Below are 111,857 nucleotides of genomic sequence, written 5' to 3' on the forward strand. Positions count from 1 at the left end.
CCGGGATTTGTCGAGAGTGAACCTGCTCCGCCAATTGGCACGGGCGGAGCGTCATGCTAGGCGTTTTGACCAAGCGATAAAAAAATAAGAGTGGGACAGGCTGCATGGCGCAAGCCGCAATCGAGTTGATCGGCATCAACAAGAGTTTTGGTGCGGTGCGCGCCAACCGGGACATCAATCTTGAGATCGGTCGCGGCACGATCCACGGCATTGTCGGCGAGAACGGCGCTGGCAAGTCGACGCTGATGTCGATCCTCTACGGCTTCTACCAGGCCGACAGCGGCGAGATCCGCGTTGGCGGCCAGCCGGCTTCGATCAAGACCCCCAATGACGCCATCGCGCTCGGCATCGGCATGGTGCATCAGCACTTCATGCTGGTCGACAATTTCACGGTGCTGGAGAACGTCATCCTCGGCGCCGAAAGCGATGCGCTCTTGAAGAAGAGCATCGCCAAGGCGCGCTCCGAACTGGAGCGGCTGGAGCGTGAATACGGGCTGGAAGTCGATCCCGATGCAATCATCGAGGAACTGCCGGTCGGCCTGCAGCAGCGTGTCGAGATCCTGAAGGCGCTCTATCGCGGCGCCGAGATCCTGATCCTCGACGAACCGACGGGCGTTTTGACGCCGGCCGAGGCCGACCATCTGTTCCGCATCCTTCGGCAGTTGAAGGACCAGGGCAAGACGGTGGTGCTGATCACCCACAAACTGCGCGAGATCATGGCCATCACCGACACGGTGTCGGTCATGCGCCAGGGCACGATGGTGGCGACGCGCGAGACCAGGAAGACGACTGTCGAGGAACTGGCCGAGCTGATGGTCGGCCGGCGCGTGCTCTTGCGGGTCGAGAAGGGCGAGGCAGAGGCCGGCGCCGTCAAGCTCGCAGTCAAGAACCTGACGGTCAGGGATACGCGCGGCGTCACCATGGTCGACGACATCTCCTTCGATATCAGGGCCGGCGAGATCGTCGGCATCGCCGGGGTCGCCGGCAACGGACAATCCGAACTGCTCGAGGCGATTTCCGGCATCAGGCGTGCCGTTTCCGGCTCGGTCATGCTGGATGGCAAGCCGATCGACCTGACCGGTGCCGCCGACCCCGGAGAGTTGCGCGACCGTGGCCTGGCGCATGTGCCGGAGGACCGCCATCACGTCGGGCTGGTGCTGGCCTTCGAGGAGAACGAGAATTCGATCCTCGGCTATCACGATGATCCCCGCTATTTGAAGGGGCCGTTCCTCAACATCGATGCCATCCGCAACGATGCCAGGGACAAGATCGCCAAATACGACATCCGCCCGGCCGACTGCCGGCTGAAGACCGCCAATTTCTCCGGCGGCAACCAGCAGAAGATCGTGCTGGCACGGGAGATGGAACAGGACCCGGGCGTGCTGATCGTCGGCCAGCCGACACGCGGCGTCGATGTCGGCGCCATCGAGTTCATCCACAAGCGCCTGATCGCCATGCGCGACCAGGGCAAGGCGGTGCTGGTGGTGTCGGTCGAGCTGGACGAGATCCGTTCGCTGTCCGACCGTATCCTGGTGATGTTTGCCGGCCGCATCGTCGGCGAGCGCGGCTCCGAAGCGACCGAGGGCGAGCTCGGCCTGCTGATGGCCGGCATCGAGCACCAGGAGGCAGCACTTTGAGCACGCCTTACGCCAAACTGCCGGCCTGGGCCGACTATGGCCTGATCCCGCTGATCAATCTGTTCGTCGCCTTCGTCGTCGCCGGCTTCGTCGTGCTTCTGGTCGGCGAGAATCCGTTGCGCGCCGCCGTCATCCTGGTCGAAGGCGCCTTCGGCAAAGGCACAGGCATCGCCTTCACCCTGTTTTATGCCACCACCTTCATCTTCACCGGGCTTTCGGTGGCGGTGGCCGCGCATTGCGGCCTGTTCAACATCGGCACCGAGGGGCAGGCCTACATCGCCGGCCTTGGCATCGCCATCGTCTGCCTGAGCTTCGACAGCACACTGCCATGGTGGCTGACCTTCCCGCTGGCGATCATTGCTGCGGCGGCGGTGGGCGCATTGTGGGCGCTTATCCCGGCCTATCTGCAGGCCAAGCGTGGCTCGCACATCGTCATCACCACCATCATGTTCAACTTCATCGCCGCCTCGATCATGGTTTACCTGCTGGTCGGCCCGTTGAAGCCAGCCGCCTCGCAAGCGCCGCAGACGCGCAACTTCCTCGCCGGCGCGGAACTGCCCAAACTCAACTGGATCATCGAGCTGTTCGGCGCCAAGATCCGTTCGGCGCCGCTCAACGTCACCTTCCTGCTGGCGCTGGTCATGGCCTTCCTGGTCTGGCTGCTGATCTGGCGCACCAAGCTCGGCTACGAGATGCGCACCTACGGTCACAGCCCGAAGGCGGCACGCTATGCCGGCATTTCCGAAACCCGCATCATCATCACCGCCATGATGATCTCGGGCGCACTGGCCGGCATGATGGCGCTCAATCCGGTGATGGGCGATCAGCACAATGTCGCCATCGACTTCGTTTCCGGCGCCGGCTTCGTCGGCATCGCCGTGGCACTGATGGGCCGCCTGCACCCTGTCGGCATCGTATTGGCGGCGGTCCTGTTCGGCATGCTCTACCAAGGCGGCGCCGAACTCGCCTTCGAGATGCCGGCAATCAGCCGCGACATGATCGTCATCATTCAAGGCCTGGTGATCCTGTTTGCCGGTGCCCTCGAGCACATGTTCCGGCCCTACATCCAGGCGCTGTTTGCCTCGTTCAGTCCGCGATCGGTCGGCATGGAAGCGGTCAAGGGGAAAGGTGCCTGAGATGGATGTGTTCAACGCGATCATCCAGACACTGGACTCCACCATCCGCCTCTCGGTGCCGCTGCTGCTTGCTTGCCTCGCCGGGCTCTATTCGGAACGCGCCGGCATCTTCGACATCGGCCTCGAAGGCAAGATGCTTGTCGGCGCCTTCGCCGGAGCGGCCGCAGCTTCCGTGTTCCATTCGGCCTTTCTCGGCCTCGGCATGGCGGTCGTGATCTCGGTCGCCTTCGCCATGATCCACGGCTTTGCCTCGATCACTCATCGCGGCAACCAGATCGTCTCCGGCGTGGCGATCAATTTCATCGCCGCCGGCTCGACCATCATCCTCGGCCAGGCCTGGTTCCAGCAGGGCGGGCGCACGCCGGCGCTGCAACCGGGCGAGCGCTTCGAGGCCATCACCTTGCCGGGCGCCGAGGCCATCCGCGACGTGCCGATCATCGGACCGATCTATGCCGAACTCCTGTCGGGCCACTCGATCCTGGTCTATCTTGCCTTCCTGATGGTGCCGTTCACCTGGTGGGTGCTGTTTCGCACCCGCTTCGGCCTGCGACTTCGCGCCGTCGGCGAGAACCCGGCCGCCGTCGACACCGCCGGCATCTCGGTCGCCTGGCTGCGCTACCGGGCGCTGATCTGCACCGGCATCCTCACCGGCATTGCCGGCGCCTACCTGTCGATGGTGCAAAATGGCGGCTTCGTGAAGGACATGACTGCCGGCAAGGGCTATATCGCGCTGGCAGCCTTGATCTTCGCCAAGTGGAAGCCGGTCAACGCCATGTTCGCCTGCCTGCTGTTTGGCTTCCTGGACGCGGCGTCGATCCGCCTGCAGGGATCCCCGCTGCCCATCATCGGCAAGGTGCCGGCGCAGTTCATGCAGGCGTTGCCCTACATCCTCACCGTCATCCTTCTCGCCGGCTTCATCGGCAAGGCAATCCCGCCACGCGCCGGCGGCGTGCCTTATGTCAAGGAACGTTGAGCGACGGGTCGGCTTTGCGCCGGGTTTTGAACACGATCATCGGAGAGAACGCTGAATGTCGCATGATCTGTTCGAGGCCGCCAAGGCCGCCATGGCCAAGGCCTACGCGCCCTATTCTAAGTTTCCGGTCGGCGCTGCCTTGCGCACCGAGGACGGTCGCGTCTTTACCGGCGCCAACATCGAAGTCGCCTCCTATCCGGAAGGCTGGTGCGCCGAGACCACGGCGCTCGGCCACTACATTATGGGCGGCGGCGGCAAGATCGTGGAAATCGCCGTGCTTGCCGAACGCATGGCCAAATGCTCGCCTTGCGGCGGCTGCCGCCAGCGGCTTGCCGAATTCTGCCGGCCGGAAACAAAGCTCTATCTCTGCGACAATGCGGGTGTGGCCGAAACCGTGACCATGGGCGACATGCTGCCTTACGGCTTCCGCGGCGATATTTTGAAATGAGCAACAGGCTCAAATGAACAGCTGGCAACGATGACGGAAAAAGCCCTGGATCATCTCGTCGAAAGGCTGGACGGCCTGGCGCCGGCCACGGCACTGGTGCTCGGCTCGGGCCTCGGCGGTCTGGTCGACCAGATCGAGGACCCGATCCGCATCTCCTATGCCGACCTGCCCGGCTTTCCCAGAAGCGGTGTCACCGGGCACGCCGGCGAAGTGGTGGCAGGGCTGTTTGCCGGCGTGCCGGTGCTGCTGTTGTCGGGCCGTGCCCATTACTATGAGCACGGCAACGCCGCGGCGATGCGGCCGGTGCTGGAAGTGCTTGCCGGCATCGGCATCACGAAACTGATCCTCACCAATGCCGCCGGCTCGGTCGATCCGGACATGCCGCCGGGCTCGGTGATGCTGATATCGGACCACATCAATTTCTCGGGCACCAACCCGCTGATCGGCGAACCAAGCGACCGGCGTTTCGTCGGCCTGACCGAAGCCTATGATGCCGGCATCCGCCAGGCCATCGAGCGGGCGGCAAAAGCGACCGGCACCACCCTGCACAAGGGCGTCTATATGTGGTTCTCCGGCCCATGCTTCGAAACGCCGGCCGAAATCCGCATGGCGCGCATCATGGGCGCCAATGCGGTCGGCATGTCGACCGTACCGGAGGTCATTCTCGCCCGCTTCCTCGGACTGCGCGTCGCCGCCTGTTCGGTCATCACCAATCTGGCGGCCGGCATGACCGGGGCCGAGCTTTCGCACCAGGAGACCAAGGACATGGCGCCGGTCGGCGGCGCGCGGCTGGCGACGATCCTGCAGCGCGTGTTCCGCGACGGACTGCTGGAGATCTGATGCTTCCCCAGGAAATCATCCGCCGCAAGCGCGATGGCCTCAGGCTGTCGGAGGAGGAGATCGCCGGCTTCGTCGCGGGCGTGACGTCAGGCGCCGTTACCGACGGCCAGGCCGGCGCCTTCGCCATGGCGGTGTTCTTCAACGGCATGAACCGCGACGAGGCCGTGGCGCTGACGCTGGCGATGCGCGATTCCGGCGATGTGCTCGACTGGTCGGACCTGCCAGGCCCGGTCACCGACAAGCATTCGACCGGCGGCGTCGGTGACAATGTCTCGCTGATGCTGGCGCCGATCGTCGCCGCCTGCGGCGCCTATGTGCCGATGATCTCGGGCCGTGGCCTTGGCCACACCGGCGGTACGCTGGACAAGATGGATGCCATCCCGGGCTACATCAGCCAGCCCGATGTCGCGCTGTTTCGCAAGGCGGTGCTCGAAACAGGCTGTGCCATCATCGGCCAGACCGCCGACCTCGCGCCCGCCGATCGACGACTCTATGCGATCCGCGACGTCTCCGGCACGGTCGAATCGGTGCCGCTGATCACCGCTTCGATCCTGTCGAAGAAGCTGGCGGCCGGGCTGCAATCGCTGGTGCTCGACGTCAAGGTCGGCAACGGCGCCTTCATGGAAAAATCGCGCGACGCCACCGCACTCGCCAACAGCCTGGTTGAGATCGCCAACGGCGCCGGACTGAAGGCCTCGGCGTTGATCACCGGCATGAACGAGCCGCTGGCGTCGGCCGCCGGCAACGCAGTCGAGGTGCGCAACGCCGTCGATTTCCTCACCGGCCGGTATCGTGACCGTCGGCTCGAAGATGTGACGCTGGCGCTGGCCGCCGAAATGCTGCAGTCGGCCGGGCTGGTGTCGTCCAACCAGGATGGCATGCGGCGCGCCACCGAGACGCTCGCCAGCGGCCGCGCCGCCGCCACTTTCGCACGCATGGTGGCCGCGCTTGGCGGCCCCGCCGATTTCATCGAGAAACCGGAAAAATATCTGCCTGCGGCGGCGACCGAACTTGCCGTCAAGGCGACCGCAAATGGCTTCGTCACCGGCATCGCCACCCGCGATATCGGGCTCGCCGTGGTCGGCCTGGGAGCTGGACGCACGCGGCCGGACGACCAGATCGACCCTGCGGTCGGCATCACCAGACTATTGCCGGTCGGTGCGGAGGTTGGGATCGGCGAGCCGCTGGCGCTGATCCATGCCCGCTCATCGGCCGATGCCGAGACCGCCGCGGCAACCGTGCTTTCGGCCTATATGGTCGGCGCCTCGAAGCCGCCCGCCGACAAGTCGGTCATCCGGCGGATTCTGCCGCGCGGCTAGAGCAATTCCAGGAAAAGTGTGAAACGGTTCTCCCCGGGAGAAAGCGCATAGCGCTTTCCCTTGGGAAATTGGAAAACGAATAGCCTTACTGGACGAGCAGCAGCGTGCCGTTCTCGACCTGGTATTTGTCGAGCCGGTTGAGGAAGCTCATGCCGATCAGATTGGTGCGCAGCGCCCTGTCGTCGAGCACGATGGTCTGGACGTCATTGACGGTGATGCTGCCGATCTGCAGGCGGTCGATCATGGCCACGGCCGCCTTGATGGTGCCGTTGGCGGTGTTGACCTCGCGGTTGAAGTCGGAAGCGTTCAGCGACAGGCCGATCCTGCGTGCCGTCGAAATGTTGATGGCGACCAATGTGGCGCCGGTGTCGATCATGCCGTCGACCTGACGTCCGTTGAGCTTGAAGGGTGACGAAAAATGCCCGCGTTCGTCTGCCGCGACGAGGACCTTGCGGCCCATCGGCAGCGGTGCCGCGGGCTTGTTGGGCACCGATGCCAGATTGACGTTCGGCTGGGCTTCGACCGCTTGTTTGCCCGGCACCGCCGACCTCAGCAGGTTTTCGACGAGTTGCGGATTCGACTGATACACAATCGGTATCGATGCCGATGTACCGGCGAAAACGGCGAGGATCAGAAGTTTGCGCAGCATGGATCGGCCTCGCCGCATGACCCCGAAAATCGGGAACGATTTTCGGAAAGGCTCATGCACAAAATCAAAGTGCTACAGCGTCCTTTGCGCGTCCGAAAGGACGCGCGGCGCTGTAGTGACAGCCGATCGTTAAGCCCGGATGGTGTTTGCCGCTTTAACGCGCGCCCAAACCGCGCCTTTGCGTAAATATTTGGTAAATCGTACCAGGCGACTTGGTCTGGTATTACTTGGTCCCGTACATGCGGTCGCCGGCGTCGCCGAGGCCGGGCATGATGTAGCCCTTCTCGTTGAGCTGGCGGTCGATCGAAGCGGTGAAGACGGGAACGTCCGGATGCGCCTTGATGAAGCGCTCGATGCCTTCGGGCGCCGCCAGCAGGCAAAGGAAACGGATGTTGGTGGCGCCGCGCTCTTTCAGCTTGTCGATCGCCGCGATCGCCGAATTGGCGGTGGCCAGCATCGGATCGACGACGATCACCAGCCGGTCGGCGAGGTCGCTCGGCGCCTTGAAGAAATATTCGACCGCCTCCAGCGTTTCGTGATCGCGGTAGAGACCGACATGGGCGACGCGCGCCGCCGGTACCAGGTCGAGCAGGCCTTCCAGCAAGCCGTTGCCGGCGCGCAGCACCGAGGCAAAGACCAGTTTCTTGCCCTCGAGCGTCGGCGCTTCCATCGTTTCCATCGGCGTTTCGATGGTCGTCGTCGTCAGTTCGAGATTGCGGGTGACCTCGTAGCCGAGCAGCAGCGAGATTTCGCGCAGCAGCCGGCGGAAGCCCGCCGTCGAGGTTTCCTTCTTGCGCATGATGGTCAGCTTGTGCTGGACAAGCGGGTGGTCGACGACGGTGACGCCCTGCATGGTGTTCTCCTGATGCCTGCGCCCGAAAATGCGCGCATCGCCCTTTCGGACGCGCCGCGCTTCAAGCTGCCTGGGCGAACCCTAGCGGCAATGCGCCGGCCAAGGAACCGCTTGGCCCGCACCGACCACAGCTTTGTCGGCGGAAATCAGCGTGCCGCGCTGTTCAACCGGGCAAGAAGTGCCGTCTTTGTCTTTCTATCGACGAAAGCGGCCTCGATGGCCGTTCTGGTGACGGCGGTCAGCGCCTTGTCGTTCATCGAGAAATGCTCGGTAGCGATATCGTATTCACGCTTGAGCGAGGTCCAGAAATAGGGCGGATCGTCGGAATTGAGCGTCACCTTGCAGCCTGCCGCCTGCAGGGCCGGAAACGGATGATCGGCGAAACTGTCGAACACCTTGAGCGCGATGTTGGAACCGGGGCAGCATTCCAGCACGACACCCTCGTCGGCGATGCGCCGGACGAGGTCCGGGTTCTCGATGGCGCGCACGCCATGGCCGATGCGGGACGGGCGGATGTGATCCAGCGCCGCCTGGACGGTCTCCCAGCCCGTCAGTTCGCCGGCATGGATGGTGATGCCGAGCCCGGCTTCGCGAGCGATCTCGAAAGCCCTGACATAGTCCTCCATATCACCGACCCGCTCATCGCCGGCAACGCCGAAACCGGTGACCAGCGGATGCCCGCAGCGCGCCGCGAAGCGCGCCGCCTGCTCGATCGACTCGACGCCGACATGGCGCACGCCGGTGACGATCATGCGGCCCTCGATGCCGGTCTTGGCCTTGGCGCGGGCCATGCCTTCGCCGAGCGCGTCGGTATAGGCCTTGGGCGACAGGCCGGCTTTTTTAGCGTGGTCCGGCGAGGTGAACACCTCGGAATAGATGGCGCCGTCGCGGGCAAGGCTGGTCAGATAGTGGTCGGCCAGCCGCGCATAGTCCTCCTCGGTCCGGAACAGATCGGCGGAAAAATCATAAGCCGCCAGGAAGGAGGTGAAATCGTGCCAGACGAAGGAGCCGTTCTGGATATAGGGCGAGGTGTCCTTGCCGTATTTCTGCGCCTGGCGGATGACGAGTTCGGGCGCCGCTGCCCCTTCGATGTGGCAGTGCAGTTCCGCTTTCAAAGGCATTCAATCATCCCGTCGGTCCGTCCAGGTCTCGAAAACCCGCCACCTGGAAGCGCGGCTGAACACCGCGCCTTAAACAATAGCGCCCGCACCATCGATCGGCTATGGTCCCGCCGGTTTTATGACGGATCAAAAAAATGTCAGTTGAGAGAACCACGGCCGCGGGCGGCATGGAAACCTCCTATGGTTTCAAGCGTGTAGGGGCTGGCGACAAGCAGTCCCTGGTCAACGATGTTTTCCACAAGGTCGCCAACCGCTACGACCTGATGAACGATCTGATGTCGGCCGGCCTGCACCGGCTGTGGAAGGACGCCATGGTCACCTGGCTCAATCCGCCTAAACGGGCGGGCTGGAAGGTGCTCGACGTTGCCGGAGGCACCGGCGACATTGCCTTTCGCATCGTCGATGCCAGCCACGGCAATGCCCATGCCACCGTGCTCGACATCAATGGCTCGATGCTGGCTGTCGGCCGCGACCGGGCCGAAAAGAAGGGCCTGTCCGGCAACACCGATTTCGTCGAGGCCAATGCCGAGGAACTGCCCTTCCCTGATGCCACATTCGATGCCTATACCATCGCTTTCGGCATCCGCAACGTACCGCGCATCGAGGTGGCCTTGGGCGAAGCGTTTCGCGTGCTGAAGCCCGGTGGGCGCTTCCTGTGCCTGGAATTTTCCGAGGTCGAGATGCCGCTGCTCGACAAGGCCTATGAAGCCTGGTCGTTCAACGCCATTCCAAAGATCGGCAAGATGGTCACCGGCGACGGCGAGCCCTATTCCTATCTGGTCGAATCGATCGCCAGGTTTCCCAACCAGCAGAACTTCACGACGATGATTTCCCGCGCCGGCTTCGACCGCGTTTCCTTCCGCAACTATTCCGGCGGTATTGCAGCACTTCATTCGGGCTGGAAGCTTTGAGGCCGGACCGCATTTCTCACAATCGACGCGTGCTATGCCGGTTCAAAGAGCCGGCAGGGTTGGCGCTGCCATGAGCAATGTCAGTGCAGGATTCCGGCTCGTAAGGGCCGGCTGGGTGCTGGTCCGCGAGGGTGTCGTCGCCGCTCTGCCGGGTGAGGAACTGTCCGGCCTGCCGAAGTTCGGCTGGCGGATGGCACGGCTGTTCACGCGCCGCCGCGCGCTGGCCTATGAGCGCAGCGACCGGCTGGCCAAAGCGGTCGTCCGGCTCGGTCCCTCCTATGTAAAGCTCGGCCAGTTCCTGGCGACGCGGCCCGACGTCGTCGGCAACGACATGGCGCTCGATCTCGCCATGTTGCAGGACAAGATGCACACCTTTCCGAAGGCCGAAGCCATAGCGGCCATCGAAGCCTCGCTCGGGCGCAAAGTCGGCGATCTCTACGCGCAATTCGGCGATCCGGTCGCCGCCGCCTCCATCGCCCAGGTCCATGCCGCCGATGCCATGCATGACGGCGTTGCCACCAAGGTGGCGGTCAAGGTGATCCGGCCCGGCGTGCGCCGCCGCTTCTTCCAGGATCTCGAAAGCTATTTCCTTGCCGCTCGCCTGCAGGAGAAATACATCCCCTCGTCCCGCCGGCTGCGGCCGGTCGAGGTCACCCAGACGCTGGCTCAGACCACCAAGATCGAGATGGATCTTCGCCTCGAGGCGGCGGCCCTCTCGGAGCTCGGTGAAAGCACCAGGCACGACCCCGGCTTTCGCGTGCCGTCCGTCGACTGGGAGCGTACCGGCCGCGACGTGTTGACCATGGAATGGGTCGACGGCGTCAAGATGAACGACATTGCCGGACTGGTCGCGGCGGGCCACGATCTGAAAACCATCGCCACCAACCTGATCCAGTCGTTCCTGCGCCACACGCTGCGCGACGGATTTTTCCACGCCGACATGCATCCGGGCAATTTGTTCGTCGAGGCGAACGGCACCATCGTCGCCGTCGATCTCGGCATTGCCGGCCGGCTCGGCAAGAAGGAGCGCCGCTTCCTCGCCGAAATCCTCTACGGCTTCATCACGCGCGACTATCTGCGCGTCGCTGAGGTCCATTTCGAGGCCGGCTATGTGCCGCGCCAGCACAATGTCGCGGCCTTCGCGCAGGCGATCCGGGCGATCGGCGAGCCGATCCATGGCCAGCCGGCCGAGACCATCTCGATGGCCAAGCTTCTGACGCTGCTGTTCGAGGTTACCGAGCTCTTCGACATGGCGACGCGGCCCGAACTGATCCTGCTGCAGAAGACCATGGTGGTGGTCGAGGGCGTGGCGCGCACGCTCGACCCGGCCTTCAACATGTGGAAGACTGCCGAGCCGGTGGTCGGCGACTGGATATCAGGCAATCTTGGGCCGCGTGGCATGATGATGGATGCGCGCGATGGCGCCAAGGCGCTGCTGACGCTGGCCCGCCAGGTGCCCGAGCTTGCGGCGCGCACTGACCGGCTGTCGCGCGAGATCGACCTGATGGCCGAGCATGGCCTGCGCTTCGACGAGACCACTGCCCACGCCATCGGCAAGGCCGAAGCGCGCTACAGCCGCTCCGGCCGCTGGGCACTCTGGGTGATCGCGCTGACGCTGGTCTATATCGCCTGGAAGATGATCTGAGTCTCGGTGACAGCAGTGCCGGCATTGCTATCATTGAAAGCAACGCTTTCATGGACTAGGTTGAGGTAAGGAGCAAAAACATGAGCACACTTACCATCCGCAATCTCGACACCTACGTGAAGCAGAAACTGCGTGAGCGAGCTGCCGTGAGGGGAGTCTCCATGGAAGAGGAAGCGCGTAGCGTTCTTGCCAAGAGTGTTCTTTCGGACGGTGTGGACCAAGACCCTCGGGGAGAGTCACTCTATGCCGCGATTCGTAGGCTGGTTGAGCCCCATGGCGGTTTCGATGTCGAGTTGCCGGAGCGCGGCCCTCCGCGCGAGCCACTGAAATTTGACTAACCATGTTCGTGCTGGATACGAATGTTATCTCGGAAACCTTCAAACCACGGCCGGATGCAGGGGTGGCTACCTGGATGGATAGCTCGCTCGCGACCCGCTCATATGTCACGGCGATGACCAAGGCAGAGCTGCTCGTTGGGCTTGCGAACATGCCGGACGGAACGCGTAAGGCTGCACTGGGTAGTGTCATCGGGGCCTTTTTCACCAAATGGCTCAAGACCCCAGTGCTCGCGTTCGGTGACCGCGAAGCCGAAGCATACGCGGAGATTGCTTCGAACAGACGATTTCTGGCACGTCCTATACGCGAATTTGACGCACAGATCGCCTCGGTTGCTCGCTCGCGGGGCTTTGCGGTGGTGACTAGAAATGTTGCTGACTTTTCCGATTGCGGTATCAGCATAGTCAATCCTTGGGAGGGTGCATGAGCCTCTCCGGCAAGCGCATCCTGCTCATCATCGGCGGCGGCATCGCCGCCTACAAAGCGCTGGATCTGATCCGCCGGCTGCGCGAGCGCGGGGCTGCGGTTCGGGTGGTCATGACATCGGCCGCGCAGGAATTCGTCACCACGCTGTCGGTCGGCGCGCTCTCCGCCGACCATGTTTTCACCGAGCTGTTCGACCGCAATGACGAACACGATGTCGGCCATATCAGGCTGTCGCGCGAGGCCGATCTGCTGGTGGTGGCGCCCGCCACCGCCGACCTGATGGCGAAGCTCGCAAACGGCCACGCCAACGATCTGGCCTCCACCGTGCTTGTCGCCACCGACAAGCCGGTGCTGATGGCGCCGGCCATGAATCCCAGAATGTGGGCGCATCCGGCCACCCGCCGCAACCGCGCGACGCTGCAGAAGGACGGCGTCACCTTCGTCGGTCCGGCAAGGGGCGAGATGGCCGAAAGCAATGAGACGGGCGAAGGCCGCATGGCCGAGCCGCTGGAGATCGTTGCCGCGGTCGAGGCGCTGCTCGATGTCGGCCCCAGGCCGCTGTCGGGGCGCAAGATCATCGTCACCTCCGGCCCGACCCATGAGCCGATCGACCCGGTGCGCTACATCGCCAACCGCTCGTCCGGCAAGCAGGGCCATGCCATCGCGGCAGCACTGGCCAGGCTCGGCGCCGATGTGCGCCTCGTCTCCGGCCCTGTCGGCATCGCCGATCCCCCCGGAGTGAAGACCATTCACGTCGAGCGTGCGCAGGAGATGCGCGACGCGGTGGAACGGCTCTTGCCCGCAGATGCGGCGGTGTTCGTCGCCGCCGTGGCCGACTGGCGCACCGAGAACTCGGCCGGTGAGAAGATCAAGAAGGTCGCGGGCGAAGGGCCGCCGGTGCTGCGCATGGTCGAGAATCCCGACATTCTCGCCGGCGTCGGCCATCACAGCCAGCGACCCGGCCTGGTTATCGGCTTCGCCGCCGAGACACAGGATCTCCTGCGCAACGCCGAGGCCAAGCTCAAGAAGAAAGGCGCCGATCTCATCGTTGCCAACGACGTGTCGCAGGGAAGCGGCGTCGGCTCTTCGGGCGTGATGGGCGGCGATCGCAACCGGGTGCGGATCGTGTCAAAGGCCGGTGTCGAGGAATGGCCGGAGATGAGCAAGGACGAAGTGGCGGCTCGGCTTGCCGCCCTGATCGCCGAACGGCTTAAAACAATCGTCGTTTGACTGAAAGATGTTCTGCTGCAGTGACGCACCGCCCTGCCGCGAGACTGCGTTCAGGCGGCGCGCGCTTTAAGTCCTGCGGCTCACATCAATTGGTCAAAAGCTCCGCGGTTCGGGCAAGTGCGCCGGCGAAGCCGTTGAGCGGAATGGAAAAGCTCACCGCTTGTCCGGTGTCTGCCGCGAAAGCGTCGATCTTCAGCGTGGTGCCTGATTTCAGCAGCGGCGTGACAGTCGCATCGAACATCACCGGCACCAGACAGCCGACGACCTGGCAGGTGTTGAACGCCAGGCTGCCGTCCAGCTTCTGATCGTCGATGGTCAGGCTCACCCCCTTGGCCAGCGCCAGGCCGAACGGCAGCGCAAGCGTTCCCGTGGCATCCTCGCCGGTCTTGCTCGACAGCTCGATCGCCAGCAGGCGCTGATTGTTTTGCTTGTTGAATTGCTGATGCGACAGGCTGCAGGTTTTGGTCGCGCCTGATATCTGGCAATTGACCGTCCAGTCGCCGTGGGTTTCGGACAGTGCCGACGCGCCACCGGGCAACTGCGGCGCATCGGCGGCAGCCGGTGCCGCGACCGCCTTGTCGCTCTTGGTTTGCGCCGCCACGGCCGGCACACCGACGGTGCAGGCAACACCCAGCATCGCCAAGAAATACGCGAACTTCCTCATCAAGACCCCTCCCGCCCGGCTCCGCCTCGGGCCAGCTAGAAGCTGACCTTGAGAGACGCGCTGATCGCGTTCTGTTTAACCGTTTCGCCGAAGGCGCCATTATATCTGACGGACATGCCGACGCCATTGACGCCATTCAGTTCAAGGCCGGCGCCGACCCGATAGAGCGGCGAATCGACGGCCTCCGTCAAGTGCAATGCGGGGTTGCCAGGCAGATTCTCCGCCGCCGCGAAGCGACCTTCGATTTCCCACTCCTTGTTGGAAAACTCCGCCCCGGCCTTGCCGTAGACGCGAAGGCTGGCAATGTCGCTGAGCGCGATGTCGGTGCCGATCTCGATTGCAGGGGTTGCAGAATAGTAGGTGTTGGCCGAGCCATCGAAGTTGAAGGCGGCGACCGAACCCTCCTCCGTGCCTGAGACACGCAGCCAGCGCGCGTCGAACTGCACTGTCGGCTGCAGATAGAACGCGCCCATCTCCCGGGTGAAACCCAACCGCGCCGAGCCGCCGAACATCGCGGTCTTCTGTGTGTAGGTGACGCTGCTGCCGATGCCAGGCAGCATTACCTCGTCGAGATAATCACCCGCCAACGTTTCGCCCGGAATGTAGAATGCCGGGTCGATATGGGTGTCGCGTTCGCCCTTGAACGAGCCCGTGCCGCCACCGAGTGCAAAGTCCACGAAGTAATTCTTGTTGGTATATTTGGCCAGCGCGTAGGCCTGCCAGGCCTCACCGGTGGTCTCCGACAGCAGGTCTCCATCAAAGCCGATCTTGGAATCGAACTCTGTGCGGCCGATGGTGGCGCCAAGCGACCAGTTCTGGCCAATCTCGCCAATGCCGCCAAGCGACATCGTCTTCAGGACGTCGTCGCGGCTTGTAGTGCCAGCACCCGCGTCGCGGCCGTACTCGGCCTGCGGGCTGATCGTTGCCCAGACGCAGCGGCCGTCGGGATTCTTGTAGGCAGGCACGCCAGTACACTCACGCGCCGCTTCCAGCATCATGTCGGCTTCGCGGTTGATCATGTCGAACGTATGCACGGCATAATGCGGTGTGAGCCGGGTCAATGCTGCACCCAGTTCCTCTTCATTGGGCAGGAAGCGCAGCATGTTGATCAGCCTGGCCATCGGGTTGTCCGGGGTCGATGCTGCCTCGACATCGTCAAGGTACTGCGCCATCTGGAACACGCCGGGATCGGTGGTGCCGGACCCCGGATCCTGCGCCAGTTCCAGGAATGTCGGGTTGTCGGCGTAAAGAACGAGATCGGTGCCGCCATCCACCCGGAACTGGAAGTTGAAGCCCACTGCCGGATGCAAGGTCTTCGCTGCTATGCCGGAGTCGGTCATCCCCGAGCCATTGGCGACCACATATTCCGTGAACAGCTTATCGATCGACAGGAAATTCAGCGGCGCTTCGCCGTTGAAGTCACCGGCCGCCGTTAGTGCCAGGGCATCCGTGATCTGGTTGTTGAGATCCACATCGGTGACGAAATCGCCGAAGAGGTTTTGTTTGAAGCTGCCGCCGACATCCACCTTCGCCACCACGCCGATGCCCTGGTTGGTATAGAGCCCGTCATTGGTGAACAGCCCGCCGCCGAGATCTATGGTTTTCAGTCCGACCATCGAGGCATCGGCAAAATTGTGGAAGCTGTTGTTGCCGCCGCCGAGATCGATGTTGCCGATGACGCGTCCCAGCGTGTCGCCCAGCGGCGAATTGTCGACATGGTCATCACCCGACGTGCCGGTAATGGCCAGCGGACTGAAATCATCGAGCAGCGATTCCAGGATCGCATTGGTCGGCACGACGGGACCGGGCGCCAACAGGAAGGTCTGGAATGCCTGGATATCCGCTGTCTGGATCTCGAACGTCGGCGTCGCTCCCATTGCGTAGAGCAGGCTGTGGTTGGTCAGCGCGTTGTTGGCGCCGCCGACGAGCATGGCGGCAACGCCGGTTCCGGCGCCGCCAATCGTGTAATGACCGTTGAGATTGATGGTGATGTTGCCTTTCGCGCCGTTGGCTGTGCTTTCGCCGTAGGCGGCCACGGAACCAGCACCCTGCGCGAACAGGCTGTCGCCCGCGGTCAGCGTAACCGCGTGCGCGTCGCCGATGCCGGTCGCGCTCTGTCCGAACATGGCATACGAGCTCGCACCCTTGACCCAGACCTGGCTCATGGCCGTCGCCGTCGCCGCCGCGGCATCGCCGATGCCACCGCCGGAACCGGCAGCGCCGGTGGAGAGCGTGCCGGCCAGGCCGCCGCCGCCGCCCACCGCCTGGGCCACGATGCCGTGCGCCCGCTCGCCATCGGTGACGATCTCGCCGTCCTGCTGGATGGTCACCGTGCCGCCATTGCCCTTGGCGCCCGCAAATGTGTTGAAGCCGATGGTGTTGTTGTCGATGCCGCTGCCGCCATCCGCCGTGGCGCCGAAGCGCCCGAAGCCGGCGCCGCCGATGCCGCCGCCGCCGCCGACCGACTGCGCGATGATGGCGACCGCATCGACACCATGCGTGGTGATGGTGCCGGTGCGGATCACGGTCACGTCGCCGCCATCGCCGCCATTGCCGCCAAGGCCGCCGATGCCGAGCGCGTTCGAGGTTTTACCTTTTGCGTCGCCGCCGACACCGCCGCCGCCGCCCACCGACTGCGCCACGACGCCATGCGCGCGGGCGCCGAAGGTTTCGATCGATCCGGAAACCTCAACCCTCACATCTCCGCCATCGCCGCCGTTGCCGCCCTTGCCGCCCAGGCTGAGAGCAAAGGAATCGGACCCGGCGAAGTCGGACGAAACCGTCCCGCCATATCCTCCACCGCCGCCGATGGACTGGGCGAAGATGCCGTATGACCCATCCTTGTGTGTGATGATCTCGCCATCGTTGGTGACGGTGACCTTGCCACCATCGGCCTCGTTGTCGGGGTCGTTGGGGTCGCCGACCACCGGGATCGGAATCCCGTTGGGTATGCTGGCACCGCCACCGATTGTCATGTCTGCTTCCGATGCGCCGGTCGCGGCACCCGAGGCACCACCGCCACCGCCGATCGACTGCGCAAAAATGCCGTGCGAGATATAGCCCAGTGTTTCAATCTTGCCGAAGTTGTTGACCTCGACCTCACCGCCGATGCTGCCACTGCCGCCTTGGCCGCCAATATACATGGTAACCGCCGTCTCGGCCTTACCGGTCTCCGTCGAGCCAGCGCCACCCGCACCACCGCCGCCGCCCACCGACTGTGCGAAGATGCCGTGCGAGTTGTCGTCCTGCGTCAGGATCGAACCGCTCTGGAAGTTCTGGACGTGAACCTTGTCGCTGATACCGCCAGCGCCGCCGGCGCCGCCGAGGCTCAGCGTGATGGCGATCTTCGAGTCGGTGGATGACGTGCCGGACGCGCCGCCGACGCCACCGGAGCCGCCGATCGACTGCGCCAGGATGCCGTGGGAATTGGCCTTGTCGGTCTGGATTATGCCGCTGTTTTCGACATTGACCTTGCCGCCGTTGCCGCCGACCTCACCCGAGCCGCCAAGCGACAGGTTTACCGCGACTTCACCGCCATCGCTCTTGCCCTTGCTTTCGCCGGCACCACCTGCGCCGCCGCCGCCACCGACCGACTGCGCGAAGATGCCTATCGAGCGCTCCTGCTTGGTCCATATCGTTGCGCCGGCCATATTGACGACATCGACCTGGTTGCCATTGCCGCCCTTGCCACCCGCACCGCCAAGCGAGCCGCCGATCGCGTAAGTGCCAAGCACGCCAGAGCTGGACGAGCCGCCGACACCGCCGCCGCCACCGATCGAATTGGCGCTGATGCCATAGGAATCGGCGCCGTCCGTGACGATCAGATTGCGGTTGGTCACCAAAACCGTGCCGCCATTGCCGGCGCCGCCGGCACCGAGCGCGATCGCCGCGCCGATACCGACCGAAGTCTCGCCAGCATCGCCTGGGCCGACGATATCCTCTTTGGTCGAAGCCGAGCCGCCGCCGCCGCCACCGCCGCCGATGGACATGGCGAGGATGCCGACCGAGTTGAACCCGCTTGTGCGGATCTCGCCCGAATTATCGACTGCGACACCGACCTTGCCATCGAAACAAGTGGCATTGCCACCTGCGTCCGCGGCACAGGCGGCATCGTTGCCTTCGCCGCCATTGCCGCCGATGCTGACATTTGCGGTAACGCTCGTGCCGGCGGTGCCGCCGACGTGGAAGGCCTGCGTGTTTGTCGCACCGCCCATGCCGCCACCGCCGCCGATCGATTGGGCAACAATGCCGGACGAATAGTCCCCGTCGGTGGTCAAATTGGCGGAATTCGTAACATCCACGGCACCGGACTTGTTGCCTGTGCCACCCGCCCCGCCAACACCAACGTTGACGGCGACGTTGACGCCGTTTTCTGTACCGAGATCGGCCGTCGCGCCATTGGTTGCTCCGCCATTGCCGCCGCCGCCGCCGATCGACTGGGCAACGATCGCGGCGCTCATGTCCCCACCCGTCTTGATCGTCATGGCGTTGTGAACGGCGACATCGCCGCTGATGTTGCCCTTGCCGCCGCCGCCACCGATGGTGACTGTCGCATTGATGCTGGCGTTGACCCCGAAGCCGCCTGCAGCTCCCCAGGAATCGCCGCCATTGCCGCCGCTGCCGGCCACCGATTGCGCGAGGATGCCGATCGCGTTGGCGCCTTTGGTAACGATGCTGCCGCCGCCATTCATGCCGCTGTCGACGATGACGAGGTCGCTCTTGCCACCGTCGCCACCCCAGCCGCCAACAGTGACACCGAGTGAAACGCTGACCCCCGTGCTGGCTGCACCCGAAATCGTGGCAGCGCGGCCGCCATTGCCGCCGCCGCCGCCGATGGACTGGGCAACGATGCCGCCGGAACCGGCTGCGTCGGTGTCGGCAATCAGGTTGCCATCAGCCCGAACCGTTACCTTTCCACCGTTGCCTCCGTTGCCGCCCTCGCCACCCACGGCAACCCCGACCGAGGCGGACACGTAGAGACCGGCGCTGACCGCGCCTGAATAAGCCGAACCGCCGTTGCCGCCACTGCCACCGACCGATTGCGCAAGGATGGCCTTCGAGCCCATGCCGCCGACATGAATGTCACCTTTGTGGGTGACCGTGACCTGGTTGCTGAGATTGCCATCGCCGCCACCGCCGCCGATCGCCACGGAAGCGGCGCCGAACAGACCGACGGCAAACGTTCCGACAGATCCGCCATTGCCGCCACCGCCGCCGACCGACTGGGCGAGAATGCCGTGTGAGAGGGAGCCCACGGTCGTGATGTTGGTGGTGTTCTTGACCTCTACCTCGCCGGCCGCGCCGCCGGCCCCGCCTTTGCCACCGATGCCGACCGCGGCAAAGGCGCCGGCCGCCATCGCAAACCCGCCGTCGCCGCCCGAGCCGCCGACCGACTGCGCGAAGATGCCGATCGACATATCCTTGTCCGTGCTGATCAGGCCTGTGTTTTCGACATAGACCTTCTTGCTCCCGCCGCCCGACGCGCCATCGCCGCCAAGCGAGAAGGACGGCCCGCCAACCGAGACGGCAAATCCGCCTGAGCCGCCACCGCCGCCGATCGACTGCGCCAGGATGCCATGAGACTGGACACCTTCGGTGTGTACCGCCGCGCCATTGGTGACATCGACGGTCCAGCCCGTGCCGCCGCCACCTCCCTTGCCACCGATTGTGACGTTGGCGCCGAGGCCGGCGGAAGCCGTGCCGCCGCCATTGCCGCCGCCACCGCCGATCGACTGGGCGATGATACCCGTGGAGCGGTCACCAAGCGTGTGAATCAGCCCTGAATTGATGCCGACCGTCACTGCCTTGGCGTCGCTGGCAGTGCCGGCCTTGCCGCCGATGCTGACAGCAGCCACAAGACCCGCGCCGTTCAACGAGAAGCCGCCATTGCCACCGCCGCCGCCGACCGACTGCACGATGACGCCGGCCGAGTCCGACTGATGGGTCGTGACGTCAAGTGTTGTCGTCGAGAAGAACTTTGCCGTCCCGGCTTCGCCGCCCCCCGCGCCCGAACCACCGATGCCCACGCTTGCGTTGACGCTCAGGCCGAACTGGCCGCCGCCATTTCCACCACCGCCACCGATCGACTGCACGATGATACCGGCCGACCTTTCGCGGAAAGTCTCGACCGAACCATTATAGGTGGCTTCCGTCGCCACGCCCTTGCCGGCCGCGCCGCCTCTTCCCCCCATGCCGAAGCCGGCAATCGCCGACAGTGTGCCGGAAAAGCCGCCATTGCCGCCGCCGCCGCCGACCGACTGCACGATCAGGCCGGCCGAATCCGCGCCGTCCGTGGTGATCGATTGCATCGCGCCATCAGCCGTGCGCAGCGTGACGGCATCGGCATCGCCGCCGCCTGCGCCACTGCCGCCGACACCCACACTGGCGCCGAAGCTGGCAGCGCCGGAAAAGCCGCCATTGCCGCCGCCGCCGCCGATCGATTGGGCAACGATGCCGGTCGACCGATCCCCGGAGGTGTTGACGGTGCCGCCGACGGTCGCGTCGACCACGCCGCCTTTACCCGCCTTGCCGCCACTGCCGCCGACGCCCACTGCTGCGACGGTCGAGCCGGAAAGTGCAAACCCGCCATTGCCGCCGCCGCCGCCCACCGACTGCATAAGCACGCCGATGGAATCGTCCCCGAGCGTGGTGACCTTGGCGTTCGCAACGTTGTAATTCACCTTGTCGCCGTCACCCGCCGCATCGCCTGATCCGCCTACCGACACACCCACCAGGCCGCCAATGGCAATGGCGCCGCCGCCATTGCCGCCGCCGCCGCCGACCGACTGTGCGATGATGCCGCTAGCGGAACGGCCGTTCGTCTCGACGGTCACACCGTTGCCGGCCTGATTGACGTTGACCACGCCACCCTTGCCGCCAGTGCCGCCGCCACCGCCGATGGCGACCGAAATTGCAGGCGCTACGCCGATGGCGTAGCCGCCATTGCCGCCGCCACCGCCGACCGACTGGATCAGAATGCCATGCGCGCCGTCGCCGCCGTTTCCATCGACGCCGGTCTTGATGACGCCGCCAATATTGCCGGTCGCCGTATCGCCCTGGCCGCCACCGCTTGCCTTGCCACCGATCGACACGAGACCGATGGCGCCGCCGCCATCGCCGCCGCCGCCGCCCACCGACTCGACCAGCATGCCGATGGCGCCCAGGCCACTGGTGGTGATGTTGCCGGTGTTGGTCCCCGTGGCTGCCCGGCCGTCATTGCCATCCGTACCCGCGCCGCCACCGCCGAACAGACCTAGACCGCCACCGCCGTCGCCGCCGCCACCGCCGACCGACTGCACGACCATGCCGCTGGCAAAATCTCCCCGAGTTGTGATGGTCCCGGAATTTATCCCCTCGGCATTGCCGCCGATTGTCGGCACGCCCCCATTGCCGCCGTTACCCACGATACCGAAACCACTTGCACCATCACCGGCAACGCCGCCCGCCGACCGCACAAGCATACCCTTCGAGAAAGCCCCGTCCGTGGAAATGGAGCCGGCATTATCGCCTTTCGCGTCACCGCCGAAACCGCCATTGCCGCCATTGCCACCCTTGCCGGCACCGATCGCAGCGCCCAAGCCGCCATTGCCGCCGCGCCCTCCGCTGGAATTGACGGTGATGCCGTTCGAATTGACCCCGTGCGTGATGATATTGCTTTCGATCGTAGTGGTCACGGTCGCCGTGCCGCCATCGCCACCCCGCCCGCCGACGCCGCCCTTACCGCCTACCGCGATGGCGAATGCCCATGCGCCGTTACCACCATCCCCACCGCTGGCGTCGCCCGATATGCCGGGAGCATTGTCCCCCGATGTTTCGAGGGCGCCAGATGCGTTGTTTGTTATATCGACGGTTCCGCCTTTGGCGCCATCGCCGCCTTTACCACCCTTGATCTCCACAAAAGGCGGGACGGCTGTTGCATGGACAGCCGAGCCGCCATCGCCGCCGCGCCCACCCCGGGCGCTGCCAACGAAAGCGGCCTCCCCGGAGGTCGTGCGGCCGACACTATTCGTTCCCGTAGCCGGCGCCACCGGCGAATGGCCATCTCCGGCGTCAGCAGTACCGATTCCGTCATCACCATTGTCGCCCGGTGCACCATCCGTATTGATGGACAATTGCTGCGCATGGGCCGGAGATTGAGCGTAAGGAAAGACCAGCCCCACCAGTGCCGTAGCGCAAAGCAATCGAGCTATCCGTTTGGGCAGAGTGGCGAGACATTGATTCGGCCGGCCGGGCAAACCCTTCTGAGTCGCCGCGGCATCACGAAGAACTTCCTCAGAACATGCCTTGGCTGAACCGTCGTCGGCCGATGCGCACGACAATACGGCAACGCGCTCTGTGAACAAAGCCATGCACTTACCCCCCATTTTACGGGGGCGCGCCTCAATGCCTGCTTGAGTCCGACGCCACCGCTATGCTCTGCTCATGCAATTGCAATAAGGATGCCGGCACTGTGCAATAAGGTTCAATGCATTAAAACAGGGCATCCGTATTCCCACTTGCGGAGCTCTGACTCAATTAGAATACATTAACTTATGCCGGATGAAACCAAAAATTTACGTGGGGAATACTGACCAAAGCCACCGACGTTTCATAGTCATCATATGATGACTATCTGCCGTTTCGCGGCCGAAATCGCAGAACAAAGCGATTGGACCGCCCGATTTCGTGATACTCGACCCGCTGGCCATGGCATCGACGCGCAAACGCCCTATATCAAAGGACAGAGTTTTTGCGCGGGAATGAACGGATGTCGGCACTTCGGCCATCAACGATCTTCACAGTGGCAATGCTGGCCACGGCAGTGCTGGCGGGCGTTTGCCTGCCGGCTTCCGCGCAAGCGCTCAATCCCGCTACCGGCAACAATGCGCTGATCCGGCAGAACGACCTGCAAATCCTGCAAAACAGGATACAGCGGCAGCAATATCAACAGCAACAGCAGCAGAATCGCGCCCAGGACCGCCAGATCTTTCAGCAACCGCCACCGGTCGTGCAGCAGCTCAAGCCAAGCTGCCAGACACAGATAATCGGCACCACCGCCGTGAGCAATTGCCGCTGACATCAAGGCCTTTTTCGTTTATTTAGCCGACTTATGTATTTCGAGTGTCGTTGGCACATGCGAAAGTTTTGGTTTTGCAACGACGCCTTGTCGCGCTATGCGGCATTGCATCGACTGGATTGACGAATGGCAGCCACCAAGAAAAAGGCCGTACGCAAGGCAAAGAAGGGCGAGAGAATCCGCCAGGTGGCGGCTATTCCCTTCCGGCTGACCGCGCGTGGCGATATCGAGGTGATGCTGGTCACGTCGCGTACCACCAGGCGCTTCATCGTCCCCAAGGGCTGGCCGATGAAGGGCAAGAGCGGACGCAAGGCGGCCACCATCGAGGCGCAGGAGGAAGCCGGCGTGCTCGGCAAGACGCTGAAGCAGCCGGCGGGCACCTATTCCTACTGGAAGCGGCTGGCCAATCGCTTTGTCCGCGTCGACGTCATCGTCTACCTGCTCGAGGTGAGCGAGGAACTGGCCGACTGGCAGGAAGCCAAACGACGCCAGCGGGCCTGGCTGGCGCCAGCCGATGCGGCCATGCTCATCGACGAGCCGGATCTTTCAACGTTGGTGAAGACGCTGAAGATCCCTGTGCAGGTGGACCAGGCGTAGAGCCTCACTCGCCAGGGTCATCGCTTTCGGGAAACGGCCGCACCGGCGTGCCGGTATAGGCCCACAGCCACTCGCGCGGCAGCGGCCCCTTGTTTCGCTCGGCCTGCTGCGACTGCTCCCAGGCATGCGCCAGGATGCCGACCGAGCGCGACAGCACGAAAAGCCCTCGCGTCAGCGGCGGCGGAAAACCGAGTTCGCCATAGATGACGGCGGTGGCGCCATCGATGTTAAGCGGTATTTTTTTCCCTTTGCGGCGTTCGACGTCCGCCTCGACCGCTTCGGCGATATCGGCGAAACGCCCATTGACGGCACCGCGTGCGGCAAATTCGCGGGTCAGTTCCAGCAAGCGCGGCGCGCGCGGGTCGACGGGATGGAAGCGATGTCCGAGCCCCGGCACATAGCCCTTCTCCTCGGCGAAGAACCGGTCGAGCCGCGCCGAGACCGCCTCATTCAGCGTCATCCCGGCATCAATCGCCACGGCAATGTCACCATAGAAGGAAAGCGCCTGCTCGCCGGCGCCTCCATGCACGTCGCCGAGAACGTTGATGGCCGAGGCCATGGCGCTGTTGATACCGACGCCGCAGGTTGCAGCCATGCGCGCGATGGCAATCGATGGCGCCTGCGGTCCATGGTCGACGGCGGCAGCCAAGGCAATGCCGAGCAATTCTGCCTGATCCTCGCTGGGCAGTTCGCCGCGCAGCATCAGCCAGATGACAGCCGGAAAGCTGACGCGGCCGATCAGATCCTGGATCTCGTAGCCGCGCAGCCGGATGACACCAGGCCGCATCTCGATGATGTCGGTCTGCCACCATTCCTCGCCGCGCTCACGGCCCGTCTTCTTCTCCGTGCCGCTCATGCGCGTGCCTTTGTCCTGGTGCGGGGCGGCAGGTCGGCGAACACCTCGCTCATATGTTCGCCGAGCGCCGGCGGCGGCTTTGTCGGCAAGGGCGCCTCGCCATCGACCATGAAGCCGCCGCGCAAAACGGTCAGCGGCTTGTCCATGCCAGCCACATCGTCGAAATGCGCGGTCACCTGGCGCTCGAGGACTTGGGGCTCGGCCAGCACTTGCGGGATCGTCAGCACTCTGCCGGCAGGCACGCCGGCGCGATTGAGCGTCTCTTCCCAGGCCGCCGCCGAGGCGCCCGCCAGGGCGTCCTCGATCTCGACTTTAAGCGCCGCACGGTTGCGCTTGCGCGTCTCGCGCTCTGCATAGCGGACATCGGAAGCCAATTCCGGCCGGCCGATCAGCCGGCACAGCGCCACGAACTGCTCCTGCTTGTTGGCAGCGATGTTGATGAGCCCGTCGCCGGTGCGAAACGCACCGGAGGGTGCCGCCGTCATGTTCTCGTTGCCCATCGGCATGGGGTCGATACCTGCGGTCAGATAGTTGGAAACCGGCCAGCCAAGTGCGGAAAGTGTGCATTCGAGCATCGAAACGTCGAGAAAGGCACCCTCGCCGCTCGTCTTCTGCCGCACCAGCGCCGAGGCGATGGCGAACGCGCCGACCAGTCCGCCAAGCGTATCGGCGACGGGATAGCCGACCCGCAGCGGCGCCGTTTCCGGTGTGCCGGTGATGCTCATGATCCCAGACAGGCCCTGGATGATCTGGTCATAGGCAGGATTATCGCGCATTGGCCCGGTCTGGCCGAAACCCGATATCGCGCAGTAGACGAGGCCCGGACGGACCGTCTTCAGTGCCTCGTAGCCAAGCCCCAGCCGATCCATCACGCCGGGGCGGAAATTCTCCACCAGTGCGTCGGCGCTGGCCACCAGATCGAAAAAGCGCTCGCGATCGGCTTGCTTCTTGAGGTCGAGCACAACCGACCGTTTGCCGGCGTTCTGAGCCAGGAACGAGGCGCCCATGCCGGCGCTGTTCAGCTTTGGCGAGCCGCCGAGCTGGCGGGCGAGGTCGCCGCCTTGCGGCGCCTCGACCTTGATCACGTCGGCGCCCAGCAGCGCCAGCTGATAGGCACAGTAGGGACCGGCCAGGACATTGGTCAGGTCGAGGACGCGAATACCGGAAAGCAGTTCTGTCATGGCATCATGGATCGATCAGGCATCGCCGGGCACATGCTCCGGTCCGCGCCGACGACGATGCTCGATGAAGGCCCAGATATGCGGGCCGGCGAGACCGATGAAGGCGAGCGTCAGCAGTGTCAGCGACAGTTTGTGGGTGTAGAACACGGACCAGTCGCCATTCGAGATGGTCATCGCCCGGCGGAACTGGGTTTCGGCGAGCGGCCCAAGGATCATGCCGATGATGACAGGCGCGGTCGGAAAATCGAACCGCCGCATCAGGAAACCGGCGGCCCCCAGCAGATAGAGGATGACGAGGTCGATGGGCGATTGCGAAATGCCATAGGTGCCGACCGTGGCGAACACCAGGATGCCGGCATAGAGCTGCGGCGCCGGGATTTTCAGCAGCCGCACCCACAGCCCGATCAGCGGCAGGTTGAGGATGACCAGGATGACGTTGGCGATGAACAGGCTGGCGATCAGCCCCCAGACGAGGTCGCCCTGGGTCGTCAAAAGCAGTGGTCCGGGATTGATGCCGTAGCTCTGGAACGCCGACAGCATGATCGCCGCCGTCGCCGAGGTCGGCAGGCCAAGCGTCAGCATCGGCACCAGCACGCCGGCTGCGGACGCATTGTTGGCGGCCTCGGGGCCGGCAACGCCTTCGATGGCGCCGACCGTGCCGAACTCCTGCTTGTGCTTCGACAGCTTCTTTTCGATGGCATAGGACAGGAACGTCGGGATTTCGGCGCCGCCGGCCGGCATGGCGCCGATCGGGAAGCCGATCGCGGCGCCGCGTAGCCAGGGTTTCCACGAACGCCCCCACTCGGCCGCCGTCATGTAGAGCGAGCCCTTCAGCGGCACGATCTCGTCCTTGCCGGCATAGCGGCGCGAGGCCATGTACAGCGTCTCGCCGACCGCAAACAGGCCAACGGCGGCGATGATGACGTCGACGCCGTCGAGCAGTTCGGTCATGCCGAAGGTGAAGCGCGGCTGGCCGGTCTGCAGGTCGACGCCGATCATGCCGATGACGAAGCCTGCGAACAGGCTGGTCAGGCCGCGAACGGAAGACGAGCCGAGCACCGCCGAGACGGTGATGAAGGCCAGCACCATCAGCGAGAAATATTCGGCCGGGCCGAAGGCCAGCGCGAATTTGACCACCACCGGCGCCAGGAAAGCGACGCCCATCGTGCCGATCGTGCCGGCGACGAACGAGCCGATCGCCGAAGTGGCGAGTGCCGCACCGCCGCGGCCGGAACGCGCCATCCTGTTGCCTTCCAGCGCGGTGACGATGGTGGCGCTTTCGCCGGGCGTGTTGAGCAGGATCGACGTCGTCGAGCCGCCGTACATGGCGCCGTAATAGATGCCGGCAAACAGGATGAAGGATGCCTCCGGCGCCACCTGATAGGTGATCGGCAAAAGCAGCGCGATGGTCAGCGCCGGCCCAAGACCGGGCAGCACACCGATGGCGGTGCCAAGCGTGGTGCCGAGCAGGCACCACAGAAGGTTGACCGGGGTGAAGGCGACCGAGAAGCCGTGTGAGAGATGTCCGAGCGTTTCCATGGCGTCAGCCCCTCAACATGGTGATGAACGCATCGATGACCGTGTTCAGCTGGTTCTCGATGAAACCGGCACCGATGTTGACGCCGAGCGCCCTGGCGAAGCCGAAATAGGCGGCCAGCGCCAGGATAAGGCCGAGCACGACGTCCCGCAGCGTACGCTTGCTGCCGAAGCCGTAGCAGACGAGCACGAACATGATGACGGATGCCGCCGTGAAGCCGAGCGGTTGGATGAGCAGCAGATTGGCGATCAGGCCGATGACGACGAAGCCCATTGCCTTCCAGTCGGTCGGCGTCTCCTTTTCCTCCTCCGGCTGCCACCCGCCGCGAAGCGCGGCAAGGATGAGCAACAGCGAAAGAACCACCAGGCCAACCATGGTGAGGTAGGGAAAGACGGTCGGGCCGACCTTGGAGTAGAGCGGCGACACCGGGATCGCCAGCGTCTGCCAAGCGACGGCGCCGGCGCAGGCCAGGAGCCCGATGCCTATCAACAATTCCGGCACGGCAAGCCGCGACGGCGCCGCCTGCTGGTCGCTGGTGCTCATGATTGTCCTCCCCAGGAGAGCTGGCCAAGTATGGTTGGCGGAAATGCCCGGCGCCGCATGCTTGCTCCCCACCGCAGGGTCATGCCGGCTTGCATTTCATGCGAGAAGGGGCGACCTGCGCCGCCCCTATGACGATGGATCAGGCGAGCCCGAGATCCTTCAGGATCGCCTCGATGCGGGCTGAATCCTCGGTGACGAACTTCGCATAGTCGTCGCCGGTGAGCAGGATCGGCGTCCAGTTGCGGTTCTTGCATTCGGTCGCCCACGCGTCGCTCTTGGCCATGGTCCCGATCAAGGTGATCATCGCTGCCTTGTCGGCGTCGGAAATGCCCGGCGGTGCGAAGACGCCCCGCCAGTTGAACAGTTCGACATCGATGCCGGCCTCCTTCAGCGTCGGCGCATCGATGCCGTCCTGGCGCTTGTCTGCCGAGATGGCGAGCAGCCGCAGCGCGCCCGCCTTGACCTGCTCGGAGAACTCGCCAAAGCCGGAGATGCCGGCCGCGACCTGGTTGCCGAGCAGCGCCGACAACGCCTCACCGCCGCCGGCGAACGGCACGTAGGACAGGTTAGTCGCCGGCACGCCGACGGTCTTGGCAATCAGGCCGAACAGGATGTGATCGGAACCGCCTGCGGAGCCGCCGGCGACAGGAACCTTTGTCGGATCGGCCTTGAGCGCGGCGACGAAATCAGCGGCCGTCTTGAACGGCGACTCCGCCGGCACGACCAAGGCCTCGAACTCGCCGGTAAGGCGGGCGATCGGGGTGACCTGCGTCAGATTGTTGGCGGCCTTGTTGGCAATGATGGCGCCAACCATGACCATGCCGGCAACCATCAGGGAATTGCCTTTGCCGTTCCACTGGCTGATGAATTGCGGCAGCCCGACAGTCCCGCCGGCGCCGCCGACATTGGTGATCTGCGAACCCGAGATGAGCTTTTCACTGCGCAGCACCTGGTCGATCGTGCGCGCCGTCTGGTCCCAGCCGCCACCCGGTGCGGCAGGCACGAAGAGCTGTATCTGGGGCGCGCCTTCGGCCAAAGCGGGAGAAAGATGCGACGTCATCAGCCCGGCACCCACGGCTGCGGTGCTCATCAAAAATCTGCGTCTGTCCAGCATGGGATTCCTCCAAATCACGACACCTCCTCCGGTGCCCGCCAAAACGCGCCTGCATCCAGACCCGTCATCGATTTCAAGCAGATGTTACGGAGTTCTGTCAACGGAAACGATATTCTGCTGGACAGAACGATTTGGCGGCGCGACACAGTCGCGTCACTCGGCTTTCTTCAAACTGGAACCGCCATGGACTCGCCAAGCAAATCGGCAGATGCGGAAATCGACCGCGCCGAAGGTGTTGCAGCACTCGATCGGGCGATTGCCATCCTCGATGCCTTCAGCACGGAGGACCGGTCGCTCAGCCTGGCCGAAATCGCGGCGCGCACCGGCCTCTACAAGAGCACCATCCTGCGGCTTGCGAATTCCCTTTTGCGCGGGCGATTGCTCGAGCGCCTCGACAATGGGCGCTACCGCGTCGGACCCGCGACGTTTCGGCTCGGTGCGCTCTACCAGCGTTCGGTCGTGGCGGTCGACATCCTGCTGCCGATCATGCGCGATCTTTCCGAGCGAAGCTGGGAAAGCGTTGCCTTCTACGTTCGCTCGGGCGATGTCCGCACCTGTCTTTACCGCGTCGAATCCAAGCACCCGATCCGCTACACGATACGCGAAGGCGACGTATTGCCTTTGCTGCTCGGCTCGGGCGGCCGCGTGCTCGCAGCGTTTTCGGGCCAGCAGGGCGAACCCTACGAGACCATCCGCAAGACCTGCAACTGTCTCGCCGTCGGCGACCGCGACCCCGAGACCGGGGGCGTGTCGGCGCCGGTATTCGGGCCAGGGGGCGTCCTGCTCGGCGCCTTGACCCTGGCTGGACCAAGCACGCGCGTCGACGCGGCCTTTCTGCAGCGCATGAAGCGTCCGCTGCTCGAGGCAGCGGCCCGCGCCACCCGCGCCTTCGGCGAGGACGCCTCAATGCTCGAGCAGGCAAGCCTGGCAGCGGACGCCCTGCCGTAGAATGCGGCCTGATTGGAAGGCTCGCCCAGTTCAACTTGACCAGAACCACACGGCGGTTCTTGGCGCGGCCCGCCTCGTCATCATTGCTGGCGACAGGTGCCATCATGCCGGCGCCCGCAGCGGTCAGCCGCGCCGCTCAGGTCACCGCGCCAGCAGGATGGTCGGAGCGTCGTGATAGGTGGTCTTTACCACTTCCCGGTAACCGCACTTGGCAGCCACCCTCAGCGAAGCGCCATTTTCCGGATCGATGATACAGACGGTCTTCTCGCGCCCGAAAATCACTTCGCCCCATGCCAGGACGCGGCCAACCACCTCGGTGGCGAAGCCCGCCCCGTGCACGGCCGGAACCAGCGCCCACCCGGCCTCGGGAATGCCTTCGATCGATGGTTCCATGTCGCGCTTCAGATCGTGAAACCCGGCCTCGCCGATGAAGCGCCCGGTCGCCTTCTCCTCGATCGCCCAGAAGCCATAGCCAAGCAACGACCACAGGCCGGCGTGACGCAGGAAGCGCATCCAGCTTTCTTCGCGCGTGCGCGGCTTGCCGCCGATGAAGCGGGTGACGAGGGGATCGGTCCACATCGCGGCATAGGTGTCGAAATCATCCAGGCGGTGTGCCCGCAGGATGGTTCGCTTCGTTTCGATGACAGGAGCACTGGTCGCTTGCGGATTGTTCATGGGATCTGCCTCGCACGAATCGCCAGCGCTTAGCAAATCGCCGGTGCTGCGCAAGGGGCCAGGGCAACACGGCCCATCATCCAGGCGCCGCTATGGGAATTTTGCGCGACGATGTTATTTTTCACCGCAGGCTGATTCAACACCCGCCAGCGCGACCTTTTTTCAGGCGCGCATTGGTGGCGTCAAACCCAGGGAAAAGAGCATGGATACCACCGATCTTGTGCTTGCGATCTTCCATCATCTGCTGGTGTTTTCGCTGGCGGGGATCATCGGCGCCGAATTCGTCCTGATCCGCGGCGACCTGGGTGCTGCGACGCTCAAGAGGCTCGCCGGCATCGACCGCCATTACGGCGTCATCGCCGCGCTGATCATCGTCGTCGGCATCGGCCGTGTCTTCTATGGCCTCAAGGGCTGGGAATTCTACGTCTACAACTGGGTGTTCTGGGCCAAGATAGCGGCGTTCGGCGCTGTCGGCCTGCTGTCGATCATCCCGACCGTCCGCTTCATATCCTGGAACAGGCAGGCGAGCGGCAATGCCTCGTTCCAGGTGCCGGCGACCGAACTTGCGTCCGTGAAGACCTATATCCGCGCCGAAGCTTTCATCTTCCTGCTCATCCCGGTCTTCGCCGCGGCGATGGCGCGCGGCTACGGCTACTAGGGTGGCGATCACCCTCCGACATTATCCACGCATCGAGTGCGGATGTTTGCGGATATCGGCAGTTTGCCGCCCAGTTGCTATTTGCTAGCTTGCCCTAGTTGTTGCTTCATGCGCAGCCGGTGTTGAGAGGAGTTCCGCGCGGCCTTGGAGATTCATATCCCGGGAGGAGATCACGATGAGAAGATTTGTCGCCGCTCTGGCTGCTGCCGCGGCCGTCACGCTTTATGGGTTCGCGGCCAGCGCGCAGACCTATCCTGAACGAACCATCACCGTTGTGGTACCGTTTGCCGCCGGCGGTCCGACCGACACGGTCACGCGCCTCGTCGCCGAAGCGATGTCGAAGGATCTCGGCCAGCAGGTCATCGTCGAGAATGTCGGCGGCGCCGGCGGCACGCTGGGTGCCGGCCGCGTCGCCAACGCCGAGCCTGACGGCTATACGCTGCTGCTCCATCATATCGGCATGGCGACAAGTGCGACGCTGTACAGAAAGCTCGCCTACGACACGCTGAACGCCTTCGAATATGTCGGCCTCGTCACCGAGGTGCCGATGACCATCGTCGGCCGCAAGGACCTGGAGCCGACCGATCTCAAGGGGTTGGTGGAGTACGCCAAGGCCAACAAGGATTCCATAACCGTCGCCAATGCCGGCATCGGTGCGGCCTCGCATCTGTGCGGCATGCTGTTCATGAGCGCCATCAAGACGCCGCTGGTCACCGTGCCCTACAAGGGCACCGGCCCGGCCATGACCGATCTCCTCGGCGGTCAGGTCGACATCATGTGCGACCAGACGACCAACACCACCAAGCAGATCCAGGGCGGCACCATAAAGGCCTATGCCGTCACCTCGCCGGAGCGCCTCGATGTGCTGAAAGACGTGCCGACGACGGTGGAAGGCGGCCTTCCCGAAGTGCAGGTCGGCATCTGGCACGGTCTCTATGCACCCAAGGACACACCGGCCGGGATCACCGAACGCCTGTCGAAATCGCTTCAGGTCGCGCTGAAGGACCAGAACGTCGCGGCCCGCTTCGCCGAACTCGGCACCAAGCCATCGCCCGAGGCCGATGCGACGCCCGCCGCACTGAAGGCCAAGCTGGAAAGTGAGATCGCGCGCTGGAAGCCGATCATCGAAGCCGCCGGCCAGTACGCCGACTGAGGTTTGAACAGGGGCGCCACCGGCGCCCCTGTTCGCTCGGCATCCGCTACCCACTCGGGCTTGGGAGAACCATCATGAAACCTTTCGCGATCGACAGGGTCAACGGCCTGTGCGCCGCCCTGTTCATCGGTTTCGGCGCATGGTTCGCGCTGCAATCGCTCGGCCTCGAAATCGGCACCGCGTTGCGCATGGGGCCAGGCTATTTTCCGCTGGTCCTGGCGATCGTGCTGATCCTGCTCGGCGCCGTCATTCTCGTCCAGGCTGTACGCGTCGAGGGCGAAGCGATCGGGCATATTGCGTGGCGCGGCATGCTGCTCATCCTGCCTGCTCCGATCTTCTTCGGCCTGACGGTGCGCGGCCTCGGATTCGTCCCGTCGATCTTCCTGACGGCGCTGATCGCGTCGTTTGCCAGCCGCCGCATGAAGCCGTTGACCGCCCTCGTGCTGTCGGCCGGCCTGACATTGTTTGCATTCCTTGTCTTCAGCTACGCGCTCGGCCTGCCGTTCCGCCGCTTCGGCCCGTGGCTGGCCCCGTGGTCGGTATCGTAAGGCGATGAGCATGGATCTGCTCGACAACCTTGCGCTCGGCTTTTCGATGGCGACGTCGCTGACCAACCTCGGTTTCTGCCTGATCGGCGTCCTTCTCGGCACGCTGATCGGCGTCCTGCCCGGCATCGGCGCCACCGCGACCATCGCCATGCTTTTGCCCATCACCTTCCAGATCGGCGACCCGGTTTCCTCCCTCATCATGCTCGCCGGCATCTATTACGGTGCGCAATATGGCGGCTCGACCACCGCCATTCTCATCAACATGCCCGGCGAGTCCTCGTCCGCCGTCACCGCGATCGACGGCTACCAGATGGCCAGGAACGGCCGCGCCGGGGCGGCCCTCGCGATCGCGGCCATCGGCTCGTTCTTTGCCGGCACCGTGTCGACGTTCCTCGTCGCCATCTTTGCCCCGCCGCTGACGGCGATAGCGCTGAAATTCGGCGCGGCCGAGTATTTTTCGCTGATGATCGTCGGCTTGGTTTCGTCCGTCGCGCTCGCCCACGGCTCGATCGTCAAGGCGCTGGCCATGGTCGTGCTCGGCCTGCTGCTCGGCATTGTCGGCACCGACATTTACACCGGCACGCCGCGCTTCACGCTTGGAATCCGGGAATATGCCGACGGATTGAATTTCGTTGCGGTGGCGGTCGGCGTCTTTGGCATCGCCGAGATCCTGCGCAACCTCGAAAACGAGGATGAGCGCTCCGTGATGATCCGCAAGGTCACCGGCCTTATGCCGACCCGCGAGGACTTTCGGCGCATGGCAGCGCCCATCGTGCGCGGAACGATCATCGGTTCGGCGCTCGGCATCCTGCCGGGAGGCGGCGCGATCCTGGCAGCCTTTGCCTCCTACACGGTCGAAAAACGCGTCTCGAAAAACCCGAAGGAGTTCGGCAAGGGCGCCATCGAAGGCGTCGCCGGACCGGAATCGGCCAACAATGCCGGTGCGCAGACTTCCTTCATCCCGATGCTGACGCTGGGCATTCCGGCCAACCCGGTCATGGCTCTGATGATCGGCGCCATGATCATCCAGGGCATCGTGCCCGGCCCCAATGTCGCAACCGAACAGCCGGCGCTGTTCTGGGGCATCATCGCCTCGATGTGGATCGGCAATCTGATGCTGATCATCCTCAACCTGCCGCTGATCGGGCTTTGGGTGAAGCTGCTGACGATCCCCTATTACGTGCTTTTCCCGATCATCATGGCGTTCTGCTCGATCGGCGTCTACAGCGTCAACAGCAACGTCTATGATCTCTACGCCGTCGCCTTCTTCGGCTTCCTCGGCTACCTCCTGACCAAGCTGCGCTGCGAACCGGCACCGCTGCTGCTCGGCTTCGTGCTCGGCCCGCTGCTCGAGGAAAACCTGCGCCGCGCCATGATCCTCTCGCGCGGCGACCCGAGCACCTTCGTGACCAGACCGATCAGCGCCGGCCTGCTGCTCATAGCGCTCGCCGTGCTCGCCGTCGTCTTCCTGCCGGCGGTCAAGAAAAAGCGCGAAGAGGTGTTTGTGGAGGAGAGTTGAACTACGCCGCCGTTCCGCCTCGGTCCTGAACCTCTTCGACCGGGTCGAGCGGTGCGATCGGCACCAGCGGTGCCGGCACATCGGTCGTCTTGACCTCGGCCTTGCAGATGTCGGCGATGACGCAGGCCGGGCAATCCGGCTTGCGCGCCTTGCAGACGTAGCGGCCATGCAGGATCAGCCAGTGATGTGCATGGCGCATATATTCGTCCGGAATGATCTTCAACAATCCTTGCTCGACCTGTTCCGGCGTCTTGCCGGGCGCCAATCCGAGCCGGTTGCCTATGCGAAGAATGTGCGTGTCGACCGCCATCGTGTGCTGGCCGAAGGCCATGTTGAGCACGACATTGGCGGTCTTGCGCCCCACCCCGGGCAGCTTGACCAATTCATCACGATTATCGGGTACCTCGCCGCCATGGTCGCGGATCAGCGCCTGCGACAGCGCAATCACATTCTTCGCCTTGTTGCGCCACAGCCCGATGGTGCGGATATATTCGCCGACCCTTGCTTCCCCCAGCGCCAGCATCTTGTGCGGCGTATCGGCGGCCCTGAACAGCGCCCGCGTCGCCTTGTTGACGCCGGCATCCGTCGCTTGCGCCGACAGCACCACCGCGACCAGCAGCGTGAAGGCGTTGACATGTTCGAGTTCGCCTTTCGGCTCGGGCCGCTGGACGGAAAAGCGCCGGAATATCTCGTTAACTTCGGCCGGGCTGTAGCGTGACGCGCGTCGCACCGGCCTCGGGCGCGGCTTTGCGTTCGAACCATCGCGTCGTGCGGGCAACGGCTCTTTTTTGGACAGGGAAGAATCTTTGGACTTGGGGCTTGCCATTTCCCTCCTATAATATCCCCTCATGAGCGACACAAACGCCTCGTTTCAGGCCGACGAGCCATTCTTTCAGGCGCTACTGACCCCGCACCGGTCTCTGGGCCGGACAGGCTTCTTCGTCCTGATGGGCGCGCTGCTGTTCGGCTGGCTGGTGACAGGCGCGTTTTTCCTGTCGCGCGGCGCCTGGCCGGTGTTCGGCTTCTTCGGCCTCGACGTGGCCGCCGTCTACATCGCCTTTCGCATCAACTATCGTGCCGCTCGCGCACGCGAAGAAGTCTCGGTTTCGCGCACCAGCCTCGACATCCGCAAGACAGCCCCCTCCGGGAAATCGGAAGCGCATCGCTTCAATCCGTTCTGGGCGCGGTTTTCGGTGGCCCGTCACGCCGAGATCGGCATCACAGGCATGACGGTGCAAGGTGAAGGCCAGAACGTGCCGATCGGATCGTTCCTGGACCCCGATTCCCGCGAGAGTTTTGCCACCGCCTTTTCGCGCGCGCTGGCGACCGCCAAGACACGCTGAGGCAGCCGCGAGCGATTCCTGGACTCGAATCCGGTGCCTATCTGGGTATGCGCCGCAAGAAGGCAAGTTTCGGGTGGCGATCGACGCCCCGAGGGGCGATATTCCGGCTCAAGGAGACAGTTCCATGAGCACACACACCGCAGTCCTCAAAAAGGACATCACGCCTGAGGGCAGCGATTATGAGATCGTGCGCCGTGCCATCGAGAAGATCAGTCTCGACTATCGTGATCAGCCTTCCCTCGAAGAGCTGGCCGAGGAGGTCGGCGAGACGCCGACCGGCCTGCAAAAACTCTTCACCCGCTGGGCCGGCCTGTCGCCCAAGGCCTTCCTGCAGGCGGTGACACTGGACCATGCGCGCAGGCTGCTCGATTCCGGCATGCCGCTGCTCGAGACCTCATTCGAACTGGGCATGTCCGGCCCCGGCCGGCTGCATGACCTGTTCGTCACGCACGAGGCGATGTCGCCGGGCGACTACAAGACACGCGGCGCCGGGCTCACCATCCGCTACGGCTTCCATTCCTCGCCGTTCGGTACCGCCCTGATCATGGCCACCGAGCGCGGGCTCGCCGGCCTCGCCTTCAGCGACCCCGGCGAGGAACGCGCCGCCTTCGCCGACATGTCCAGCCGCTGGCCGAACGCCATCTATGTCGAGGACATGACTGCCACCGGCCCCTATGCCGCCCGTATCTTCGACCCGACGCTGTGGCGCCCCGACCAGCCGCTGCATGTCGTCATGATCGGCACCGACTTCCAGGTTCGCGTCTGGGAGGCGCTGCTCAAGATCCCGATGGGCAAGGCCCGCACCTATTCCTCGATTGCGGCCAGCATCGGCGCACCGTCCGCCAGCCGTGCGGTCGGTGCGGCCAACGGCGCCAATCCGCTCTCTTTCGTGGTGCCTTGTCACCGCGCCATCGGCAAATCAGGCGACCTCACCGGTTATCATTGGGGCCTGACCCGCAAGCGCGCCATTCTGGGTTGGGAAGCCGGGCAGGTATCGTAATATCGATTTTTCTCGATATTGCGAAGAAAAACATGGTTATATCGGCGCTATCAAGTATAAGCGCTATTTACGCTGTGGTTCCGCTTTTGCAACCGAGGGCAACCTCCGGTTCCTGTAGTTGTTATTTTGAGGCGTTATTTTAGGTAACTCTAAATTAACCACGATAAAGTGATGATGCTCTCATATTAATCCGGACGATCCGGCTTGATAGGAGGTCTCGATGACATTGTTTCGCGCCGCCTGCGGCGCAGCTCTGCTGGTTGCCAGCGTCGACGAGGCCGCGTTGGCCACGACGCAGAATGTCATCTTCAACGGCACGATCGCGCCCACCTGCACGCTGGTCGTTGCCACCAACGGTACGATGACGGCCAGTCCCGATCTCCAGTCCCTGAGCTCCCACAACAGCGGCGGCTCGGCTGGAACCGTGACGCTGACGACGACCGGAGGTGTGTCGCTGAGCGTCGACCCGGTCACCACCATGACGGTGCCATCCGCCGACAGCACGTCGACGACCTGGACACCCACCTACTCCGCCGCCGGCGCGCATTCCATCGTCGAGACCGGCTCGACAACCAGCATCACCACCCCCGGCGCAGATCTCGTCTCGGTTCACCTTGCCGGAACCAAGGGCGGCAGCAATCGCTTCGCCAACGGCAATTATCAGGCAACGGTAACGCTGCGCTGCGAATGACGCGAGCGAAGGAGGGGTCGTGAAACATGCTCGAATCCTGGCGACGGCGTTGGCCGTCGGATTGGCGCCCGTTGCCGCCAAGGCTCAGTCGATGTCGCCGATGCGTGGCGAGATCAACAGCTTCACCGACGTCTTTGCGGTTCGCGTCTTCCCCGCCAATCCCTACGACCGCAACATCCGGGTCGAAATTCACGTCTACGATCAGGATTTCCAGCCGGTAGATGCCAGGGTCTCTCCAAATGTCTTCCAACTGGCCTCCCAGGCCTCCCGTTCTGTCCTTGTGGTTGTGCCTTTCGGCGGCGCTGCCGAGCGTAAAGTGCGTATCTGTACCGAAAGCATCCCCTTTCCCAATCAACAGACGCAGATAAGGGCACAGATATGCGGAAAGTTTTTTGGGCGCCGCAAGTCCTGACACTGGCGCTCGCGGCTGTTTGGGCGGGTGCCTCGCCGGCCGGGGCCGAGGACGTCTACAACCTCAACCAGAACGAAAGCGGCTTCAACCTGCCCGGCGTCACCTTGCCCCAGGGCCAGGACGAGGTCCATGCCGCGGATGGCACCACTTGCCGTTCCGCCGTCTCCGGCTCCGGCGCCTATGTCGATCTCGGCGTCATCAGAGGCAACAGCCAGTCCGACAATGATGTCGCCACTTACGGCCGCGTGGTGATCCCCATCGGGCGTACGCCCAAGCGCGTCGATTGCAGCCGTCTCTACGAGCTTGAGGTCGAGCGCCTTCAGCTGGAGCTGAAGCTCCTCAAAATGGGCCTCGGCACCGACGGCCAGACGGCGAGTATTGCCGCCACCGCTCCCGCGACCGCATCACCGGGGTGGGCCAACGAAGGCTGGAGCATCAGAACCGGAAATGGCGATGGCAAGAAAAAGAAGAAGCAGTAGCCGCGCGCTGTTTGCGATGGCGGCACTTGCCGGTTCCTGCCTTCCGATGCAGGCGGCGATCATCGGCACCTGCACCATCATGGTCGGGGCGTCCGGAACGATGAAGGCCAGTCCCGCCATCAGCATACTGGGCTCCAAACAGGCAGGCGGATCGAGCGCCAGCGCCACCGTGGTGGCAAGCTCCCTGTTATGCTCAATACTCAACCTGCTTGACTGCTATTCGGTTTCGGCGCCGGCGCCTGCCGCATTCTCGTCCGCGCCGAGCGGCGGTGGCACCAACGTGACGTTCGCTTCGGTCTTCCGCCTCGATGGCTCGGGGGCCGATGTCAACGGAAGTGTGCCGCAGAGGGTTGCCAACGGCACCCACGCGATGCAGGTCGACCTCACCGCCACCAAGTCGAGCGGTATCTTTCCCGCCGGCAACTATCAGGGCACGGTCACCGTGCGCTGCGAATAAGGCCGCGACAACTCAAATCGGGCTGGACCATGCGCGTGGTCTGGCAAGCCGCGGCCTTACAGGTTAGCTTCCACGCAATCGGAACGATCTGCGTTCGCCCGGACGCACGAAGACGCTCCGGCATTTTGAATTTGCGTTGCCAGGAGGCCCTGCTTGATTATCGTCATCGGCTCGATCAACCTCGACCTTATCGCCAAGGTCGACCGCTTGCCGAGCCCCGGCGAGACGGTGGGCGGCTCGGCCTTCACCACCGCGCCTGGTGGCAAGGGCGCCAACCAGGCCCTGGCCGCCGCACGCGCCGGCGCCTCGGTGCGCATGGTCGGCGCCGTCGGCAGGGACAGCTTCGCCGCCGAGGCACTGGCATTGCTGCGCGACGGCAAGGTCGACCTGTCCGGCGTTGCCGAGACTCACGCCTCGACCGGCACGGCACTGATCATGGTCGCCGACGACGGCGAGAACATCATCGCCGTGGTGCCGGGCGCCAACGCTTCCGTGGTGCCCGGCGATCTCTCCAAGGCCTTTCTGAAAAAAGGCGACGTCGTGCTGCTGCAAAATGAGATTCCGCTGGCCACCGTCGATGCCGCCCTCGACCAGGCAAGGGCGGCCGGCGCCATCGCGGTGCTCAACACAGCACCTTTCCAAGCGCAAGCAGCCGGCTTTCTCGGCAAGGCCGACTATGTCGTCGCCAACGAAACCGAGTTCGACCTGTATGGCGAAGCGCTGTCGCTGCAAGGCCGCGATCGGGCGGCGCGCATGCGGGACTTTGCCGGAAAGACCGGCCGCACCGTCGTCGTCACGCTCGGCGGCGATGGCGTGATGGCGGCGACACCGACCGAGTTCCTGGCCGTTGCTGCGCGCAAGATCGTCCCCGTCGACACGGTCGGCGCCGGCGATACGTTCTGCGGCTATTTCGCCGCCAGCCTGTCGTCGGGCCTCACGCTCGAACAGGCGCTGGCGCGCGCCGGCGCGGCCGGCTCGCTGGCCTGCCTGAAGCCTGGCGCCCAACCGGCGATCCCGCTCGCCAAAGACGTCGATCAGGCGCTGCAGGAAACCCGTTAGAATGCTGCGTCCTCAAACAAAACATGCCGTGCCGCCGGCAGGCGACATCTGCCGCCTGTCCGCAGTCGAACTCGCCGGCGCGATCCGGGAGAGAGAGCTTTCCGTGCACGAGGTGGTGGCGGCATTCCTCGACCGCATCGAGGCGGTCAATCCGCTGGTGAACGCCATCGTCTCCTTGCGCGATCGCGCCGATATCCTGCGCGAAGCCGATGCGGCCGATGCCAGCCCGACGCGAGCCAAAACCAACCCGCTCTTCGGCCTGCCGATGGCCATCAAGGACCTCGCCTCGACCACGGGCCTCAGGACCTCTTTCGGCTCGCCGATCTTCGCCGATTTCGTGCCGCAGGAGGACGATTTCTTCGTCGAGCGCATCCGCAATGCCGGCGCCATTATCATCGGCAAGACCAACGTCCCCGAATTCGGGCTTGGTTCCAACACCTACAACGCCGTGTTCGGGCCGACGCTGAACGCCTTCGATCCGGCCCTGACCGCCGGAGGCTCGAGCGGCGGCGCGGCCGTTGCCCTGGCGCTCGACATGGTGCCCGTCGCCGATGGCAGCGACTTTGGCGGCTCGCTGCGCAACCCGGCCGCCTGGAACAATGTTTTTGGCTTCCGCCCGTCGCAAGGACTTGTTCCCGGTGGACCCGATTTCGAAGTCTTCCATGCGCAGATGGGCGTCGACGGGCCGATGGGCCGCAACGTCCGTGACATGGCGCTGCTGCTCGATGTGCAGGCCGGTTACCACCCGCACGCGCCATTGTCCTACGACAAACCCGGCTCGTTCCTCGAAGGGCTTGGAATACCCGCAACTGGTGGCCGCATCGCCTGGCTCGGTGACCTCGGCGGTCATCTGCCGGTTGAAACAGGCATTCTCGGCCTGTGCGAGGCGGCACTTGGCCGCTTTGCGGAGGCGTCCTTCGCGACCGAGCCCCTGCTGCCGGATTTCGATTTCGAAGCGCTGTGGCAGGCCTTCGTGACGCTGCGCCAGGCCAGCAGCGGCTGCGCGCTCAAAACCCACTATGACGATCCCGCAAAGCGCCGCCTGCTCAAGCCGGAAGCCATCTGGGAAGTGGAGAACGCAACGCGGCTGACGGCGCCGCAGATCCGCGCCGCTTCGGTCATCCGCACGTCCTGGCATCGCACGCTTCTGTCGATCTTCGCCCGCTATGATCTGATTGCGCTGCCGACAGCACAGGTCTTCCCCTTCGACATCGGTACGCATTGGCCGCGTGAGGTCGCCGGACGCACAATGGACAGCTATCACCGCTGGATGCAGGTTTCCGCCTTCGCGACCTTGGGCGGCTGCCCGGCGGCCAATGTGCCGGTCGGCTTCGACGATAGAGGGCGGCCGATGGGCATGCAGCTGATCGGCCGGCCACGCGGCGACCTTGCCGTGCTCAAGGCGGCGGCCGCCTATGAGGCAACGCTGCCCTGGCCGGTCGGCGCCTGAATCGCACGCGTTGGCGTGCCGCGGCGCTTCGCGCACCGGCTTGCATCGCTATCGCCGCCATGCATTGATTATCCTCAGCCGCGCCGCCTCGGCGGTATTCCTGGGGAAAAAGCATGTCGCTCGAACTCTACGCCGCCTATGTCCTCGCTTGCATCGTCATTATCCTGGTGCCCGGTCCGACGGTCACGCTGATCATTGCCAACAGCATCCGCCATGGCTCGCGCGCCGGCCTCGCCAACGTCGCCGGCACGCAGGCCGGGCTTGCCGTGATGATCGCCATCGTCGGCATCGGCCTCAACACGCTGATCGCAGGCATGGGCCACTGGTTCGAATGGGTACGGCTGATCGGTGCCGCCTATCTGATCTGGATGGGTGTGCAGATGTTCCGTTCCAAGGGCACGTTGAATGCCGATGGAACAGCGAGAAAGCCGCGCGGCGGCTTCTTCCTGCAGGGCCTGCTGGTGGCGCTGAGCAACCCCAAGACGCTGATTTTCTTCGGCGCCTTCTTTCCGCAGTTCATTTCGCCGCAAGGCAACTACTCGCTGCAGATCGCCGTCATGGGTCTGACCGCCATGATCTTCGCCGCCTTCTCGGATTCGACTTACGCGCTGGCCGCCGGCCGCGCCGGGCGCCTGCTGTCGGCCGGCCGCATCAAGCTTTTGTCGAGGATCAGCGGCAGCTTCATGGTCGGCGGCGGCCTGTGGCTGGCGTTTTCGCGGTCGAAGTAAAGGCGGCCGAGCCGGCGCCGCAAGGAGTTGCAGCACCCTGGAATGGCAACAGATTGAAAGTGTGCTGTCCCACCACCACATGAATCTGGCTTGAGGGATTCATGTCTGTCTTTTGGACTTGGGATGGTTTGAAGAGGAACGCGCCTGGCGTGATCCTCTTTATTGGTGCGTTTGCGGTTATGATCATGTTGGCGGCAAACAAATGGATCAACGACGCCAGCCCGATCCGATCGGTCGACACAGTCGAGGCAAACGTCGAAAGTGTCCGGTTGGACCATGGCCGCGGCATATATCTGGTTTCTATCGAGAACGGTTCGTCTGTCCTTATCGATGACGATCACCCGCATCTGATCGGCTCGCGCACAAACATCGAACGCGTCACGCGCGACAATGGCTTCGTCTTCTACCGATTCGTGAATTGAATCATGGCAACAGTATCTTCTCTCAGAAACCGCCTGCTTCTGTTTCAGGCAGAATACCGAGACGCAGTCATTGGTGTCGTATTCTTCTGCGCACTGCCCCTGGCGGCGCTGATCCCGATTGCGATGAACCAGGACAATCCGGTTGTGGCAACTCAGAGTGTGATGGGCACTATCGAGTATGTGAGGTTAATGCCCATCAATCCGAAGATGGCTGCCGGGCGCGGGCTGTATTACACATACGATGTCCGCCTTGATGGCAACAGCGCGGTGACATCCATCGATGATGAAGTGGGGATGCCGCACCTTGTCGGTTCGGTCATCCCCATCGAGCGGCAACATCATAAGCGCGGCGGAGACACCTATCGGTTTCTCAATGAGTGAAGACGCGTGCTCACAAGTTCAGTTCTGTTCTGACGGTCAGTTAAGCCGCCCCAGCCTCTCCACCAGCAAGGCGAAAAACGCATCATGGTCGATGTCGCGCATCACCATGGCGTTCTTCGGCCGTTTGGTGACGCCCCACCAGTCGATCACGGTCATGCCCATGGTCAGTTCCGAGGCGGTTTCCACGCTGACGTTGCAGTTGCGGCCCTTGAACAGGTCCGGCTTCAACAGATAGGCGATGACGCAAGGATCGTGCAGCGGGCCACCGTCGGTGCCGTATTTCTCTTCATCGAAGCGCTCGAAGAACTCCAGCATCTCCGCGGTGGCGGTGCCGACCCTGGTGCCCAGCGCGCGGAAGGCCTGCGTGCGCTTGGCGGTGGTCAGCGCCTTGTGGGTGACGTCGAGAGGCATCATGACGATCGGAATGCCGGATTTGAGCACGACATCTGCGGCCTGCGGGTCGACATAGATGTTGAATTCGGCGGTCGGGGTGACATTGCCGCCTTCGAAGAAGCCGCCGCCCATCAGCACGATTTCCTTGATGCGCGGTGCAATGCGCGGCTCGCGGATCAGCGCCAGCGCAATGTTGGTGAGCGGGCCGAGCGCGCAAAGCGTGATCGTGCCGCTTTCTTCGCTCATCAGCGTCTGGACGATGAAATCGACCGCGTACTGGTCCTGCAGCTTCATCGTCGGTTCGGGCAATTGCGGACCGTTGAGGCCGGTCTTGCCATGCACTTCCTCGGCGGTGACCAGTTCGCGCGTCAGGGGCCGGATGGCACCGGCATAGACCTTGATGTCCGGGCGGCCGGCCAGCTCGCAGATCTTGCGGGCATTCTTTTCGGTAAGCTTCAGCGGCACGTTGCCGGCAACGGCTGATATGCCGACGATCTCCAGTTCGGAGCTGCCGAGCGCCAGCAATATGGCGACGGCATCATCCTGGCCGGGATCCGTGTCGATGATGATCTTGCGTGACTGGGGCATTTCAATTCCTTGTTTGGCGAGGTCGTGGACTTGCATCGATCCGATCGGAACATCCAAATGACGCCGAAGCGGCCGCGAGCTGCCAGGCCGAACCGCTCGACCGGGGAAGACAATCCCGACCCGCGCGCTTTTCCTTGCATCTGCTCGCCGTTTCAAGCGCCATGTCTGTCATTCCTGTGAGTCCACGGCCTGGTCTTTTTGGGCGGGTCTGTTGACGGCTTGAACTTGGTCGCGGGGCGGACCATATCAAGGCCATCGGGAAAAATGCCATCTGGGTTTTTCCACTTTATGTCGCTCTTGAGAGGACAGTGTAACATGAGCCGAATGACGCCCTTTTCCAGCCCGCTTCTGCTTGGTTTCGACGCCATGGAAAAGACCCTGGAACGCCTGGCGAAGTCCGGTGACAGCTACCCTCCCTACAACATCGAACGCCTCAGCGGCGCCGACGGCAAAACCGAAAGGTTGCGCATCACATTGGCGGTCGCCGGTTTCGCCGAAAGCGATCTCGATGTCACCACGGAGGAAAACCAGTTGGTCGTGCGCGGCCGTCAGACCGACGACACCGAGCGCGAATTTCTTCATCGCGGCATCGCCGCGCGCCAGTTCCAGCGCTGTTTCGTGCTGGCCGACGGCATGCGGGTGATCGCAGCGGAGTTGAAGAACGGCCTTTTGGCGATCGACCTCGATCGGCCGGAGTCCGAACGGCTGGTACGGAAAATAAACATATCGGTGAAAGACTGATCTTTACCGATGGCTCTCATGCGGGATGGCCTTGAGCGGCGTCCTCGCGCCAAGGAGGCTTTGAAATGACCAGAACTGAAACTATCACCATGACCAATGGCGAATTCGCTCATCTCGGCGAGGGCTCGGTCGCTTATCTCAGAAAGGTCTCGAGCGACGAATTGCTCGGCCGTTTCCCCAATCTCGGCGAAATCGCTCCCGGCATGGAACTGTGGGCGCTGTTTGCCGCCAATGGCCAGCCGATCCTGCTTTCCGACGCGCGTGACCGCGCACTGGCCGGTGCCATGGAAAACGACCTGACCACGGTCGCCATCCACTAAGGCCCAGCGCGCCGCCCTGTTAGGCGCGACCAGCAGGCTCAAACGCATAGGGCCGCCCGTGGCGGCCCTTGAATGTCGTCTCACCAGAAAAATCAGGCCGCGTGCGAGGCCTGGGTGTCCGATAAAAGCGCGTGGATAGCCGCGGCGTCGCGCGTACCCCTGATCTTGGCCACCGTGTCGGCGTCACGCAGCACTCGCGCGATGCGCGACAGTGCCTTGAGGTGATCGGCGCCCGCCCCTTCCGGCGCCAGCAGCAGAAACACCAGATCGACGGGCTGATCGTCCAGCGATTCGAAATCGACAGGCGTCTCCAGCCGGGCGAAAACACCTGCGATGCGCTTCACGCCGGCCAGCTTGCCGTGCGGGATGGCGATGCCGTTGCCGACGCCGGTCGAACCCAGCCGCTCACGCTGCAGGATGGTGTCGAACACCTCCCGCTCCGGAATGCCGGAAATCGCCGCCGCCCGTTCGGACAGCAATTGCAGCAGCTGCTTCTTGGAGTTCGCCTTCAACGCCGGCAATATCGCCGGAACGTTGATAAGATCGCTCAGATCCATGCTTGAAAATCCCTTGTTCGCCTGCCGTCACCAGTCCTCACCCCTCGTGCGGCCGGCTCTTATCCCAGTGCGACCTCGTCGTCACCGTGCGACCCTTGTCGTCACCGTGCGACCGTTGTCGTCACGCTTGTGCGACCTTGGTCGTCGACGGGTCGATCCAACCGATATTTCCATCGGGTCGGCGATAGACGATGTTGAGATGGTCGGTTCCCGCGTTGCGGAAGACGAAGACCGGGCTGTCCTTGGTGTCGAGCTCGATGACCGCCGACGCCACCGACATGGTCTTCAGCGTCATGGTTGATTCGGCGACGATGGCCGGCGCGAAATTCTCCGGAATGTCCTCGTCGTCATCGGCAAGCGGCGCCATCACCGTGTAGGCTATGTCGGTCGGTTGGCCGTTGGCGGCGCCCGAATTGTGCGATTTCAGCCGGCGCTTGTAGCGCCTCAGGCGGGTTTCCAGACGGTCCGCCGCCGCCTCGAAGGCAAGCGTCGGATCCTGGGCATCGCCGGTGGCCTGCAGCGAAGCGCCGGAATCCAGTCGGATCATGCAATCCGCCGAATAGCGCGAACCCGATTTGATGACCGTGACATGTCCGGCAAAGCCGCGATCGAAATATTTGCCGATCGCTTCGCCGACACGATCGTTGATGCGTGTCCGAAACGCATCGCCGATGTCCATGTGTTTTCCCGATATGCGCAGATTCATCTGAAAACTGACCTTCCTTGCTCAGGCTTCAAACTGGCCCGAGTTTATACTCGTGATCCGTGCGCACAAGCTTTGCGGCGTCACTTGCGCCGATTTTAAATCCAGACTTTCCGGTTGATCACAAGCCGCCCTTTGACCGTCCCGAGGCCAACGTCGTGACGGACCATCCGCATGCGGGCATCTAGCCCGTCTCATGCGGGCGGGCTTCTAGCCAGTTCACCGCGGCTTGTCAATGAAGTGCTGGCTTGTGGAAAATCGACCCGCCTCAGCGCCCGGCGCTGGCCATCGCACGTTTCTCGCGCCGGCGCTGCACCGAGGAGGGGATATTCATGCCTTCCCGGTACTTGGCGACCGTACGCCTTGCAATGTCGACGCCACTTTCGCGCAACATGTCGACGATTGCATCGTCGGAAAGCACGTCGACGGGCTTCTCCTCGTCGATCAACTGCTTGATGCGGTCACGCACGGCTTCCGAGGAGTGCGCATCGCCGCCGCCCGATGCGGCGATCGAGGCGGTGAAGAAGTAGCGAAGCTCGAACACGCCGCGCGGCGTCAGCATGTATTTATTGGCTGTGACCCGGCTGACGGTCGATTCGTGCATGCCGATGGCGTCGGCCACAGTGCGCAGATTGAGCGGCTTCAGCTGCCGCACGCCATGGACGAGGAAGGCGTCCTGCTGGCGAACGATTTCCGAGGCGACCTTGAGGATGGTCTTTGCCCGCTGGTCGAGGCTGCGCGTCAGCCAGTTGGCGTTCTGCAGGCATTCGGCCAGAAAATCCTTTTCCGCCTGGTTCTTGGCCTGCGGAGAGACCTGGGCGAAATAGATATGGTCGACCAACACCCGCGGCAGCGTTTCGGCATTGAGTTCGACCGTCCAGCTGCCGTCATTGGCCGCGCGCACCTCGACATCGGCGACGATCGCGTCGCTGGCGCCGCCCGAAAACGCCATGCCCGGCCGGGGATCGAGCGCCCGGATTTCGGCCAGCATGTCGAGCAGATCCTCCTCGTCGACACCGCAGATCCGTTTCAATGCGTGAAAATCGCGCCGTGCCAGGAGTTCGAGATTGGCAACCAGCGCCTTCATCGCCGGATCGAGCCGGCTCCGCACGGCAAGCTGCAGCGACAGGCATTCGGCCAGGTCGCGGGCAAACAGGCCGGCCGGCTCGAAGGTCTGACACACCGCCAGCACCTTCGCCACGGCGGCGGCATCCGCACCGAGACGAGCGGCGATCTCGGCCAGATCGGCACGCAGATAGCCGGTCTCGTCAAGGCCGTCGGCGAGGTCGGCGGCGATCAGACGTGCAGCCGGATCGGCGAAGGCTAGCGCCACCTGTTCACCGACATGGTCGCGCAGCGTGATCGCAGCAGTCGCCATATCGCCGGCGTCAAACCACTCGGATGAGGAACCCGCACCATTGCCGGAAGCCGATTTCCATTGCGCCGTCAGGTCGGGACCGAGCCGCTCGCTGGTGCCCGGGTCGTCGGGAAACAGGTTTTCCAGCGACGTGTCGAGCTTATCCGAGATCGCCTCGGCGCTCCACTGCGTCTCGTTTTCGAACCAGTCGCCTTCGGTGGTGGCTTGCGGCTCCGCCTCGATCTTCTGCGCCTGGTCGCTGGCGGCATCGTCCTGCGGCTCGGCGCGCTCCAGCAGTGGATTGCGCTCGATTTCCTCGTCGATGAAATGCTCGAGCTCGACATGGGTGAACTGCAGCAGCCGAATCGACTGCATCAGTTGCGGCGTCATCACCAGCGACTGCGATTGTCGTAGCTGTAGTTTGGCCGCCAACGCCATTGTTCGGTTTCAAACGCCTCGTCTACGCATCCGGACTTCCGGAAAGGAATTTTGCAGCCGGCCATAGAAACTGGCCCGGCTTTTGCTTGTCAAGGCAATTGGTAGCAAAACTCGCTTACCGGAGCGTTATCTCGGAGCAAAATCGAGGAAAAAGCGCCGCGCGAACCGCAAAAATCGTGTCAGGAAACAAATTTCACGCTCAGAGGGTGAAACCCTCGCCGAGGTAAAGTCGCCGCACATCCGGGTTTGCCACCACTTCGTCTGCCCTTCCATGGGTCAGCACCTGGCCGGCATGGATGATGTAGGCGCGGTCGATGAGGCCGAGCGTTTCGCGCACATTGTGATCGGTGATGAGGACGCCGATGCCGCGCGCCGTCAGGTGGCGCACCAGTTGCTGGATATCCGCGACGGCGATCGGATCGATGCCGGCGAAAGGCTCGTCGAGGAGCATGTAGGCCGGACGCGTCGCCAGCGCTCGCGCGATTTCCAAGCGTCGCCGCTCGCCGCCCGAAAGCGACATGGATGGCGCCTTGCGCAGATGGCTGATGTGGAATTCCTCGAGCAGTTCGTCGAGATTGCGCTCGCGCACCTTGCGGTCCTTTTCGACCACTTCCAGCACGGCGCGGATATTCTGCTCGACATTGAGGCCGCGGAAGATCGATGCTTCCTGCGGCAGATAGCCGATGCCGAGGCGTGCGCGACGGTACATCGGCATCGACGTGACATCGAAGCCGTCGATCTCGATCGTGCCTTCATCCACCGGCACCAGGCCGGTAACCATATAGAAACAAGTCGTCTTGCCGGCGCCGTTGGGGCCGAGCAGTCCAACGGCCTCTCCGGCGCGCACGCCGATGGTGACGCCGCTGACGACCTTGCGGCCCTTGTAGCTCTTGGTCAGCCCCTTGGCGATCAGGGTTCCCTTGAACTTTCCCGCATCGACGGTCACCGTGGCCGGCGCCGAAAGCTTGCCGGCGGCCCGTCCCGGAAGACGCGCCGTCAGCGACGACAGGCTGGCCATCAGGGGTTCGTCGCTCCCGATTTCGGCGGCGGCGTGATCGACATCTGGACACGTTGCCCAGCGCATGGATCCACCTGAGCCAGCCCGCTTTTCATCTGCACGGTAAGTTTGCAGCCCACCAGAACGTTGTCGTTTTGCGACAGAACGACCTTTTTGCCCGAAAGCACCAGCACCTGGCTCTTCATATCGAAGCTGCCTTGATCGCCGGTCGCGATCTGCGCATCCGACTTGATATAGACCTTGTCGGAGATCTCCAGGTGATCGATGTTGGCCGAGCCCGTCATCGCCGCACCCGCGGCCTCCGTGCCCTTGGCAGCGGCGTTGGGATCCTTGACGTAGTAGACCGTCATCTTGCCGGCCTTCATCAACGTCGGCCCCTGGACGACGCTGACATTGCCCGTGAAGATGGCGACACTGTCGGCCTGGCGGACTTCCAGCTTGTCGCTCTCGATCTGGATCGGCTTGTCGCCGGACAGTTTGAGGCCTGATTGACTGGTCGTCTGCGCCCATGACGGCACGAGTCCGAGCAGCAGCAACGCTGAAGTTGCAGCCGCGAGCCGCGTCGAACTACTGAGCCGCATTGGTTTCTCCGCTGTTTCCCTGTGCCGCCTTCAGGGCGGCGGAATCGATGTTGACGCGCACTTTGTTCTCGAAAACCAGAATCTTGCCATTGTCCTGAACCGACATCGTATCCGCCGTGATCCGCGACCCGCCACGGCTGACATCGACGGGATCTCCTGTCTTCATAGTGCCTTTGCCCATGTCGAGGAAGACCGATTTGAACTTGGCCTGCATGCCGTCGGTCGTGGTGATCGTCACGTCGCTGGTCAGGTTCATCGTATTGCCGTCGCGATCGTAGGTGCCGTGCGAGGCCTTGACCGCCGCCACATTGTCGGACGCGATCGGCACCTTGGCGTCGATGCCTTCCAGCTCGATGATACCTTGCGTGCTGACATCCTGAATGGCACGCAGCGCCGTCATCGAATAAGGCTGCTTCTGCTTGGTGAAACCGTTGAGCTTGGGATTGGCCATCACCAGCTTGCCGTTGGAAAAGGCAGTGCCTTCCGCCTGAATCTTCACCGAGACGGGTGCGGCGAGATAGGAGTAGACCGGGAAAGCGACCGCTATCAGTGCTGCGGCCACCGGCACGGCAAATTTGAGAACGCGCACGCGGCGCGAATGACGCTGTGCACGGTCGAAAGCATCGCCGCGCGTCCGGCCGTCCGCCGGGGGAGCCAACACCGCCTCGGCGTCGGTCGGTTCAATCGGTCGCGCTAACATTCACTGCTTTCTTCTAACCCTGCCCGCCCTTGGGCACCGCCTATAGGTGGGACGCCGGCGCTTTCAAGCAAGCACAAGCCCACGAAAACTGCAAAAATGTGACAGCCGCCTTTGTACAGACGAAAACGAAGTCCGCACAACTGCGTGTTCTCCATAGCAGAAACAGACACGCGGCGTAAAATTTATCAGCCATCGGTCTCGTCGCCCGACCTGGTGGCGATTGCACGAATATGTGAGCAGACCGACGCCTGGAGAGGGCCCGATCCGGCCCCGTCGACTGTCGACGCGGATAGGCACCTCACGTCCAGGCGCCGACTTGCCTCGCCATGCGCAAAAGAGAACTGCTTCCAGATGGGAGGATCATGGTCTAAAAGCGTCTCCTCCCGCCGACTGAAAGGCTGACCATGGCACTGAGAGCCGACGACCTGATCGACCGCCGCCGTTTGCGGCGCAAGCTGACATTCTGGCGCGTCTTCGCCATAGGCATCATAGCCCTTGGGGTGATTGCGCTTTCAACCTGGTTTTATGGCGACGATTTCGGCGGCTCGACAGTCGACCATATTGCCAAGGTCAAGATCGAAGGCACGATCACCGAGGACGAGGAACTGATCAAGCGGCTGGAAACCATCCGTCTTTCATCGAAGGTGAAAGGCGTGATCCTGTCGATCGATTCGCCTGGCGGCACCACCGTTGGCGGTGAATCGATCTATGAAGAAGTGCGCAAGCTGGCCGCCGACAAGCCGGTGGTGGCGGAAGTCGGCACGCTCGCCGCATCGGCGGGCTATATGATCGCCAGTGCCGCAGATCACATCGTTGCCCGCAAGACCTCGATCGTCGGCTCGATCGGCGTGCTGATCCAGTATCCCGACGTCAGCGGCCTGATGGACAAACTCGGCGTCAAGCTGGAGGAGGTGAAATCCTCGCCGCTGAAAGCCGCGCCCTCTCCCTTCAAGCCGACCAATGACGACGAGCGCGCCATGGTTCGCAAGCTCATCCTCGACAGTTACAACTGGTTCGTCGACATCGTCGCCGAACGCCGCAAGATGAGCCGCGAACAAGCGCTGGTGCTTGCCGACGGCTCGATATTCACCGGTCGCCAGGGCGTTGCCAACGGGCTGATCGACGCCGTCGGCGGCGAGACCGTGGCGGTCGACTGGCTGGCGACCAAGGGCGTCGATGCCAAGCTCAAGGTCGTCGAGTGGAAGGATACCGAACGGCGCAGCGGCTTCCTGTTCTCGAAAGCGATGGCGCAAACGATCGGCAGTGCGCTCGGCCTGCCCGCCTACAGCAGCGACGTCATCCATGAACTCGGAGCCGACCGCTTGTTTCTTGACGGTCTCGTTTCCGTCTGGCACCCTTGAGAAGCCGTTTGGGGCAAGTGAAAAAAGCAAATAAAATCATCCTCATAATTTTGACCGCACTGCTTTCACGGGGACCCGTCTCATGATCAAGTCCGAACTTGTGCAGATTATTGCCACGCGCAATCCGCATCTTTTCCTGCGCGACGTCGAAAACATCGTCGGCGCGATCTTTGATGAAATCACCGACGCCCTTGCCGAAGGCAACCGGGTCGAGTTGCGTGGCTTCGGCGCTTTTTCGGTGAAAAATCGTCCCGCCCGCACCGGACGCAATCCGCGCACCGGCGAATCCGTCGAGGTCGAGGAGAAATGGGTGCCGTTCTTCAAGACCGGCAAGGAACTGCGTGAAAGGCTGAACGGCGGCAAGTAGGCGCGACGCCAGCGCCTGACGGCCTTTCGGACAGGCCAGCTTCCGACGGAAAACATCATGTTCAATCGCTTCATCCTTATCGCGATCTTCGTGCCCCTGGCGATCATCCTGATCGCACTCGCTGTCGCCAACCGCGAACTGGTCGCCTTCACGCTGGACCCCTTCAATCCCGGCAATCCGAAGCTGACCCTGACTTTGCCGCTGTTCATCTTCCTGTTCCTGGCGCTCGCCATCGGCATGATCGTCGGCAGTCTGGCTACGTGGGTCAAACAGGGTCGCTATCGCAAGCTGGCGCGCCAGCGCGGCGTCGAAGCCGAGAACCTGCGCCAGGCGGTCAGCCGTGCGCCGGCGGTATCACAAAGCCAGGCACCGGGGTCCGCCCAAGGGGCAGCATTGCCGAAGCCGACCGCTTGAGCCGCCAATCGGCGGTTTTGTCCTCACGGAGTTTTTCATGCTGACCATTTCGGCCGCAGAGGTCGACCATGCGCTGACCTTTCCCGGACTGGTCGAGACGCTGCGCATGGCGTTTCGCGACGGTGCGGTGCAGCCGGTCAGGCATCATCATACGATCGAGCGGCCCGATGGTGCCGCCTCCACACTGCTTTTGATGCCGGCCTGGACCGATCTCAACGCGGCCGGCACGTCGGCCGGCGGTCACGTCGGCGTCAAGATCGTCACCGTGTCGCCCGACAACAATGCCATCGGCAAGCCCGCGGTGATGGGGCTCTATCTTCTGCTCAACGGCGCCACCGGCGAACCCGAGGCCCTGATCGACGGCCAGCGGCTGACACAATGGCGCACCGCCTGTGCTTCGGCGCTCGCGGCCTCCTATCTCGCCCGCGACGATGCCTCGCGGCTGCTTGTGGTCGGCGCCGGCGCGCTGTCGCCCTTCCTCGCCAAGGCGCACTCGGCCGTGCGGCCCATCAAGACCATCCGCATCTGGAACCGCACCCCGGCCAATGCCGAGAAAGTCGCGGCCGATCTGTGCGCCCAGGGCTTCGCGGCCAGCGCGGCAAGCGATCTCGATACGGAGCTTGGGCAGGCCGACATCGTCTCCTCGGCGACGATCACGACCACGCCGTTGATCAAGGGCGCATTGTTGCGGCCGGGAACCCATGTCGACCTGGTCGGCGGCTTTACGCCGACGATGCGCGAGAGCGATGACGATGCGATCAGGCTTGCCCGCGTCTATGTCGACACCCGCGCCGGCGCCACCAAGGAAGCCGGCGACATCGTCCAACCGCTGACCTCCGGCGTGCTGAAACCGGAAGCCATCGTCGCCGATCTGCACGAATTGGCGCGCGGCCGGAAGAAGGGCCGCGAGAGCGCCGGTGAGATCACGCTGTTCAAGTCGGTCGGAGCGGCGCTCGAGGATCTTGCCGCCGGCATTGCCGTCTACAAGGCGCTCACGGCCTAGTTTACCGTTGCACCCATTTCGGCGCCCATCGCCTCGGCGATCACACGAAAATCGTGATCCCCGATTTCAAAAAGGCCAAAGCGAAGCTGATAACCCCAGTTCGACTTGGCCACGGTGAAGTCCAGCCTGTCGAGCAGCGGCTTGATCGGCGCTTCCTCGGCCTTGGCCCATGCCACATCGCGGCGGAACGGCGTGAAGCCGGCGCCCATATCGCCCTGATAAGGCTCGCCTTCCCGCACGATGCCTATCGCCGTGAAAGCCTGCAGGCCGTCTTTGTCGCCCAAAACAGTGGTCGGCGAATAGTAGACGACGCCATCACCCGGCTTGACGCGACGCAGCGGTGCCGCCTTGCCGTGGTTGACCTGCATGAAGCCGGCTGTGCGACCACGCCGGACATGCTCGGCCGACGCCACCGCTATCCAATACGCGCTCATTTCTGTTCCCCATTGGCCTGTTCCCCGTCGGACAGCCAGTAGACGCGCAGGCGATGATTGTCGGGATCGAGCGCGACAAAAGTGCGGCCGAAATCCATGTCGGTCGGCGTCTGCAGGATCTTCAGCCCGCGCCCGGACCAGTCGGCATGGGCGGCATCGACCGCATCGGGCGTATCCAGCGCAAACACGATTTCGGCGCCACCGCCTGACGTGGCGGCTGCCGGCTCCACCGTATGGCGCGACCACAGGCCGAGCTTGAAGCCGGCATCGAGCACGAACAGCACGAAGGTCGGCGAACTTTCGACCGGCTCACGACCGAGCAGCGCGCTGTAGAAGGCACCGCTCTGCTGCGGCTGGTCGACATAGAGGATGACGAAATTCGGGGTGACCATATCTGCTCTCCAAGGTTCGGTGTTTCGACTTGGCGAACATAAGATAGGCTACTGTCAGAATATGGCAGCAGTCATCGCGAACCACGCGGCTTGTCGAGCGTCGTTCGCCATTCCTTGAGCAGCGCCTGGCGACGACGCGGATAGCGCGTGTCCATTGCTTGGAGTTCGGCGATGCGATCGGCGCGAAAATGCCGGAAATCCTGCCGCATCTCGCACCACGCCACCACCACCCGCACCTTGTCGAAGAAGCCCAGCGCAAATGGCCAGACGACGCGCTGGGACACGGCCCCGCCGGCATCGCGGTAGAGAAAGCCGAGCTTGCGCTCGTTGCGGATGGCCTGCCGCACCAGACCAAGGTCGATGCCCTCGGTGGCCACGGCAGGAGGCCCGACCAGCAGTGTGCTCGCGTCAAGATCCTCGCGCAGATCGTCGGGCAGCACGGCTGCGATCTTGGCCAACGCGTTGGCGGCGGCGGCCGAGAGACGCTGGTCCGGCTGCCTGGCGACCCAGCGCGAGCCGAGCACAATGGCTTCGATCTCCTCGTCGCTGAACATCAGCGGCGGCAGCATGAAGCCGGGCTTGAGCACATAACCCAACCCCGCCTCACCCTCGATCGGCGCGCCCTGGCCCTGCAGCGTGGCGATGTCGCGGTAGAGCGTGCGGATCGAAACGCCCGTCTCGTCGGCAAGCATGTGCCCGCTCACCGGCCGGCGATGCCGGCGCAAGCACTGTATGAGGTCGAGTAGGCGTTCGGAGCGGGACATCGAGCAGATTTGCCTGTTTCTTTGACATTGGTCCATCGCCGGCAGACATAAACCGGAGAGGCCGACCTGTCGGACTTGGTTGCGAAGCCGGTTGCCCTATGTCAAAAGCGGCCACGCCGTTCGGAGTTGCCCCCGCTTGAAGTCTTTTCGCGACAAACGCCGCGACAACCGTCCACATCCATCCGCCAAGAGTGCGGCGGACGTGTCACGCCCGCGTCCCGGCCAGGCTCCTGCCAGACCGGAAGCGCCACCGCGCGAGCGCCATGAGGCGAAGACGGAAAATCGTTCCGAACCGAACTCGGCGCCGCGCATCCTGGCCCGCCGCGAAGGCGCTCTGCCCACTGAACATCTTCCCGTGATCCTGGAAGTGGCGCCCAATGCCGATTATGCGCTGCTCGACAGCGGCACCGGCCAGAAGCTCGAACAATATGGCCCCTACCGGATCGTGCGGCCAGAGGGCCAGGCGATCTGGCAAAAGGCCTTGCCGGCAAAGGAATGGGAGCGCGCCGACGCCGTCTTCACCGGAGACACCGACGAGGAGGGGATCGGCCGCTGGCGTTTCCCGAAGCTGCCGCTCGGCGAGACCTGGCCGATGAAGCATGACGGCATCGACTATCTCGGCCGTTTCACCTCGTTTCGTCATGTCGGCGTCTTTCCCGAGCAGGCTTCCCACTGGGACCACATGGCCGGGCTGATCGCGGCGGCGAAGCGGCCGGTCAAGGTTCTGAACCTGTTCGGCTATACCGGTCTCGCTTCCTTGGTGGCGGCTCGCGCCGGTGCCGAGGTCACCCATGTCGATGCCTCGAAGAAGGCGATCGGCTGGGCCCGCGAAAACCAGGAGATGGCCGGCCTCGGCAGCAAGCCGATCCGCTGGATCGTCGACGACGCGGTCAAATTCGCCGAGCGCGAGGAGCGCCGCGGCAGCCGCTACGATATCATTCTGTTCGACCCGCCGGCCTATGGCCGTGGCCCCAAGGGCGAGGTCTGGCAATTGTTCGAGGACCTGCCCGATTTGACCGACCTCTGCCGGGCGATCCTGACGCCGAAGCCGCTCGCCGTGGTGCTGACCGCCTATTCGATCCGCGCCTCCTTCTTCGCCATCCACGCCCTGATGCGCGATACCTTTGCCGGTATGGGCGGCAAGGTTGAATCGGGTGAGCTGATCATCCGCGAAAAGTCCGCCGGCCGGGCGCTATCGACCTCATTGTTTTCGCGTTGGGTGGCTGAATGAACGAGCGGCATGCAGGCGCACCCGGCCAGGTGAAGGAGGTCACCAGCCTCGCCAATCCGCTGGTCAAGGACATCAAGGCGCTCGCTCAGAAGAAATTCCGCGACCAGCAGAACGCCTTCATGGCCGAGGGATTGAAGCTGGTCATCGATGCGCTCGATCTCGGCTGGCAGATCAGGACATTGGTTTTCGCCAAGGCCGGGCGCGGCAACGCTGCGGTGGAGAAGGTGGCCGCACGCACGGTTGCGGCAGGCGGCATGGTGCTCGAAGTGTCGGAGAAGGTGCTGGTCGCCATCACCCGTCGCGACAACCCGCAAATGGTGGTCGGCGTCTTTTCGCAAAAATTCCTCGCCTTGAAGGATGTCCGCGCTGACAATGGCGACGTCTGGGTGGCGCTCGACCGGGTGCGCGACCCCGGCAATCTCGGCACCGTCATCCGCACCGTCGATGCCGTCGGCGCCAAAGGCGTCATCCTGGTCGGCGATACCACTGATCCATTCTCCGTGGAGACGGTGCGTGCCACCATGGGTTCGATCTTTGCCGTGCCGGTGGCGAAGGCGACAACCGAGGCTTTCCTCGCCTGGCGAGGCGGGTTTTCAGGCCTCGTCGCCGGAACCCACCTGAAAGGCGCCGTCGACTACCGCTCGGTCGATTTTTCCCGCGGGCCCGTGCTGCTGATGATGGGCAACGAGCAGCAGGGACTGCCCGAAAGCCTGGCTGCGAGTTGCGACAGGCTGCTCAGGATTCCGCAAGCGGGCCGTGCCGATTCGCTCAATCTGGCCGTTGCCACCGGCATCATGCTGTTCGAGATCCGGCGCGGCGCGCTGAAGCTCGAGTCAATCCTGGACTAGCAATGAAGGTTGCCTGCCCGTGAGATCATGGTCTCCCTACGCACTGCTCGTCGTCGCGGCCATCGCGCTCGACCAGTGGATAAAATACCTGGTCGAGGCCGATCTGCCTTTTCAGGAGAAGGTTGATCTGCTGCCCTTCCTGGCGCTGTTTCGCACCTACAATACCGGCATCGCCTTCTCGATGTTCTCGTCCTTCGGCGACACCGGGCTGATCGTCATTTCGCTCGCCGTCGTTGCTTTCGTGCTGTTCCTGGCGACACGGATCGCGCCGTCCCAGATCCTTGCCCGCACCGGCTTTGCGCTGATCGTCGGCGGCGCGCTCGGCAATCTGATCGACCGCGCCGTCTACGGCCACGTCATCGACTATATCCTGTTCCACACGCCGGTCTGGTCCTTCGCCGTCTTCAACCTTGCCGACGCCTTCATTTCGGTTGGTGCGGCACTGGTCGTCTTCGACGAGCTGGTCGGCTGGCGGCGCGAACCCAAAGCCAGTCCTTCCAAGGATTGACCCCGTGCGGCCATCGCCGCACAGTTCATGTCGTCAAGATCGCGGAGAAAGACATGTCCGAAACCTTCAAAGCCATCCTCGTTTCGCGTGACGCCGAGAAAAAGCAGTCGGTCGCCGTGACCGATCTCACCGAGGCCGACCTGATGGAAGGCGATGTCACCGTCGCGGTCGAGGCAACGACGGTGAACTACAAGGATGGCTTGGCGATCACAGGCAAGGCGCCGGTGATCCGCCGCTGGCCGCTGGTGCCGGGCATCGATTTCGCCGGCACCGTCATTTCGTCCTCGCATCCCGACTGGCGCGCCGGAGACAAGGTCGTGCTGAATGGCTGGGGCGTCGGCGAAACCCATTTCGGTGCCTATGCAGGCCGTGCCCGCGTCAAGGGCGACTGGCTGGTGCCGCTGCCGCAAGGCATCAGCCCGCATGACGCGATGGCCGTCGGCACCGCAGGATATACCGCCATGCTCTGTGTCATGGCCCTGGAGCGGCACGGCATCCTGCCCGATCGCGGCCCGGTGGTGGTGACGGGGGCAGCCGGCGGCGTCGGCTCGGTCGCGGTCTCCATCCTGTCCAGCCTCGGCTACCATGTCATTGCTTCCACCGGCCGCAATGCCGAAAGCCCCTTTCTGATGGACCTTGGCGCCGCCGAGGTGATCTCGCGCGAGGAGCTTGCCCAGCCGGCCAAGCCGCTGGCCAAGGAGCGCTGGGCCGGCGGTATTGACGCTGTCGGCAGCCACACGCTGGCCAATGTGCTCTCGATGACCTCCTATGGCGGCGCGGTCGCCGCCTGCGGCCTGGCCGGCGGCATGGACCTGCCGGCCAGCGTCGCGCCCTTCATCCTGCGCGGTGTCTCATTGCTCGGCATCGATTCAGTGATGGCGCCGAAAGCAGTCCGCCTCGAGGCATGGCGCCGCATCGGCACCGACCTCGATCTGCAGAAGCTCGCCAGCCTGTCCAGCACCATCGGGTTCGACGGCATCGTCGATGCCGCGCGCGATATCGTCGAGGGCAAGATCCGCGGCCGCGTCGTCGTGGATATGTGACTCCGCCCAACTGCCGGAAGGGCGATGCAATCGCCAGATCTGGTGGCAAACCCGCCGCGCCTCGGCAAAAAACGCTCATCCGCTAAAATTGGAACGATCCGCCGCAATTTTCCATAAGCTCTGTCTGGCAAGAATTTCGCATGATCGCGCAATCCGGCAGCCAACAGGCGGACACTGGCGACGATGTCGATGCGGTGCTCCCGCCGGCGTCGACGCGGCGCTTCGTCGCCGCGCCGCCGCTGGTGCCCGAGCCGGAATTCTCCAGGCGCGAAGGCCTGTCCTTTCTGACATTCGTCGCCATCGTGGTGATGGCCGGGCTGGCGCACCTGACCGGGGCACCGATGTTCATCAGCGTTGCATTGCTCGCAACCGGCCTAGCCGGCCTTGCCATGCATCTGCGCGCCAGGCGGAGCGAACATCGCACCGCCGCCCTTCTTGACGAAACCACGGCCCGCAGCCGCGCCGAGATCGAGACGCTGGCCGACCGCATGTGGGAGATGCAGGAGAGCGATGAGCGCTTTCGCGGCCTGATCGACGCGCTTGGCGATCTTGTCATCCATCGCGACCGCGACGGCTACATCGTCTATGCCAACAAGGTCTTCGCCGATCTCGTCGAGATCGACCAGCGCGATCTTGCCGGCAAGACCCTGGCGGAACTGGGCATTGAGGTCGGCATGGTTCCCGATGCCGCCTTTTCCGACCATGAGTGCCTGAGTTCCACCGATGTCTCTATCAGCACGCCGAGCGGGCAGCGCTGGTTCTCCTGGATCGAACTGTCGGTGCGCGACAAGGACAGTGGCGCGGTTTCGCACCGCGCCATCGCCCGCGACATCACCGCCCGCAAACGCGCCGAGTCCTCGCTGATCACCGCACGCGAACGGGCCGAATATGCCAGCCAGTCCAAATCGCGTTTCCTCGCCACCGTCAGCCATGAAATCCGCACCCCGATGAACGGCATCATGGGCATGGCCAGGTTGCTCGCCGACACCAGCCTGTCGCCGGAGCAGCAGACCTATGTCGGCGCCGTCTCGACCTCAGCCAGCGCATTGCTTGCCCTGATCGAGGATCTTCTCGACTATTCCAAGATCGAAGCCGGGCGTTTCGACCCGGAGCCGCAGCCGATGTCGGTGCGCGAGATCGCCGACAACATCATCGAATTGCTGGCGGCGCGCGCCTTCGCCAAGGATATCGGGCTGGGTTGTCATGTCGAACCCGACGTGCCGCAATTGATCACCGCCGATCCAGGCAAGGTCAGGCAGGTGCTTCTCAACCTCATCGGCAACGCCATCAAGTTCACCGACAGCGGCGGCGTGCTGGTGAGCATTGCACGCGCACGCACCGAAACCAGCGACCGCATATGCTTTACCATCGCCGATACCGGTCCGGGCCTGCATGATGCCGACCTGGAGCGCATTTTCGAGGAATTCGAGCAGGCCGACGGCACGTCGACACGCACACATGGCGGGGCCGGCCTCGGCCTTGCCATCTCCAGGCGCCTGGTGGCCGCCATGGGTGGCACGATCTCGGTATCCAGCCGGCTCGGCCAGGGATCCGAGTTCGTCTTCGAAGTCCCTGCGACAGCGGCCACCGAAGCGCCGCAGGGCCGCCAGAATGCCCTCTCGGGCAGACGCGTGGTGATCCTGTCGAAGAACGCCGTCGAGGCCGACGCCATCGCCCGCACCATCCGTGCCAACGGTGGCGCGGTCGACATCGCCACCACCGCCGCACAGGCCGCGCCTTTCGCCGCCGGCTGCGACGCGATCCTGGTCGATGCAGCGATGGAGGAAGGCGACGGAAGGCTGCTCAAGCGCCTGCGCCAGAGCGGTTTCTCCGACTGTGAGGCGATCACGCTGATCGCGCCGACAGATCGCGGCATGCTTGGCGAGTTCCGCGCCAGTGGCTACGCAACCTTCCTGGCCAGGCCGGTGCGCGGCGGAACACTTTTGCGTGTACTGTTGAGCAGCCATGCTCCGAGCCTCGGCCCGCCGCAGCCGGAAAAGCGCGGCGCGCCGACACTGCGCGCCGTCGGCAACCGCCAGCGCGGCCTGTCGGTGCTGATCGCCGAGGACAATGACATCAATGCCATGCTGGCCCGCGCCACGCTGCTGAAGGCCGGGCATCGCGTCAGGGTGGTCGGCAACGGCAAGGCGGCCGTCGAGGCTGTCACCGGCGCCGCGCACAAGGACCGCTTCGACGTGGTCTTGATGGATCTGCACATGCCGGTCATGGACGGGCTGGACGCGATTGCCGCCATCCGCCGCCATGAGGAAGAAAGTGCCGTGCGGCCGGTGCCGATCATGGTGCTGTCGGCCGACAGCCAGGAAAAGACCCGCCATGCGGTGTTGGCCCATGGCGCCAGCGGCTTTGTCACCAAGCCGCTCGACCCCGAGGCGCTGGTCAATGCCGTCGAGGGCCAGGTCGTCGCGGCCTGAGCTTTCCACCGCCCATTCCGCACCGGGCGATCACTTAAACGTAGCCGGTTGATCGTATTCGCCAGCCGACGAAGTATTGCCCACGACGTCGTATCACGGTACTGTCACAATCCTGTTGCACCTACACCGTATCCCCGTGCCAAGAGGGATGGCTCGAAGGAGAATCACTCGTGCATACAGTTATGCCGGAATGTGACACTCGGCCGAACGCCAGCAGCGCCTTGCTTGCCGGACGTAACGTCGATTCCGTCATAAAGGGCGCCGCACTGGGCCGTATAGGCAATCTTGAAGTGCGGCTCGCTCGCAACGAGGCCGAGATCGCGGCCGCGCAGGAAGTGCGCTACCGGGTGTTCTACGACGAACTTGGCGCCAGGAAGGACCTGTTCCAGGCCCATGACCGCCGTGACGCCGACCGGTTCGATCCGCTCTGCGACCATCTGCTGGTTTTGGACACCACGCTTTCCGGTCCCGAACATCGCCGCATCGTCGGCACATATCGGCTGCTGCGGCAAGAAATCGCGGCCACGGCCGGCGGTTTCTATTCCGAAGGTGAATTCGAGCTGACCAAGCTCATTGCCCGTCACCCCGGCCAGCGTTTCCTTGAACTCGGCCGCTCCTGCGTTTTGCCGGAATACCGCTCGAAGCGCACCATCGAAGCGTTGTGGCAAGGCATCTGGGCTTACATCAATCATTATGAAATCGGTGTGATGACCGGTTGCGCTTCCTTTCACGGCACCGTGCCGGCGGCGCATGCCGAGGCGCTCACCTACCTCGCCCACCACTGCCGCACAAATTCGGCCTGGGACGTGTGCGCGGTCTCCGGGCGCTACTGCTCGATGGACCTGATGCCTATCGAGGCGGTCAATGCCAAGGCGGCGATCGCCGCGATGCCGCCTCTGGTCAAGGGCTATCTGCGCGTCGGCGCCCGCATCGGCGACGGCTGCGTCATCGATCGCGAATTCTCGACGGTCGATGTGTTCGTCGTGATGCCGGTCAAGGAGATCGGCGCACGCTACGTCAACTATTACGGCGGGGAAGCCCAGCGCTTCGCTGCGTGAGGCTAGCGAATAGAAAGTAGCGGGAGCTATCTCGTTCAACCCCTATTCGCTATTCGCTTCCTTTTCACAAAATATCTTCCGGCCGCCTGCCGGGCCGGCTCTTGTAGGACGGAAACGACCAGCCGAATTTGAGCGCGCCGCCACGCACAAGGAACGCCGCCGCAAAACCGGCAAGGTCCGAGGCGAGCGGCGGCAGTCCGGCAAGATCGCCAAGCGTGTAAAGGCCGGCACCTGCAAGGGCCGCCGTGACATAGATTTCGGGCCTGAGCAGCACCGATGGCTCGCCGGCAAGGAGATCGCGCAGAATGCCGCCGAAAGTGGCGGTGAGCACGCCGGTGATGACGGAGACGACCGGCGAACCGGTAATCGCAAGCCCCTTGGCCGCGCCCATCACCGAAAAAGCGGCGAGCCCGATGGCGTCGAGCCAGAGCAGCCATTTCCAGCGCGATTCGACACGATGCGCGCTGAAGAAGACCAGCACCGCAACCGCGGCGCAGACCAGCACATAGCCGGAGTTGGCGACCCAGAAAACCGGCAGGTTGAGGATGACGTCGCGAAGCGTGCCGCCACCTATCCCGGTGACGCTGGCCAGGAACAGGAAGCCGATAATGTCGAGCTGCTTGCGCGAAGCCGCAAGCGCTCCGGTCGCCGCGAAGACGGCGACACCGGCATAGTCGAGAAGCGCGATGGGGTTCATTGCAGGCCAGCGGAGTAAGGGAATAGGGCAGTAGGGCAGTATGTTTAGCACGAAGCCGCACGGAAGGTGCGATTGCCCTTTTCCCTACTGCCCTACTGCCCTACTCCCTTAACTATGCATCTTTCTCAGCCTGCTCGTTCACCGGCCCCGGCTCGACCGGCGCTTCAGCGGCGGCAAACTTCGGACCGCCTTTGGCGACACCGACCATAGCCGGGCGCAGCACGCGGTCGCCGATCGAATAGCCCGGCTGCACGACCTGGACCACGGTGTTGGCCGGGACGTCCGGATTGGGCACTTCGAACATCGCCTGGTGGAAATTGGGATCGAACTTCTCGCCTTCCGGCGCGAGCTTCTTGACCCCATGCCGTTCCAGCGCCGACAGCATGGCGCGCTCGGTGAGGTCGACGCCTTCGATCAGCGCCTTGAAGCCGGCGTCACCCGATGCCTTGGCCTCGGCGGGAATCGCATCCAGCGCGCGGCGCAGATTGTCCGACACCGAAAGCATGTCGCGGGCGAAATTCGCGACCGCGTAGGTGCGCGCATCGTGAACATCGCGCGCCGTGCGGCGACGCAGGTTTTCCATCTCGGCCGCCACGCGCAGCGCGCGGTCCTTCAGTTCTTCATTTTCCTTCAGCAGCCGGACAAGGGCTTCATAGTCGCCGTCGGTGCTGCCTTCCGTGCGCTCGGCTGCGGGCTCGGTCGCCTCGACTTCATCGGGCGCGCGTTCGTCTTTTGCCTGGTCGCTCATCGCCGTTTCCCGTCAATCTCGAATGATGTGGATTTTGTGCCCGATATCGATGTTTGGCAGCCAAAAATCAAGGGGTAAGCGATTATGGAAGCCACCGGCCAAGGCCGGACAATGGCAGGCAAGGCATTTCGATTTTAATTCAAATTTTACCTTAACTGCCGGCTTTGCTTGCCCCACAGGCAGGATGGGGGAACCATTCCCTTGCTGGAGGAGTTTCGAAGCCGACACAGGATTTTGAGACGATGACCCGCAACACGGGCGAAAAGGCAGAAGGGCTGGCCATCGAGGTCAGGCGCCAGTTGGGTGCCGAGGCGGTGACCCGCTTTCTACGCACCTTGCCGGCCTTCCGCACCGAGGCCGACATTCCCGACCGGCTCCGAGAACTGCTCGACCGCCTCGATGGGGCGGAGCGCGGTGACATCGGCTGGCGCCGGCGTTAACGCAACAATCGATCTTGGCAGCAAACCTCCTATCGGCAATAGCCGGGGAGAGCCGAACCATCTAAGGATAGATGTGTTGTGGTTCAAAATGGAGGACGTAGTGCGCAAGGTTTCGATCACCTCATCGCTGATGGCGCTTGTCGGCCTCGGCGCCATCACCTTGGCGGCTTTTCCGGCACAAGCAGACAATCTGCAGCTGCAATTGGGCAAACATGGCCCGCGGCTGAAGCTCATGGAAGATTGCGACCCCGCCTATGACGATTGCGAAGGCCCCCGTCGCGACGACCGGCGCGACCGCCGTCAACGAGGCTGCACGGAGGACCGGGCCCTCGACAAGGCAGACCGAATGGGCATCCGCCGCGCAAGGATAGAGTCCGTCGGCCGCCGGGAGATCACAGTCCGCGGCAGACAGGGTGGCGACCGCGTGCGCGTGACTTTTGGCACCGAGCGCGGCTGTCCCATCCTCGATCGCGAATAGCGATCGACCCCAGCGGAAAACCGACGCTCAGAATCATCAGCAGGTCGAACCGGCGGTTGGCTGGCTCGACCGCCGGGCCACGCGACAATTACGCACAGTAATTTTGCGTGATGTCGCCTTGCGGCGGCGAGGCACCCCGCCTATGCTTCCTGATGAACATGATTTCCCCTGAGACGGTCGCCAACAGCAAGCGCGCCTGGCTGAAGATTCTCGCCCGCTACAAGAAGCCTGACAGGCGGCGCAGCACCGTCGAACTCGCCATCACTCTCATTCCATTCGCCATACTCTGGGGCCTGTCCTCGGCGGCCTATGCCTATGGCCATTGGTGGGGACTGATCCTCATCCTTCCCGCGGCCGGGTTTCTGGTGCGCATCTTCATGATCCAGCACGATTGCGGCCACGGCTCCTTCTTCGCCAATCGCTACGCGGACGACTGGATCGGCCGCGCGCTCGGCATCCTGACGCTGACGCCCTACGATTGCTGGCGGCGCGCCCACGCGACGCACCACGCCAGCGCCGGCAATCTTGACGAACGCGGCATGGGCGACATCCGGACGCTGACCGTTGCAGAATACCGGCAGATGTCGTGGCGAGGCCGCCTTGCCTATCGTCTCTATCGCCACCCGCTGGTGATGTTCGGGCTCGGTCCGATCTGGCTGTTCATCTTCGAGCAAAGGCTGCCCGTCGGCATGATGCGCGGCGGCCTGACCCCTTGGGTGTCGTCGATGACCACCAATCTTGGCATCGCGGTCGCAGCAGCCATCCTCATTTGGTTCGTCGGTCCCGGCGCGTTCCTGGTGGTCCACCTGCCGATCGTCATCCTCGCCGGTTCGGCCGGCATCTGGCTGTTCTATGTCCAGCACCAGTTCGAGGAAACGGAATGGGCGAAGGATGTCGACTGGGAATTCCAGCACGCTGCCTTGCACGGATCGTCCTATTACGACCTCCCGCCGGTGCTGAACTGGTTCACCGGCAACATCGGTGTCCATCACGTCCATCACCTCTCCGCCAAGGTGCCGTGCTACCGGTTGCAGGAAGTGCTGCGGGATTATCCCGAGCTGCGCGACATCGGCCGTGTCACGCTGCTGGAAAGCCTGCGCTGCGTTAAACTGGCGTTGTGGGACGAGAACCGCCGCAAGCTGGTGTCGTTCCGCGAGGCACGGGCGGCGGCTTAAGCAATTCCAGCAGAGGTGTGAACGGTTTCCAGGGAAAGCGCGTAGCGTTTTCCCTGGGGCAATTGCGTCAAACCAAGAAAAGTAAAACGACCGCCAGTCTATAGGCACCGCGCCTGGAGCTCCTATCAGGCAGCCCTGATCATGTCGGCGGCCTTTTCGGCGATCATGATGGTTGGCGCATTGGTGTTGCCACCAATCAGTGTCGGCATCACCGAGGCGTCCACGACACGCAAGGCTTCAAGCCCGCGCACCTTGAGTTGCGGATCGACCACCGCCATCTCGTCGACGCCCATCCGACAGGAGCCGACCGGGTGATAGACCGTGTCGGCGCGGGTACGGATATGGGTCATCAGATCGGCATCGCTTGGCTCGCCGGCGATGTGCATTTCCTTGTGCCGGTAGCGCGTCAGCGCCGGTGAAGCCAGCACCTGCCGGGTGATCCTCACGCCTTTCAACAGCAGCTCCGCATCGCGCTGGTCGCTGAGAAAGCGCGGATCGATGCGCGGCGCGGCAAGTGGATCGGCGCTGGCCAGCCCAACCTCGCCACGCGAGTGCGGCCGCAATATGCAGACATGACAGGAGAAGCCGAAGCCGTAGTGCAGCGTGCGCGCATGGTTTTCGACCAGCCCGATGACGAATTGCAGCTGCAGGTCAGGGCGCTCAAGCGCCGGGTCGGATTTGACGAAAGCGCCGCTCTCGGCCGCCGGCGAGGCGATCAGCCCGGTCCCATCCCGCCGCCACTGCGCGATATGCCGTAGGAAACCCAACGCGCCGCGCGGGCTCATGCCAAGCATATCGGTGTCCTTCGATCTCCAGCCGACGATGAAATCGAGGTGGTCCTGCAGGTTCTTGCCGACGCCCGGCAATTCGTGGACGACGGGAACGCCATGCACGGCAAGTTCGGCCGCCGGGCCGATACCCGACAGCAACAGAAGCTGCGGCGAACCGAAGGCACCGCCACACAGGATCACCTCGCACGACGCCTGCGCCACTGCCTCGCCTTTGCGTGTCCGGTAGCGGATACCGGTGGCCCGCTTGCCGTCAAGGACGATGCCTGTGGCGTGCGCCCGCGTGATCACGGTCAGATTGGTCCGCTGCATCACCGGATGGAGATAGGCGGCGGCAGTCGAACAGCGCTCGCCATTACGGGCGCCACCGGCAAATTGGGTCACCTGGAAATAGCCGGCGCCCTCTTGTTCCGGTCCGTTGAAATCGTCCAAGGCGCGAATCTGGTTTTCGGCACAAGCCTCTATGAAGGCCTTGGCGATTGGCCTCGGCGAGCGCTGGTTCGACACTTTCAGCGGGCCGTCCCCGCCATGCAGGGCATCAGTGCCGCGCTCATTGCCTTCGGCGCGCCGGAAATAGGGCAGCACCTCATCCCACGACCAGCCCTCACAGCCCAGATCGGCCCATTCGTCATAGTCGCTGCGATGGCCTCTGACATAGAGCATCGCATTGATGGCGCTGGAGCCGCCCAGCGCCTTGCCGCGCGGCTGGTAGCCCTTGCGGCCGCCAAGACCTTGCTGCGGCACGGTTTCGAAGGCCCAGTTGTTGATCCTGGGCCGGCCGGAAAGCATACCGATAATGCCAGCCGGAGCGCGGATCAGCATATCCCTGCCCTCGCCGCCAGCTTCGATCAGGCAGACCGTTTTCGAGGGATCTTCCGAAAGCCGTGCGGCAAGCGCACAGCCGGCGGACCCACCGCCGGCTATGACATAGTCGTAACGCATGAAGACCCCTCCCCGATCATTCCAGATTTTCCATCCGGAAGCTCAAGAGAAGGCTTGAACAGGGGGCGTTGTAAAGACGCGCGGAATTACCGCAACGTCAGCTGCTGCGAACGCGCCGCCAGGAGTATTTCGGGCCTTTTGGTTCCGGCACGGCGGCTGGCTGGTAGTAGAGCCCCAATCCGCCGGTGCGGCCCTCCTCCAGGCGCTTCAACAGCACGGGGTTTGATATCTCGAACTCGCCGAAGCCCAGCCGCAGCATATGCGGCAGTTGGTCGACCAGCACCTGGCCGGTAGCGCGAACGGCACCTTCGAAATGGTAGCGGCCGCGCAGCAGTTCTCCCTTGGAGAAGGAGCGGCCGTCGCTGAAGGCCGGAAAGGCCAGCGCCACCAGCGACAGCTGGTCGAGCAGGTCGGCGATCTTCTCGAGCTGATCACCCGGCTGCAGCAGGACGCCGAGCCGTTCCTTGGCCGAGCGGCGCACCTCCGGATCGAGATCGAGGAAGATTTGCAACGGCAGGATGAAGCGGCCGTTGCCGGACAGCGCATCGGCGCTTTCGGCATGCGTCCACTCATCCTCCTGAAAACCCGCAGGGGTCCAGAGCCGGGTCTCCGGTGTCGTCGGTCCAGTCATCAAAAAGTTCCTAAACAGTCAAACGAACCAAGGATGTGTTGAGATTCAGGTCAGGCTGCGCCGAAAATGGCGGCTTCCGAGAACCGGAGCGGAGCGTACTTGAAGTACGTGAGCACCGGAAGCGCAGGAAGCCGCCGTTTGCAGGCCAGCCCCACCTGAATATCAGCATATCCTAAAGGGATGCGTCGGTCAGCGACTTCTCCAGCCCCGACAGGTGAATGCCGCACTCGGTCTTGGCATGACCGGCCCAGCGGCCGCTGCGCGCGTCCTCGCCCGGCTGCACCGGCTGCGTGCACGGGAAGCAGCCGATCGACAGATAGCCATAAGCGACCAGCGGATTTTCGCGCAGCGCATGCGCGCGCATATAGTCGGCCTGGTCCGATGTCGTCCAATGCGCCAGCGGATTGATGCGGATGCGCGGCCCGACCGCCTCGAACACCGGCAGCGCTGCCCGCGTCTCGGCCTGAAAACGCTTGCGGCCAGTGAGCCAGGCACGAAATGGCGCGACACCGCGCGCCAGCGGCTCCACCTTGCGCACGTCGCAGCAGGCATCGGTATCGCTTTGGTGCAGATTGCCCGTCGGATCGATCCGTTCGAGTGCTGCTTCCTCGGGTTTGATCACCCTTATGTTGGTCAGCCCGAAATCGGCGGCAAGCGCATCGCGATAGCCGAGCGTCTCCTCGAAATGCTTGCCGGTGTCGAGGAAGATGACCGGCAGCGTCCGGTCGATCTTGGCGATCATGTGCAGCAGCACAGCCGAATCCGCGCCGAACGACGACACCGCCGCGATCTCGTCGAGGAACAGTTCGCGGGCCGAGCGTTCGATGATCTCGAGCGGCTTCAGATGACCATAGAGCGCATCGAGCCCCGCCGCTTTGGCGGCGATGCCGTCATCGACGTCTCCAATACGGTCAAGCGGCCTTGGCTTCGCCAGCATAGAGCGCCTCCTTGAACGGCGCGGGACCGACTCGGCGGTAGGCGTCGATGAATTTCTCTTGTGGGTCGAGCCGAAGGCCGAGATAGGTCTCGACGATCTGTTCGATGGCGTCGGTGATCTCTTCCGAAGAGAAGCCGCGGCCGATGATCTCGCCGACCGAGGTGTTCTCGTCGGCCGAGCCGCCCAGCGTCACCTGATAGAGTTCGGAGCCCTTCTTCTCGACGCCGAGGATGCCGATGTGGCCGACATGGTGATGACCGCAGGCGTTGATGCAGCCGGAGATCTTCAGCTTCAGTTCGCCGATCTCGCGCTGCCGCTCAAGCGAGGCGAAGCGGCGCGAGATTTCCTGCGCGATCGGGATCGAGCGCGCCGTGGCCAGCGCGCAGTAGTCGAGGCCCGGGCAAGCGATGATGTCCGATATCAGGTTGGAATTGGCCGTCGCCAGGCCGATGCCGACCAGCGCATCATAGACCGCCTTGAGGTCGGCGCGGGCCACATGCGGCAGGATCAGGTTCTGCTCATGGCTGACACGCAGCTCGTCAAAGCCATATGTCTCGGCGATGTCGGCGATTGCGTCCATCTGGCTGTCCGAGGCGTCGCCGGGCACCTCGCCGATGCCCTTCAGCGAGATCGTCACAGCCGCATAATCCGGATGGCGGTGCGTCACGACATTCTGGTCGAGCCACTCCGAGAACCCCTTGGAATCGAGCCGCGCCAGCTTGACCGCCTGGTCGCCTTCCGGCCGCTCAGCGAGTGCCGGTGGCGCGAAATAGGCCTCGATGGCGCGGATATCGGCTTCCGGCAGCTTCAGCTGGGCGTCTTTCAACTCTTGCCACTCGGCCTCGATTTGGCGGGTGATCTCCTCGACCCCGGTCTCATGGACGAGGATCTTGATGCGCGCCTTGTACTTGTTGTCGCGGCGGCCATAGAGGTTGTAAACGCGCAGGATCGCCGTGCAGTAGGACAAAAGGTCGGCTTCCGGCAGGAAGTCGCGGATTTTGCGGGCAACCATTGGCGTGCGGCCCTGGCCGCCGCCGATATAGACGGCGAAACCGAGTTCGCCGGCGGCGTTCTTCTTCAGGTGCAGGCCGATGTCGTGGGTCTGGATGGCGGCGCGGTCGCGCTCGGCCCCCGTCACCGCGATCTTGAACTTGCGCGGCAGGAACGAGAATTCCGGATGCACCGACGACCACTGGCGCAGGATTTCCGCGTAGGGACGCGGATCGGCGACCTCGTCGGCGGCAGCGCCGGCGAAATGGTCGGCGGTGACGTTGCGGATGCAATTGCCGCTGGTCTGGATGGCATGCATCTCGACGCTTGCGAGATCCGCCAGGATCGCCGGAATGTCCGACAGCGCCGGCCAGTTGAACTGGATGTTCTGGCGCGTGGTGAAATGGCCGTAGCCCTTGTCGTATTTGCGGGCGATGTGGCCGAGCATGCGCAGCTGCTTGCCGTTCAGCGTGCCATAGGGCACCGCGATGCGCAGCATGTAGGCATGCAGCTGCAGATAGACGCCGTTCATCAGCCTCAATGGCCGGAACTGGTCCTCGGTGATCTCGCCGGCAAGACGGCGCTGCACCTGGTCGCTGAACTCGGCGACGCGGGCCTGGACAAAATCGTGGTCGAACTCATCGTAACGGTACATGCTTGGTCTTTCAGGGCGCGTCCGCCCATGCCTGGTGTCTTGGTTATGCTGCCCGCGCAGCCTGCTTGCCGAGATCGTTGCGGATGGTCGGGCCGGCGGCGCGGATCTTCTCGCGCAGCCGCACCGGTTGGACGACGCCGTTGACGACTTCGGCGTCGATCAAATTGACGTCGACCACTTCGTTGGCGGCATAGGCCTTGGCGCCGATCGCCTCGAGCCTGTCATCGGCTGCCTTGTCATGGGCGAGGTCGGCATGATCCACCGTCTCGGCCCAGCCGCCATCGGCGTACCAGACGGCGATGCCGTCGGTGAGGCGGTTGGCGGTCAGTATCTTCATTGCTGAACTCCTTCGGCGACCGAACTGGACGCGCCTTCATGCCTGTGTGCCGCCAGCGGCTCGGACCGTTCAAAGTTGGCGCCGGCGACCGCATCGCCGATGATGGTCATGACTGGGCCGGAAAGATCGGCGCGCGCTTCCAGCGACGGCAGGTCGGCAAGCGTGCCGTGGAAGCGCCGCCGGTTGGCGAGGCTGGCATTCTCGACCACCGCCACCGCAGTATCCGGCGACAGACCGGCCTCGATCAGCCGTCCGGCAACCTCGGCCGCCACCGAGCGGCCCATATAGACGGCGACGGTGGCGCCCGAAATCGCGAGCTTGGCCCAGTCGGGCAGCGAATTGCCCTTGAGGTCGTGGCCGGTGGTGAACACCATCGACGAGGAGATACCGCGCAAGGTCAGCGGCAGTTCGAAATCGGCGGCGGCGGCAAAGGCCGCGGTGACGCCCGGGACCACCTCATAGGCGATGCCGGCGTCGCGAAGTGCCGCCATCTCTTCGCCGGCCCGGCCGAACACCAGCGGATCGCCAGACTTCAGCCGCACGACACGCTTGCCTTCACGGCCAAGCTCGACCAGCAGCGCATTGATCTCAGCCTGGCTCTTGGTGTGGCAGCCCTTGCGCTTTCCGACCGGCAGGCGCTCGGCATCGCGGCGACCCATGGCAACGACCGCCTCGGGCACAAGGGCGTCATGGACGATGACATCGGCTTCCATCAGCAGACGATGGGCTCGCAAGGTCAATAGATCCTCGGCGCCCGGACCGGCGCCAACCAGCGCGATGTGACCGCAAGCGGGCGTGTTCGACAGCAGAAGATCGACGGCGGCGTCATGCGCCTGCGAAAGCTGGCCGGCTTCAGCCGCGCGCGCAGGAGCGCCAGCGAAGAAATCATGCCAGAAGCGGCGGCGGGCATTGCCTCTCGGCAGCAGCTTCTCGGCAGCCCCGCGAAACGAAGCCGCAAGAATTGCCAGCGGCCCGAGCGACGGCGACAGCATGCGGTCGATGCGGCCGCGCAACATTTGGGCAAGCACCGGGCCTGCACCCTCGGTGCCGATGGCGATGGCCACCGGCGCGCGGTTGACCAGCGCCGGGGTGAAGAAATCGCAAAGCTCGGGCCGATCGACGGCATTGACCGGAATGCCTAGGCGGCGCGCATCCGCGGCCACCCGGCGGTCGAGTTCCTCGTCGCCGCTGGCGGCAAACACCATGACCGCGCCTTCGAGCTGCGACGCCTCGTAAGCCGCGGCAAAATGCGTCGCGCCGGCCTGGGCGACGAAGGCGAGCAGGTCGGGCTCGGCATGTTCCGCGACGATCCGCAGGACCGCGCTCGACTGTCCGATCAGCCGCGCCTTGGCCAGCGCCTCTTCGCCGCCCCCGACGATGGCCACAGCTTCGCACTCAACCCGCATGAACACGGGGAAGGCGTTGAGCTTGGGAGCAGTGTGCGACATGGACGCGAGCGGAATCCTCAATGAGCTTGCAGTTCTACGCGCGAGCGCGAGAAACCAGAAGGAACGCACTCGCGCATCCCTTATCGGGATGCAATTGCTTTTCTGAAAGCATCCCGGCCAAGAGAAAAATATTTCTCATTTACAGATAGAGCGGATTCAAGCTTCTGTCGCAGGCCTTGATTTGTGGCTCTTTTAGCGCCCGGCGAGAAAAGCCGCAAAACTGTTTTTTCTAAATTCTACCAAGTTAGTAGATTAAAGTCGCGACCTCGGGATAGCCAGAATGTCCGACGCCGACGTGGCTGCCGACTGGAACATTACCGGCTCGAGGCGCGTTCTCAAAAGGCCCGTCATGTCGGATCGAAATCCGGCTGCGGAATGCCAACTAGAGGTCGCCACGCGGCTAAAAAGGAGCCCTGTCATCATGAACACAATCATACTCAAGCACGGTATCTGGGTGATCGTGGCCGATGGCGAGAAGGCGCTTTTCCTCAGGAACGCCGGTGACAACAAATATCCGAATCTCGAGGTGGTGCAGGAAATGCAGCAGGACAACCCGCCCACCCGCGAGCAAGGCAGTGACAGCCCCGGCCGATACAGTGATGGTCCCTCCGTACACCGCAGCGCAGTCGAGGATACGGACTGGCACCGCATCGGCAAGGAGCGTTTTGCCGATGAAATCGCCGCCCGGCTCTACAAGCTCGCGCATGATGGCGAGTTCAGCGAGATCGTGCTCGTCGCGCCGCCGGTGGTGCTTGGGACAATGCGCAAAAAGCTGCACAAGGAGGTCGGGGACAAGGTGACCGCCGAAATTCCCAAGACATTGACCAACCATGCCATACCGGAAATCGAGGCCTTGCTGCGGGCAGCCTGATCATCGATCGGCCCTGACGAATCGAGACGAATAGCTCCGCACAAATTCCGATCCGGCCGGCAGCTTTCTCAGCTGCCGGTCAAATTTTCGCGGCAGCGCCGTCGATTTCACGGCTTTGCGGGTTGCATCGCCGACATACCATCCACCATATTGCAAACAGGCGGCGGCCTTGGGCGGCGCTCATCCAACATCGCTGACTTGAAAGGCGCTCCATAGACAATGCCGCATGACACGCCCCTTATCGCCACCATCGTCGCCGGTCTGGGGCTGGCTTTCGTCTTCGGGGCTCTCGCCAACCGCTTCCGCATTCCGCCCCTGGTCGGTTATCTCATAGCCGGCGTGCTGGTCGGGCCGAACACGCCCGGCTTCGTCGCCGATGCCGGGCTTGCCAACGAACTGGCCGAAATCGGCGTCATCTTGCTGATGTTCGGCGTCGGGCTGCACTTCTCGCTCAAGGATCTGCTGTCGGTGCGTGCCATCGCCGTGCCGGGCGCCATCGTCCAGATCGGCTTTGCCACCGCGCTTGGCGCTGGTCTTGCCTGGATGCTCGGCTGGTCGATGGGCGCGGGGCTGGTGTTCGGCCTGGCGTTGTCGGTCGCCTCGACCGTGGTGCTGCTGCGTGCCCTGCAGGAACGGCGGATGATCGAGACCGAGCGCGGCCGCATCGCCGTCGGCTGGCTGATCGTCGAGGATCTGGCCATGGTGCTGGCGCTGGTGCTGCTGCCGGCGCTCGCTGGCGTGCTCGGCGGCCAGGAGCAGGCCTACGCCCATGCCAGCGGCCTGCTGTCGCTGCCGGCCAGCTACGGCATCTGGGGCGTCGTCGGCATCACGCTGGCCAAGGTCGCCGCCTTCGTCATCGTCATGCTGGTGGTCGGCCGCCGGGTCATTCCCTGGATCCTGCACTATGTCGCCCATACCGGCTCGCGCGAACTGTTCCGGCTGGCGGTTCTGGCCATCGCGCTCGGCGTCGCCTTCGGTGCGGCCAAACTGTTCGGTGTCTCGCTGGCGCTGGGCGCCTTCTTCGCCGGCATGATCATGAGCGAATCCGAACTCAGCCACCGCGCGGCGGAAGAATCGCTGCCGCTGCGCGATGCCTTCTCCGTGCTGTTCTTCGTCTCGGTCGGCATGCTGTTCGACCCGTTCAGCCTGATCAGCAATGGTTGGCCAATCCTGGCGACGCTCGCCATCATCGTCATCGGCAAATCACTGGCCGCGTTCGCCATCGTTGTTGCCTTCGGCTATCCCATCGCCACGGCGCTGATAATCTCGGCAAGCCTCGCCCAGATCGGCGAGTTCTCCTTCATCCTGGCTGAACTCGGCGTCGGGCTGAAGCTGCTGCCGGAACAGGGCCGCGACCTCATTCTGGCCGGTGCGATCCTGTCGATTGTCCTCAACCCGCTGATGTTCCTGGCCATCGACTGGATGAAGCCGTGGCTGGAACGGCGCGCCGCCAGGACGGCACCACCGGTCGAGGCAAAACCGGTTGGTCCGGCGACGGAGCCGGGCCAGGTGGCCTCTGTCGCGGCAGCGGCGAAAAAGGAGGACGGGCCGCCGCCAAAGACGGCACTCACCGGCCATGCCATCCTGATCGGCTACGGCCGTGTCGGTGGCCTGGTCGGCTCGGCCCTGAAAGGCGCGGCAATGCCCTTCCTGGTCATCGAGGACGCCGACAAGACGCTGGCGAAGCTGAAAGCGGACAGCGTCGAGACCGTCGCCGGCAATGCGGCCAATGCCGAAGTGTTCGCCGCCGCCAATCCCGAGGGCGCCAGCCGGCTGATCCTTGCGATCCCCAATGCCTTCGAAGCCGGCCAGATCGTGCTCCGCGCCCGCGCCGCCAATCCCGCTATCAACGTCATCGCCCGTGCCCATTCCGATGCCGAGGTCGAACATCTCAAGGGTTTGGGCGCCGATACGGTGATCATGGGCGAGCGCGAGATTGCGCGCGGGATTGTGGAAGAAGTTCTCGGTTCCAAACCGGAGTTGAGGCGCGAAACCGCCGAGCCGTCGGTGGCCTGAGTCCCAAAGCCCAAGCTGCACTCTCGCACGCTGGCAACGTGATCGGCTCGACCACCCTTTCAAGCGAGCATCACGCCACGAATGCAGAGCCGCCATTTTGCGCGATACCGCTGAGGTATTTGGCCGGCGGCTTCCCAAGCGCCTTCTTGAACATGGTGATGAAGGCCGTAACGGAACCATAGCCGAGATCGCCCGAGACCTGCTGGACACTCTTGCCGGAAGCCAGTTCCCGAATTGCAACGATCAAGTGCAATTGCTGGCGCCAGCGCCCGAAACTCAGCCCCGTCTCCTTTGCCACAAGGCGGGCGAGGCTGCTCTCGCTGAGCGCGATGCGGTTGGCCCATTCCGCCAGTGTGCTGCGGTCGGCAGGATCTTGCGCCAACGCTTCGGCGATCCTGTTCAAGCGTGGCTCGGACGAGATCGGCAGGTGCAATTGCTGGACAGGCATGCGTGGCAATTCGGTGAGCAGCATCTTGGTCAAGAGTTCGCCCCTCGCCCCGTCACCCTCCACCCGATCGGAAAGCTCGATGATCAATTCGCGCAGCAGGGGCGAGATTGAAAACGTGCAGCACCGCTCCGGCAGATCGGCGGCTCTCGGCTCTATGTAGACGAAGAAAATCCGGGCGTTGGCGGTTGCGACATTGCTGTGCTCCATGCCGCCGGGGATCCACACCCCGCAATGCGGCGGCACCATCCACAGACCGCTTGGAACGCGGCATGTGACGCCGCCGCCGAGTGCGAAGACGAGTTGGCCTTTGCGGTGCCGATGGGCGGGGACTTCCGCTCTGGTGTCGGGGATGTCGACGCGCACGGCAATCGCCGGCGCGGCAGGGTCATCCACATCGAGATCGAGCCAGGGGTAGCTGAGGGGTTGTCTCATGGTTGACTGTTATTAGCGATTAAACGCCATGATAGCTAAATTCTTTAACGGCGAAAGTCGATAAGCTCCGGCTCATACTCAGCTTGCCGTGCTTTCCACAGCAAGCTGGCACCGACAAGCCAGCAACAAGGTACACCATGCTCGCCCTGGTCATCTCTCCCGAAAGCGCGACCGGGTTGAGGCTCGCCGACATCGCCGAGCCTCAACCGGCTTCGAACGAAGCGCTTGTCTCTGTCCACGCAACTTCGTTGAACCGGGGCGAACTGCGCCTGCTTGCCATACGCCCCGAGGGCTGGACACCCGGCCAGGACATCGCGGGGATTGTCGAACGAAGAGCAGCCGATGGTTCCGGGCCAGCCGTCGGCGCCCGGGTTGTTGCTTTGGTCGACGAGGCCGGTTGGGCCGAACGCATCGCAGTCCCAATCGACCGTCTCGCCGTCCTGCCGGATGACGTCAGTTTCGTTTCCGCAGCCACGCTTCCTGTCGCCGGTACGACGGCACTAAGGACTCTACGCCATGGCGGCGACCTCGCCGGCCAGCAGGTCTTGATCACCGGTGCAAGCGGAGCGGTCGGCCGTTTTCAGATCCAGATCGCCCGCGAGCAAGGCGCCTCGGTGACGGCAATCGCCGCGGCCCGGCATGCCGACGATCTCCGCGGCCTCGGAGCCCGGCAGGTTGTCGAAGCGATCGATCTGGCCGAGGGGCCGTTCTCGCTGATCACCGAGTCGGTCGGCGGCCAAAGCCTCGCACGCGCGATCGAACGTATCGCACCTAGCGGGACCATCGTCATGTTCGGTTCGAGCAGCGGCGAGCTGACGCCCGTCGGATTCCGCCAGTTCGTTCCGGATCATGAAGGGGCAAGGCTTCAGACTTTTGCGTACTACACGTCTGGTCCAGGCATCGGCGAGGACATCGCCTCACTGCTCGCTCTGGTCGCAGCCGGCCGGCTCGAAACGCGCGTGGCCTTGACGGCGCCGTGGACAGACGTCGCTCAAGCGCTGGACGCACTGCGACAGCGCAGCTTCAGCGGCAAGGCTGTTCTCACCATAACAGGATGAGCATCCTGTTTTGTCACACGTGCTGGCCGCCATTGATGTGGATTTCCGAGCCAGTCACATACGACGCCTGCTGCGAGCACAGGAAAAAGATGATGTCGGCGACTTCGGCCGTGGTGCCAAGGCGCCTGAGAGGAATGGTCTCGACGATCTTGTCCGTGCCCGGCGACAGGATCGCGGTATCGATTTCGCCCGGCGCAATCGCGTTGACGCGGATGCCGTGCGGACCGAAATCATGCGCCATCTCGCGCGTCAGCGAGCCGAGCGCCGCCTTCGATGTCGCGTAGGCCGTGCCGGCGAAAGGATGCACGCGGGTTCCGGCGATCGAGGTTACGTTGACGATCGAGCCCTTGGCCGCCGCCAGTTCCTTGAACAGCCCGCGCGCCAGCATAATCGGCGCGAAGAAATTGACCTGGAACACGTCGCGCCAGACATGCATCGGCGTGTCGATCGAATTCATGCGGCTGTTGCCGTCCTTGAGCTTCGGCGAAATGCCGGCATTGTTGACCAGCGCATGCAACTGGCCGCCATGCGCTTCCAGCCGGTGGCGAATTTCGGAGACGGCGATGCCGACATCCTCCTGATCGGCGAGATCGACCTTGATGTGGTCTTCCGGCCCGGCCGGCCACGGGCAGTCCTCGGCGAAAGCCTGCCTGGAGCAGGTGATGACGCGCCAGCCCTCGCGCGAAAAACGCTTGACGGTGGCGTGGCCGATGCCGCGGCTGGCGCCGGTCAGCACGATGGTCTTTCGGGTGTCGAGTTCAGTCATTTCAGGTCTCCAGCCGGCAGATGTAGCCGAACGCCGCCGAGGTGGCGAGAGGCCGAAATGTCACCATTCACCTCAAAGGAGGAACCGGGAAGCCGGCTCGCCGTTGGTCCTTGAATGCGGAAAGGGCGCGGGGTTCTGAATCAATCTATCAGGACAAAGCCATGACACAGACAGCACCCCTCGACATCGCCACTGCCTTCACCAAAGCGTGGACAGGACACGACCTCGAAAAGGCAGCATCCTATGTCGCCGACGACGTCGTTTTTGATGGGCCGATGCAACAGTCGACTGGCAAGGCCCCCTACCTCGAGGGCCTGACCAAACTTTCACAGGATGTGACCGGTGTGCGCATGATCGCGGCCTTCGGAGACGACCACCAGGCGCTGCTTATGTATGACTTGATGACAGAGTCGTCCGGCGCGCTTTCCTGCGCCAAGCACCTCACCATCAGCGACGGCAAGATTCACAGCGACAAACTGACCTTTGACAGCAAGAAGCTGGGCAGCGCCAAACCAAAGGCGAATTAGCGGGTCTACTCAGCCGCCAAGGAGGTCGAGGATCGAGGTCTGCCGCTTCTTGCGCGGACCGCCGACGTCGCCTGGCGGCACCGGGTGCTTGATCGATGCGGTGGCGCCGTCATCCTCCGGCATGGAAAGGCCATCGGCATCGACGGTTTGGGCGGGACGGGCCGCGCGGACCGGCGCTGGTGCTTGGGCAACCGGCGCTGCTGGCCGCGCCGGTGCCTGCTGGCTGACCGACGTGGACGGAACCGGCGCCGTGTTGTTCGCCGAGGGTATCTCGTCGGGGACGATTGTGTCGGCCGGCGTCGATTTCCAGGTGCCGGGCAGCGGCCGCACCGGCACACCCTCGTGGGCCGCAACCATGAACTCGTGCCAGGCCTGCGCCGGCAGTGCGCCGCCGGTGACCTTCTTCATCGGGCTGCCATCATCATTGCCGAACCACACACCGGTGGTGAGATTGGCGGTGTAGCCGACGAACCAGGCGTCGCGCGAATTCTGACTGGTGCCGGTCTTGCCGGCCGATGGCCAGGCGAAAGCCGCTTTCCGGGCAGTGCCGATCTCAACCGTGCCCGTCATCATCGAGTTCATCATGCCGACGATCTCAGGCTTGACGACGCGCGGCGCGCTGCCGCCGCCGCTGTCGTAAAGCACCTTGCCCTCGGTGGTCGTCACGCGCCGGATGAAATGGATGTCGGGCTTGTAGCCGCCATTGGCAAAGGGGACATAGGCCGATGTCAGCTCCAGCGGCGTCACTTCCGAAGTGCCGAGCGCGATCGAGGTGTTGGCTGTCAGGTCGGACTGGATGCCCATGCGGTGCGCCGCCTCGACAACCGCGTTCGGCCCAACCTCCATGGTCAGCTGCGCTGCCACCGAGTTCAGAGACTTGGCCAGCGCGGTGGCCAGCGTCACCTTGCCGAAATACTTGCCGCCGTAATTGTCGGGCGTCCAGTTGCCGATCTTGATCGGCGCATCGTTGCGGATGCTGTCGGGCGTGCGGCCGGCTTCAAGAGCGGCCATATAGACGAACGGCTTGAATGCCGAGCCCGGCTGGCGACGTGCCTCCGAAGCACGGTCGAACTGGCTGGTCGAATAGTCGTAGCCGCCGACCATGGCGCGCACCGCACCGGAATCGTCGATCGACACCAGGGCGCCCTGGCTGACGTTGAGTTTCTTGCCGCTGTCGTCGATCAGCCTGCGGATCGATTGCTCGGCGAGCTTCTGCAGGTTCAGGTCGACGGTGCTGTCGATGACGATATCGCCGCGTACGTCGCCGATCAGGTCGGGCAGTTCCTCCATGATGGTATCGGCGACGTAATTCTCCGAGCCGGTCCAATAGGACGGCGCACGCGTTGCCGGCGCGCTCATCGCCGAGGTCAGTTCCTTGGCGCTGATCTTGCCCTCGTCGCGCATGGCGGCAAGCACCAGCTGTGAGCGTTCCTCGGCGGCCTTGGGATCGCGTGCCGGCGACAGCCGCGACGGCGCCTTCAGCAGGCCGGCAAGCAATGCGGCTTCCGACAGGGTGACGTCGCGCGCGCTCTTGCCGAAATAGCGGCGCGAGGCGGCTTCGACGCCATAGGCGCCAGAGCCGAAATAGACCCGGTTCAGGTACATTTCGAGGATCTGGTCCTTGGTGTGCTTGTGCTCCAGCCATAGCGCCAGCAGCACTTCCTGCACCTTGCGCTCCAGCGTGCGGTCGGGTGTCAGGAACAGGTTCTTGGCCAATTGCTGGGTCAGCGTCGAGCCACCCTGCGAGAAATGCCCGCCAAGCACATTGGTGACCATCGCGCGGGAAAGCCCGATCGGGTCGATGCCGAAATGCGAGTAGAAGCGCCGATCTTCGATGGCGATGACGGCTTCCGGGATATAGGGCGACATTTCGTGCAGGCCGACCGCCTCGCCGCCGCTCATGCCGCGATTGGCGAGCAATTGGCCATCTGCCGAGACGATCTTGATGTTGGGGGCGCGGTCGGGAATCGACCAGGTCGTCGCCGCCGGCATCTTGGCACCGTAGTAGATGACGATGCCGGCCACGGCGATGCCGCCCCAGATTGCGAGCACGAAGCACCAGTAGAATAGCCGGCCGAGCACGCCGAACAGGCCGCGCCGGCTTCTGCCGCGCTTGACCCGCGACGATTTCCCTTTGGCCGGCTTGCGTTTTGCGGAGGCTTTGCGATTGCTCGGCACGACGCGATCCTCCTCGTTCACCGAAAGACCCGCCGAGGACCGCGCCTGCGGCGGCCCCTCGAAACTGGGTTCGATGCGACTGTCTCTGCGGTTCGCCATGCGCTGTGCTTGATGTCCCCGATGCCTATGGCGTTCGGGTTGAAGAGTAGATGCGGCGATTTAAGGGCGGGTTAAGTCGTGTTCGAATGCCGGCCTTGGGGTTGGGCAGCCAAAAAGGCCAGCGTCTGCTCTTTGCAGGTTACTGACGCCACGCTGTTCGCTGTCTCGTTCAGATGGGCTCGAACTTCACATCCGGCTGGTCGGGACCGCCGGCTTGCCGCAACAGCGCGACAATGTGTTCGCCCCTGTCGACCGGCTGTCGCCTCCAGTTCGAGGCGTTCGTGACGTGCAGCCAGCCATCGACAATCATGAAAAAATCCTCGGATTGATCATGTCCGGCGCCGAAGCGAAGCGATTTGTTTTCAGCGAATCGAATCAGCGCCGGATCGATCGACCTGTAGAGCACAGGCCAGTTGCCACCGCCGGAATCCATATGAAACTTGTAGCTCGGGGCGAAATCCAGTCGTCGCCGCAACAAGCTTCCGTCGAAAAAACAGAAGCCGGGCCACAGGAACCAGCCGCCTGGCGTCGGCGTATCGCGCCGCACGCTGCCGTAGAGGCTTTTGCCCTCCATCCGGGCGCGGATCGAAAACGGTTCAGTCGGAAAGATGTCATGATCGATGAAGCCGAACAGCTTCGGCCCGAACCTGGGCAAGAAATTCCGCACGATCCAGTTGAGCGCTTGACCGTGCGATCTGCTGACGACCAGCCTGTTCTTCGGCAATGCGACATAGGGGACATGCTGGCGACGGCAGAGATCGCGGATTGCTTCCCTTGCCTCGCCCTTGTTGCTGTTGTCGAAAACGATGTAGCTTTCGTGCTCGGCCAGGTATCGGCGTACCAGGTGGATCTGCCATTCGATCATTTCGGGCCGGTTGAAGGCCACGGTGGCGACGACCGCATCGCGGAACACCTGCTCTTGCCCCTGCAATTCGCTGACCGGTGCGGATGTCCTCAGAAAGCGAAACACCCGCCAACGATAGCGCAGCAGCGCCTCGCGCCTTGGCGGCCTGTTCAGCCTCTCCCATTCCGCCACGGTGATCGGGGGCCGATCGACGTCTTCCGGGGCGTCAGAAGCAACCATGTCGCGCCCCCGCATAGCTTAGTTCTGCTGGATCGAAATGCCCTTGTCGTCGATCTTGAGCTCGACGCCCTTGGGTTTGGTCTGCTCGCGATAGACATAGATGCCGAGCGCGATGACCACGACGACGAGCGCGCCGATGACGAGATAGAGCGTATTCTGTTTCATGGCGCGCTCTTTGCGTTGTCGAGCCTCAGGCTCGTTTCAGAACCTTGACCAGCACCAGCAGGATGATGGCGCCGATCGTGGCATGGATGATCGCGGCGAGAGTGCCGCCGCCGATGGAAAAGCCGATCCGCGGAAACAGCCAGCCGGCGATGAACGCACCGACGATGCCCACGATGATGTTGCCGATCAGGCCGAAGCCGAAGCCGGAAACGATGAGACCGGCGAGCCAGCCGGCGATGGCACCGATGATGATGAAGACGAGCAGGCTTTCGACACCCATAGCGATTTCCTCCGAGCAAGAGGGCGACCGCGGACCGGAAAGCCCCGAATCGGCCTCGATATCAACGGCTTCAGGCTATTCGAAAGCAGCCGGCCTCACCAGCGGCGCGCTTATTGATCGTCGTCGTCGCTTGCGGCAGGGCGCCAGCTGGTCGGCTCGACCTTCTTTTGCGTGTGACTGTCGATATAGACCCACCAGCCGTCGTCGCGATATTGCGCGATGGATTCGTTGATGACGCCGTCGCTGTCCTTCCAGGTCACGGAGACCTTGGAGCCGTCTGTCGGCGCGGTCGCAATCGGCTTTCTGTCCGCCATGTCATTATCCCCAATTGCACCGACAAACTGAGCCGACAGAACGCGACGGCCTGTATCCGGTTCCAAACGGTCACCGGCCCGCGGAGCGCGCCAACGGCCCTCAGCTATGGGCGAAGATATCCTCTTCGCCCCAGCCCATCAGGTCAAGCTTGGCACGCGTCGGCAGGAAGCGGAAGCAGGCATCGGCCTCCTTGGTCCGCCCATCGCGCGCCAGCCGTCCGGCCAGTACATCGCGCAACCGGTGCAGATAGAGCACGTCGGAAGCCGCATATTCGAGCTGTTCGGGCGACAGCGTCTCGGCCGCCCAGTCCGACGATTGCTGCGCCTTGGACAGCCCGACGCCGAGAAGCTCGAAGCAGATGTCCTTGAGCCCGTGGCGGTCGGTGTAGGTGCGGGTGAGCCGCGAGGCGATCTTGGTGCAGAACACCGGCTCCGGCATGACGCCGAACGCATTGTAGAGAACGGCAAGATCGAAGCGGCCGTAGTGGAACAGCTTGGTTACGCCGCGGTTCCTCAGCAGGCTGACGAGGTTCGGCGCCTTCTTCTGGCCGGGCGCGATCTGGATGACGTCGGCGCTGCCGTCGCCAGGCGAAATCTGCACCACGCACAGCCGGTCGCGATGCGGATTGAGCCCGAGCGTTTCGGTGTCGATGGCCACTGCCCCGACATTGTAGTGCGAGAGGTCGGGCAGGTCGTTTTTATGGAAACGGATATCGGCCATTGTCTTCTCCGGTCGAGCCCTACAGTGCCCCCTGACCCGCAGGGGATGCTGCAGCGCTTTATCTTGTGGCCCGTCCTCGCCGCGATCGGCTGAAAAATCAACAGGAAAACAGGGGTTCCGCTGCTCAGCGCGTCAAGGCATCGAGAATCCGCGCCCACGAGCGCTGGCCCTTGTGGAAGGAGCTGAGCTCGTATTTCTCGTTGGGCGAGTGGATGCGGTCGTCGTCGAGGCCGAACCCGACCAGCAGCGATTCCATGCCGAGATAGGTCTGGAAATCGCCGACAACCGGAATGGAGCCGCCGCTGCCCGTCGTAACCGCCGGCTTCGGCCATTCGTCGGACAGCGCATTCTTGGCCTTGGCCAGGAAGGGCGAGTCGTAGGAAAGCTGGATTGCCGGCGAGCCGCCATGCGGATGGAATTCGACCGAACAGTCGGCCGGAATGCGCTCCTTGACGAACTTCTGGAACGCGGCCCGGATTTTTTTCGGGTCCTGCTTGTGGACGAGGCGAAACGAGACCTTCGCCGAGGCTTCGGCCGCGATCACCGTCTTGAAGCCCTTGCCGGTATAGCCGCCGATGATGCCGTTGAACTCGGCCGTCGGCCGCGCCCAGGTCAATTCCAGCACGGAGCGGCCCTTTTCGCCCGACGGGATCGACAGGCCGACCGGTCCCAGGAACGTCTCGGCAGTCTCGCCGAGCGTCTCCCATGATTTCAGGATCTGCGACGGCGTTTCCTCGACGCCATCATAGAAGCCGGGAATGGTGATGTGGCCGTCCTTGTCGTGGATATCGGCCAGCACCCTGGCCAGGACGCGGATCGGGTTGGCGGCGGCACCACCATAGAGGCCCGAATGCAGGTCGCGGTCGGCGGCCTTCACCGTGATCTCCTCACCCACCAGCCCGCGCAATCCGACGCAGATCGACGGCGTGTCGCGATCCCACATGCCGGTATCGCAGACCAGCGCGAAATCGGCCTTGAGTTCGCCGGCATTGGCCTCGAGGAACGGCTTCAGCGAAGGCGAACCGGATTCCTCCTCGCCCTCGAACAGGATGGTGATGCGGCAAGGCAGATTGCCATGCACCTGTTTCCAGGCGCGGCAAGCCTCGACGAAGGTCATCAACTGGCCCTTGTCGTCGGCCGACCCCCGACCGACGATCACCTTGTGGTCCGGCCCGACCTCCTTGACAGCAGGCGCGAACGGATCGCTTTCCCACAATTCGATCGGGTCGACCGGCTGAACGTCATAATGGCCGTAAAACAGCACATGCGGCGAACCGGCCGGGCCGTCATGGTGCGCAACCACCATCGGGTGGCCGGGCGTGTCGCGAACGCTGGCGTCGAAGCCGATCAGCTCGAGTTCGGCCACCAGCCATTCCGCCGCCTTGCGGCAGTCGGCGGCATAGGCTGGATCGGTGGAGATGGACTTGATCCTGAGCAAGCCGAACAGGCGCTCGAGGCTCTGGTCGAGATTCTTGTCGAGACGGTCGAGGACGGGGGAAACTGCGGACATATGTGAAGCCTTTCGATTCAGAACCGGAACCGTAAAGGCATGACGGGAAAACGAAAAGCCCGCGATCATTGGACCACGGGCTGCAAACGTCTCTGCGAGGCAAAAAAAGACCGCCGTGGTGGAGGGGGAACCACGGCGGCCTTCTACTCGAAACGATGCGGCAGCCCGGAGAGGGGGGATAGGCTGCCGCAGGTGTCCGGGATAGGCGGGGGACGGGCCTTGCTCCGGACTCGGCGAAAACTGCCGATGACGTGTATTTGGGTCTCTGAACGTGGCGATTCAAGGGCACGAAAATTACAGTTTTGTAACATGGGCGTGAGCAGGGCGACGGCGATCTGTCAGGGTGTTGCCGGAACCGATAGTCGAGGCTGCCTTTGGCATGGACCAAGCCGCCGCGCCGCGCTATCCCTGCCGGCATGAAAAAAGGCGATCATCTCTTCCTTGTCGACGGCTCCGGCTACATCTTCCGTGCCTATCACGCGCTGCCGCCGCTGACCCGCAAATCCGACGGCCTGCCGGTCGGCGCCGTTTCCGGCTTCTGCAACATGCTGTGGAAGCTGATGCTCGACGCCCGCAATACCGATGTAGGCATCGTGCCGACGCATTTCGCCGTCATTTTCGACTATTCGTCAAAAACCTTCCGCAATGACCTCTACCCCGAATACAAGGCCAACCGCTCGGCACCGCCGGAAGATTTGATCCCGCAATTCGGCCTGATCCGCCAGGCGACCAGGGCGTTCAACCTGCCCTGCGTCGAGATCGAAGGCTACGAGGCTGACGATCTGATCGCCACCTATGCGAGGCTCGCCTGCGAAGCCGGAGGCGATACCACCATCATCTCCTCCGATAAGGATTTGATGCAGCTGGTTGGCGATACGGTCGCCATGTACGACCCGATGAAGGACCGCCAGATAGGCATTCCGGAGGTCATCGAGAAATGGGGCGTGCCGCCGGAGAAGATGGTCGACCTGCAGGCGCTGACCGGCGATTCGGTCGACAATGTGCCTGGTGTGCCCGGCATCGGGCCGAAGACGGCGGCGCAACTGCTCGAACAGTTCGGTGACCTGGACACGCTGCTGGCCCGGGCCGGCGAGATCAAACAGGACAAGCGCCGGGAATCGATCATCGCCAACGCCGACAAGGCGCGCATTTCTCGTCAGCTGGTGACGCTGATGAACGACGTACCGGTGACCGAGGGTCTGGAGGATTTCGTCCTGCACGCGCCCGACGGCCCGAAGCTGATCGGTTTCCTCAAGACCATGGAATTCACCTCGCTGACCCGCCGTGTCGCGGAAGCGACCAGCACCGAGGCCGGCGACGTCCAGGCCGTCGCGGTCACCGTCGAACGCGCCGATCATGCCCATGGCCCGGACGTTGGCGCCGGTTTGCCGCCGGCTGCCCGGAATGCGCCTGGCACTGAACCGGACGAAGCCGGCGGGACGGCGGAGACGTCAAAACAAGGCGATACCCCCTCCCTGCTCGCGGCACTAAGGCTTGAGCGCGCGGCCACCGGCAAGATCGATATTTCTGCCTATCATTGCATTCGCGATGTCTCGACCCTGAAAGCCTGGGTGGCTGAGGCACGGGAGGCTGGCATCGCCGCCTTCGACGTCAGGGCGACATCCGCCGATCCGATGCAGGCCGAACTGATCGGCATGGCTATCGCCACGGCTCCCGGACGCGCCGCCTACATTCCCTTCGCCCACATGAGCGGCAATGGCGACCTGCTCGGTGGTGGCGCGCTCGAAAACCAGATTCCGCTGCGCGAGGCGCTGGCGGTGCTGAAACCGCTGCTCGAAGACAGATCGGTTCTCAAGATCGCGCAGAACCTAAAATACGATCTTGTCATCATGAGCCGCTACGGCGTCGATGTCGCACCGTTCGACGACACCATGCTGATCTCCTACGTGCTCGATGCCGGTACGCCCCATGGTCACGGCATGGATGCGCTTGCCGAAAAGTGGCTCGGTCATACCCCTCTTCAGCTCAAGGACGTGACCGGCTCGGGCAAAAGCTCGGTCGGTTTCGATCAGGTCGACATCGACAAGGCGACGGCTCATGCCGCCGAAGACGCCGATGTGACGCTGCGGCTCTGGCTGGTGCTGAAACCGCGGCTTGCCGCCAAGGGCCTGGTGTCTGTCTACGAGCGGCTGGAGCGGCCGCTGGTGCCGGTGCTGGCGCGCATGGAACAGCGCGGCATCTCGGTCGACAGGCAGATCCTGTCGCGGCTCTCCGGCGAATTGGCGCAGGGCGCCGCTCGCCTCGAAGAGGAAATCTACCAGCTCATCGGCGAACGCATCAACATCGGTTCGCCAAAGCAGCTCGGCGACATCCTGTTCGGGCGCATGGGCCTGCCCGGCGGTTCGAAGACCAAGACCGGCCAGTGGTCGACCTCGGCGCAGCTTCTCGAAGATCTCGCTGCCGAAGGTCACGAACTGCCGCGCAAGATCGTCGACTGGCGCCAGCTGACCAAGCTGAAATCGACCTATACCGATGCGCTGCCCGGCTTCATCCACCCCGACACCAAGCGCGTCCACACCTCCTACGCGTTGGCCGCTACGACGACGGGACGCCTGTCATCCTCCGATCCGAACCTGCAGAACATCCCGGTGCGCACCGCCGAGGGCCGCAAGATCAGGACCGCCTTCATCACCGACAAGAGCCATCGGCTGGTCTCGGCCGACTACAGCCAGATCGAATTGCGGGTGCTCGCCCATGTCGCCGAGATCCCGCAACTGCGGCAGGCTTTCGCCGACGGCGCCGACATCCACGCCATCACCGCGTCGGAGATGTTCAACGTGCCGGTCGAAGGCATGCCCTCGGAGGTTCGCCGCCGCGCCAAGGCGATCAATTTCGGCATCATCTACGGCATTTCGGCCTTCGGTCTCGCCAACCAGCTGTCGATCCCGCGCGAGGAAGCCGGCAACTACATCAAGAAATATTTCGAGCGCTTCCCCGGCATCCGCGATTACATCGAGGAGACCAAGGCCTATGCCCGCGAGCACGGCTTTGTCGAAACGATCTTCGGCCGCCGCATCCATTACCCCGACATAAGATCGTCCAACCCCTCGCTCCGCGCCTTCAACGAACGCGCCTCGATCAATGCCCGCCTGCAAGGCACCGCCGCCGACATCATCCGCCGTGCCATGATCCGCATGGAGGAGGCGCTGGAAAAAGCAGGCCTTTCGGCACGCATGCTGCTGCAGGTGCATGACGAACTGATCTTCGAGACCGTCGAGGCGGAAGTCGAGGCGACGATCCCGGTCGTGCGTCATGTCATGGAAAACGCGGCGATGCCGGCGGTCTCGATGTCGGTGCCGCTGCATGTCGACGCGCGCGCCGCCAACAATTGGGACGAGGCGCATTAGCACCAACGCAAGGTGTGTTGAGATTCAGATCAGGCCGAGCCGAAAATGGTGGATTCCGAGAACCGGAGCGGAGCGTACTTTTCGTACGTGAGCACCGGAAGCGGCAGGAAGCCGCCATTTGCAGGCCGGCATCATCTGAATCTCAACTCACCTCAAGCCGCCTCAGCCAAACACTTGGCACATGTCCCGCGAAACTCGATCACCGCCTTCTTGGCGGCGAAGCCGGTGGAGCGCACCCATTCGTCCAAGCTGTGGCCGACATCGTGGTCGGACATCTCGGTGACCTGCCCGCATGTGTCGCAAATGGCGAAGGCAGTCATCGAATGGCTGTGGTCATGCGGCTCGGCGCAGGCGACGAAGGAATTGATGCTTTCAAGCCGATGCACGAAACCTGACTTCACCAGCGTGTCGAGCGCGCGATAGACCTGGAGCGGTGCGCGAAAACCGCGCTCGCGCAATTGGTCGAGCAAGGTGTAGGCACTGAGCGGTCCGCTGGCGGTCTCGAGTTTCTCGAGCACGCACAGCTGGTTTTTCGTCAGCACATCCCTTGCCGCCATGATCCTGTTTCCAACTCGCCTTGCGTCGCTTGCGCCGCGCACAAACGATCCATGTCCCACCCAGATAGCGACGAACAGGCATTTTTGCTACTGTTTCCAGCATTCTGCCCGCAAGGCGGCCGAGAACATCGATCGGAGCGGGGCAACAGGCAGGTTGCCCGCCGTTTTTTGCTTTGCCGGCTTATCGAGCGGACCTATTTCCTCGGCGGGCCTTTGCGCTCGGCAGAAGCCGCCCACAGATTGATGTCGGATTCGCGCGCGTAGGTGTCGATCTCGGCGAGTTCGGCATCGCTGAAGTCGAGCGCCTTGAGCGCGCCGACGCAGTCCTCGACCTGCTCCGGCCGGCTGGCGCCGATCAGTGCCGAGGTCACCCTCCCCTTGCGCAGCACCCAGGCCAGCGCCATCTGCGCCAGCGTCTGTCCGCGCCTGCCGGCGATGGCGTCGAGCGCCTTGATGTTGGCGATGGTCTTGTCGTTGATGAAGGCTGTCTTCAGCGACTTGCCCTGCGACGCGCGGCTGCCGTCCGGAATGCCGCCGAGATACTTGTCCGTCAGCATGCCTTGCGCCAGCGGCGAGAACACGATCGAGCCGACGCCGAGCCCTTCGAGCGTGTCGAGCAGGCCGTCTTCCTCCACCCAGCGGTTCAGCATCGAATAGCTCGGCTGGTGGATGACGCAAGGCGTCCCAAGCTGCTTCAAGATATCGGCCGCCTCGCGCGTGCGCTGCGAATTATAGGACGAGATGCCGGCATAGAGCGCCTTGCCCGAGCGCACGGCATGGTCGAGCGCACCCATCGTTTCTTCCAGCGGCGTGTCGGGATCGAAACGGTGCGAATAGAAGATATCGACATAGTCGAGCCCCATCCGCTTGAGGCTCTGGTCGAGGCTGGCCAGAATGTATTTGCGCCCACCCCATTCGCCGTAGGGCCCGGCCCACATCTGGTAACCGGCCTTGGTCGAGATGATCAGTTCGTCGCGGTAGGCAGCGAAGTCGGTGCGCAGGATCTCACCGAAGGCGGTTTCGGCAGAACCGGGCGGCGGACCGTAATTGTTGGCGAGGTCGAAATGCGTGATGCCGAGGTCGAAGGCCTTGCGCGCGATCGCCTGCTTGGTCTTGTGCGGCGTGTCGTTGCCGAAATTGTGCCACAGGCCCAGCGAGATCGCCGGCAGCTTCAGGCCGGAGCGGCCACAGCGGTTGTAGACCATTTTCTCGTAACGGTTTTCGGCGGGCGTGTAGGGCATCGGAAAATCCTCGAATGGAAACGAGCCGGTCGGCTGCATCGTCACAACGCGGCGAGTTGGCTCTGCCCCCACCCTTACCCTCTCTCCGTCGAAACGGGGAGAGGGTTGAGGTGTGCTGCCCTATTTCTTCTTCGCCAAAAGCGCCTTGGCTTCCTTGACGCCAAGTGCGGCCGGCCGTTCGCAGGTGGTCTGCATGGCGACGAACTTGCCGGTTTCGCCGGAACGCAGCAGGCCGGTCATCACGTCGACGGCGTGCAGCGCCAGCTCCATCGAACAGCGGTGCGGCCGACCTTCCGCGATCGCCACCGCCATATCGGCAAGGCCTGACGTGCGGTAGTTGGCCATCATGCCTTGCGAATGCATCTCGTTGGGCACGCCGAACGGATGCGGCCAGTTCGGCAGCTTCTTGACCGGCTTGGCCGCGACGGTGAAGCGAACGTCACCACCGAAGAAGTTCGGGTCCGGCACAAACACCGTACCCGCCTCGCCATAAAGCTCCATCGGCGCGTGGCCGTGGGCCCAGACGTCCCAGCTGGTGTTGAGCGTGATAACGGCGCCGTTCTCGAACTCCAGCAGCCCGTGGATGGTTGTCGGCGTGTTGACCGGTATCTTTTCACCCGCGCGCGGCTTTGAACTGATCGTGCGCTCCTTGGCTGGCGTCGTGGCGAAGGCCGCGACCTGCTTCACCGGCCCGATCAGCTGGATCAGATTGGTGATGTAATATGGTCCGATGTCGAGCACCGGCCCCGCGCCTGGCTGGAAGAAGAAATCCGGATTGGGGTGCCAGTGCTCCATGCCGTGGCCCATGACATGGCACGTGCCACTCGTGACCTTACCAAGCTTGCCGGTGTCGATCAGGTTGCGCACCAATTGATGCGCGCCGCCGAGGAAAGTGTCTGGCGCCGAGCCGATGCGCAGACCCTTTTTCTCCGCCCGCTTCTTAAGGTCGAGCCCTTCCTTGACCGACAGCACGAACGGCTTTTCCGAATAGACGTGCTTGCCGGCGTCGAGGACCTGCTTTGACACCTCATAGTGCACCGCCGGGATGGTCAGGTTGACGATGATGTCGATGTCGTCGGCCTTGAGCAGGTCTTCGACGGCGTCGGCGCGCAGCTTGAACTCCTTCGCCCGAGCCTTGGCCGCCTCCACGTTGATGTCGGCGCAGGCACGCATTTCAATGCCGCGAAACAGCGGCGCCAGCGAAAAATACGCCTTCGAGATGTTGCCGCAGCCGATGACGCCGATGCCAAGTTTCTTTGCCATGCTGGTTGCTCCTAATAGGTTTTGGCGGCTGCGATGGAGCGGCGGGCGAAACGCTCGATGTCGTTGGGGTTGTCCTGTTCCATGACGTAGTATTGGGCAGCACTCCTGGCACGCAACACTTTGATCAGGCCGGCCCAGTCGATGGTGCCATGGCCGACATCCGACCAGCCATCCTCATCCAGCCCCTCGCCGGGCTTGGCCATGTCCTTGACGTGGACGGCGCTGATGCGCTTGCCGTGTTTCTCGATCCACGGCAGCGGATCATCGCCGCCGCGCACCACCCAGGCAACGTCCATCTCCCAGCTGACATCGGGCGCGGATGACAGGATGTGGTCCTGCGGCACCGATCCGTCGGCAAGTTTCTTGAACTCGAAATCATGGTTGTGCCAGGCAAAGCCGTAGCCGGCCTTTTTCGCGGCGTCACCGACCTTGGCCAGGCGTTCGCCGAAACCACGCCAGCCGGCCACGTCGGATGGCCGCTGGTCGGGCATCAGGAAAGGGCAGATGAGCAGCGTGATACCGAGTGCGTCGGCGGTTCTGCGCACGCCGTCAAAATCGTTCTCGAGCGCATCGATCGAGAAATGTCCAGTCGGCATGGCAAGCCCGTTCCTGTCGAGCTCGGCGCGGAATGCCTTGGGATCATCATAGACGCCGCCGAAACCTTCGACCTGGGCGTAGCCGAGCTTGCCGAGCATGGCGAGCACACCGTCCCAGGGTTGGAAATTGCGGGCGCTGTAAAGTTGGAATGACCAATTCATCGTCTCTGTCCGTTTTGCTTGGGGATCGTCGTTGGAAGGTTGGTTCTCGGAAGCTAGATGCGTGTGCCGGTTGCGGTGTCGAAAAGCGAGGCGCGCATCGGATCGAATCCAAGCGTCACCGCCTCGTCGTTCTTGGGCGTGCGTTCCGAGGTCACTCGGACGCTGAAATTCTGCTGGGCAAGCTTCAGCCAGACCAGCGTGTCGGAGCCCATGGGTTCGACCACCTCGACATTGGCGGCCATCGAGAACGGCCAGCCGGTGCCGCTGTTCAGGCTGACATGCTCGGGCCTGATACCGAATGTGACGGGGCCGGGAGCCGGAGGCTTGGCAAAGTCGTAAGTGCCGAGCGGGATCTTGATATCCCCGGCCGCGAACCGCCAGCCGCCGTCGGCGTCTTCCAGGTGGCCATCGACGAAGTTCATTGCGGGCGAACCGAGAAAGCCGGCGACGAAGCGGTTGACCGGACGGTTGTAGATGGTCTGCGGCGCATCGAGCTGCTGGATGACGCCGCCCTTCATCACCGCGATGCGGTCGGCCAGCGTCATCGCCTCGATCTGGTCGTGGGTGACGTAGATCATGGTGTTCTGCAGCTTGCGATGCAGCAGCTTGATCTCGACGCGCAGTTCGGCGCGCAGCTTGGCATCGAGATTGGACAGCGGCTCGTCGAACAGGAACACGTCGACATCGCGCACCAGCGCCCGTCCGATGGCGACGCGCTGGCGCTGGCCGCCGGAAAGTGCGGCCGGCTTACGCTGCAGCAGCGGTTCGATCTGCAGGATTTCAGCCGCCCGCGTGATCCGCTTGGCGATCTCTTCTTTTGGCGTGCCGGCGACACGCAGCCCGAAGGACAGGTTCTTCTCCACCGTCATTTGCGGATAGAGCGCATAGGACTGGAACACCATGCCGATGCCGCGGTCCTTGGGCTCTTCCCAGGTGACGTTCTTGCCCTTGATGAAGATGCGGCCTTCGGAAACGTCGAGCAGGCCGGCAATGCAATTGAGCAAGGTCGACTTGCCGCAGCCGGACGGCCCGAGCAGCACGATGAACTCGCCATCGGCGACATCCAGATTGAGCGTCTCCAGGACGGTCACCGCGCCGAAATTCAGCGACAGGTCCTGGATCGAAACGCTGGTATCGTTGGCTGCCGTCATCGCCATCACCCCTTCACCGCGCCGGCGGCGATGCCGCGTACGAAAAGCTTGCCGGAGATGAAGTAGACGATGAGCGGCACAAGCCCGGTCAGGATGGTTGCGGCCATATTGACGTTGTACTCCTTCACGCCTTGCACCGAATTGACGATGTTGTTGAGCTGCACCGTCATCGGATAGGTGTCGGGGCGGGTGTAGACGACGCCGAACAGGAAGTCGTTCCAGATGCCGGTCACCTGCAGGATGATGGCGACGACGAAGATCGGCAGCGACATCGGCAGCATGATGCGCAGGAAGATGCCCCAGAAGCCGGCACCGTCGACGCGTGCCGCCCGGAACAGCTCCTCCGGCATCGAGGAGAAATAATTGCGGAACAGCAGCGTCAGGATCGGCATGCCGAAAATGGAATGGACGATCACCAGCCCGCTGAGGCTGCCATAGAGGCCGATCTCGCGCAGGATGATGACGATCGGATAGATCATCACCTGGTAGGGAATGAAGGCGCCGACGATCAGGATGATGAAGAACGTATCGGCGCCCTTGAAGCGCCAATTGGCCAGTGCATAACCATTCACCGAGGCGATGGCGATCGACAGCAGCACTGACGGCACGGTGATGCGCACCGAATTCCAGAAGCCGCGCGAGAGCCCGTCGCAGTTAAGGCCGGTGCAGGCAGTCGACCACGCCTTGACCCACGGTTCGAAAGTGATCTCGAGCGGCGGTGAGAAGATGTTGCCGAGCCGGATCTCCGGCATGCCCTTGAGCGAGGTGACGACCATGACGTAGAGCGGCAAGAGGTAGTAGACCGCCATGACGAACAATGTGCCGTATAGGAAGACGTTGCGGCGCGAAATCACGCGGCGCGGCTTCGGGCCGTAGGGATCGGTGATGCCCTGGCGCGCGCCGGCGGCGGTGCTTGCTTGAGCGGTGATGTCTGCCATGCTCATTTGCGCCGCCCGAACTCGAGATAGGCCCAGGGCACGATGACGATCACCACCGAGAGCAGCATCATGGTCGAGGCAGCAAAGCCCTGGCCGAGGTTCTGGGCGAAGAACATATAGTCGTAGACGTATTTGGCCGGCACTTCGGAGGCGATGCCTGGGCCGCCGCTGGTCTGGGCCACGACGAGGTCATAGACCTTGACGATGCCGGCAGCGATGATGACGAGCGTGGTGATGAAGACCGGCCGCATCATCGGGATGACGATGAACAGATAGGTCTTCCACATCGGGATCCCATCCACCCGCGCCGCCTTCCAGATGTCCTCGTCAATGCCGCGCAGACCAGCCAGCATCAGGCACATGATGAGCCCTGTGCCTTGCCACAGCGCCGCGATCGATATGCCGTAGATGACGATGCTGGAATTGTAGAGCGGGTCGAAGCTGAAGCTCGTCCAGCCTAAGTCACGGACCACATGCTGGATGCCGAAATCCGGATTGAGCAGCCACTGCCAGACCAGGCCGGTGACGATGAAGGAGAGCGCGAAAGGATAGAGGAAGATGGTGCGCAACGTGTCCTCGAAGCGGATCTTCTGATCGAGCAGTGCTGCAAGCAGGAAGCCGATGACCAGCGAGAACACCAGCGAGATCGCGCCGTAGATCAGCAGGTTTTCGATCGAGATCAGCCAGCGCGGCGTCGCCCACAGCCGGTAATATTGGTCGAGCCCGACGAAATTCAGCCGCGGCAAGAGCTTCGAATTGGTGAAGGAATAGAGCACCGTCCAAACGGTGCCGCCGACGAAAACCACCATGGCGGTGAGGATCATCGGGATCGAGGCGACCTTCGCATTGAGGTTGCGGAACAGAAGGTTGGGGCGTTCGCTCTTGCTCATCTCGTCAGCCGGCTGGGTAAGGGCGGTGCATTCCCGGCCCTGCATTCGCAAGGCCGGGAGCGAGGTGGGTTGCCGCCAGCGTCAGTCCGCCGAAGCGATGAGGTCGGCGAAGCGCTTCTGTGCGTCTTCGACGGTCAATTCCGGCTTGGCGAAAAATTCGGCGAAAAGGTCTTCCTTCTGCTTCTGGGTGTCCTGCGAAAGCAGCTGATCCGTCCACGGTATGACGGCACCCTTGGCGAGGATGGCGAGGCCCTTCTTCATGCAGTCGTTCGCCGCGTTGAGATCGACGTCGCCGCGCACCGGCAGGGAACCCTTCTTCAGATTGAAGGCAACCTGCGTCTTGGGATCGAGCAGCGTCTCGGCCAGCACCTCCTGCGCCTTGCTCTTGTCGGCATCCTTGAGCAGCGGGAAGTAGAAGGCGTCGCCGCCCGTGGCTATGACCTCGTTCAGCCCAAGGCCCGGCAGGCAGGTATAGTCCTTGCCGGCGGTCTTGCCGGCAACCTGGAACTCGCCCTGTGCCCAGTCGCCCATGATCTGGCCACCGGCCTTGCCGGTGATGACCAGGTTGGTCGCCTGGTTCCAGTCCTGCACATTGGTGTTCTTCGCCATCTTGCGGGCATCGTCCGCGGCCTTGAAGACCTTGGCGACTTCGGGCCCGGCGGCGAACTTGGCATCCTTGTCCTTGTAGACCTTGAGGAACGTGTCCGTGCCGCCCACAGCCGCAAGCAGCACGTCGAAGGCACCGGAGGATTGCCAGGCTTGCCCGCCGACGGCGAGCGGGATGATGCCGGCCTTCTCCAGTGCCGGCGCTGCCGCCACGAATTCATTCCAGTCCTTCGGCAACGGCACGCCGGCCTTCGCGAAGGCTTCGTTGGACAGCCACAGCCACTGCCAGGAATGGATGTTGACGGGCACGCAATAGATCTTGCCGTCGATGGTGCAGCCGTCGAGCAGGCTCTTCGGCCGCACGACATCAGTCCACTTGCCCTTGGTGGCGACGTCGGTGAGGTCGCGCATCAGGCCGGCCTGCACCAGCTCTTCCGCCTGCCGGCCATGGTTGAACTGCGTGGCGCCCATCGGATCGCCACCGGTGATGCGGCTGATCATGATCGGCCGCGCCGTGCCGCCGGAGCCGGCAATGGCGCCGTCCACCCAGTGGTTGCCGGTCGCATCGAATGCCTTGGCAAGTTCCGCAACCGCCGCGGCCTCGCCGCCTGAAGTCCACCAATGGGTGACTTCCAGGTCCGTCGCGGCCGCCTGGCCGGCAAATTGCAGTGCAGCCGTCGCCGCCAGGGCAGCGGTCAAAAATCTGTATCGCATTTCGGCTCCTCCCAGAATCTGAAACGTTACAGATTTTCGATACGGCAATTGCGCGGGCTGTGCAACCCATCAACGAAGCGCCCTCGATATTTTTTCGGGCCGCGAACAAATCCGCCTGAATGATCGCGCTTCTCATGCACTGCAGCATGGTTTGCTGCGGCGCAAACACCGAAATGCCGCCTGATACGGGCAAAAGGCGGCGGCAGGGGCGATTTCTCCTGGAATCCCAATGCGTTTCGCAAAAAGAACCATCCACCTCATGACGAGGACATACATCTCGATACTGGCAATCTGTAACGTTTCAGTATATTGACGCTTTGCCGGGGCTGGGACGCATATCGTATCGCTATGACGGCGATTGCCGACATGGCCCGCGGCTGCTATGCGCCTGACGGGCGGGACGAATGGACAGACAGCGTACGGACAAGAACGGGGAGAACTCGGCACAGGGACGGCCGACGTTGAAGACGCTTGCCTTCATGACCGGGCTCGGCGTCACCACCGTGTCACGCGCCTTGAAGGATGCTCCGGAAATCGGCGCCGAGACCAGGCGCCGCGTCCAACTCGTCGCCAAGCAGATCGGCTACCGGCCGAACCGCGCCGGCGTGCGTCTGCGCACCGGCAGGACCAATGTCATCAGCCTCGTGCTCAACACCGACCGCGAGATCATGAGCTTCGTCTCGGACATCATCTACGGCGTTTCGGAAGTGCTCGCCGAAACGCCCTATCACCTGATCGTCACGCCCTATTCCCGCTCGCAGGATCCGATGGAGCCGATCCGCTATCTCGTCGAGACCGGCTCGGCCGATGGCGTCATCATCTCGCGCACCCAACCGAACGATCCACGCGCCCGCTACATGCTCGAGCACGGCATGCCCTTTGCCACGCATGGCCGCACCGACATGGGCCTGGTCCACCCCTACCATGACTTCGACAACCATGTATTCGCGATGGAAGCCGTGCGCCGCCTGGCGAGCATGGGCAGGCGCAAGCTGGCGCTTCTGTCGCCGCCACCCGGGCTGACCTATTATGGCCACACGCTGAACGGCTTTGCCGATGCGCTGAGCGAGGTCGGCGCCAGCGAAATTCCGTTCAACACCGTTTCCATCGATCACACGATCGAGCAGATCAGGACCAGGACCGCGCAGGTGATGCGCCGCGAGAACAGGCCGGACGGCTTCGTCAGCAGCGCTGCCGCCGCGACACTGGCTATCGTCGCCGGCATTGAAGATGCCGGCCTCAAGCTTGGCCGCGACGTCGATGTCGTGTCCAAGCAGTCGTCGGACCTGTTGCACTTGTTCCGGCCGGAATTGCTCGTCGTCAACGAGAACTTCCGCCTGGCCGGCTCCGATCTCGCCCGCTCCGTGCTCGGCTGGATCGGCGGCGCCGCACCCGGATCGTTGCAGCGCCTGGTCGCCACCAGCGAGGTTCAGGCGTTCAGCCCGCCGGTTTCCGTTTAGGCTCTTGGGCCGGCTTGTCAGCCAGCCGCACCGCTTCCCCACGGCCCATGGAACGCGCCTTTGTCGTCGATACGCTCGAAGCCGTGCGCGCCGAAGAAGTCGCGTTGCGCCTGGATCAGGTTCGAGGTGCCGCGGCCTTGGCGATAGCTGTCGAAATAGGCAAGTGCGGAAGACAGCGCCGGAACCGGCGAGCCGGCCTCCGAAGCCCTCGCCACGATGCGGCGCAGCGACGGATGCGCTCCCTGCATCAGCGAGATGAAGGCCGGCGCCATCAGAAGGTTGGTCGAGGCGCCGCCCTTGCTGAAGGCTTCCGCCATGGTGTCGAGCATCTGCGAGCGGATGATGCAGCCGGCGCGCCAGATCCTGGCGATGGTCGGCATCGGCAGGTTCCAGTTGAATTCCTTCGACGCGCCGCTCATCACCGCAAAACCTTGGGCGTAGGCGGCGATCTTGCCGGCGAACAGCGCCAGTTCCAGATCTTTCAGCAAGGCGTCCTTGTCACCGGAAATCTTCGTCACGCCGATGTTGCCATAGGCCTTTTCCGCCGCCAGCCGCTCGTCCTTGATCGACGACAGAACGCGCGCCGCCACCGCCGCCTCGATCGCGGTGGCCGGGATGCCGAGCTGCTGCGCCTCGATGACCGACCATTTGCCGGTGCCCTTCTGGCCGGCGCGGTCGAGGATGATGTCGACCACCGGTTTGCCGGTCTTCGGATCGTCAGCCGCCAGCACCTTGGCGGTGATCTCGATCAGGTAGGAGTTGAGCCGGCCCTTGTTCCAGTTGGCAAACACCGTGCCGATCTCTTTCGGACCCATGCCTAGGCCGTCGCGCAGGATGCCGTAGATCTCCGCGATCATCTGCATGTCGGCATATTCGATGCCGTTGTGGATGGTTTTGACGAAATGTCCGGCGCCGTCGGTGCCGAGCCATGCCGCGCAGGGTTCGTCCTTGAATTTGGCGGAGATCGCCGTCAGCACCTTCTCGACGCGCTTCCATGAGTCCTCCGTGCCGCCGACCATGATCGACGGCCCGTGGCGTGCCCCCTCCTCGCCGCCGGACACGCCCATGCCGATGAAGGTGAGACCCGAACCGGAAAGCTCGGAGAAGCGCCGCATCGTGTCGCGGAAATTGGCGTTGCCGGCATCGATGACGATGTCGTTGGCCGACAGCACGCCACGCAGTGCCGCGATCTGTTCGTCGACCGGCTTGCCGGCCAGCACCATGATGATGATCGGGCGCGGCGGCCGGATCGCGGCGGCGAGCTCTTCAAGGCTGTAGCAGGGCACGACCATGTCCCTGAGCGCGCCGGCATTCTCGACAAAGGCATCGGTGCGCGCCCTAGTGCGGTTGAAGACAGCGATGCGGTGCCCGTGCTCGGCGATGTTGAGCGCCAGGTTGGAGCCCATCGTGCCAAGGCCGATCAGGCCGATTTCGGCTTTTTCCATCGTTTCTTCCCTGCTCTCGGATCGTTTGTTGAGACCGCGATTTTGCGGGCGATGATTGACGGGCCTTGACGCCTGCGTCAACCGCCTCGCCGAATTGTGTTGCCCGGATTGTCGGTCGTGCCCGTGTAGAGGTACCTGGCAGTCCCGCCTACGGCCTGATGTCGACGGGCGCCTCGATCTTCACCATCTGAAAATCCGAGACCAGTATGTCGATGCGCACCGTCCACCGGCCAGGCACCGGAATGACGAGGTTGTCGACGCGCCAGCTGCCGTCGCCGGGCTTGGTTGCCGTGCGCTTCAAGGGTTCGATGCCGGAATCGGGCTTTGACAGCACAAGCGTTACCTCCTTGGCGTCGAGCGGGCCGAAATCGCCGCTCATGATGACCATCGAGGCAACGACCGGGCCGGCATGGCCGGGAGTGATGTTGAGATCGGCCATCGCTTGCAGCGCGTGGATATGGACCGACACCGGTTGCGCTGCCGCGATCGCCAGGGCTCGTGGCGGCGGTGTGAAGCGCCAGCCCGCGGCAACGCCGAAAATCGCCAACACGATCAACATCTCGACGCCGATCGAGCGGACCAGCCTGCGTTGAACTTCCGTCGATCCCGCCTCGGCCGATGCCGTGAGTTTCCAGCGGTTGACGGCAGCGAGCGTGAACAGAAAGACCAGCAGCCCGAGCTTGATCAGCAGCAGCCTTCCATAGGCGGTGTCGACCAATGCCGCGGGCGTTTGCACCTGGATGACGGCAAGCACGGTGCCGGCAGCGGCAAGCACGGCCACCACGGGCAGGATCGCCCAAGAAAATCGCCGCAGGAATGGCGTGGCCTCCGCCGATTGCCCCTTGAGCGCCAGCCCGAGTGGGACCAATGCGCCGACCCACGACGCGATGCAGACGCCATGCAGGAACACCATCGGCCGCGTCAGCCATTGCGGTTCGGCGGCACTGGCATGGCCGCTGGCGGCAAGGGCAATCCCCACCCCGGCCAGGCCGGCCAGCGCCAATGGCTTGGCGGTGGCACGGGGACCGGCCAGCGACAGCAGGCCAAGCCCCAGCGCGATCAGCGCGACCAGCACCGTCCAGCCGAAGCTGGTGCCGAGCCCGGTCCGCCAGATGACCGATTGTGCCAGATGGGAGAGCGGCGCCCCGAGTGCATCAAGCCCCTGCAATCCGAGCGACAGGGACGACGCGACCAGCCCGCTCAGGATTGCAGCTGCAACGAAGCGTTGCCCGGCACGGGCACTTCCGGCCAACCAGGCAAGCGCGAAGGCGCCCCAACGCCGAGGAAGAGGCCGACGTAGAGAAAGATTTTGCCCGCCCAGATAGCCGACCGCAACGGCCAGTCGACGGTTTCGGATACGGCCGGCGGTTCGCTGGGCGCTCCGATGGAAAACAGCAGCGATCCGCCGACGGGATGACCGTCTGCGGAGATGACGCGCCAGCTCAAGACATGCGTGCCCGACTTGAGCGGCTGCGGATTGTCGATCTCGACGGTCTGGTCGCTGAGACGAAAGACAGTCAGTGGAACCGGCTTGCCGTCGGGCTTCACCAGCGTCAGCACCAGAGGCGAGACCGGCTCGCTGAAGGTCAGCGAGAACTGCGCCGGTCCCTGTGCCAGCACCGCGCCGTCGGCCGGGTCGGTCTTGATCAGCGCGGCATGGGCAAAGGCCTGATCTGACACGGCAAGGCTGGCAAGAAACACGATCACAGCCAACAGGCCGACGGCAAGCCGGCCGGTGCGTTTGCCGGTCATGCAAGCCGTTTGCAGGAGGGAGGTCGTGCTCATGTCACCGCCACGAAAAAGAGCGGCGCACTCGAAAGAGCGCGCCGCCTGGGAGATCATTTCTTCGGCAGCAGCTTGATGCCGGGTGCCGGGCTTTCCAGTGCGTCTTCATCTTGCCCTGCCGCTGGAATCTCGATCCAGCGATCGGCTGCACCGTCGCATTCCTGCACGACCGGGAAATAGAGTTTTTGGCCGACGGGGAGGTCCGCCGTCAGCGTCGCGCGGAAAACGAACTCGTCATAGAATTCATCGGGCAGGTTGCCGCCGCTCCAGTCGACCTCCTTGACCCCATCGGTCACCGCCTGACCGTAGAGCTGGTAGGATTTCTCGTACTTGCCCTTCTTGGTCTGCAGCGTCCAGCCGGGCTTCGGCATCGGCTTGATCGCGATCACCCCTTCCGGAATCTGCACGCGCACGGCGGTCGTCGCCTTGCCGTCGCAGCCATGCGGCACGCGCAAAACGGCCTTGTAGGTCGAGCCGACCGCCGCCTCCTGGGTTTCGAACGTGATATGCGCGAAGGCGGCGCTGGTTCCGAGCGCGAGAAGTGCGCCGGCCGACAAAAGATATTTGTTCATGATGGTCCCTCGGATTTTCAAGATTTGTCGAGCTGGCGCGGTCAATTGGCGTGATCGTCCACGGCGCCGCCGCCCATGCCTTCGACGGCGAAATCGACGCTGACGGCGCCGGCCTTTTCGAAGGTCAGGGTGGCGGAGAACTTTTCGCCCTGTTTGGGTTGCCGCTTCAGGCCCATGAACATCAAATGATAGCCGCCAGGTGCAAGGGCTACCTTGCCGCCGGCCGGAATTTCCAGGCCGCCGGCAACCGGCCGCATGGTCATGACGCCGTCCTTGACGCCCATCTCATGCAGCTCGGCCTTTTCGGAGACATCGGAGGAAATCGACACCAGCCGGTCCGGCGCACTGCCCTTGTTGGTGATGGTGAAATAACCGCCGGCCACTTTGGCGCCGGCCGGCGTGGCGCGCGACCAGGGGTGGCCGATCTCAAGATCGCCAACCTTGAACTCATGCGCGAAGACGGACTGCGCGCCTGTGAACAGCAGCGCAAGAGCCAGCACGGCAATGCCGACACGCTCTTCGATGCCGCGTAGAATGCTGCCGGCCATAGGACGCGCGGCGTCAGGGAAAAAATAGGACATGGTTGCTCCATGAAGTGAAGGTCGCGCCGTTGCCGGTCGCGAGCAGTTAGATCTTTGGATGGGTACGCCCACGAAAGGTTCCGCCGGGCAAACAGGCTCAGGCCGTCAGCGGCGGCGCGCGCGGGTTCGACGGCGAGCGCTCACGCGCAAAGTCGAGATGGATGGCCGCCGGGAAGACAAAGGCGACCGTTTCAAAGGAAAGGCTACCCGGCGCCAGACCGGCATTGGGCGGCGGCGCAAAGGCCGCCGAAACCATGCTGCAGCCGAGCACGCAGCATGCCGGCAGATGGGACGGCGGCTGGTTGCCGCCCGGAAGCTGGGTTGCGCCTTCATGGGTACAGATGACGTTGCCAAAAGCGTCGAGTTGCGATGCATTGGGACCGGCGCCGAAGGCGAATGCACCAAGCGTCGACTGGAGCAACAGCAGATAGGCCGCGACAAGCGCGACCGGCATGCTCCATCGTCTCCTCGATACGCCCAACGCCCTGCCTCTTCGCAGCAACCAACCATATCTAGCACGGGGCCGGCGGGTGGAAAATCGCCAAATCGCCGCGGCGGCAACGCGGCAGGCCCAAGGCATGTCGCCCCGAAGTGTATAGCGGTTTTGGGACAACGACATGCATGAAACAAGGCTGCGAGCCGCGATGCGGCTCAGTGTTTTTGCAGCGACCGGCTCTCCGGGATCGAGGTCAGCAATGTCTGGCGCGCCGACTTCAAATGCTTGCGGCAAGCGGCGTCGACCTTGCCGAGATCGCGTGATTTCAGCGCTTCTATGTAGACCAGATGCTCACTGATCGCGACTTCGTTGCGCTCGCGTTCCTGCGCCTTGTTCCACTGGTAATGGTAGTGGAAGATCATGGCGATGACATCGTAGAAATCGACGATGAAGCGATTGCGCGATGCCCGGTGGATCAGCCGGTGGAAGCGCTCGTCGAGTTCGGAGAACTCCGTGAAGCGGGCGGCAATGTCGTTTGCCAACTGGCGATGCTCGTCTTCCAGGCGGTCGAGATCGGTCCAGACTGCGCTGTCCTGCGGTAAAGCGGCAAAGGCGGCCGCCGAGCGCAGTTCGAACATCTCGCGGATTTCGGTCAGCTCCAGCGCGAAGGCGCGCGTAAAGCCCTTCAGCACCCAATGACTGTTGCGACGTTTCTCGATCAGGCCGAAGCGGGAGAAGCGGATCAGGAACTCGCGCACGCTGGTGGTGCCGACGCCGATCTCACGCGCCAGTTCGAGTTCGTTGATCTGCATGCCGGCTTCGGCGCCGCCGGCGAGCAGCCGACGCATGAACGACCGTTCGATGATCTCGGCCAGCGTGTCTGTCTCTTCCTCGGGGAAGAAATCATCGGGAAGCGGTTCGCGCAGCACCGTCTTGGCGCGCTTGTTCCAGGCGATCAGCCCGGTCTCTTCCATGCGCGCGAGAATGGTGCGCACCGTGGTCCGGCTGACGCCAAGCAAGGTGCCCAGTTCCGGCTCCGAAGGCAGGCTGCGCGTTTCGTCGAGCAGCCGCAGGCAGCGGTTGTAGGCATCCTTGTAGACGTTGTTGCTCTTCGACATCCCTGACCCGTTGCACGCCGTCGCTTGCAGCGGACGGTTTGAAGCGCAATATGACGTTCGCATGGCTCTGAGAAGCGAAATTGCTTCCCGGAACAACCCGGAGACATGCGGAACTCCCCACGAAAAAACAATTGACGCAAAACTGTTTTTTCACGATAAAAGACAATATCTCTAAACAGGCGCGTGTCAATCCGCCCCGCGCAACCCAGGATCACCCAGGAAACCGCCCGTGAACGCCTCCAACTGCATTCTTCTGTCCCCCGCCGACAATGTCGCAGTCGCGAACGGCCGCATCGAGATCGGCACCGCGCTGCCGGGCGGTGCCGTCGCCAGTGCGCTGATCGAGCCCGGCCACAAGGTGGCGATCAAGCCGATCGCCGCCGGCGAGGCCGTGGTGAAATACGCCCAGGCGATCGGTCGCGCGACACAGGACATCGCAGCCGGCGAGCACGTGCATTCGCACAATCTGGTTTTCGAATCCGGCCGCTTGCCGGTCGTGCCGCCGAGCGAGGCCGAGCACGCGACGGAGGCCGACCGCGCCCGCACCTTCATGGGCTATCGCCGCGCCGATGGCCGCGCCGGCACGCGCAACTTCATCGGCATCGTCGCCAGCGTCAATTGCTCGGCCACCGTCTGCCATTCCATCGCCGATACCGCCAACCGCACGCTGTTGCCGAAATACCCCGGCATAGACGGCTTCGTGCCGATCGTGCACGGCCAGGGCTGCGGCATGAGCGGCACCGGCGACGGCATGATGGTGCTGCACCGCACGCTTGCCGGCTATGCCCGCCACCCGAATTTCGGCGGCGTGCTGATGGTCGGCCTCGGCTGCGAGGTCAACCAGCTCACCCTCTACGGCCAGAAGGGCGTCGCTGCCGGCAAGCGCCATTTCAACATCCAGGACGCCGGCGGGTCGCGCAAATCGGTGGAAAAAGCGATGGGCGTGCTGGCCGAGATCGCCGAGGAAGTCGGCCAGTTGAAGCGTGAGCCGATCCCGGTCAGCGAGATCGTCGTCGGCCTGCAATGCGGCGGCTCCGACGGCATGTCGGGCATCACGGCCAATCCGGCGCTGGGCGCGGCTGTCGACATCCTGGCCGGCGTCGGCGGTATCGGCATTCTCTCCGAGACCACGGAAATCTACGGCGCCGAGCATCTGCTTGCCTACCGCGCGGCAACGCCGGAGATCGCGCAGAAGCTCGACGGCTTCGTGAAGTGGTGGGAGGACCACGTCGCCAAGCATGGCGCCTCGATCGACAACAATCCCTCGCCCGGCAACAAGCGCGGCGGCCTCACCACCATCCTGGAGAAGTCCCTCGGTGCGGTCGCCAAGGGCGGCCAGACGCCGCTCAACGGCGTCTTCGGCTACGCCGAAAAAGTCACCGGCAGTGGCCTCGTGTTCATGGATACGCCTGGCTACGACCCGGTTTCGGCGACCGGCCAGGTGGCGGGCGGCGCCAACGTCATCGTCTTCACCACCGGCCGCGGCTCCTGCTTCGGCTGCCGTCCGACGCCGTCGATCAAGGTCGCCACCAACTCGACCATGTACCACCAGATGGAAGAGGACATGGACGTCAATTGCGGCGTCATCGCCTCGGGTGAAAAGACCATCGCCGGCATGGGCCGCGAGATCTTCGAACTGATCGTCGAAACGGCTTCCGGCCGCAAGACCAAGAGCGAGGACTTCGGCTACGGCGACAACGAGTTCGTGCCCTGGCATCTGGGCGCAACACTTTAGATTTTACTGATATAAAGTAGACTGCGCGCCGGTCAGCGGCGGGCAACGGGGAGGTTTTGCATGGAAAAACGCCGTATCGGTCGGACAGCTCTGCAGGTCACCGAAGTCAGCTTCGGCGGCGCCGCACTTGGCGGCCTTTACCGCGCCTGTTCGCGCGAAGCGGCGATGGAGACGCTGCAGGGCGCCTGGGATGCCGGCCTGCGCTATTTCGACACCGCACCCTTCTACGGTTTCGGACTGTCGGAGCGCCGCTTCGGCGACTTCCTGCGTTACAAGCCGCGCGATTCCTATGTGCTGTCGACCAAGGTCGGCCGGCTGTTTCGCCCGGTGCCGGACGATCAGGTTCCCGATCACTCCTATGTCGATCCGCTGCCCTTCGCGCTCGACTACGACTATTCCTATGACGGCATTATGCGGTCGGTCGAGTTCAGCTATGCGCGGCTTGGCCTAAACAGGATAGACATCCTGTTTGTCCACGACATCGGCGCCTACACCCATGGTATCGAGAAGACCAAGCTGCATTTTCGCGACCTGATGGATGGCGGCCTCAAGGCACTCGAAGAGCTGAAACGGACTGGCGTCATTTCTGCCTATGGGCTTGGCGTCAACGAGGTGCAGATCTGCCTGGACGTGATGCGCCGGGCGCCGCTCGACTGCATCCTGCTTGCCAGCCGCTATTCCTTGCTCGACCGCAGTGCCGAAGCCGAGTTGCTGCCGCTATGCCGGGCACAGCAGACCTCCTTGGTCATTGGCGGCGTGTTCAACTCCGGCATCCTGGCGACCGGCCCGGTGCAAGGCGCACATTTCGACTACCGCCCCGCCAGCCATGACGTGCTCGACCGCGTCGGCGCAATGGAGAGGATCGCCGCCGAGGGTGGCTATCCGCTCGCCGCCGCAGCGTTCCAATTCCCCTTGCATGAAGCTGCCGTCGCCACCGTACTGACCGGCACCGCCAAACTGGCAAATCTGACGCGCAACCTCGAGCTGCTCGACATCGACGTACCGGAAACGGAATACGCCAAATATCGTCCCTACACGCTGGTGCAGGAGCTGGTGTGAAACTTCATGTTCCTGCGGCACATGGAGGAATGGATATTCCATATTGACGAATTGGTGGAATTAATATTCCATACATTCCCAGAACGGAACGGAAGCGTGACGGCGCCAATGGGAGAACAGGGCTGGGGATCTGCCTCTGCCAGACCTCGCAACGACTGATCAAACACCGCTTGCATCGATCTGTTCGATGCACTATCAAAACAGGGCAACTGTTTTTTATTGATAAAGTTCTGTTTGGGACCGCGCCTATCCGAACGGAGCTTCCGTATCGTTCACCGGGCGACTTAGGGAGGAAACCTCATGAAATTCGTGACCAACATTCTCAACCGCCGCGCCGTCATGGCGCTGGCAGCAGCTTCAATGCTCGCCGGCGTCATGCATCCGGCGCCGGTTTCGGCGGCGGACGTCACCATTCCGATCATCGTCAAGGACACCACGTCCTTCTACTGGCAGATCGTTCTGGCCGGCGCCCGCAAGGCCGGCAAGGATCTCGGCGTCAACGTGCCGGAACTCGGCGCCCAGGCTGAAACCGACGTCAACGGCCAGGTCTCGATCCTCGAGAACGCCGTTGCCAGCAACCCGGCGGCCATCGTCATTGCGCCGACCGAGTTCAAGGCGCTCGGCAAGCCGATCGATGAAGCCGCTGCCAAGGTCAAGGTCATCGGCATCGACTCCGGTGCCGACTCCAAGGCCTTCACCTCGTTCCTGACCACCGACAACGTCCAGGGCGGCCGCGTCGCTGCCGACGGCCTCGCAGCCGCCATCGGCGCCGCCAACGGCGGCAAGATCGAGGGCGACGTTGCCCTGATCACCAACGCACCTGGCGCCGGCTCGCTCGAACAGCGCAAGCAGGGCTTCACCGAACAGCTGGCCGCCAAATATCCGGGCCTCAAGCTGGTTGCCGACAAATACGCCGACGGCCAGGCCACCACCGGCCTCAACATCGCCACCGACCTGATCACCGCCAACCCGAACCTCAAGGGCATCTTCGCTTCCAACCTGATCATGGCGCAGGGCGTCGGCCAGGCCGTCGCGGAAAACAACCTTGGCGGCAAGCTGGCGCTGGTCGGTTTCGACAGCGACGAGAAGCTGATCAAGTTCCTCAACGACGGCGTCATTTCCGCCCTCGTCGTCCAGGATCCGTACCGGATGGGCTATGACGGCATCAAGACCGCGCTCGCCGCCTCCAAGGGCGAGAAGGTCGAAGCCAATGTCGACACCGGCGCCAATCTGGTGACCAAGGACAACATGAAAGACCCCAAGATCGACGCGCTGCTCAATCCGAAGCTCTGAGCCGTCGCATCCGCAATCGTCTCCGGGGCACCTCGCCCCGGAGACACAAACTGCCGCACAAACGGCTTGGCAATCCGCACGCCTGAGCCAGGCTGTTTTCGAGGCATATCCCTGCCTCGCCGCGTGCCAATCGTGAGGCCAGCCTGCGAAGCCAATCCGGGAGGCCAATCTGGGAGGATTGTCATGATTTCGACGGCGCAGGAACTGCATCCCGCACCCGTTCTGGAACAGGGGCGGACTATCCTCGAATTGCGTGGGCTGGAGAAGCGCTATCCCGGCACCCACGCGCTGAAACCGGTCGACCTCGCCTTCAAGTCCGGTGAGATCCACGCCATCGTCGGCGAAAACGGCGCCGGCAAATCCACGCTCATCAAGCTTCTGACCGGCGTCATGCCGCGCACCTCCGGAGAGATTGTCTGGGAGGGCCAGCCGGCCGCCCTGGCGACGCCGCACGAGGCGATGGCGCTCGGCATCAATGCCGTGCACCAGGAAGTCGTGCTGTGCCGTCACCTGACGGTCGCCGCCAACATGTTCCTCGGCGAGGAGAATTCGCGCTTCGGCATCCTGCAGCAGCGCGCCATGGTCAGGCAGGCGCAGACGATCATCGACGACCTGGGCTTCGACCTGCCGGCGCATGTCACGCTCGGCGACCTGACCATCGGCCAGCAGCAGCTGATAGCCGCCGCCCGCGCCACCGTGCGCGGCACCAAATTCCTAATCTTCGACGAGCCGACCGCCTACCTCACCCGCAAGGAAGCCGACCAGCTCTTCACGCTGATCCGCCGTCTGAAGGGCGAAGGCGTGACGATCATCTACATCAGCCACCGCATGGAGGAAGTGTTCGAACTCGCCGACCGGGTATCCGTGCTGCGCGACGGCACGCTGGTCGGCACCCGCAATATCGCAGAGACCAACGATGCCGAACTGGTCAAGATGATGATCAACCGCTCGATCGAGCAGGTCTATCACAAGGAGCATTTCACGCCGGGCGCCGCCATCATCGAGGCGAAAAACCTGTCCGGCAAGGGCTTCGAAAATGTCTCGATGACGGTCCGCGCCGGCGAGATCGTCGGACTCTATGGGCTGATCGGCGCCGGACGCAGCGAGTTCGTCACCACGCTCTACGGCCGCCACCGCAAATCCGCCGGCCAGATCCTCTGGGAAGGCAAGGAGGTACAGGTCAATTCCGAACATGACGCGATCAAGCTCGGCATGGCGCTGGCGCCGGAGAGCCGCCGCGACCAGGGCCTCTGCCTCAACCTGCCGGTCGGCTTCAACCTCAACCTGCCGATCTACAAGCGCATCTCGAACAATCTGCTGATTTCGAGCACGCAGGAGAAGACGCAGGCCGATCGCCAGATCGCCGATCTGCGCATCAAGACACCGACACGTGGCGCGCTCGCATCCAGCCTGTCGGGCGGCAACCAGCAGAAGATCGTCATCGGCAAATGGCTGGCGCACGGCGCCAAGCTGTTCATCTTCGACGAACCGACCGTCGGCGTCGATGTCGGCACCAAGGCCGAGATCTACCGCCTGTTCGGCGCGCTTTTGTCAAAGGGCGCCGGCATCATCCTGATCTCGTCCTATCTGCCGGAAGTCTATGAACTCGCCGATACGCTGCATGTGTTCCGGCGCGGCAAACTGGTGGCGACGCACGGTTTTCACGCCGCCAGCCACGAGGATATTCTCACTCAGGCGCTCGCCGAGAAACAAGAAAAGCAGGGAGGACAGATATGAGCACCGAGGCGATCGCCGTCGAAAAACCGAAGCGCAACTATAATGTCCTGTTCGGGCTGACGCTATTGGCGCTGCTGGTTCTGCTCTGGATCCTCCTCTCCGTGACGACGACGAGCTTCGCCTCGGCCAACAACCTAGCCAATCTCCTGCGCCAGGGCTCGATGATCGCCATCATGGCGGTCGGCCAGACCTTCGTCATCATCACCGGCGGCATCGATCTGTCGGTCGGCGCCGTGGTCGGCTTCGCCACCGTGGTCGTGGCCATGATGATCAATGCCGGCTTCCCCATCTGGCTCGCCATTCTGGTGACGCTGCTGGTCGGTGTCGCCATCGGCATGTTCCACGGCTTCGGTATCGTCAAGATGGGCCTGCCGCCCTTCATCATCACGCTGGCGACGTTGACCTCGCTGCGCGGCATCGGCCTTTTGATGACCAACGGCAATTCGATCAACATCAACAGCGACACCTTCACCGCCTTCTCGCGCAATTCCTTCATCGGCATCCCCAACCTGTTCTGGATGGTGATCCTGGTCGGCATTCCGGCCTATATCTTCCTGCACCACAGCCGCTGGGGCAGATACCTGTTTTCGGTCGGCTCCAACGCCGAGGCCTCGCGCCTGTCCGGCGTCAATGTCCAGCGCACCATCTACATGGCCTACACGCTGTCGGGCCTGTGCGCCGCCTTCGTCGGGGTGCTGCTGGCCGCCCGCATCGGCATCGGCAACCCGACGCAGGCCGAGGGCTGGGAACTGCAGGCGATCGCGTCGTCGGTCATCGGCGGCACCTCGCTGTTCGGCGCCGTCGGCTCGGTGCATGGGCCGCTGCTCGGCGCCTTCATCCTGGCCACCATCAACAACGGCGCCAACCTGCTCAACGTCAACTCGTTCTGGCAGCGCATCATCACCGGCGCGCTGATCATCATCATCGTCTACTTCGACGGCCTGCGCCGCCGCGGCAAGTAGCGACCCCGCAATCAACCGCCGGTCCGCCACACCAACGGGCCGGCGATTTCATGACTGGATTAGCGCATGAAAGCCGTCCTCTGCCGTTCGCCCGGCGATCTTGTCCTTGAAGACCGGCCCGCACCCGAGGCACCGCCTCCCGGCTGGGCGCTGGTGGCGGTCAGCCATGTCGGCATCTGCGGCACCGACTACCACATTTTCGAGGGCAAGCACCCGTTCCTCGCCTATCCCCGCATCATGGGTCATGAGGTCTCGGGTACCGTGATGGAGACCGGCGAAGGCGTCGAACTGGCCATTGGTGAGCCCGTCGTCGTCAACCCCTATCTTTCCTGCGGCAAGTGCATCGCCTGCCGGCACGGCAAGCCCAATTGCTGTGTCAGGATCGAGGTGCTTGGCGTGCATCGCGACGGCGCCATGTGCGAACGCATCCTGGTGCCGGCGCAAAATCTCTATCCGGCCAACGGCCTGTCGCTGGCCGACGCCGCCGCCGTCGAGTTCCTGGCCATCGGCGCGCATGCCGTGTGGCGCGCCCGCGCCGACCCCGGCGCCCGCACGCTGGTCATCGGCGCCGGCCCGATCGGGCTCGGCACCGCCATCTTCGCCCGCATCGCCGGGCTCGACGTGACGCTGCTCGACATGAGCAGTGAAAGGCTCGCCTTCGCTGCAAACGAGCTTGGTTTCCAGACCCTAGACGGCTCGCGCGGCGCGGTGCCCGATCTGGTCAGGGAAGCGACATCAGGCGAAGGCTTCGATGTCGTCTTCGACGCCACCGGCAACACCCAGTCGGTGCAGTCGGCCTTCGCCCATGTCGCGCATGGCGGAACGCTGGTGCTGGTCTCCGTCGTCAAGGACGACATCAGCTTTTCCGATCCGGAATTCCACAAGCGCGAGATGACGCTGATCGGCAGCCGCAACGCGCTGCGCGCCGACTTCGACCATGTCGCCGCCTCGATCCGCAACGGGGCCGTACCACTGGCCAAGCTCGTCACACACCGCACCACACTCGCCGCCACGCCGCGCGATCTGGCTCGTTGGGCGCATGAGAAATCCGGCCTGATCAAGGCTGTGATCGAGGTGGGGTTATAACATGGCAGGCGGCGAACCCAGCCCGAACTGACGACGCCCGAGCCAGGTCGACCCCACTCCGTCTCGGCGAAGCCGAGACGGAGTGGGGGAAGGCGGTCCTCAATCGCCAAGACGCAAGTGAG

The 111,857-nt window shown here is 63.5% G+C and carries 108 protein-coding genes and 1 pseudogene; 56 read left to right on the top strand and 53 right to left on the bottom strand.

Annotated elements, in window-relative coordinates; genetic code table 11:
* Window positions 1-104: 104 nt before the first annotated feature.
* Genes A4R29_RS24510 through deoA form a run of 6 tightly spaced genes read left to right on the top strand, consistent with a single transcriptional unit; the run spans window position 105 to window position 6,353 of the window.
* A complete protein-coding gene (locus A4R29_RS24510; protein ID WP_013529633.1) occupies window positions 105-1,637 on the top strand; it encodes an ABC transporter ATP-binding protein in 1,533 nt (510 codons plus the stop codon).
* Complete coding sequence (locus A4R29_RS24515; protein WP_024502793.1) at window positions 1,634-2,773, top strand: ABC transporter permease; 1,140 nt, start codon at window positions 1,634-1,636, stop codon at window positions 2,771-2,773. Before A4R29_RS24510 ends, A4R29_RS24515 begins: the two co-directional genes overlap by 4 nt.
* 1 nt (window position 2,774) lies before the next feature.
* Entirely contained in the window at window positions 2,775-3,746 is a 972-nt protein-coding gene (locus A4R29_RS24520; RefSeq protein WP_013529631.1) for an ABC transporter permease, read from the top strand.
* 55 nt (window positions 3,747-3,801) lie between these two features.
* Complete coding sequence (gene cdd, locus A4R29_RS24525) at window positions 3,802-4,194, top strand: cytidine deaminase (protein ID WP_013529630.1); 393 nt, start codon at window positions 3,802-3,804, stop codon at window positions 4,192-4,194.
* 30 nt (window positions 4,195-4,224) lie between these two features.
* The gene (locus A4R29_RS24530; RefSeq protein ID WP_024502795.1) at window positions 4,225-5,034 is read left to right on the top strand and encodes a purine-nucleoside phosphorylase; all 810 of its coding nucleotides are present in this window, start codon (window positions 4,225-4,227) and stop codon (window positions 5,032-5,034) included.
* A complete protein-coding gene (gene deoA, locus A4R29_RS24535; protein ID WP_063173083.1) occupies window positions 5,034-6,353 on the top strand; it encodes a thymidine phosphorylase in 1,320 nt (439 codons plus the stop codon). The genes A4R29_RS24530 and deoA overlap by 1 nt, the downstream gene beginning before the upstream one ends.
* A gap of 85 nt (window positions 6,354-6,438) precedes the next feature.
* Here the strand turns inward: deoA and A4R29_RS24540 are convergent, their stop codons facing one another.
* The 3 genes from A4R29_RS24540 to A4R29_RS24550 all read right to left on the bottom strand — a co-directional run bounded on the left by A4R29_RS24540 (window position 6,439) and on the right by A4R29_RS24550 (window position 8,976).
* A complete protein-coding gene (locus A4R29_RS24540; protein WP_024502797.1) occupies window positions 6,439-7,002 on the bottom strand; it encodes a TIGR02281 family clan AA aspartic protease in 564 nt (187 codons plus the stop codon).
* Window positions 7,003-7,225: 223 nt separating this feature from the next.
* Entirely contained in the window at window positions 7,226-7,855 is a 630-nt protein-coding gene (upp, locus tag A4R29_RS24545; protein ID WP_013529626.1) for a uracil phosphoribosyltransferase, read from the bottom strand.
* A 146-nt stretch (window positions 7,856-8,001) separates the two neighbouring features.
* Window positions 8,002-8,976, bottom strand: coding sequence for an adenosine deaminase (locus A4R29_RS24550; RefSeq protein ID WP_027161351.1), 975 nt, complete (start codon window positions 8,974-8,976; stop codon window positions 8,002-8,004).
* 134 nt (window positions 8,977-9,110) lie between these two features.
* Between A4R29_RS24550 and ubiE the strand changes: the two genes are divergently transcribed.
* The 5 genes from ubiE to coaBC all read left to right on the top strand — a co-directional run bounded on the left by ubiE (window position 9,111) and on the right by coaBC (window position 13,524).
* Entirely contained in the window at window positions 9,111-9,887 is a 777-nt protein-coding gene (gene ubiE, locus A4R29_RS24555) for a bifunctional demethylmenaquinone methyltransferase/2-methoxy-6-polyprenyl-1,4-benzoquinol methylase UbiE (protein WP_024502799.1), read from the top strand.
* A 70-nt stretch (window positions 9,888-9,957) separates the two neighbouring features.
* Window positions 9,958-11,532 carry a 2-polyprenylphenol 6-hydroxylase gene (ubiB, locus tag A4R29_RS24560; RefSeq protein WP_024502800.1) on the top strand — a complete coding sequence of 525 codons (1,575 nt, stop codon included), beginning with the start codon at window positions 9,958-9,960 and terminating at the stop codon, window positions 11,530-11,532.
* An 80-nt stretch (window positions 11,533-11,612) separates the two neighbouring features.
* Window positions 11,613-11,870, top strand: coding sequence for a FitA-like ribbon-helix-helix domain-containing protein (locus A4R29_RS24565; RefSeq protein WP_027161350.1), 258 nt, complete (start codon window positions 11,613-11,615; stop codon window positions 11,868-11,870).
* Window positions 11,871-11,872: 2 nt separating this feature from the next.
* Window positions 11,873-12,295, top strand: coding sequence for a type II toxin-antitoxin system VapC family toxin (locus A4R29_RS24570; protein WP_027161349.1), 423 nt, complete (start codon window positions 11,873-11,875; stop codon window positions 12,293-12,295).
* Complete coding sequence (gene coaBC, locus A4R29_RS24575) at window positions 12,292-13,524, top strand: bifunctional phosphopantothenoylcysteine decarboxylase/phosphopantothenate--cysteine ligase CoaBC (protein WP_024502802.1); 1,233 nt, start codon at window positions 12,292-12,294, stop codon at window positions 13,522-13,524. The genes A4R29_RS24570 and coaBC overlap by 4 nt, the downstream gene beginning before the upstream one ends.
* An 85-nt stretch (window positions 13,525-13,609) precedes the next feature.
* Here coaBC and A4R29_RS24580 read toward each other — a convergent pair whose 3' ends face one another.
* The gene (locus A4R29_RS24580; protein ID WP_027161348.1) at window positions 13,610-14,188 is read right to left on the bottom strand and encodes an invasion associated locus B family protein; all 579 of its coding nucleotides are present in this window, start codon (window positions 14,186-14,188) and stop codon (window positions 13,610-13,612) included.
* 35 nt (window positions 14,189-14,223) lie between these two features.
* On the bottom strand, window positions 14,224-22,299 hold the full coding sequence (locus tag A4R29_RS35395; RefSeq protein WP_276327766.1) for an autotransporter outer membrane beta-barrel domain-containing protein: 8,076 nt from the start codon (window positions 22,297-22,299) through the stop codon (window positions 14,224-14,226).
* A 635-nt stretch (window positions 22,300-22,934) separates the two neighbouring features.
* Here A4R29_RS35395 and A4R29_RS24590 point away from each other — a divergent pair.
* Together A4R29_RS24590 and A4R29_RS24595 are read left to right on the top strand one after the other, a co-directional pair.
* A complete protein-coding gene (locus A4R29_RS24590; RefSeq protein ID WP_013529617.1) occupies window positions 22,935-23,243 on the top strand; it encodes a hypothetical protein in 309 nt (102 codons plus the stop codon).
* A 126-nt stretch (window positions 23,244-23,369) separates the two neighbouring features.
* Window positions 23,370-23,840, top strand: coding sequence for an NUDIX hydrolase (locus tag A4R29_RS24595; protein ID WP_013529616.1), 471 nt, complete (start codon window positions 23,370-23,372; stop codon window positions 23,838-23,840).
* 4 nt (window positions 23,841-23,844) lie between these two features.
* Here A4R29_RS24595 and A4R29_RS24600 read toward each other — a convergent pair whose 3' ends face one another.
* The 5 genes from A4R29_RS24600 to A4R29_RS24620 all read right to left on the bottom strand — a co-directional run bounded on the left by A4R29_RS24600 (window position 23,845) and on the right by A4R29_RS24620 (window position 29,071).
* A complete protein-coding gene (locus A4R29_RS24600) occupies window positions 23,845-24,696 on the bottom strand; it encodes a citryl-CoA lyase (RefSeq protein ID WP_063168996.1) in 852 nt (283 codons plus the stop codon).
* Window positions 24,693-25,877, bottom strand: coding sequence for a CaiB/BaiF CoA transferase family protein (locus tag A4R29_RS24605; protein WP_024502807.1), 1,185 nt, complete (start codon window positions 25,875-25,877; stop codon window positions 24,693-24,695). The genes A4R29_RS24600 and A4R29_RS24605 overlap by 4 nt, the downstream gene beginning before the upstream one ends.
* A 15-nt stretch (window positions 25,878-25,892) precedes the next feature.
* Window positions 25,893-27,416, bottom strand: coding sequence for a tripartite tricarboxylate transporter permease (locus A4R29_RS24610; protein WP_024502808.1), 1,524 nt, complete (start codon window positions 27,414-27,416; stop codon window positions 25,893-25,895).
* 4 nt (window positions 27,417-27,420) lie between these two features.
* Entirely contained in the window at window positions 27,421-27,957 is a 537-nt protein-coding gene (locus tag A4R29_RS24615; protein ID WP_063168998.1) for a tripartite tricarboxylate transporter TctB family protein, read from the bottom strand.
* 139 nt (window positions 27,958-28,096) lie between these two features.
* Complete coding sequence (locus A4R29_RS24620; RefSeq protein ID WP_063173085.1) at window positions 28,097-29,071, bottom strand: Bug family tripartite tricarboxylate transporter substrate binding protein; 975 nt, start codon at window positions 29,069-29,071, stop codon at window positions 28,097-28,099.
* Window positions 29,072-29,254: 183 nt separating this feature from the next.
* Between A4R29_RS24620 and A4R29_RS24625 the strand changes: the two genes are divergently transcribed.
* The gene (locus A4R29_RS24625; RefSeq protein WP_013529610.1) at window positions 29,255-30,019 is read left to right on the top strand and encodes an IclR family transcriptional regulator; all 765 of its coding nucleotides are present in this window, start codon (window positions 29,255-29,257) and stop codon (window positions 30,017-30,019) included.
* A 141-nt stretch (window positions 30,020-30,160) separates the two neighbouring features.
* On the opposite strand, the gene A4R29_RS24630 is transcribed toward A4R29_RS24625, so the two are convergent.
* Window positions 30,161-30,694, bottom strand: coding sequence for a GNAT family N-acetyltransferase (locus A4R29_RS24630; RefSeq protein WP_063173086.1), 534 nt, complete (start codon window positions 30,692-30,694; stop codon window positions 30,161-30,163).
* 202 nt (window positions 30,695-30,896) lie between these two features.
* Between A4R29_RS24630 and A4R29_RS24635 the strand changes: the two genes are divergently transcribed.
* The 4 genes from A4R29_RS24635 to A4R29_RS24650 all read left to right on the top strand — a co-directional run bounded on the left by A4R29_RS24635 (window position 30,897) and on the right by A4R29_RS24650 (window position 34,572).
* Window positions 30,897-31,352: a DUF2214 family protein gene (locus A4R29_RS24635; protein WP_024502811.1), complete on the top strand. Its 456-nt coding sequence runs from the start codon at window positions 30,897-30,899 to the stop codon at window positions 31,350-31,352.
* A gap of 175 nt (window positions 31,353-31,527) precedes the next feature.
* Window positions 31,528-32,505: a tripartite tricarboxylate transporter substrate-binding protein gene (locus A4R29_RS24640; RefSeq protein ID WP_063173087.1), complete on the top strand. Its 978-nt coding sequence runs from the start codon at window positions 31,528-31,530 to the stop codon at window positions 32,503-32,505.
* A gap of 74 nt (window positions 32,506-32,579) precedes the next feature.
* Entirely contained in the window at window positions 32,580-33,053 is a 474-nt protein-coding gene (locus A4R29_RS24645) for a tripartite tricarboxylate transporter TctB family protein (RefSeq protein WP_063173088.1), read from the top strand.
* A gap of 10 nt (window positions 33,054-33,063) precedes the next feature.
* Window positions 33,064-34,572: a tripartite tricarboxylate transporter permease gene (locus tag A4R29_RS24650; protein WP_063173798.1), complete on the top strand. Its 1,509-nt coding sequence runs from the start codon at window positions 33,064-33,066 to the stop codon at window positions 34,570-34,572.
* 1 nt (window position 34,573) lies between these two features.
* Here A4R29_RS24650 and nth read toward each other — a convergent pair whose 3' ends face one another.
* On the bottom strand, window positions 34,574-35,398 hold the full coding sequence (gene nth, locus A4R29_RS24655) for an endonuclease III (RefSeq protein ID WP_027161337.1): 825 nt from the start codon (window positions 35,396-35,398) through the stop codon (window positions 34,574-34,576).
* Between the two features lie 22 nt (window positions 35,399-35,420).
* On the opposite strand from nth, the gene A4R29_RS24660 reads away from it, so the two are divergent.
* From A4R29_RS24660 to A4R29_RS24710, 11 genes are all read left to right on the top strand, one after another.
* Window positions 35,421-35,915, top strand: a complete 495-nt coding sequence (locus A4R29_RS24660) for a DUF2244 domain-containing protein (RefSeq protein ID WP_013529603.1) — start codon at window positions 35,421-35,423, stop codon at window positions 35,913-35,915.
* A 124-nt stretch (window positions 35,916-36,039) separates the two neighbouring features.
* Entirely contained in the window at window positions 36,040-36,915 is an 876-nt protein-coding gene (locus A4R29_RS24665) for a methylated-DNA--[protein]-cysteine S-methyltransferase (protein WP_024502817.1), read from the top strand.
* Between the two features lie 220 nt (window positions 36,916-37,135).
* Window positions 37,136-37,606, top strand: a complete 471-nt coding sequence (locus A4R29_RS24670; protein WP_027161336.1) for a hypothetical protein — start codon at window positions 37,136-37,138, stop codon at window positions 37,604-37,606.
* Between the two features lie 19 nt (window positions 37,607-37,625).
* A complete protein-coding gene (locus tag A4R29_RS24675) occupies window positions 37,626-38,018 on the top strand; it encodes a hypothetical protein (protein WP_027161335.1) in 393 nt (130 codons plus the stop codon).
* Window positions 37,985-38,497 (top strand): hypothetical protein, encoded by a 513-nt coding sequence (locus A4R29_RS24680; RefSeq protein WP_027161334.1) that lies wholly within the window; start codon window positions 37,985-37,987, stop codon window positions 38,495-38,497. The genes A4R29_RS24675 and A4R29_RS24680 overlap by 34 nt, the downstream gene beginning before the upstream one ends.
* Window positions 38,472-38,954, top strand: a complete 483-nt coding sequence (locus tag A4R29_RS24685) for a hypothetical protein (RefSeq protein WP_027161333.1) — start codon at window positions 38,472-38,474, stop codon at window positions 38,952-38,954. The genes A4R29_RS24680 and A4R29_RS24685 overlap by 26 nt, the downstream gene beginning before the upstream one ends.
* 153 nt (window positions 38,955-39,107) lie before the next feature.
* Window positions 39,108-40,013 (top strand): ribokinase, encoded by a 906-nt coding sequence (locus A4R29_RS24690; protein WP_027161332.1) that lies wholly within the window; start codon window positions 39,108-39,110, stop codon window positions 40,011-40,013.
* 1 nt (window position 40,014) lies between these two features.
* Window positions 40,015-41,463 carry an amidase gene (locus A4R29_RS24695; RefSeq protein WP_063173089.1) on the top strand — a complete coding sequence of 483 codons (1,449 nt, stop codon included), beginning with the start codon at window positions 40,015-40,017 and terminating at the stop codon, window positions 41,461-41,463.
* Window positions 41,464-41,576: 113 nt separating this feature from the next.
* Window positions 41,577-42,191 (top strand): LysE family translocator, encoded by a 615-nt coding sequence (locus A4R29_RS24700; RefSeq protein WP_013529595.1) that lies wholly within the window; start codon window positions 41,577-41,579, stop codon window positions 42,189-42,191.
* Window positions 42,192-42,292: 101 nt separating this feature from the next.
* Window positions 42,293-42,613 carry a hypothetical protein gene (locus A4R29_RS24705; RefSeq protein WP_013529594.1) on the top strand — a complete coding sequence of 107 codons (321 nt, stop codon included), beginning with the start codon at window positions 42,293-42,295 and terminating at the stop codon, window positions 42,611-42,613.
* A 3-nt stretch (window positions 42,614-42,616) separates the two neighbouring features.
* Window positions 42,617-42,994, top strand: a complete 378-nt coding sequence (locus tag A4R29_RS24710; RefSeq protein ID WP_063169006.1) for a hypothetical protein — start codon at window positions 42,617-42,619, stop codon at window positions 42,992-42,994.
* A gap of 36 nt (window positions 42,995-43,030) precedes the next feature.
* On the opposite strand, the gene A4R29_RS24715 is transcribed toward A4R29_RS24710, so the two are convergent.
* Window positions 43,031-43,975 carry a nucleoside hydrolase gene (locus A4R29_RS24715; RefSeq protein WP_024502823.1) on the bottom strand — a complete coding sequence of 315 codons (945 nt, stop codon included), beginning with the start codon at window positions 43,973-43,975 and terminating at the stop codon, window positions 43,031-43,033.
* Window positions 43,976-44,290: 315 nt separating this feature from the next.
* Here A4R29_RS24715 and A4R29_RS24720 point away from each other — a divergent pair, with 315 nt between their 5' ends.
* Window positions 44,291-44,716 carry an Hsp20 family protein gene (locus A4R29_RS24720; RefSeq protein WP_013529591.1) on the top strand — a complete coding sequence of 142 codons (426 nt, stop codon included), beginning with the start codon at window positions 44,291-44,293 and terminating at the stop codon, window positions 44,714-44,716.
* Between the two features lie 65 nt (window positions 44,717-44,781).
* Window positions 44,782-45,036: a BQ00720 family protein gene (locus tag A4R29_RS24725; RefSeq protein ID WP_013529590.1), complete on the top strand. Its 255-nt coding sequence runs from the start codon at window positions 44,782-44,784 to the stop codon at window positions 45,034-45,036.
* Window positions 45,037-45,128: 92 nt separating this feature from the next.
* Here A4R29_RS24725 and ptsN read toward each other — a convergent pair whose 3' ends face one another.
* The 6 genes from ptsN to lptC all read right to left on the bottom strand — a co-directional run bounded on the left by ptsN (window position 45,129) and on the right by lptC (window position 50,390).
* A complete protein-coding gene (ptsN, locus tag A4R29_RS24730) occupies window positions 45,129-45,593 on the bottom strand; it encodes a PTS IIA-like nitrogen regulatory protein PtsN (RefSeq protein ID WP_013529589.1) in 465 nt (154 codons plus the stop codon).
* A 121-nt stretch (window positions 45,594-45,714) separates the two neighbouring features.
* Complete coding sequence (gene hpf / locus A4R29_RS24735) at window positions 45,715-46,299, bottom strand: ribosome hibernation-promoting factor, HPF/YfiA family (protein ID WP_013529588.1); 585 nt, start codon at window positions 46,297-46,299, stop codon at window positions 45,715-45,717.
* A gap of 265 nt (window positions 46,300-46,564) precedes the next feature.
* A complete protein-coding gene (rpoN, locus tag A4R29_RS24740) occupies window positions 46,565-48,091 on the bottom strand; it encodes an RNA polymerase factor sigma-54 (RefSeq protein ID WP_027161329.1) in 1,527 nt (508 codons plus the stop codon).
* A gap of 199 nt (window positions 48,092-48,290) precedes the next feature.
* Window positions 48,291-49,109, bottom strand: a complete 819-nt coding sequence (gene lptB / locus A4R29_RS24745) for an LPS export ABC transporter ATP-binding protein (RefSeq protein WP_013529586.1) — start codon at window positions 49,107-49,109, stop codon at window positions 48,291-48,293.
* Window positions 49,109-49,690: an LptA/OstA family protein gene (locus tag A4R29_RS24750; RefSeq protein ID WP_013529585.1), complete on the bottom strand. Its 582-nt coding sequence runs from the start codon at window positions 49,688-49,690 to the stop codon at window positions 49,109-49,111. Before A4R29_RS24750 ends, lptB begins: the two co-directional genes overlap by 1 nt.
* A complete protein-coding gene (lptC, locus tag A4R29_RS24755) occupies window positions 49,677-50,390 on the bottom strand; it encodes an LPS export ABC transporter periplasmic protein LptC (protein ID WP_013529584.1) in 714 nt (237 codons plus the stop codon). Before lptC ends, A4R29_RS24750 begins: the two co-directional genes overlap by 14 nt.
* 404 nt (window positions 50,391-50,794) lie before the next feature.
* On the opposite strand from lptC, the gene sppA reads away from it, so the two are divergent.
* From sppA to lhpI, 4 genes are all read left to right on the top strand, one after another.
* Window positions 50,795-51,751, top strand: coding sequence for a signal peptide peptidase SppA (gene sppA, locus A4R29_RS24760; RefSeq protein ID WP_063173090.1), 957 nt, complete (start codon window positions 50,795-50,797; stop codon window positions 51,749-51,751).
* A gap of 82 nt (window positions 51,752-51,833) precedes the next feature.
* Window positions 51,834-52,118 carry an integration host factor subunit beta gene (locus A4R29_RS24765; RefSeq protein ID WP_006200394.1) on the top strand — a complete coding sequence of 95 codons (285 nt, stop codon included), beginning with the start codon at window positions 51,834-51,836 and terminating at the stop codon, window positions 52,116-52,118.
* A 57-nt stretch (window positions 52,119-52,175) separates the two neighbouring features.
* Window positions 52,176-52,532, top strand: coding sequence for a DUF1049 domain-containing protein (locus A4R29_RS24770; protein WP_024502826.1), 357 nt, complete (start codon window positions 52,176-52,178; stop codon window positions 52,530-52,532).
* 37 nt (window positions 52,533-52,569) lie between these two features.
* Complete coding sequence (gene lhpI, locus A4R29_RS24775; RefSeq protein ID WP_063173091.1) at window positions 52,570-53,535, top strand: bifunctional Delta(1)-pyrroline-2-carboxylate/Delta(1)-piperideine-2-carboxylate reductase; 966 nt, start codon at window positions 52,570-52,572, stop codon at window positions 53,533-53,535.
* Here the strand turns inward: lhpI and A4R29_RS24780 are convergent.
* From A4R29_RS24780 to A4R29_RS24790, 3 genes are all read right to left on the bottom strand, one after another.
* Window positions 53,532-53,969: an EVE domain-containing protein gene (locus A4R29_RS24780; RefSeq protein WP_024502828.1), complete on the bottom strand. Its 438-nt coding sequence runs from the start codon at window positions 53,967-53,969 to the stop codon at window positions 53,532-53,534. The genes lhpI and A4R29_RS24780 overlap by 4 nt on opposite strands.
* Window positions 53,966-54,361, bottom strand: a complete 396-nt coding sequence (locus A4R29_RS24785; RefSeq protein ID WP_024502829.1) for a VOC family protein — start codon at window positions 54,359-54,361, stop codon at window positions 53,966-53,968. Before A4R29_RS24785 ends, A4R29_RS24780 begins: the two co-directional genes overlap by 4 nt.
* A 71-nt stretch (window positions 54,362-54,432) precedes the next feature.
* On the bottom strand, window positions 54,433-55,125 hold the full coding sequence (locus A4R29_RS24790; RefSeq protein WP_024502830.1) for a helix-turn-helix transcriptional regulator: 693 nt from the start codon (window positions 55,123-55,125) through the stop codon (window positions 54,433-54,435).
* A 136-nt stretch (window positions 55,126-55,261) separates the two neighbouring features.
* On the opposite strand from A4R29_RS24790, the gene A4R29_RS24795 reads away from it, so the two are divergent.
* The 6 genes from A4R29_RS24795 to olsB all read left to right on the top strand — a co-directional run bounded on the left by A4R29_RS24795 (window position 55,262) and on the right by olsB (window position 62,245).
* On the top strand, window positions 55,262-56,356 hold the full coding sequence (locus A4R29_RS24795) for an RsmD family RNA methyltransferase (protein ID WP_013529577.1): 1,095 nt from the start codon (window positions 55,262-55,264) through the stop codon (window positions 56,354-56,356).
* Window positions 56,353-57,204 carry a TrmH family RNA methyltransferase gene (locus A4R29_RS24800; RefSeq protein WP_063173092.1) on the top strand — a complete coding sequence of 284 codons (852 nt, stop codon included), beginning with the start codon at window positions 56,353-56,355 and terminating at the stop codon, window positions 57,202-57,204. Before A4R29_RS24795 ends, A4R29_RS24800 begins: the two co-directional genes overlap by 4 nt.
* Window positions 57,205-57,223: 19 nt before the next feature.
* The gene (gene lspA, locus A4R29_RS24805; RefSeq protein ID WP_013529575.1) at window positions 57,224-57,712 is read left to right on the top strand and encodes a signal peptidase II; all 489 of its coding nucleotides are present in this window, start codon (window positions 57,224-57,226) and stop codon (window positions 57,710-57,712) included.
* Between the two features lie 53 nt (window positions 57,713-57,765).
* A complete protein-coding gene (gene acuI, locus A4R29_RS24810) occupies window positions 57,766-58,755 on the top strand; it encodes an acrylyl-CoA reductase (NADPH) (protein ID WP_024502831.1) in 990 nt (329 codons plus the stop codon).
* Window positions 58,756-58,895: 140 nt separating this feature from the next.
* Complete coding sequence (locus A4R29_RS24815) at window positions 58,896-61,187, top strand: PAS domain-containing hybrid sensor histidine kinase/response regulator (protein WP_063173093.1); 2,292 nt, start codon at window positions 58,896-58,898, stop codon at window positions 61,185-61,187.
* A 182-nt stretch (window positions 61,188-61,369) separates the two neighbouring features.
* On the top strand, window positions 61,370-62,245 hold the full coding sequence (olsB, locus tag A4R29_RS24820; RefSeq protein ID WP_032808105.1) for a l-ornithine N(alpha)-acyltransferase: 876 nt from the start codon (window positions 61,370-61,372) through the stop codon (window positions 62,243-62,245).
* Window positions 62,246-62,309: 64 nt separating this feature from the next.
* On the opposite strand, the gene A4R29_RS24825 is transcribed toward olsB, so the two are convergent.
* Together A4R29_RS24825 and grpE are read right to left on the bottom strand one after the other, a co-directional pair.
* Window positions 62,310-62,942 (bottom strand): trimeric intracellular cation channel family protein, encoded by a 633-nt coding sequence (locus A4R29_RS24825; protein ID WP_013529571.1) that lies wholly within the window; start codon window positions 62,940-62,942, stop codon window positions 62,310-62,312.
* A 112-nt stretch (window positions 62,943-63,054) separates the two neighbouring features.
* Complete coding sequence (gene grpE / locus A4R29_RS24830) at window positions 63,055-63,690, bottom strand: nucleotide exchange factor GrpE (protein ID WP_027161324.1); 636 nt, start codon at window positions 63,688-63,690, stop codon at window positions 63,055-63,057.
* Window positions 63,691-63,932: 242 nt separating this feature from the next.
* On the opposite strand from grpE, the gene A4R29_RS24835 reads away from it, so the two are divergent.
* From A4R29_RS24835 to A4R29_RS24845, 3 genes are all read left to right on the top strand, one after another.
* The gene (locus A4R29_RS24835) at window positions 63,933-64,130 is read left to right on the top strand and encodes a hypothetical protein (RefSeq protein WP_024502834.1); all 198 of its coding nucleotides are present in this window, start codon (window positions 63,933-63,935) and stop codon (window positions 64,128-64,130) included.
* Entirely contained in the window at window positions 64,105-64,608 is a 504-nt protein-coding gene (locus tag A4R29_RS24840; RefSeq protein ID WP_318014183.1) for a hypothetical protein, read from the top strand. The genes A4R29_RS24835 and A4R29_RS24840 overlap by 26 nt, the downstream gene beginning before the upstream one ends.
* A 152-nt stretch (window positions 64,609-64,760) precedes the next feature.
* Window positions 64,761-65,783, top strand: a complete 1,023-nt coding sequence (locus tag A4R29_RS24845) for a fatty acid desaturase (RefSeq protein WP_013529567.1) — start codon at window positions 64,761-64,763, stop codon at window positions 65,781-65,783.
* A 125-nt stretch (window positions 65,784-65,908) separates the two neighbouring features.
* Here A4R29_RS24845 and A4R29_RS24850 read toward each other — a convergent pair whose 3' ends face one another.
* From A4R29_RS24850 to cysG, 6 genes are all read right to left on the bottom strand, one after another.
* Window positions 65,909-67,513 carry a GMC family oxidoreductase gene (locus tag A4R29_RS24850; RefSeq protein ID WP_027161322.1) on the bottom strand — a complete coding sequence of 535 codons (1,605 nt, stop codon included), beginning with the start codon at window positions 67,511-67,513 and terminating at the stop codon, window positions 65,909-65,911.
* 97 nt (window positions 67,514-67,610) lie between these two features.
* Window positions 67,611-68,144, bottom strand: coding sequence for a DUF934 domain-containing protein (locus A4R29_RS24855; RefSeq protein WP_027161321.1), 534 nt, complete (start codon window positions 68,142-68,144; stop codon window positions 67,611-67,613).
* 172 nt (window positions 68,145-68,316) lie between these two features.
* Complete coding sequence (locus A4R29_RS24860; protein ID WP_013529564.1) at window positions 68,317-69,081, bottom strand: phosphoadenylyl-sulfate reductase; 765 nt, start codon at window positions 69,079-69,081, stop codon at window positions 68,317-68,319.
* Complete coding sequence (locus tag A4R29_RS24865; protein WP_013529563.1) at window positions 69,056-70,726, bottom strand: nitrite/sulfite reductase; 1,671 nt, start codon at window positions 70,724-70,726, stop codon at window positions 69,056-69,058. The genes A4R29_RS24860 and A4R29_RS24865 overlap by 26 nt, the downstream gene beginning before the upstream one ends.
* 43 nt (window positions 70,727-70,769) lie before the next feature.
* Complete coding sequence (locus A4R29_RS24870) at window positions 70,770-71,063, bottom strand: DUF2849 domain-containing protein (protein ID WP_013529562.1); 294 nt, start codon at window positions 71,061-71,063, stop codon at window positions 70,770-70,772.
* Window positions 71,060-72,511, bottom strand: coding sequence for a siroheme synthase CysG (cysG, locus tag A4R29_RS24875; protein WP_063173094.1), 1,452 nt, complete (start codon window positions 72,509-72,511; stop codon window positions 71,060-71,062). The genes A4R29_RS24870 and cysG overlap by 4 nt, the downstream gene beginning before the upstream one ends.
* 421 nt (window positions 72,512-72,932) lie before the next feature.
* Here cysG and A4R29_RS24880 point away from each other — a divergent pair, with 421 nt between their 5' ends.
* A complete protein-coding gene (locus A4R29_RS24880; RefSeq protein WP_013529560.1) occupies window positions 72,933-73,382 on the top strand; it encodes a baeRF12 domain-containing protein in 450 nt (149 codons plus the stop codon).
* A gap of 219 nt (window positions 73,383-73,601) precedes the next feature.
* Window positions 73,602-75,398, top strand: coding sequence for a cation:proton antiporter domain-containing protein (locus tag A4R29_RS24885; protein WP_063173095.1), 1,797 nt, complete (start codon window positions 73,602-73,604; stop codon window positions 75,396-75,398).
* Between the two features lie 70 nt (window positions 75,399-75,468).
* On the opposite strand, the gene A4R29_RS24890 is transcribed toward A4R29_RS24885, so the two are convergent.
* Window positions 75,469-76,278 carry an AraC family transcriptional regulator gene (locus A4R29_RS24890; RefSeq protein ID WP_063173096.1) on the bottom strand — a complete coding sequence of 270 codons (810 nt, stop codon included), beginning with the start codon at window positions 76,276-76,278 and terminating at the stop codon, window positions 75,469-75,471.
* A gap of 137 nt (window positions 76,279-76,415) precedes the next feature.
* On the opposite strand from A4R29_RS24890, the gene A4R29_RS24895 reads away from it, so the two are divergent.
* On the top strand, window positions 76,416-77,336 hold the full coding sequence (locus A4R29_RS24895; protein WP_063173097.1) for a zinc-binding dehydrogenase: 921 nt from the start codon (window positions 76,416-76,418) through the stop codon (window positions 77,334-77,336).
* Window positions 77,337-77,349: 13 nt separating this feature from the next.
* Here the strand turns inward: A4R29_RS24895 and A4R29_RS24900 are convergent, their stop codons facing one another.
* Window positions 77,350-78,102, bottom strand: a complete 753-nt coding sequence (locus A4R29_RS24900; protein WP_013529556.1) for an SDR family NAD(P)-dependent oxidoreductase — start codon at window positions 78,100-78,102, stop codon at window positions 77,350-77,352.
* Between the two features lie 161 nt (window positions 78,103-78,263).
* Here A4R29_RS24900 and A4R29_RS24905 point away from each other — a divergent pair, with 161 nt between their 5' ends.
* Window positions 78,264-78,629: a nuclear transport factor 2 family protein gene (locus A4R29_RS24905; RefSeq protein WP_027161316.1), complete on the top strand. Its 366-nt coding sequence runs from the start codon at window positions 78,264-78,266 to the stop codon at window positions 78,627-78,629.
* 9 nt (window positions 78,630-78,638) lie between these two features.
* Here A4R29_RS24905 and A4R29_RS24910 read toward each other — a convergent pair whose 3' ends face one another.
* The 7 genes from A4R29_RS24910 to A4R29_RS24935 all read right to left on the bottom strand — a co-directional run bounded on the left by A4R29_RS24910 (window position 78,639) and on the right by A4R29_RS24935 (window position 84,980).
* Window positions 78,639-80,906 (bottom strand): transglycosylase domain-containing protein, encoded by a 2,268-nt coding sequence (locus tag A4R29_RS24910; RefSeq protein ID WP_063173098.1) that lies wholly within the window; start codon window positions 80,904-80,906, stop codon window positions 78,639-78,641.
* Window positions 80,907-81,075: 169 nt separating this feature from the next.
* Window positions 81,076-81,990: a hypothetical protein gene (locus tag A4R29_RS24915; protein WP_063173799.1), complete on the bottom strand. Its 915-nt coding sequence runs from the start codon at window positions 81,988-81,990 to the stop codon at window positions 81,076-81,078.
* 18 nt (window positions 81,991-82,008) lie between these two features.
* Window positions 82,009-82,155, bottom strand: coding sequence for a hypothetical protein (locus tag A4R29_RS33380; RefSeq protein ID WP_013529552.1), 147 nt, complete (start codon window positions 82,153-82,155; stop codon window positions 82,009-82,011).
* Window positions 82,156-82,180: 25 nt separating this feature from the next.
* On the bottom strand, window positions 82,181-82,435 hold the full coding sequence (locus A4R29_RS24920; protein ID WP_013529551.1) for a GlsB/YeaQ/YmgE family stress response membrane protein: 255 nt from the start codon (window positions 82,433-82,435) through the stop codon (window positions 82,181-82,183).
* A gap of 110 nt (window positions 82,436-82,545) precedes the next feature.
* Window positions 82,546-82,749, bottom strand: a complete 204-nt coding sequence (locus A4R29_RS24925; protein ID WP_013529550.1) for a hypothetical protein — start codon at window positions 82,747-82,749, stop codon at window positions 82,546-82,548.
* Between the two features lie 100 nt (window positions 82,750-82,849).
* Window positions 82,850-83,470: a ribonuclease D gene (locus tag A4R29_RS24930; RefSeq protein ID WP_063173099.1), complete on the bottom strand. Its 621-nt coding sequence runs from the start codon at window positions 83,468-83,470 to the stop codon at window positions 82,850-82,852.
* A gap of 124 nt (window positions 83,471-83,594) precedes the next feature.
* The gene (locus A4R29_RS24935; RefSeq protein ID WP_063173100.1) at window positions 83,595-84,980 is read right to left on the bottom strand and encodes a M20/M25/M40 family metallo-hydrolase; all 1,386 of its coding nucleotides are present in this window, start codon (window positions 84,978-84,980) and stop codon (window positions 83,595-83,597) included.
* A gap of 416 nt (window positions 84,981-85,396) precedes the next feature.
* Here A4R29_RS24935 and polA point away from each other — a divergent pair, with 416 nt between their 5' ends.
* The gene (gene polA, locus A4R29_RS24940) at window positions 85,397-88,348 is read left to right on the top strand and encodes a DNA polymerase I (protein WP_063173101.1); all 2,952 of its coding nucleotides are present in this window, start codon (window positions 85,397-85,399) and stop codon (window positions 88,346-88,348) included.
* A 152-nt stretch (window positions 88,349-88,500) separates the two neighbouring features.
* Here the strand turns inward: polA and A4R29_RS24945 are convergent, their stop codons facing one another.
* The 8 genes from A4R29_RS24945 to A4R29_RS24980 all read right to left on the bottom strand — a co-directional run bounded on the left by A4R29_RS24945 (window position 88,501) and on the right by A4R29_RS24980 (window position 96,466).
* The gene (locus A4R29_RS24945) at window positions 88,501-88,905 is read right to left on the bottom strand and encodes a Fur family transcriptional regulator (RefSeq protein ID WP_013529546.1); all 405 of its coding nucleotides are present in this window, start codon (window positions 88,903-88,905) and stop codon (window positions 88,501-88,503) included.
* 194 nt (window positions 88,906-89,099) lie between these two features.
* A complete protein-coding gene (gene mgrA, locus A4R29_RS24950) occupies window positions 89,100-90,146 on the bottom strand; it encodes an L-glyceraldehyde 3-phosphate reductase (RefSeq protein ID WP_013529545.1) in 1,047 nt (348 codons plus the stop codon).
* Between the two features lie 120 nt (window positions 90,147-90,266).
* Window positions 90,267-91,409: a Gfo/Idh/MocA family protein gene (locus tag A4R29_RS24955; protein WP_027161310.1), complete on the bottom strand. Its 1,143-nt coding sequence runs from the start codon at window positions 91,407-91,409 to the stop codon at window positions 90,267-90,269.
* A gap of 11 nt (window positions 91,410-91,420) precedes the next feature.
* On the bottom strand, window positions 91,421-92,167 hold the full coding sequence (locus A4R29_RS24960) for a sugar phosphate isomerase/epimerase family protein (RefSeq protein ID WP_027161309.1): 747 nt from the start codon (window positions 92,165-92,167) through the stop codon (window positions 91,421-91,423).
* Window positions 92,168-92,220: 53 nt separating this feature from the next.
* Entirely contained in the window at window positions 92,221-93,318 is a 1,098-nt protein-coding gene (locus A4R29_RS24965) for an ABC transporter ATP-binding protein (protein ID WP_027161308.1), read from the bottom strand.
* Between the two features lie 5 nt (window positions 93,319-93,323).
* Complete coding sequence (locus A4R29_RS24970) at window positions 93,324-94,256, bottom strand: carbohydrate ABC transporter permease (RefSeq protein WP_024504414.1); 933 nt, start codon at window positions 94,254-94,256, stop codon at window positions 93,324-93,326.
* 2 nt (window positions 94,257-94,258) lie between these two features.
* Entirely contained in the window at window positions 94,259-95,146 is an 888-nt protein-coding gene (locus A4R29_RS24975) for a carbohydrate ABC transporter permease (RefSeq protein ID WP_024504415.1), read from the bottom strand.
* An 81-nt stretch (window positions 95,147-95,227) separates the two neighbouring features.
* Window positions 95,228-96,466, bottom strand: coding sequence for an ABC transporter substrate-binding protein (locus tag A4R29_RS24980; protein WP_013529539.1), 1,239 nt, complete (start codon window positions 96,464-96,466; stop codon window positions 95,228-95,230).
* A 404-nt stretch (window positions 96,467-96,870) separates the two neighbouring features.
* Between A4R29_RS24980 and A4R29_RS24985 the strand changes: the two genes are divergently transcribed.
* On the top strand, window positions 96,871-97,926 hold the full coding sequence (locus A4R29_RS24985; RefSeq protein WP_013529538.1) for a LacI family DNA-binding transcriptional regulator: 1,056 nt from the start codon (window positions 96,871-96,873) through the stop codon (window positions 97,924-97,926).
* A gap of 17 nt (window positions 97,927-97,943) precedes the next feature.
* Here the strand turns inward: A4R29_RS24985 and gndA are convergent, their stop codons facing one another.
* The 6 genes and pseudogenes from gndA to A4R29_RS25015 form a co-directional block, all read right to left on the bottom strand.
* Window positions 97,944-99,371 (bottom strand): NADP-dependent phosphogluconate dehydrogenase, encoded by a 1,428-nt coding sequence (gndA, locus tag A4R29_RS24990; protein WP_027161307.1) that lies wholly within the window; start codon window positions 99,369-99,371, stop codon window positions 97,944-97,946.
* A gap of 148 nt (window positions 99,372-99,519) precedes the next feature.
* Window positions 99,520-101,156, bottom strand: a pseudogene (locus A4R29_RS24995) (copper resistance CopC/CopD family protein).
* A 53-nt stretch (window positions 101,157-101,209) separates the two neighbouring features.
* Window positions 101,210-101,728 carry a YcnI family copper-binding membrane protein gene (locus tag A4R29_RS25000; RefSeq protein ID WP_013529535.1) on the bottom strand — a complete coding sequence of 173 codons (519 nt, stop codon included), beginning with the start codon at window positions 101,726-101,728 and terminating at the stop codon, window positions 101,210-101,212.
* 41 nt (window positions 101,729-101,769) lie between these two features.
* A complete protein-coding gene (locus A4R29_RS25005; RefSeq protein WP_063173102.1) occupies window positions 101,770-102,309 on the bottom strand; it encodes a copper chaperone PCu(A)C in 540 nt (179 codons plus the stop codon).
* Between the two features lie 97 nt (window positions 102,310-102,406).
* A complete protein-coding gene (locus A4R29_RS25010; protein WP_063169028.1) occupies window positions 102,407-102,763 on the bottom strand; it encodes a DUF2946 family protein in 357 nt (118 codons plus the stop codon).
* Window positions 102,764-102,960: 197 nt separating this feature from the next.
* The gene (locus A4R29_RS25015) at window positions 102,961-103,863 is read right to left on the bottom strand and encodes a GntR family transcriptional regulator (protein ID WP_063173103.1); all 903 of its coding nucleotides are present in this window, start codon (window positions 103,861-103,863) and stop codon (window positions 102,961-102,963) included.
* A 229-nt stretch (window positions 103,864-104,092) separates the two neighbouring features.
* On the opposite strand from A4R29_RS25015, the gene A4R29_RS25020 reads away from it, so the two are divergent.
* From A4R29_RS25020 to A4R29_RS25045, 6 genes are all read left to right on the top strand, one after another.
* Window positions 104,093-105,598: a UxaA family hydrolase gene (locus A4R29_RS25020; RefSeq protein ID WP_013529531.1), complete on the top strand. Its 1,506-nt coding sequence runs from the start codon at window positions 104,093-104,095 to the stop codon at window positions 105,596-105,598.
* Between the two features lie 60 nt (window positions 105,599-105,658).
* The gene (locus tag A4R29_RS25025; RefSeq protein WP_063173104.1) at window positions 105,659-106,657 is read left to right on the top strand and encodes an aldo/keto reductase; all 999 of its coding nucleotides are present in this window, start codon (window positions 105,659-105,661) and stop codon (window positions 106,655-106,657) included.
* Between the two features lie 300 nt (window positions 106,658-106,957).
* Complete coding sequence (locus tag A4R29_RS25030) at window positions 106,958-107,950, top strand: ABC transporter substrate-binding protein (protein ID WP_024504424.1); 993 nt, start codon at window positions 106,958-106,960, stop codon at window positions 107,948-107,950.
* A 183-nt stretch (window positions 107,951-108,133) separates the two neighbouring features.
* On the top strand, window positions 108,134-109,687 hold the full coding sequence (locus A4R29_RS25035; protein WP_027161302.1) for a sugar ABC transporter ATP-binding protein: 1,554 nt from the start codon (window positions 108,134-108,136) through the stop codon (window positions 109,685-109,687).
* Window positions 109,684-110,649: an ABC transporter permease gene (locus A4R29_RS25040; protein ID WP_027161301.1), complete on the top strand. Its 966-nt coding sequence runs from the start codon at window positions 109,684-109,686 to the stop codon at window positions 110,647-110,649. The genes A4R29_RS25035 and A4R29_RS25040 overlap by 4 nt, the downstream gene beginning before the upstream one ends.
* A 66-nt stretch (window positions 110,650-110,715) precedes the next feature.
* Complete coding sequence (locus tag A4R29_RS25045) at window positions 110,716-111,735, top strand: zinc-binding alcohol dehydrogenase family protein (protein ID WP_063173105.1); 1,020 nt, start codon at window positions 110,716-110,718, stop codon at window positions 111,733-111,735.
* The last annotated feature ends 122 nt before the right edge of the window (window positions 111,736-111,857 follow it).

The sequence above is a fragment of the Mesorhizobium ciceri biovar biserrulae genome, from assembly GCF_001618845.1.
Lineage (GTDB): Bacteria > Pseudomonadota > Alphaproteobacteria > Rhizobiales > Rhizobiaceae > Mesorhizobium > Mesorhizobium ciceri.

Bases quoted from the DNA above. Each gene is read 5' to 3' on its own strand.
- polA (WP_063173101.1), top strand. From the start codon at position 85,397: ATGAAAAAAGGCGATCATCTCTTCCTTGTCGACGGCTCCGGCTACATC.
- A4R29_RS24700 (WP_013529595.1), top strand. From the start codon at position 41,577: ATGTCGCTCGAACTCTACGCCGCCTATGTCCTCGCTTGCATCGTCATT.
- A4R29_RS24520 (WP_013529631.1), top strand. From the start codon at position 2,775: ATGGATGTGTTCAACGCGATCATCCAGACACTGGACTCCACCATCCGC.
- A4R29_RS24980 (WP_013529539.1), bottom strand. From the start codon at position 96,466: ATGCGATACAGATTTTTGACCGCTGCCCTGGCGGCGACGGCTGCACTG.
- A4R29_RS24930 (WP_063173099.1), bottom strand. From the start codon at position 83,470: ATGGCCGATATCCGTTTCCATAAAAACGACCTGCCCGACCTCTCGCAC.
- A4R29_RS24610 (WP_024502808.1), bottom strand. From the start codon at position 27,416: ATGGAAACGCTCGGACATCTCTCACACGGCTTCTCGGTCGCCTTCACC.
- A4R29_RS24885 (WP_063173095.1), top strand. From the start codon at position 73,602: ATGCCGCATGACACGCCCCTTATCGCCACCATCGTCGCCGGTCTGGGG.
- A4R29_RS25025 (WP_063173104.1), top strand. From the start codon at position 105,659: ATGGAAAAACGCCGTATCGGTCGGACAGCTCTGCAGGTCACCGAAGTC.
- A4R29_RS25005 (WP_063173102.1), bottom strand. From the start codon at position 102,309: ATGTCCTATTTTTTCCCTGACGCCGCGCGTCCTATGGCCGGCAGCATT.
- A4R29_RS25010 (WP_063169028.1), bottom strand. From the start codon at position 102,763: ATGCCGGTCGCGCTTGTCGCGGCCTATCTGCTGTTGCTCCAGTCGACG.
- A4R29_RS24925 (WP_013529550.1), bottom strand. From the start codon at position 82,749: ATGGCGGACAGAAAGCCGATTGCGACCGCGCCGACAGACGGCTCCAAG.
- A4R29_RS24660 (WP_013529603.1), top strand. From the start codon at position 35,421: ATGAGCGACACAAACGCCTCGTTTCAGGCCGACGAGCCATTCTTTCAG.
- A4R29_RS24790 (WP_024502830.1), bottom strand. From the start codon at position 55,125: ATGTCCCGCTCCGAACGCCTACTCGACCTCATACAGTGCTTGCGCCGG.
- A4R29_RS24680 (WP_027161334.1), top strand. From the start codon at position 37,985: ATGCGGAAAGTTTTTTGGGCGCCGCAAGTCCTGACACTGGCGCTCGCG.
- lptB (WP_013529586.1), bottom strand. From the start codon at position 49,109: ATGGCCAGCCTGTCGTCGCTGACGGCGCGTCTTCCGGGACGGGCCGCC.
- A4R29_RS33380 (WP_013529552.1), bottom strand. From the start codon at position 82,155: ATGAAACAGAATACGCTCTATCTCGTCATCGGCGCGCTCGTCGTCGTG.
- A4R29_RS24960 (WP_027161309.1), bottom strand. From the start codon at position 92,167: ATGAATTGGTCATTCCAACTTTACAGCGCCCGCAATTTCCAACCCTGG.
- A4R29_RS24550 (WP_027161351.1), bottom strand. From the start codon at position 8,976: ATGCCTTTGAAAGCGGAACTGCACTGCCACATCGAAGGGGCAGCGGCG.
- A4R29_RS24705 (WP_013529594.1), top strand. From the start codon at position 42,293: ATGTCTGTCTTTTGGACTTGGGATGGTTTGAAGAGGAACGCGCCTGGC.
- cysG (WP_063173094.1), bottom strand. From the start codon at position 72,511: ATGTCGCACACTGCTCCCAAGCTCAACGCCTTCCCCGTGTTCATGCGG.
- A4R29_RS24625 (WP_013529610.1), top strand. From the start codon at position 29,255: ATGGACTCGCCAAGCAAATCGGCAGATGCGGAAATCGACCGCGCCGAA.
- A4R29_RS24750 (WP_013529585.1), bottom strand. From the start codon at position 49,690: ATGCGGCTCAGTAGTTCGACGCGGCTCGCGGCTGCAACTTCAGCGTTG.
- A4R29_RS24965 (WP_027161308.1), bottom strand. From the start codon at position 93,318: ATGACGGCAGCCAACGATACCAGCGTTTCGATCCAGGACCTGTCGCTG.
- acuI (WP_024502831.1), top strand. From the start codon at position 57,766: ATGTCCGAAACCTTCAAAGCCATCCTCGTTTCGCGTGACGCCGAGAAA.
- ptsN (WP_013529589.1), bottom strand. From the start codon at position 45,593: ATGGATCTGAGCGATCTTATCAACGTTCCGGCGATATTGCCGGCGTTG.
- A4R29_RS25000 (WP_013529535.1), bottom strand. From the start codon at position 101,728: ATGAACAAATATCTTTTGTCGGCCGGCGCACTTCTCGCGCTCGGAACC.
- A4R29_RS24800 (WP_063173092.1), top strand. From the start codon at position 56,353: ATGAACGAGCGGCATGCAGGCGCACCCGGCCAGGTGAAGGAGGTCACC.
- hpf (WP_013529588.1), bottom strand. From the start codon at position 46,299: ATGAATCTGCGCATATCGGGAAAACACATGGACATCGGCGATGCGTTT.
- A4R29_RS24725 (WP_013529590.1), top strand. From the start codon at position 44,782: ATGACCAGAACTGAAACTATCACCATGACCAATGGCGAATTCGCTCAT.
- A4R29_RS24835 (WP_024502834.1), top strand. From the start codon at position 63,933: ATGACCCGCAACACGGGCGAAAAGGCAGAAGGGCTGGCCATCGAGGTC.
- A4R29_RS24710 (WP_063169006.1), top strand. From the start codon at position 42,617: ATGGCAACAGTATCTTCTCTCAGAAACCGCCTGCTTCTGTTTCAGGCA.
- A4R29_RS24880 (WP_013529560.1), top strand. From the start codon at position 72,933: ATGAACACAATCATACTCAAGCACGGTATCTGGGTGATCGTGGCCGAT.
- A4R29_RS24935 (WP_063173100.1), bottom strand. From the start codon at position 84,980: ATGTCCGCAGTTTCCCCCGTCCTCGACCGTCTCGACAAGAATCTCGAC.
- upp (WP_013529626.1), bottom strand. From the start codon at position 7,855: ATGCAGGGCGTCACCGTCGTCGACCACCCGCTTGTCCAGCACAAGCTG.
- A4R29_RS24890 (WP_063173096.1), bottom strand. From the start codon at position 76,278: ATGAGACAACCCCTCAGCTACCCCTGGCTCGATCTCGATGTGGATGAC.
- A4R29_RS24530 (WP_024502795.1), top strand. From the start codon at position 4,225: ATGACGGAAAAAGCCCTGGATCATCTCGTCGAAAGGCTGGACGGCCTG.
- ubiB (WP_024502800.1), top strand. From the start codon at position 9,958: ATGAGCAATGTCAGTGCAGGATTCCGGCTCGTAAGGGCCGGCTGGGTG.
- A4R29_RS24895 (WP_063173097.1), top strand. From the start codon at position 76,416: ATGCTCGCCCTGGTCATCTCTCCCGAAAGCGCGACCGGGTTGAGGCTC.
- A4R29_RS24715 (WP_024502823.1), bottom strand. From the start codon at position 43,975: ATGCCCCAGTCACGCAAGATCATCATCGACACGGATCCCGGCCAGGAT.
- A4R29_RS24855 (WP_027161321.1), bottom strand. From the start codon at position 68,144: ATGACTGGACCGACGACACCGGAGACCCGGCTCTGGACCCCTGCGGGT.
- A4R29_RS24765 (WP_006200394.1), top strand. From the start codon at position 51,834: ATGATCAAGTCCGAACTTGTGCAGATTATTGCCACGCGCAATCCGCAT.
- A4R29_RS24825 (WP_013529571.1), bottom strand. From the start codon at position 62,942: ATGAACCCCATCGCGCTTCTCGACTATGCCGGTGTCGCCGTCTTCGCG.
- A4R29_RS24620 (WP_063173085.1), bottom strand. From the start codon at position 29,071: ATGCTGGACAGACGCAGATTTTTGATGAGCACCGCAGCCGTGGGTGCC.
- A4R29_RS24870 (WP_013529562.1), bottom strand. From the start codon at position 71,063: ATGAAGATACTGACCGCCAACCGCCTCACCGACGGCATCGCCGTCTGG.
- deoA (WP_063173083.1), top strand. From the start codon at position 5,034: ATGCTTCCCCAGGAAATCATCCGCCGCAAGCGCGATGGCCTCAGGCTG.
- nth (WP_027161337.1), bottom strand. From the start codon at position 35,398: ATGGCAAGCCCCAAGTCCAAAGATTCTTCCCTGTCCAAAAAAGAGCCG.
- A4R29_RS24565 (WP_027161350.1), top strand. From the start codon at position 11,613: ATGAGCACACTTACCATCCGCAATCTCGACACCTACGTGAAGCAGAAA.
- A4R29_RS25030 (WP_024504424.1), top strand. From the start codon at position 106,958: ATGAAATTCGTGACCAACATTCTCAACCGCCGCGCCGTCATGGCGCTG.
- gndA (WP_027161307.1), bottom strand. From the start codon at position 99,371: ATGGAAAAAGCCGAAATCGGCCTGATCGGCCTTGGCACGATGGGCTCC.
- A4R29_RS24570 (WP_027161349.1), top strand. From the start codon at position 11,873: ATGTTCGTGCTGGATACGAATGTTATCTCGGAAACCTTCAAACCACGG.
- A4R29_RS24920 (WP_013529551.1), bottom strand. From the start codon at position 82,435: ATGGGTGTCGAAAGCCTGCTCGTCTTCATCATCATCGGTGCCATCGCC.
- A4R29_RS24850 (WP_027161322.1), bottom strand. From the start codon at position 67,513: ATGCGTTACGACTATGTCATAGCCGGCGGTGGGTCCGCCGGCTGTGCG.
- A4R29_RS24865 (WP_013529563.1), bottom strand. From the start codon at position 70,726: ATGTACCGTTACGATGAGTTCGACCACGATTTTGTCCAGGCCCGCGTC.
- A4R29_RS24600 (WP_063168996.1), bottom strand. From the start codon at position 24,696: ATGAGCGGCACGGAGAAGAAGACGGGCCGTGAGCGCGGCGAGGAATGG.
- A4R29_RS24685 (WP_027161333.1), top strand. From the start codon at position 38,472: ATGGCAAGAAAAAGAAGAAGCAGTAGCCGCGCGCTGTTTGCGATGGCG.
- A4R29_RS24695 (WP_063173089.1), top strand. From the start codon at position 40,015: ATGCTGCGTCCTCAAACAAAACATGCCGTGCCGCCGGCAGGCGACATC.
- A4R29_RS24955 (WP_027161310.1), bottom strand. From the start codon at position 91,409: ATGGCAAAGAAACTTGGCATCGGCGTCATCGGCTGCGGCAACATCTCG.
- A4R29_RS24970 (WP_024504414.1), bottom strand. From the start codon at position 94,256: ATGGCAGACATCACCGCTCAAGCAAGCACCGCCGCCGGCGCGCGCCAG.
- A4R29_RS24605 (WP_024502807.1), bottom strand. From the start codon at position 25,877: ATGACAGAACTGCTTTCCGGTATTCGCGTCCTCGACCTGACCAATGTC.
- grpE (WP_027161324.1), bottom strand. From the start codon at position 63,690: ATGAGCGACCAGGCAAAAGACGAACGCGCGCCCGATGAAGTCGAGGCG.
- cdd (WP_013529630.1), top strand. From the start codon at position 3,802: ATGTCGCATGATCTGTTCGAGGCCGCCAAGGCCGCCATGGCCAAGGCC.
- A4R29_RS24720 (WP_013529591.1), top strand. From the start codon at position 44,291: ATGAGCCGAATGACGCCCTTTTCCAGCCCGCTTCTGCTTGGTTTCGAC.
- A4R29_RS24590 (WP_013529617.1), top strand. From the start codon at position 22,935: ATGTCGGCACTTCGGCCATCAACGATCTTCACAGTGGCAATGCTGGCC.
- coaBC (WP_024502802.1), top strand. From the start codon at position 12,292: ATGAGCCTCTCCGGCAAGCGCATCCTGCTCATCATCGGCGGCGGCATC.
- ubiE (WP_024502799.1), top strand. From the start codon at position 9,111: ATGTCAGTTGAGAGAACCACGGCCGCGGGCGGCATGGAAACCTCCTAT.
- sppA (WP_063173090.1), top strand. From the start codon at position 50,795: ATGGCACTGAGAGCCGACGACCTGATCGACCGCCGCCGTTTGCGGCGC.
- A4R29_RS24615 (WP_063168998.1), bottom strand. From the start codon at position 27,957: ATGAGCACCAGCGACCAGCAGGCGGCGCCGTCGCGGCTTGCCGTGCCG.
- A4R29_RS24650 (WP_063173798.1), top strand. From the start codon at position 33,064: ATGGATCTGCTCGACAACCTTGCGCTCGGCTTTTCGATGGCGACGTCG.
- A4R29_RS25040 (WP_027161301.1), top strand. From the start codon at position 109,684: ATGAGCACCGAGGCGATCGCCGTCGAAAAACCGAAGCGCAACTATAAT.
- A4R29_RS24510 (WP_013529633.1), top strand. From the start codon at position 105: ATGGCGCAAGCCGCAATCGAGTTGATCGGCATCAACAAGAGTTTTGGT.
- A4R29_RS24860 (WP_013529564.1), bottom strand. From the start codon at position 69,081: ATGCTGGCGAAGCCAAGGCCGCTTGACCGTATTGGAGACGTCGATGAC.
- A4R29_RS25035 (WP_027161302.1), top strand. From the start codon at position 108,134: ATGATTTCGACGGCGCAGGAACTGCATCCCGCACCCGTTCTGGAACAG.
- lhpI (WP_063173091.1), top strand. From the start codon at position 52,570: ATGCTGACCATTTCGGCCGCAGAGGTCGACCATGCGCTGACCTTTCCC.
- mgrA (WP_013529545.1), bottom strand. From the start codon at position 90,146: ATGCCCTACACGCCCGCCGAAAACCGTTACGAGAAAATGGTCTACAAC.
- A4R29_RS24645 (WP_063173088.1), top strand. From the start codon at position 32,580: ATGAAACCTTTCGCGATCGACAGGGTCAACGGCCTGTGCGCCGCCCTG.
- A4R29_RS24845 (WP_013529567.1), top strand. From the start codon at position 64,761: ATGAACATGATTTCCCCTGAGACGGTCGCCAACAGCAAGCGCGCCTGG.
- A4R29_RS24945 (WP_013529546.1), bottom strand. From the start codon at position 88,905: ATGGCGGCAAGGGATGTGCTGACGAAAAACCAGCTGTGCGTGCTCGAG.
- A4R29_RS24815 (WP_063173093.1), top strand. From the start codon at position 58,896: ATGATCGCGCAATCCGGCAGCCAACAGGCGGACACTGGCGACGATGTC.
- olsB (WP_032808105.1), top strand. From the start codon at position 61,370: ATGCCGGAATGTGACACTCGGCCGAACGCCAGCAGCGCCTTGCTTGCC.
- A4R29_RS24900 (WP_013529556.1), bottom strand. From the start codon at position 78,102: ATGACTGAACTCGACACCCGAAAGACCATCGTGCTGACCGGCGCCAGC.
- A4R29_RS24780 (WP_024502828.1), bottom strand. From the start codon at position 53,969: ATGAGCGCGTATTGGATAGCGGTGGCGTCGGCCGAGCATGTCCGGCGT.
- A4R29_RS24975 (WP_024504415.1), bottom strand. From the start codon at position 95,146: ATGAGCAAGAGCGAACGCCCCAACCTTCTGTTCCGCAACCTCAATGCG.
- A4R29_RS24915 (WP_063173799.1), bottom strand. From the start codon at position 81,990: ATGGTTGCTTCTGACGCCCCGGAAGACGTCGATCGGCCCCCGATCACC.
- A4R29_RS24905 (WP_027161316.1), top strand. From the start codon at position 78,264: ATGACACAGACAGCACCCCTCGACATCGCCACTGCCTTCACCAAAGCG.
- A4R29_RS24785 (WP_024502829.1), bottom strand. From the start codon at position 54,361: ATGGTCACCCCGAATTTCGTCATCCTCTATGTCGACCAGCCGCAGCAG.
- A4R29_RS24910 (WP_063173098.1), bottom strand. From the start codon at position 80,906: ATGGCGAACCGCAGAGACAGTCGCATCGAACCCAGTTTCGAGGGGCCG.
- A4R29_RS25045 (WP_063173105.1), top strand. From the start codon at position 110,716: ATGAAAGCCGTCCTCTGCCGTTCGCCCGGCGATCTTGTCCTTGAAGAC.
- A4R29_RS24595 (WP_013529616.1), top strand. From the start codon at position 23,370: ATGGCAGCCACCAAGAAAAAGGCCGTACGCAAGGCAAAGAAGGGCGAG.
- A4R29_RS24640 (WP_063173087.1), top strand. From the start codon at position 31,528: ATGAGAAGATTTGTCGCCGCTCTGGCTGCTGCCGCGGCCGTCACGCTT.
- rpoN (WP_027161329.1), bottom strand. From the start codon at position 48,091: ATGGCGTTGGCGGCCAAACTACAGCTACGACAATCGCAGTCGCTGGTG.
- A4R29_RS24770 (WP_024502826.1), top strand. From the start codon at position 52,176: ATGTTCAATCGCTTCATCCTTATCGCGATCTTCGTGCCCCTGGCGATC.
- A4R29_RS24670 (WP_027161336.1), top strand. From the start codon at position 37,136: ATGACATTGTTTCGCGCCGCCTGCGGCGCAGCTCTGCTGGTTGCCAGC.
- A4R29_RS24630 (WP_063173086.1), bottom strand. From the start codon at position 30,694: ATGAACAATCCGCAAGCGACCAGTGCTCCTGTCATCGAAACGAAGCGA.
- A4R29_RS24985 (WP_013529538.1), top strand. From the start codon at position 96,871: ATGGACAGACAGCGTACGGACAAGAACGGGGAGAACTCGGCACAGGGA.
- lptC (WP_013529584.1), bottom strand. From the start codon at position 50,390: ATGTTAGCGCGACCGATTGAACCGACCGACGCCGAGGCGGTGTTGGCT.
- A4R29_RS25015 (WP_063173103.1), bottom strand. From the start codon at position 103,863: ATGTCGAAGAGCAACAACGTCTACAAGGATGCCTACAACCGCTGCCTG.
- A4R29_RS24665 (WP_024502817.1), top strand. From the start codon at position 36,040: ATGAGCACACACACCGCAGTCCTCAAAAAGGACATCACGCCTGAGGGC.
- A4R29_RS24635 (WP_024502811.1), top strand. From the start codon at position 30,897: ATGGATACCACCGATCTTGTGCTTGCGATCTTCCATCATCTGCTGGTG.
- A4R29_RS24580 (WP_027161348.1), bottom strand. From the start codon at position 14,188: ATGAGGAAGTTCGCGTATTTCTTGGCGATGCTGGGTGTTGCCTGCACC.
- A4R29_RS24540 (WP_024502797.1), bottom strand. From the start codon at position 7,002: ATGCTGCGCAAACTTCTGATCCTCGCCGTTTTCGCCGGTACATCGGCA.